This is a genomic window from Pseudomonas sp. FW306-02-D09B, from assembly GCF_058782685.1.
The window spans coordinates 1-115,343 of the sequence record NZ_JBYSXY010000002.1 but is presented as its reverse complement, the minus strand read 5'-3'; the positions used below and the strand labels follow the sequence as shown (position 1 = coordinate 115,343).

Below are 115,343 nucleotides of genomic sequence, written 5' to 3'. Positions count from 1 at the left end.
CGGGCGATGCCACGAACATTGGCACCCGCACCGGTGAAATCAAAGCGGTCTTCGACCTGGAGGTCGTCAAGAACAGTAAGTTATACAAGGCCATGAGCAGTGCCGCCAAGCAAGCCATGACCACGCTGATCAAGGTCGCCAACAACCAGGCCAGGGACGCCTGGCATGGGCTGAGCACTCTGCTGTTACCGGCGATGAAACAACAAGCGGCGCTGACCCTCGCCGCGCCCCAGGTGTTGATTTCCACCGAAATTTCCAGCACCACCCAACTGACCTTCAACCCGACCTACCAGCGCGACTACCAGGCCTGGCTGCTGGAGGTCGTAACCGTGAAGAATAAAATAAGGGGCGAAAAAGGAGTATTGCGCCGTCCCGGTGCGGCTTACGATCAACGCTCAGCGCGCCTCTCTCTGCAATCCCATGAAGAGCAATTGAAAAACCTGCTCTTGAAACGCCCCAATCAGATCGTCGCCAAAGCGTCTGGCAGCACTCGTCTGCGTGTCGGCATACCGCAAATCAACAGTTGGCTCGCCGACCTGGGACAAACCGAGGTGATGGCGCAACTGAAAGTTGCAGGCACCCAGGAGTATCTGACACGCACCAAAGCCTGGATGGGCCAGAACCTGGGCAATGCCCTGCCCGCCCTGGTGGTCGGTTTGAACCTGTGGAATGTCTATAGCAGTGCCAAACAAGCGCAAAACGACGGTAAGTTTTCTGCCGATGAATGGCGCACTGTGGGTGCTAACGCCGCCTACGCTGCCAATGCTATTGCGGCGCTGTGGGTCGGGCCGGCGTGGAGTCGTGCGGGAGAGATGACAGCTAACCTGGGTACTGAAACCCGGAAGGTGGCTCAGGCTGGGTACTCAGAATGGTTACACGAGGCTAAAACCACGACCGGTGGGAGCGCCCAAGCAACAGCTGCTAACGAGATGGCGACAGTATCGAAAGGCTTGATTTGGCGCACAGTGACGTGGGCGGCATTGGGAGTCATGGCGACCGGGCTTGAGGCTTGGCAGCTGTCCAATGACATCGATGGCGCCACCAGTGGCGAAGAGAAAATGCTTCTTGGGATGAAACTTGGTGTCGTAACCGGCATGTTTGCGGTCGCAGCCGTACAAACTATTGGCGCAGGCCTCGGCTATTGGTTTGGCTTTGCCTGGGTGATGTCCACTCCGGTGACGATCATGGTGGCGGTCCTCGGGATTGCCTATTTGATGATCACCATGGCCGCCAACCGCTACAAACGCGAGGGAATGCGTCTGTGGCTGTACCGTTGCAGTTGGGGACGCGGGGCAACACCTGAATGGCTAGGTGATGAGGGCCATCCAAAACAGATGCAGGCCCTGCTGGAGAGCCTGCAACGACCAAGCGTCGTGGGCAGAGCCTTGTATTACGGCGGCGGCAGTACCCCGAGAAAATGCTTGGGCTTCTGGGTGCAGGTCCAAGTGCCTAACGGGTTGGCGGGCAAAGAAGTGACCTTGCAACCGGCGATGATCGAAAAGAATTATTTTTCTAAAGATGAACTGCAAACCACAAAAAGCAGCTTTTACGGCCAGTTCCTCAACGGAAACTGGGTAGACCCAAAGCTGCTCGGACAGTTGCCCAACGGCGCCGGCAGTAAAACCAGCCCGGCTGACTTCAGTTACACCAGCACCGAACAGCACCGTCTTTGGCAAGTGTGGATCGACACCTCGACAGACAGTCCGATCCTTGAGTTGGAGGTCAAGTATCCGGCCGGAGTGCTTCAGCGCACTGACGGACGCGGCTATATGTTTCGATTGGCGCTTGAGTGGGCTGCGAGTGAAGCTGACCGAGCCAACAATGCCTTTAGCGGTGAGCTAAAGGACGACATCGTACTGGCCCAAAAAAGCACCCAGCTGTTGAAGCTGGCCGTCCCGAACTGAATGGATCAATGAGCCCTACAATGTTCAATTTTGACAAAGCACTTGATCTGCCGCCGCAACTCCAATGGAAGTATGCCGACGAACCAGAACTGTTGGGATGGACGATTCGGGCGCGCAATTACAACACCTTCGTGGCCAATTGCATGTTTGCATTTATGTCAATTGTAATAATGGGGGGGACGTATGCCGTATATTCAGTTGCGCCTCCTGGTGAGAGTTACCTTTCTCGCATATCGGCTAGTGTGGTTTTTTATCTGTCAATGTCATTTACGATTTCGTGCATGACCCACCAGCGAATGAATTTCGCCTATCGCTTTACTCAATCCGGAGTGGAGTGCTGCGAGTGGAAAGATTTCCCTAAATGGGCATTGACGTTTTTGAAGTGGCTTGCCGGGATTACGGCGATTATTTTCGTCTTCCTGGCAACCATTGATCCAGCATTCCTGATTGGTGCACTGATAGGTCCGGGAGGGATAGGCTTGATGTATCTCTCGATGGCGAACTCGAGGAGCTACCAAAAAATGCAGACCCAATACCATCATCTGACATACGAATGGAAGGATTTCACACAGCTGGCCATTGCAACCAATAGAGACGTTGTGGACTTAAAGTACACCATGTATGACAACGGAATTGTAACTTGGAGTCAGAATATTTTTTGCAAGCGCAAGCAAAAAGAAAACGTAGCCAAACTGATCAAACCTTATTTATCTCCGGGTGTACCGTTTATCAAAGCCAAAGTTAATGTACCACTTAGCACTGACTAACGTTGGGTCTGCGCGGTGCATACAACCACTTTTATTACCGACAACCGCCTCGCGCAAATAATCCCCTTTTCTGCTTTTCTGACCTTGAAGCAGGCCGTCCCTAACTGAATGAATCAATGAGCCCTACGATGTTCAATTTTGACAAAGCACTTGAGCTGCCGCCGCAACTCCAATGGAAGTATGCCGACGAACCAGAACTGTTGGGATGGACGATTCGGGCACGCAATTACAATACGCTTGTAGCTAATTGCATGTTTGCATTTATGTCCTTAGTGTTATTTGGCCTTTCTATGTTTTTGTATTCCGCATACCACGACCTGAATCAACCTTGGCGGACCTTGTCGTGCGTATTTTTTTATGTACTCATGTCATTTACGATTTCGGGCATGACCCACCAGCGAATGAATTTCGCCTATCGCTTTACTCAGTCCGGAGTGGAGTATTGCAAGTGGAAAGATTTCCCCAAATGGGCATTGACGTTTCTAAAATGGTTTGCCGGTATAACGGCGATTATTTTTATCTTCCTGGCGACCATTGATCCGGCATTCCTGATCGGCGCGCTGATAGGCCCGGGAGGGATGGGCTTGATGTATCTCTCGATGGCGAACTCAAAAAGCTACCAGGAAATGCAAACTGAATACCATCACTATGCATTCAAGTGGGCAGAACTCACACAGCTCGCCATTGCTACCAATAGAGAAGTAGTCGATTTAAAATACAGCATCACCCTAGAGGGGAAAGACTATATAACCAACTGGAGCCTTAATGTTTTTTGCAAGCGCAAGCAAAAAGAAAACGTAGCCAAACTCATCAAACCTTATTTATCTCCGGGCATACCGTTTATCAAAGCCAAAGTTAATGTACCACTTAGCACTGACTAACGGTTGGTATGTGTGGTGCATACAACCACTTTTGCTACCGCCAACCGCCTCGCGCAAATCACCCCAAGAAAGGGGCGCCACGGATTTATTCTCGGGACACCCAACTAAAATAAATCCAATTAAAATAAATCCGCCCCCCTTTTTCCGCGAAAAACAACCATAGATGCTTCTGGCGCCTCTATTTTTATTAAAAACTTAAGCGACTTAAACCCCATAGGTGCTACATTATGGAGTTAAAAAACTTTTTCCGACCCACCACATTGGTCACCAGATGGACATTAAACACGTTCTACTCATCATTTTAATCATTTTTTCAACATCAGCGCCTGCCCAAAATATCGGGTTTGGATTCATTAAAAATGATCCGGACAGGAAGACCTATTTATATACCACTCAGGAAATTGCAATCGGCGAAGCCATTTCAGTCCAGTTCCCTAAAACCAACGGAACCGCTGCTTGCTGCAAGTTAACAAAGTCAAATGGAGAAAAACGGCAACCGGGCGATGTAACCGACCTGCTCAACGAGTCCAACATGCACGTCTACGGGCTCGACATTCAATATAAAGAACCTTTTATCGGCATAGCTGTAGCTGGCAAAAACGCAAATGAAAATGGCGCCACAGCGGTTGAGGTTAAGGGTCAACGTACAATAATCAGCACCTGTTTAAGCCAAGAAGGCATCCATCTTTTCTCAAGAAAAAATGGAATATTGAACGGTCACTTATACTTAAATCTTGGATACGGCATAGAGCCAAATTCTAATTCTTGCGAAACGGAAAAGCACCGCTCCGTACCGACCGACGTATCCAGCCACATCGAAAGTAGAGATAACTGTGACTCTCTACGCGGCGACATCCCTGAGCCGGACCCCGCCGACCCAGGCAACCTCAACCGTGTCATCAGCGATATCAATAAATACTGCAAGGACACAGACCAAAAACTGAAGCAGTTGAAAGAGCAATATTCCGGCAACGAAAGCATTATGAAATTGCTCTCTACTTATGAAGAGAACATTGAAGCTGACATGAGTTTTTAGATTCACTCATCAGGGACAAGAAAGGGCCACGGATTTATTTTCGGGACACCCCCCAAAAAGAAACCGTCCTAGGACATTTCCCGCACGCTGTAGCGCCTTGGATGAACTTGTCCCAAATCGACCACGCAGATAGTCTTCACAAGTCGCCACATAATCAGCGACCAGTTTTGACAGACTGAACAGTATCAAGGCATGCAAATGCCGCTATGCGGCTCCATAGCTCAGGGAGCTTCACCATGAAAAAGATCACCCTCAAACCACTCAGCCTCACCGCCACCGATTCCCTCGACACTCCAAACCCGACCCAACGTCCGAGCCCCATCTTCACCGTCACCCCCAACATCGACACTGAAACCCTGCTAATCCACGCCAGCGAAACCCTGGCCTCGCTGAACGCGATGACCACCGACCTGGCCTTTGAGCTCGAAGGCACGCACCGTAATGTAGCGCTGGGTATTCAGCAGATGATCGTGTTGGGCGAGCTGCTGGTGAACAGAGCACTGGAGAACCTCGACCTGCCCGATTCGGTGGACAGCCTGCTCAATCCGTCCGCCGTCCATTGACGGGCCGTGTTGTTTTATCGAATGGAGTGTTCCCCATGTCTCGATACATGCCCATCACCGGCCTGGACTGCAACGTCCCTTCCCTGCTGATCGATACCGAAGCCCCGCTCGACGTGTTGCACGAAACAGCGGCCTTCCGCATCCGCAGCGCCACCCAACTGCTGGAAACCTTCGCCCTGCGCGACGACATCCAGGGTGATGCCAGTGTCCTGCACGAAGTTGCACAGGCGCTGGTCATTTCGCTGCGCGACGGCTGCGACATGCTGGACGTCATCGGGCGACGCTTGCGGGCACAGGTTTCGGCGTAATGAATATGGGCGACCTTGGGGTCGCCCATTTTTTGCTCTTACCTGCACACCTTGATAATCCACGGCCTCGGCTCCAGATTGGTTGCATTGCCCACTTTCCGGAGCCCTTTCATGTCTGAACCCCTGTTGATCCCCTGCCCCCACTGCAACGGCCTCAACCGCATCCCCGCCGAGCGCCTGGGCGATCACCCCAAGTGCGGGCGCTGCAAAGCCGACGTTCTGCTGAACAACCCCTTTGAGCTGACGCAAGGCGATTACGCCAGTCAGATCAAGGGTGATCTGCCGTTGCTGGTGGATGTGTGGGCGGATTGGTGTGGGCCGTGCAAGTCGTTTGCGCCGGTGTTCGAGCAGGCGGCGGGGCAGTTGGCGGGCAAGTGTCGGTTGGCCAAGCTGGACAGTGAGGCGAATCAGCAGTTGTCGGCGCAGTTGGGGATTCGTTCGATTCCGAGTTTGATTCTGTTCAAGAACGGCCGGGAAGTGGCGCGTCAGAGCGGGGCGTTTCCGCTGCCGCAGTTGATGAGCTGGTTGCGTAGTCAGGGAGTTTGATGACCTGAAGTAGAAGGCTCAGCTCAGAACTTTGTGGCGAGGGGGCTTGCCCCCGCTCGGCTGCGAAGCAGTCGTAACGTCGACGATTGAGACTTAATAGACAAACCGCAATGTCAGATTTTAGGGCCGCTTCGCGGCCCAGCGGGAGCAAGCTCCCTCGCCACAGGGGACCGCGTTCAGTGGGCGGCTGTCAGGTGTTTTCCAGCAGGTTGTGCAGTTCGACGAACTGTTGGGTCAGTTTGTGCCGGGGGTCGAGGTGGATCAGTGGCATGTTGGCCTGGTGGGATTCGCGCATGCGCACCGAGCTGCCCAGGTACACCGGTAGCACCGGCAGGCCTTCGGCGATCAGTTCGTCGAGCATCTGCTGCGGCAGGCTCGCGCGGGCCTGGAACTGGTTGACCACGATGCCTTCGACTTGCAGCTCTTCGTTGTGGTCTTCCTTCAACTCTTCGATTTCCGCCAGCAGGCCGTACAGCGCCTGACGGGAGAAGCTGTCGCAGTCGAAGGGAATCAGCACGCGATCGGCGGCGATCAACGCAGACACCGCGTAGAAGTTCAACGCTGGCGGGGTGTCGAGGTAGATCCGGTCGTAGTCTTCGGCCAGTTCGTCGAGCAGTTTGCGCAGCTTGTTGATCTTGTGTTTGGCCTCAAGCTTGGGCTGCAGGTCAGCCAACTCGGCCGTGGCAGTGACCACGTGCAAGTTGTCGAACGGGGTTTCGTAGATATCGACCTGGTTTTTCTTCGAAAACGGCCCGGACGACAGGGTCTGCTTGAAGAAGTCGGCGATGCCCATCGGGATGTCGTTGCCGGTCAAACCCGTCAGGTACTGAGTGGAGTTGGCCTGGGCATCGAGATCCACCAGCAGCGTGCGATAGCCTTCGCTGGCGCTGACCGCCGCCAGATTGCAGGCAATACTGGATTTGCCCACGCCACCTTTCTGATTGAACACCACACGCCGCATGTCAAAACCTCCGTGTATCAAAGAATGACCGAGTGTAGTTGCCGACACCGCAGCTTCGCTACCTCGTTGGCAGTCAGACTGCACGGTCAGCTGCAATCTCGGCAAAAAAACGACCGACTTCGCCCTTTGAGTGATGAATCAACTGACAGACACGTCTGTAAAAAACCGAATAATGGCAAAACGACAGCTTTTTCGCGGATAAACGGCATGGCACACCGAACAAAATGGGGCCAGTATTTGCTGAAAGCCCGCCGCACCGGGATAATGCGCGCCACTCGGCGGTAGCGTCATGCCGGGTCAGTCGCCGGTCAATCGACTCACCGCGTCAAGGAAGCCCGCAGGGGCGGGATGAATTTTCAGTGATCAAATTCAATATCGCCCAATGGCGCGCTTGGGCCCCTGGGCTCGAAAGCGTGGACGATTGGCAAGCCTGGAGCCGACAACCGGTCGTGCTCGAGAACAGCGATGCCGCCCCCGACGTATCGTTTTTGCCGGCCATGCAGCGTCGGCGACTCAGCCGTCTGGCGCGGATGGCCTTTAGTGTCGGCTGGCCGTTGGCCGAGGGTCACGAACAGCTACCGTTGGTCTTCATTTCTCGTCACGGCGAAACTCCGCGCACCTTCGAGATTCTCAACGACCTGGCCGCCGATCAGCCGCTGTCGCCGACTCAGTTCAGTCTGTCGGTGCACAACGCCGTCATCGGCCTGTGGTCGATCATGCGCGGCGAAACCAGCGAGATGACCGCCCTCGCGGCGGCCGGCGATGGCCTTGAACACGGCATGCTAGAGGCCGCCGCGTTGCTTGAGGAAGGCGCGCCGGCGGTATTGCTGGTGATCACCGAAGAGCAACCGCCGCAAGCCTACTCGACCTGGATCGACGATGTGCCGTTCCCGTATGCGGTCGGCCTGTTGATCACGCCCGGAAATCAGTGGCAGCTGTCTCTGAACAGCACCACGGATACGTTGTCCAAACCCCATTGGCCCCATGCGCTGAATCTGTTGAGTACCCTGCTCGGCCAGCAGACCACCTGCCAACATGCCTGGAAAAATCGTGTATGGACCTGGCAACGCAACCAGTAACCGATAAAAACCGCGACGCCTATTACTGGCGCCTGCTGGCCACTGCCGCAAGCTTCACCCTCTTCGGGTTGGGCGGGCTGTGCCTGCGGCTGGTGATTCTCCCGGTGCTCGGCTGCCTGCCGGGCGATGCCCAGGCCCATCGACAACGAACGCGGCATATTGTCAGCCGGATATTCCGCTCCTTTGTCCGGTTCATGGCCCGCACAGGCGTGCTGACCTACGACATCCAGGGTGCGGAAAAACTCGGGCGTCCGGGACAGATGATCATTGCCAATCATCCCTCGTTGATCGATGTCGTGTTCCTGATCGGCCTGGTGCCCCATGCCAACTGCGTGGTCAAGAAAACCCTCTGGGAAAATCCTTTCACTCGCGGCCCGCTACGCCGCACCGGGTACATCAGCAACGACGGCAGCATGGACATGCTCGACGCTGCTGCCGACGCGCTGAAAAGCGACCAGACCCTGATCATCTTTCCCGAAGGCACCCGCACCCAACCCGGCCAACCGCCGGCCTTTCATCGGGGCGCGGCAGCAATTGCGCTGCGCGGTGCGAGAATCGTCACCCCGGTGGTCATCAAGGTCAGCCCCACGACCCTGACCAAGGCCGAGCCTTGGTATCGGATCCCCAAACGTCGCGTGCACTTCAGTTTCCGTGTCGGGGCCGATATAGACCCACAGGCCTTCGCAGCGCTGGGCCCTGCCCCTCAGGCCTCGCGCAAGCTCAACGATTATTTTCACCATTACTTTATTAAGGAGCTCGCCGAAGATGAGCGATCTGAAGCTTGAGATAAAACTGTTGATCATTGACGCCCTTGGCCTCGAAGACATCGGCGTGCAGGACATCGGCGACGAGCAGACGCTGTTCGGCGAAGGCCTGGGCCTGGACTCGGTCGACGCGTTGGAGCTCGGCCTGGCGATCCAGAAAAAGTACGGCATCAAAATCGACGCCGAAGCCAATGACACCCGTGGTCACTTCACCAACGTGGCGAGCCTTGCGGCGTTCGTCACTGCAAAACAGGCAGCTTGAGACCGGACCATGCAAACTCGTGACGACATCTTCAACACCCTGCGTGATGCCCTGGTCGAACTCTTTGAGCTGGAACCCGAACGCGTGACCCTGGACGCCAACCTGTATCAGGACCTGGAAATCGACAGCATTGATGCCGTCGACCTGATCGATCACATCAAACGCCAGACCGGCAAGAAAATCGCCGCCGAAGAGTTCAAGTCGGTGCGTACTGTCGGTGACGTGGTCGAGGCGGTCTACCGTCTGGTTCAACCGGCCGCATGAGCCGACTGATCGGCCTCGGCCTGCTGCTGGCGGGCCTGCTGTACCCCTTTGCGGTGTATTTCGGCATGGAACATTTTGCCCCGTGGCAGTTCGGTCTGTTGCTGGGCGGATTGTGGCTGGCCCGTGCGCTGCTGGGCGAGCGACGCCCCGGCAGCGTCTGGATGGCGGTGGTTGCCATTGCTTTTTGCCTGCTGCTGGCGCTGTTCGACAGCCCTGTGTTGCTGCGCTGGTACCCGGTGCTGATGAGCGGTTTCATGCTGGCGTTGTTTGGCCTGAGCCTGAAGTTCGGGCAACCGATGATCGAGCGGCTGGCGCGTTTGCGCGAACCGCATCTGCCGGACAAGGCCATTGTTTATACCCGCCAGGTGACGATCGCCTGGAGTGTGTTTTTCCTCTGTAACGGTTTGCTCGCGGCCGCCCTGACTCTCTGGGCGCCGTTGAGTTGGTGGATGTTGTACACCGGCCTGATCTCCTACGGGTTAATGGGTTTGCTGTTTGCCATTGAATGGCTCATACGACAACGGGTACGAGGCCACCCATGAATTGGATAAAACTTGAGCAACTGTTGCTCAAGGCACTACCTGCGCGCGCCGTCACGACGAATCCCGCGCTCAATCACGCCGACCTGTGCGAGCAGGCCCTGCGCCTCGCCGCTGGCCTGCAAGCACAGGGTGTGACGCGTATTGCCGTGCACCTGGAAGATGCCGCGCAACTGGCGATTGCCCTGCTCGGCGCCTGGCGTGCAGGGGTCAGCGTGCTGCTGCCTGCCGACCTGCAACCCCAGACCCGTCTGCGCTGGTCGACGGTGGTCGACCTGTGGCTGACCGATCTGGCGGACGACGCACAGCTGACTGACTTCCAGCAGGCGCCGCTGGCTGCCGCCGAACTGGATCTCGATCACTGTCACCTGAGCCTGTGCACGTCCGGCTCCAGCGGCGAACCCAAGCGCATCGAGAAAACCCTGCGGCAACTGGCCAATGAAGTTCAGGCGCTGGAGCACTTGTGGGGCGCGGACCTGGGCAACGCCTGCATCATCGGCAGCGTCGGCACCCAGCACATCTATGGATTGCTGTTTCGGGTGCTGTGGCCGCTGTGCGCCGGGCGTCCGTTCGTACGCCGGCAATTGGCGTTCCCGGAAGACCTGCAGCGCACCAGTCGCGAACATCCAGTCTTCGCCTGGGTTGCCAGCCCGGCGCTGCTCAAGCGCATGGGCGACAACCTCGATTGGCCGGCCTTGAGCGCAGTCCGCCGAGTGTTTTCTTCCGGTGGCGCGTTGCCGGCCGAGGCGGCGCAACGCTTGCACGCACGCCTGCAACAATGGCCGACGGAGATTCTCGGCAGCTCGGAAACCGGTGGCATTGCCTGGCGTCAGGGCGACGATCTCTGGCAACCCTTTGCCGATGTCGTGCTGAGTCAGGACAGTGACGGGGCCCTGCTCATCGCCTCGCCGTACTTGCCGGTCGACCACGTTGAACATACCGCCGACGCCGCGCACATCGCCGCCGACGGTCGTTTCGAACTGCTTGGACGGCTGGACCGGATCGTCAAGCTGGAAGAAAAACGTATCTCGTTGCCGATGCTGGAACAGGCGCTGATGGCTCACGACTGGGTCGCCGAAGCACGCCTCGGCGTGGTTCAGGAGAACCGGGCCTCGCTGGGTGCCTTGCTGGTGCTGAGCGAACAGGGTCTGCACGCGTTGCGCAATCAAGGTCGGCGTACCCTGACCCAGGAACTGCGTCAGCACTTGAATCAACATTGCGAAACCCTGGCCCTGCCACGCCGCTGGCGCTTGCTGCGTCAACTGCCGCTGAACGCCCAGGGCAAACTGCCGCAAGCCGAGGTTGAAGCCCTGCTGCTGGCGCCCCGTCCAAAGGCGCCGCATGTATTGGAACAGGTCGAAGCCGACGGCGAGTGGAGCCTGCAACTGGCGGTGCCGCCGGACCTCGCCTACTTCAGCGGCCACTTCCCGCAAACCCCCGTATTACCGGGCGTGGTGCAAGTCGAATGGGCGCTGAACCTGGGTCGGCAACTGATGGAGCTGCCGATAAAGTTTGCCGGCATGGAAGTGCTGAAATTCCAGCAGTTGGTGCGCCCCGGCGACGAAATCCAGCTGCATCTGCGCTTCGACCCATTGCGCAGCAAATTGTATTTCGCCTATCGCAATGAGACGGCTACCTGCTCCAGTGGACGAATTTTGCTGGAGGCCGCAGATGTCTAAAGCTATGCCTCTGTGGCGAGGGAGCTTGCTCCCGCGGGTCGGTCCGCGCTCGGGCGAAGCAGCCCCAAAACCCTCCAATGCGGCCTGCCAGGTTTCGTCCGCAGGATTGATTGCGAGCGCTTCGCACTCGAACGGGAGCAAGCTCCCTCGCCACAATGAATCCGAGCAAGGGACAACACATGCATAACCCCTGCGCCGTGATCCCGGTCTACAACCACGAAGCCGCCGTCACCAACGTGGTCGACGCGCTGCTCGCCAACCATCTGCCGTGCATTCTGGTGGATGACGCCAGCAGTCCGGCCTGTGCCGCGGTACTGGAGCAACTGGCCCGGCGCGACCAGGTTTTCCTGATCAAGCTCGCCGTCAATCAGGGCAAGGGCGGCGCGGTCATGAGCGGGTTTCGCGAAGCTTCGCGCCTGGGCTTCAGTCATGCCTTGCAGGTGGACGCCGATGGTCAGCACGACTTGAGTGACGTTCGGACCTTCATCGAGCAGTCACGCGCCCATCCCGACGCACTGATCTGCGGCTACCCGCTGTACGACGCCAGTGTGCCGAAGGGCCGTTTGTACGCCCGCTACCTGACGCACGTGATGGTCTGGATCAACACCCTTTCGTTGCAGATTCGCGACTCCATGTGCGGTTTTCGCCTCTACCCGTTGCCGCCGACGCTGGCGCTGATCAATTCGGTGAAAATTGGCAATCGCATGGACTTCGACACTGACATCATTGTGCGCCTGGCTTGGCGCAATCTGCCGATGCGCTGGCTGCACACCAAGGTTCACTACCCCCTGGATGGCGTCTCGCATTTTCGTCTGTTTCGCGACAATGTGCTGATTACGAGCATGCACACCCGCCTGTTCTTCGGCATGCTGTTACGGGCGCCGGTCATTCTTTGGCGACGGTGGCGAACATGAGCATCAATGCAGACAACGAGCACTGGGCCGATCACAAGGAACGCGGCAGTTTCTGGCTGATGAAATTCACCGCACTCTGCGCAAAAGTGCTCGGGCGTCGGCTGTTGAGCCCGCTGCTGTACGGCATCGTCTTGTACTTTTTCCTGTTCGGTCGCAGCGCCCGCCACAGCGCCTGGCAATACCAGCAGCACCTGGCCGACTGGAGCGGCCGCAGCGAATTGCGCCCGTCTCATTGGCGGGTGTTTGGCCAGTTCATGGCCTTCGCCGACTCCATGCTCGACAAGCTCGACGTGTGGAACGGCAAGTTGAGCATCGAACAGATCGAAATCATCGACCCGGCGCTGTTGCGCAATCAATTGCGCGGCACACGCGGGCAGATGCTGGTGGGCGCTCACCTCGGCAATCTCGAAGTCTGCCGGGCCCTCGCCGAACTCGGTGAAAGGGTCACCATGAACGTGCTGGTGCACACCAAGCACGCCGAGCGTTTCAATCGCCTGCTGGGCGAAGCCGGTGCGACCAATCTGCGGCTGATCCAGGTCAGCGAACTGGACCCGGTGATCATGCTGCAACTGAGCCAGCGCCTGGAACGCGGCGAGTGGCTGGCGATTGCCGGCGACCGCGTACCACTGCACGGCGGACGCAGCGTGACGGTGGACTTCCTCGGTCATCCGGCCGCGTTCCCCCAAGGTCCGTGGCTGCTGGCCGGCCTGTTGAAGTGCCCGGTCAATTTTCTGATGTGCCTGAAGAAACCAACCGGTGACTATCGACTGATCATCGAGCCCTTCACCGATGCGGTGGTGTGGAAGCGCAGCGACCGCGAGCAAGTGATTCACCACTGGGCCACGCGCTATGCCGAACGCCTCGGCCAGTGCTGCCTTGAAGCGCCCCAACAATGGTTCAACTTTTACCCATTCTGGAAGACCGATGACGACGCATCTGCTTGAGCCGGTAACCTTCGGCGAACTCCCTTTGCGCATCGAAGACGTGCTGGCCCTGGCCAACCGTCAGGCGCCCGTGCAACTGCAAAACGACAGCGAATACCGTGAACGCATCGCCAAGGGCGCGCGGTTTCTCGATTCGTTGCTGGACAAGGAAGGCGTGATCTACGGCGTGACCACCGGTTACGGCGATTCCTGCGTGGTCGCGGTGCCGCTGCATCATGTCGAAGCGCTGCCGCGTCATCTGTACACCTTTCACGGTTGCGGCCTGGGTAAACTGCTCGACGCCCAGGCGACCCGCGCGGTGCTTGCGGCGCGTTTGCAGTCGCTGTGCCACGGCGTGTCCGGGGTTCGCATCGAGCTGCTGGAGCGCCTGCACGCCTTCCTCGAACACGACATTCTGCCGCTGATCCCGGAAGAGGGTTCGGTGGGCGCCAGCGGCGATTTGACACCGCTGTCGTACGTCGCAGCGACCTTGTCCGGCGAGCGCGAAGTGCTGTTCAAGGGCGAGCGCCGGCAGGCCGCCGACGTCCATCGCGAACTCGGCTGGGAGCCGCTGGTACTGCGGCCCAAGGAAGCGCTGGCACTGATGAACGGCACGGCGGTAATGACCGGCCTCGCCTGCCTGGCCTTCGCCCGTGCCGACTACCTGCTGCAACTGGCCACGCGCATCACCGCGCTGAACGTGGTCGCCCTGCAAGGCAACCCGGAGCACTTCGACGAGCGCCTGTTCGCCACCAAACCGCACCCGGGCCAGATGCAAGTGGCCGCGTGGTTACGCAAGGATCTGGCAATCGACGCCCCGACTGCACCGCTGCATCGCCTGCAAGACCGCTATTCGCTGCGCTGCGCGCCGCATGTGCTCGGCGTGTTGGCCGACAGCCTGAACTGGCTGCGTTCGTTCATCGAGATCGAACTCAACAGCGCCAACGACAACCCGATCATCGACGCCGAAGCCGAACGCGTGCTGCACGGCGGGCACTTCTACGGCGGGCACATTGCCTTCGCCATGGACAGCCTGAAAAACCTCGTGGCCAACGTTGCCGACCTGCTCGACCGTCAGCTGGCGCTGCTGGTGGACGAACGCTACAACCACGGATTGCCGAGCAACCTGTCGGGCGCCAGCGCCGAGCGCGCGATGCTCAACCACGGCTTTAAAGCGGTGCAGATCGGCACCAGCGCCTGGACCGCCGAAGCGTTGAAAAACACCATGCCGGCCAGCGTGTTCTCACGCTCCACCGAATGCCACAACCAGGACAAAGTGAGCATGGGCACCATCGCTGCCCGTGATGCGATCCGCGTGCTGGAGCTGACCGAACAGGTTGCCGCTGCGACGCTGTTGGCGGCCAATCAAGGGGTCTGGTTGCGCAGCCAGGCAGAAGACGCCCGGCCATTACCGCCGGCGCTGGCGGCGATGCACGCAGAGCTCGCCAAGGATTTTGCGCCGGTCATTGAAGACCGCGCACTGGAAGGTGAATTGCGCCTGTGCCTGCAACGCATCGCCGAACAACACTGGAGGCTGCATGCGTAGCAAGGGAGTGCTTCACGCCGATACGCAAATCCTCGTGCCGTTCTTCGACGTCGATTCGATGAACGTGGTCTGGCACGGCCATTACGTGAAGTACCTGGAAGTCGCCCGCTGCGCCCTGCTCGACCAGCTCGGCCACAACTACACCGCCATGCTGGAATCCGGCTACGCGTGGCCGGTGATCGACCTGCAACTGCGTTATGTGCGCGGCGCGGTGTTCGGCCAAACGCTTAACGTGCGCGCCAGTCTGGTGGAATGGGAAAACCGTCTGAAGATCAGCTACCTGATCAGCGACCTCGCCACCGGTGAACGCCTGACCCGCGCCAGCTCGGTGCAAGTCGCCGTGCACGTCGCCAGCCGCGAGATGCAACTGGCGTCGCCGAAGGTGTTTACCGATGCGGTCGAGAGGATGTTGCCATGACCTTTAGCACCAATCGACTTGATGACTGCCCTGTGGCGAGGGAGCTTGCTCCCGCTCGGGCGCGCAGCACCCGTAAATCTGACGACTCGATCCCCCCGACGGAATGCCGTCGTCTGGGTTGGGGAGCGCTGCGCACTCCAGCGGGAGCAAGCTCCCTCGCCACACGTAGCGGCTACAAGGTTGTGGTGATACTGATAGCGCTGCTCGGTTTTTCATCGCTGGCTAACGCCTTCGACCTGCAACAGCTGAGCGATCAACTGGCCAAACCCAGCGTGATCCACGGCAGTTTCATTCAGGAAAAACACCTGCGTGCCCTGCCGCAACCGCTGACCAGCAAGGGCTCGTTCGTACTGGCCAAGGATCACGGTTTGCTGTGGTTGCTCAAGACGCCGCTGCAACAGGATTACCGGATCAGCACCAAGGGCATCGCGCGGCGTGACGGCAGCGGTTGGCAAATGCTGCCGGGCAAAAGTGCCGGCGCCGAGCAGAACCGCATCTTCCTCGCCGTGCTGCAAGGCGACAGCAGCGGGTTGCAACGGGATTTCGAGTTGTCGCTGAGCGGCGAAGCACAGCACTGGAAGCTCACGCTGACTCCGCGTTCGATGCTGCTCAAACAAGTGTTCAATCAGATCAACATCGACGGCGGCGAACTGGTGCAACGCATCGAGCTGCTGGAAACCCAGGGCGACAGCACCGTTTTGCGCATGCAGGACACCACCAGCGCCAACCCATTGAGCGATGCGGAGCAACATGACTTTGCCGAGTGAACGGAGGCTTCCACGGCTATTTCTGACCCTGCTGCTGGCGGTGCTCGCACTCGCCGGTTGGCAATGGCACGACGGCGCACCGCTGTCGGCCAACCTGATGGATCTGGTGCCGGGCACCGCGCCGGATGCGCTGGAACTCAAGGCCGAACAGCGCATGCAGGAACCGCTGAACCGCGAAATGCTGGTGCTGGTCGGCCACCCTGATCGCGAACAAGCCATCGCCATGACGCAGAAGCTCGGCGAGCAGTGGCTGGCCAGTGGACTGTTCGAAAAGGTCCAATGGAACCTGCAAGCCGACTTGCCCGCGCTGCGCACGCAGCTGCTGCAAGGTCGGTTGGCGATGCTCTCGGCCGCCGATCGGCAACAGTTGATCGAACAACCGCAAGCCTTCATCCAGCAGCGCGTACAAGCGCTGTTCGACCCCTTTACCGGTTTCAGCCTGGTGCCGAGCCAGGATGACTGGCTGGGCCTGACCGGACGCATTCAAAACAGCCAGCCGCAACACGGTTCGGTACAACTGGACATTGGCAGCGGCACATTGGTCGCTGACGCCGACGGCAAAAGCTGGGTCATGCTGCGAGCCCGTACCAGCGGCAACGCATTCGACATGCGCCTGCCACTAAAGGTCGCCGAGCTGCTCAAGCATAGCCGCGAAGAAGCCACGCAGGCCGACGTGCAATTACTCGCCGCCAGTGGCCTGCTGTACGCCGCCAATGGGCAACAGCAAGCGACCCGCGAAATTACCTGGGTCGGCGGTGGTGCAACCGTCGGCATCCTGTTGCTGCTGTTGCTGGCGTTCCGCAGATTTCGCGTGCTGCTGGCCTTCATCCCTGTACTGGTCGGCATGCTGTTTGGTGCGGTGGCCTGCGTCGCACTGTTTGGCCATATGCACGTGATGACCCTGGTGCTGGGATCGAGCCTGATCGGCGTCGCCGTCGACTACCCGCTGCATTACCTGTCCAAGAGCTGGAGCCTGAAACCCTGGCACAGCTGGCCCGCACTGCGCCTGACCTTGCCGGGGCTGACCCTGAGCCTGGCCACCAGTTGCATCGGTTATCTGGCACTGGCCTGGACACCGTTCCCGGCGCTGACCCAGATTGCCGTGTTCTCTGCCGCCGGTCTGCTTGGCGCCTACCTGTCGGCGGTGTGCTTGTTGCCGGCGCTGTTCAAGGGCACGGACCTGCGACCCGCGCAGTGGCCGCTGCGGGTGGCCGAGTTCTTGGTGAACGTGCGTGCAGCGCTGCTCAAACGCGTGCGCAGTTCGGTCCTGCTGGTGTTGGTCCTGGCCTTCTGTGCGGGCGGCCTGTGGCACCTGACCACGAAAAACGACATCCGTCAGTGGGTCAGTGCGCCGCCGCAATTGATGAACGAAGCGCAGACCATTGCGCGGATCACCGGTTATCAACCCACCAGCCAGTTCTTCCTGGTGCGCGCGGCCAACCAGCAGCAACTGCTCGAGCGCCAGAAAGCCCTCAGCGACCGCCTGGATCAGTTGGTCAATCTGGACAAGCTCAAAGGCTACCTGGCGCTGAGCCAACTGGTCAGCCTGCCTTCCGAGCAGCAACAGGTTCGCGAAGCGCTGAATAAACTCCCGGCATTCTGGCAACCGTTGCTCGACCTCGGTATCCCGGCCACCGCACTGCAAGCCGAACTGACGCAGTTGCAGGCCTTGCCGGTCGAAGACATCGACGCAGCGCTGGTCGGGCCCTTGGCCGAGCCATGGCGCCCGCTATGGATCGGCGCCTCGGATGACGGCGTGGCGGCGATGGTCAGCCTGCAAGGCTTGAACGATACCGCGCTGCTGCGGGTGCAAGCACTGGACTTGCCGGGTGTGCAGTTGGTGGATCGTCTGGACGACCTGAACAAGGTCTTCGCCGCCACCCAGATCAGCGCGGCTGAACTGAAACTGATGTCCTGCGCATTGATCGTGTTGCTGCTGATTCTGCCCTTCGGTTTTGGCGGCGCTCTGCGGCTCGTCGCGCTGCCATTACTGGCGGCCTTGTGCAGCCTGGCCAGCCTCGGTTGGCTGGGGCAGCCGCTGACGCTGTTCAGCGTGTTCGGGTTGCTGCTGGTGACAGCGATCAGTGTCGATTACGCGATCCTCATGCGCGAGCAGATCGGCGGGGCCGCCGTGAGCCTGTTGGGCACGCTGCTGGCGGCGGCGACCACGTGGCTGTCGTTTGGTCTGCTGGCGATTTCCAGCACCCCGGCGGTGAGCAACTTCGGTCTTTCGGTGAGCCTCGGGCTGGCCTTCAGCTTCATTCTCGCGCCGTGGGCCAAACCTTCGGCGCATGCCGCGCCCGTCGTAGAGCCGGCAGCATGATGACCATGCTGTTCTGGCTGCTGGCCTTGGCGCTGTTCGCCGTAGCGACGCGCGTTGGGCGTCATTTTGGCTTGATCCCGATTGTCAGCCAGTTGCTGCTGGCGACCTTCGGCCTGCCGCTGCTGATGTATTTCTGGATTGAACCGTACTGGCAGTTGAGCGGCGCCGAACTGGTCTCGCCGGGCTGGCTGAAAAACCTCTACAGCCTGAGTTTCGCGCTGTTACTGGGGCATATCCTCAGCGACGTGATCGACCTGAAGCTGGACCGTCAGAGCCTGAAAATCGCCTTGCCGAGTTTCGGCATTCCGTTCGCCTGTGGTCTGGCGACAGCGATTTGGTTGCTGCCGGATCAGCCATGGTTGAGTTCGCTGGCAGTCGGCCTGTTGTTCGCGATCACGGCGATCCCGGTGTTGTATCTGTACCTGCGGCACATCAACTATCCACCCGCCGCGACCCGCCGACTGGTGCAGACCGCCATCCTCATCGACCTGACCTGCTGGAGCCTGTTCGCCTTCGCCCAAGGCAGCCTGCACCTGAGCAGCCTGTTGCTGCCGCTGGCCGGCGCCTGCCTGCCGTTGCTGCTGCGTGTGCTCGGGTTACGCCAGCCGCTGCTGCACAGCCTGGGCTTCTTCGCGCTGCTGGTGGTGGCGGAACACTTCAAACTCAATGCGCTGATTTTCGGCATCGGTTATCTGTTGTGCATGGCTGCCCTCAAACTACCGCTGGTGCTACCGTTATCGGCAGCCTGGATGAGTCGCTTGCAGAACAGCATCGCAATCCCGCTGATCCTGACCTTCGGCATTGTGCAGATCAACGTGCACAGCGCCATGGACAGCCTCAGCTGGATGCAGCTCGGTGCGCTGCTGGTGTTTCCTATCGCCAGCAAACTGCTGGGTAACTGGCTCGGCCTCGGTTGGGCCGGAACATCGTTTGTCGGCGCCAACCGTTGGCGCGAAAGTCTGCTGTTGAACATTCGCGGCTTGAGCGAGATCGTCTTTCTCAATCTGCTGCTGCAACAACAGCTGATCAGTCCCGCGCTGTATTTCGCGCTGATGCTGATGGGTTTGATCGCAACACTGCTGCCGGCACTCGCCGGCGTGCACCGAATCCCCTCACCGCTCGCCGCCCCGGCCAGGAGCTCCAGTGCCAACAGTTGATACGGAACGTCGCCAGGTCATCGTTATCGGTGCCGGCCCATCGGGCGCCATCGCCGCCGCGCTGCTCAAGCGTAACGGCCATGACGTGCTGATCATTGAACGTCAGCACTTCCCGCGGTTTTCGATCGGCGAAAGCCTGCTCTCGCACTGCCTGGATTTCGTCGAAGAAGCCGGCATGCTCGAAGCGGTACAAGCCGCCGGCTTCCAGCTGAAAAACGGCGCGGCGTTCGCCTGGGGCGAGCGCTACAGCACGTTCGATTTCGGCGACACCTTCAGCAACGGCAAGCCGACCACCTTTCAGGTCCAGCGCGCAGATTTCGACAAACTGCTGGCCGATCAGGCAGCGCTGCAAGGGGTGGAAATCCGTTACGGCGAGACGATCATCAGTGCCAACTTCGAGCGGGCGAAACCCCAGCTCAGTGCTCGCCGTGAAGACGGCAGCGAATACCCTCTCGAAGCAGATTTCGTGCTCGATGCCAGCGGCTACGGCCGCGTCTTGCCGCGCCTGCTCAACCTTGAAGCACCGTCGAACTTCCCGCTGCGCCAGGCCGTGTTCACCCACATCGAAGACCACATCGACGGCCCGCACTTCGACCGTGAAAAGATCCTCATCACCACCCACCCGACCCAGCGCGACATCTGGTTCTGGACCATCCCGTTCAGCCAGGGTCGCTGCTCGGTGGGCGTGGTTGCTGCAGCCGAACACTTCGACGGCCGCGGCGACGATCTCGACGAATGCCTGCGTGGCTTCATCGCCGAAACCCCGAGCTTGGCCAAGGTGCTGAAAAACGCCCATTGGGACACGCCCGCGCGGACCATCGGCGGCTACTCGGCCAACGTCAAAACCTTGCACGGCCCGGGCTTCGCCTTGCTCGGCAACGCCGCAGAGTTCCTCGATCCGGTGTTTTCCTCCGGCGTGACCATCGCCATGCGTTCGGCGAGCATGGCCGCCGGCGTTCTGCATCGCCAACTGCAAGGCGAAAGCGTGGACTGGCAACGCGAGTTTGCCGTGCCACTGAAGCGCGGTGTCGACACCTTCCGCTGCTACGTCGAAGGTTGGTATGCCGGGACCTTCCAGGATGTGATCTACCACCCTGGCAGCGCTCCGGAGATCCGCCGCATGATCAGCGCGATCCTCGCCGGTTACGCCTGGGACGAACGCAATCCGTTCGTCAGCGAACCCAAGCGCCGGTTGCGCATGCTCTCGGAGATTTGTGCGAGTGATGCAACGTGAGTGACACCGAACAACAGTACCTCAGCGACAGTTACGTCGAAGAAACCCGCTTCGGGTTCTGGTTCCTGCGCAGCTTCACCTGGCAGCACCACGTGCTGCGAGTGGCAATCAACGACCTGCGCAGCTTGTTCGGCGAAGCACTGCCCAGCCATCCGGTGCTGCTGGATGCCGGTTGCGGTCAGGGCAAGTCGTTCCAGTACCTGCATCAGGTGTTTGCCCCGCAACGGCTGATCGGCCTCGACGCCGACCCGCACAGCCTGATGCTCAGCGGCGAAGAGGCGCAGCGCCAGAACATCGACGTCGAACTGATCGGCAGCGATTGCGCGACTCTCAAGCTGCCGGACGCCAGCGTCGATTTGCTGTTCTGCCACCAGACCTTCCACCACCTGGTGGAACAGGAGCAAGCCCTCGCCGAGTTCTATCGGGTGCTCAAGCCGGGCGGCTATCTGATGTTTGCCGAGTCCACCGAAGCCTACATCGACACCTGGGTGATTCGCTGGTTGTTCCGCCACCCGATGCACGTGCAAAAGAGCGCCGACGGGTATTTGCAGATGATTCGCCAGCAGGGTTTTGAATTCGGCCCGCAAAACGTGTCCTACCCTTATCTGTGGTGGAGTCGTGCGAAGGATTTTGGTTTGCTCGAACGCTTTGGACTGCGCCGCCCAAAACCGGTTGGCCAACGGGAAGAAACCCTGGTCAACGTGGTTGCCCGTAAACCGTTCGAAGGTAAGCGCTAATGATTCGCCTCCTGCTCGTGTGCTGTGCCTTGCTGCTGAGCGCTTGCGCCAGCCAGCCGCCGCTGCCCGAGCGCAACCCGACACTGGCCTTGCCGCTGCAATTGCATGTCGAGCGGCAACGGGCCGATCAACGCCAGGACTGGTTGCTGGTGATCCAGCGCGAAGGTGCCGGTATTCGCTGGTCGCTGATGGACCCATTGGGCATTCCTGTGGCTCGCCAGCGCCTGGTCGACAACCAGTGGCAGGCCGACGGCTTGCTGCCGCCCAACCCGGAAGCGCGCCAGTTGTTTGCAGCGCTGTTATTCGCCCTGACACCGGAGGCCGAGTTGCTCAATAATTATCCTGCTGCCCGGCGTCATGCCGCTTTACGCTCGCTGACGCCACACTGGCAGGTGCTGTATCGAACCCCGTCGGACTTCGTGCTGACGCTGCCCGAACAGCTGAACTATCACGTTACCCCGCTGACCGCCGAGACTGCGCCATGACGGCCTACCTGAACGCCCTCGGGCTGATCTGCAGCCTGGGCCGCAACAAACACGAAGTGGCCCGCAAGCTGTTTGCCGGCGACTGCTCGGGAATCCGTGTCGAGGCCGGCTGGGTGCCTGAACGTTCGCTGCCGGTGGCGGCGGTACACGGTGAGTTGCCCGCGATCCCGGCTGCACTGAAGCAGCACAACACCCGCAACAATCAGTTGCTGCTGGACGCCGCGCTGCAAATCCGCGAAGACATCGAACAGGCCATTCAGACCTATGGCCGTGGACGCATCGGCATCGTCCTGGGCACAAGCACCTCGGGCATCGACGAAGCCAGTCGCGGGATTGCCCATTACCTGCGGGACGGTCAGTTCCCGCCAGAATACGACTACCAACAACAGGAACTTGGCGCCCCGGCGAACTTCCTCGCCGACTGGCTGCAACTGAGCGGCCCGGCCTATGTGATTTCTACGGCCTGCACCTCCAGTGCCCGCGCATTGATGAGTGCTCAGCGACTGCTCGACATGGGCATGTGTGATGCGGTGCTGTGTGGCGGCGTCGACAGTCTGTGCAAACTGACCCTCAACGGTTTTTCGGCGCTGGATGCAGTGTCCGAGCAGCGCTGCAATCCGTTCTCGGTCAATCGCAACGGCATCAACATCGGTGAAGCAGCGGTACTTTTCTTGATGAGCAAACACCTCGGCAGCAGCCAACCGATTGCCCTGCTGGGCAGCGGCGCCAGCTCCGACGCGCACCATATTTCCGCCCCGGAACCGAGCGGGCGCGGTGCCCTGCAAGCGATGAACAAGGCCCTGCGCAGCGCCGGTTTAGCGCCTGAGCGGATCAACTACCTGAACCTGCACGGCACCGCCACCCAACACAACGACGCCATGGAAAGCCTGGCGGTCAACAGCCTGTTCCCGGCGGGCGTGCCCTGCTCTTCAACCAAGCCCATGACCGGCCACACCCTCGGCGCGGCCGGGGCGCTGGAAGCGGCGTTCTGCTGGCTGAGCCTGAGCCGCGACAACACCCGACACGCGCTGCCACCACAGGTCTGGGACGGCCAGCCTGACCCGCAATTGCCAGCGCTGAGTTTTGTGACCGCTGCTGATCGCCTGGAACCAAGCACTGCACGTTGCCTGATGAGTAACTCCTTTGCCTTTGGTGGCAACAACGTCAGCCTGATTATCGGAGACGCCCAATGATTGATTGGCCTCTCGCCGAACTGCTGCCCCACGCGGGTGACATGATCCTTATCGATCACGTGCTGTCGTTCGACGAAGAACAGATTCACACCCGCCTCACCGTCAAGCCCGGTGGCCTGTTCAACCAGCCCGACGGTAGTTTGCCGGCCTGGGTCGGTATCGAGCTGATGGCGCAAAGCGTGGCAGCGTACGCCGGCTGTCGCGCACGCGAGCGAGGCAATCCGGTTGAGCTTGGATTCCTGCTCGGCACGCGTAAATTTGAATGTAATGTGGAACACTTCCCGGTCGGCAGCGAACTGACGATCCACGCCCTGCGCTCGCTCGAAGACGACAACGGCATGGGCGTTTTCGAATGCCACCTGACGGCACCCGGCATTCATGCCACGGCCCGTCTGAATGTGTTCTGCCCACCTCAGTCGGCTCACTACCTACATGAATCCCACTCTTCTACTAGCACTACTGGAGTCCAGTCTTGACTGAATCCGTACTGGTCACCGGTTCCAGCCGTGGCATCGGCCGCGCCATCGCACTACGCCTGGCCCAGGCCGGCTTTGATCTGGTGCTGCATTGCCGTAGCGGTCGCAGCGACGCCGAAGCCGTTCAGGCCGAAATCGAAGCATTGGGCCGCCGTGCGCGCATCCTGCAATTCGACGTGTCGGATCGTGCCAGCTGCAAGGTCCATCTGGAAGCCGACGTGGAAACCCACGGCGCCTATTACGGCGTGGTGCTCAACGCCGGCCTGACCCGCGACGGCGCCTTCCCGGCCCTGAGCGAGGACGACTGGGACGTGGTGATGCGCACCAACCTCGACGGTTTTTATAACGTGTTGCACCCGGTGATGATGCCGATGATTCGCCGTCGCGCCGCCGGGCGGATCGTGTGCATCACCTCGGTTTCCGGGTTGATTGGTAACCGTGGGCAGGTCAACTACAGCGCCTCCAAGGCCGGGTTGATCGGCGCCGCCAAGGCCCTGGCGATCGAACTGGGCAAACGCAAGATCACCGTCAACTGCGTTGCGCCGGGGCTGATCGACACCGCGATGCTCGACGAAAACGTCCCCGTTGAAGAACTGCTGAAAATGATCCCCGCACAACGCATGGGCACTCCTGAAGAGGTGGCCGGCGCGGTGAATTTCCTGATGTCCGCCGAAGCGGGCTATATCACCCGGCAGGTGCTGGCCGTCAACGGAGGCCTGTGCTGATGAAACGTGTCGTCGTCACCGGCATGGCCGGCATCACCTCGTTGGGCAGCGACTGGGAGACCATTCGCGCTAATTTCAAGGCCAATCGCAGTGGCATCCGCCGCATGGACGAGTGGGATCGCTTCATCGAACTGAACACGCGCCTGGCCGGGCCCATCGATGATTTCACCGTCCCGAGCCACTGGACCCGCAAGCAGTTGCGCAGCATGGGCCGGGTTTCCCGGCTGGCGGTCGGCGCGGCAGAACAGGCATTGGCCGATGCCGGCCTGCTCGGTGACGAGTCGATCAAGGACGGCCGCATGGGCGTGTCCTGCGGCTCATCCACCGGCAGCACCGAGGAAATCAAGGCCTTCGGCAAGATGCTGCTCAATTCAGTGGCTGAAGGTTTGAACGCCAATTCCTACGTGCGGATGATGCCGCACACCACGGCAGCCAATATCAGCATTTTCTTTGGCCTCACCGGGCGCTTGATCCCGACCTCCAGCGCCTGCACCAGTGGCAGCCAGGGCATCGGTTATGCCTACGAGGCGATCAAGTTCGGCCGCCTGCCGCTGATGCTCGCCGGCGGCGCCGAAGAGCTGTGCCCGACCGAAGCCATGGTGTTCGACGCGCTCTACGCCACCAGCCTGAAAAACGACGCCCCGAAAACCAGCCCGCGGCCTTACGACAGTGCACGCGATGGCCTGGTGATCGGTGAAGGCGGCGGCATGCTGGTACTCGAAGAACTCGAACACGCGCTGGCCCGCGGTGCGCACATTTACGCCGAAATCGTTGGTTTTGGCAGCAACGCCGACGGCCAGCACGCCACCCGCCCAGAGCAAACCACCATGCGCCGGGCCATGGAGCTGGCACTCGAAGACGCAGGCCTGGAGCCATCGGCCATCGGCTACGTGAACGGCCACGGCACCGCCACCGAGCAAGGCGACATCGCGGAAACCCTGGCCACCAACAGCCTGTTCGGCAGCCACATGCCGATCAGCTCGCAGAAGAGTTTTCTCGGTCACACCCTTGGCGCCTGCGGTGCACTGGAGTCCTGGTTCAGCATCGAAATGATGAACAGCGACGAGTACGTGCACACCTTCAACCTCGACGACATCGATCCACGCTGCGGCGAACTGGACTACCTGCGCGGCGAGTTCCGTGAGATGAGCTGCCAGTACGTGATGAACAACAACTTTGCCTTTGGCGGGGTTAACACGTCGCTGATCTTTCGGCGTTGGTCGTAAGCGCCACATCAAGATCAAAAGATCGTCGCCTGCGGCGGCTCCTACAAAGAACGGCATAGACGCTATCGCAGGCTGCGATCTTTTGGGGCCGCCAACGCTCGACTGACATGTCAGCCTGTCATCGCCCTGTGCCGACTACGTCACCTCAACCTTACGCGTCAGCAACTCGACAAACGCCTTGGCCATCGGCGACTTCTGGTCCTTGCGCTGCACCAGCCACACCGCCGACATCGCCAGCGGATCGAGCAAGGGCCGATAGACCACGCCGTCGATGCGCATCCGCTGATACGACGCCGGCAACACCGACACCCCGAGCCCTGCCGCCACCAGGCCGATGATGGTCATGGCCTCACCGGCTTCCTGGGTGAAATGCGGGCTGAAGCCCGCGTCACGCGCCAGGCTCAGCAGTTGCGCGTAGAGACCACTGCCGTAGCTGCGCGGGAAGAACACGAAAGGCTCGTGGGCCAGTGCAGACAGAAACAGCCCTTCCTCGCTGCCGACCACCAGCGGGTCCTTGGAGCTGAGCACCGCCACCAAGGGCTCACGCGTCAACTCGACCACCTCCAGCGAATCCGGCAGCGGCAATGGCCGCATGATCCCGACCTGAATCGACTCATCTACCAGCGCCTCGGCGACCTGGGTGCTGCTCATCTCTCGCAGGTTCAGATGCACGGCCGGGAAGCGCTGGCGAAACGAGAAAATCGCCTGCGGGATTGTCGAGTTGAACGGCGCCGATGAGGTGAAGCCGATCTTCAGTTCCCCCAACTCGCCGAGTTGGGCTCGACGGGCGACGTCGGCAGCCTTGTCGACCTGGGCCAGCACCAGCCGAGCCTCTTCGAGGAACAATCGACCGGCTTCACTGAGCTCGACCCGACGATTGGTACGCTCGAATAAACGTGCGCCGACTTCCTGTTCCAGCACCTGAATCTGCTGGCTCAACGGCGGCTGAGAGATGCCCAGCACCTGTGCGGCGCGGCCAAAATGCAGTTCTTCGGCGACGGCGATGAAGTAGCGCAAATGGCGCAATTCCATGAAAACTCCATTAGGTCGTTAAACCTATCAAACAGGTCGAACAATATATTGGATAGAAACATTAGCCAGCTATATGATTTTTCCATTGCCTGCCTGGCCGTGCTCTCCCGAGGTCCCCCGTGAAAACTGCTGTCGCCCCGCTCGCCCATGAATTGCCGCCTACTGCGCTGGACGATGTGGTCACCCAACTGAATGATGTGTACATCGAAAAAGGCACGCCGATGTTCATGCGCACAGTGCTGGCGCTGTTCTCCGGCGGCTTTGCGACCTTCGCCCTGCTCTACTGCGTGCAGCCGATGATGCCGCTGTTTTCTCGTGAGTTTTCGATCAACGCGGCGCAGAGCAGCCTGATCCTGTCGGTGGCCACCGGGATGCTCGCCATCGGCTTGCTGATCACCGGCCCGATCTCCGACCGCATTGGTCGTAAACCGGTAATGGTTGCGGCGCTGTTCGCGGCAGCGTTGTGCACCATGGCCAGTGCGATGATGCCAAGCTGGCAGGGCGTGCTGGTGATGCGTGCGCTGGTCGGGCTGTCTCTCAGCGGGCTGGCGGCGGTGGCCATGACGTACTTGAGCGAAGAGATTCATCCACAGCACATCGGCCTGGCGATGGGACTGTACATCGGTGGCAACGCGATTGGCGGGATGTGCGGCCGGCTGATCGTCGGCGTACTGATCGACTTCGTTAACTGGCACACCGCGATGCTGGTGATCGGTGGCCTGGCGCTGATTGCGGCGGCGGTGTTCTGGAAAATCCTCCCCGAGTCGCGCAACTTCCGCTCCCGCTCGCTGCATCCGCGCAGCTTGCTCGACGGCTTCACCATGCACTTTCGCGACGCCGGGCTGCCGTGGTTGTTCCTTGAAGCATTCGTGCTGATGGGCGCGTTCGTCACGCTGTTCAACTACATCGGCTATCGCCTGCTGGCCGAGCCGTATCACATGGATCAGGCCTTCGTTGGCTTGCTCTCGGTGGTCTACCTGTCGGGCATCTACAGCTCGGCGAAAATCGGCGCATTGGCCGACAAGCTTGGCCGGCGCAAAGTCCTGTGGGCAACCATCGTGCTGATGCTCGCAGGCCTTGCGCTGACCCTGTTCACGCCATTGCCGCTGGTGATCATCGGCATGTTGATCTTCACCTTCGGCTTCTTCGCCGCGCACTCGGTGGCCAGCAGCTGGATCGGCCGCCGCGCGACCAAAGCCAAGGGCCAGGCCTCGTCGCTGTACCTGTTCAGCTACTACGCCGGTTCGAGTGTCGCCGGCACGGCGGGCGGGGTGTTCTGGCACCTGGGCGGCTGGAACGGCATCGGCCTGTTCATCGGCGGGTTGCTGATGATTGCGCTGCTGGTGGCGTTGAAACTGGCCCGTTTGCCATTGCTGCCAAACAACCAACCGGCTTGAAGCTTCGGGGCTCAGCGTCGAAAGGACATGAGTTTCAGTACTCGACGCCCTGAAGCTTCGTGCTTGATAACAGCCGCCACATGCAACGCAACCAGCAGTGCGAGCAGCACGCACGCGACGATATGTATTTTAAAAAACAGCACAATCAAATAAGCATTCGTCAGCGGCTGTGGAATCAACAAGACATCAAACACATTGATTGCCCGATCCATCATCAAAAACCCCGTCACCATGACAACACCTGTCACCAGATAAATCAGTCGGTGCATAAACAATACAAACAACTCGACGGGTGAGAGTGGCTGACGGTTTTCATGACGGCTGTGGCGCCAATGAAGAAATACCCGCAGAGCGAAAAACGGTAAAAACACTGTCGTCAGCGATACATTGACAAACGCCACCCACTCCTTGACCGCCAATGAAACATCAAATAGAGAAACATAAAAACCGCTACCCAGCGCCCATATGATGATGACTGCAGATAACCAATGCAGAAACTTCTGCCAACCCGAATACGATGAATTTCTCATTCCAATTAAACTACCCAATGAGCATTAGGGGCCATGATGCGGAAAACCCGATCATTTGTTGATGGCTTGGCATTCTCTTTGATCACACTATTAACTCCTGTTCATCCATGAATAAAAAAATCGGTCTCGGCACCGAACAACTCAAATAGCCGAGAAAGCACTCTACCGATACAAACAAACACTCTATGCAGGAAGAATCACCCACCAACGCGGGAAATCTCAGCAGGATGATTAATCAGACATTGCAAGTAATACTAACTTGCAATGAATGGGATAACTTCCGACACATTCCGCAAGAACGTGAAAAACAAAAAAGCCCGTCTGACGCAAAGGTCAGACGGGCTTTGGCAGCTATCCAGAACAGGATTACTGGTGGTATTGCGCCGACAATTCATGCACCGCACGCAGGAAGGCGCCGGCATGTTCCGGGTCGACTTCCGGGGTGATGCCGTGGCCGAGGTTGAACACGTGGCCACTGCCTTTGCCATAGCTGGCGAGGATGCGGCCAACTTCAGCGCGAATGGCTTCTGGTTTTGCGTAGAGTACGGTCGGGTCCATGTTGCCTTGCAGGGCGACTTTGTTGCCGACGCGCTGGCGGGCTTCGCCAATGTCGCAGGTCCAGTCCAGGCCCAAGGCATCTGCACCGGCGTCGGCGATGCTTTCCAGCCACAGGCCGCCGTTTTTGGTGAACAGGATCACCGGCACTTTGCGGCCTTCGTGCTCGCGGATCAGGCCGCTGACGATTTTGCGCATGTAGGCCAGGGAGAACTCCTGGTACGCCGCTGCCGAGAGGTTACCGCCCCAGGTGTCGAAGATTTGCACCGCTTGCGCGCCGGCCATGATCTGGCCGTTGAGGTAGGAGGTGACCGACTGCGCGAGCTTATCCAGCAGCAGGTGCATGGCTTGCGGGTTGTCGTAGAGCATGGCCTTGGTCTTGCGGAAGTCTTTCGACGAGCCGCCTTCGACCATGTAGGTGGCCAGGGTCCATGGGCTACCGGAGAAGCCGATCAGCGGCACACGGCCGTTCAGCTCGCGGCGAATGGTGCTGACCGCGTCCATGACGTAGCCGAGGTCTTTGTGTGGGTCAGGAATTGGCAGGGCTTCGACGTCGGCCAGGGTGCTGACGACTTTCTTGAAGCGCGGACCTTCGCCGGTTTCGAAGTACAGGCCTTGGCCCATGGCATCGGGGATGGTCAGGATGTCCGAGAAGAGGATCGCCGCATCCAGCTGTGGATAACGATCCAGAGGCTGCATCGTGACTTCGCAAGCGAACTCCGGGTTCATGCACAGGCTCATGAAATCACCGGCCTTGGCACGGCTGGCGCGGTATTCAGGCAGGTAGCGACCGGCCTGACGCATCATCCACACAGGGGTGACGTCTACGGGTTGCTTGAGCAGGGCGCGAAGGAAACGGTCGTTCTTCAGGGCAGTCATGTCGGCATCCGGAAAAAAAGTGCGGGCATTTTCTCAGAGCGCGACGCAAAAGGCACGGCAAGTGCCGCACCTTTTGTCTATCGGGTCAATTTGTCGCGGTGGAATGCGGTCTTTTGCAACACCGCGAAACAACTGTGGGAGCGGGCTTGCTCGCGAATGCGGTTCAACATTCAACATCTCTGTCGACTGTCCCACCGCCTTCTCGAGCAAGCCCGCTCCCACATTTGATCCCATTTCAAATCAAGGGCCTATGTGCCCTCGATTCAAGTCGCGGTCAGACGCCCAGGTAATCCAGGATCCCTTCCGCCGCATTACGGCCTTCGAAGATCGCCGTCACCACCAGGTCAGAACCCCGCACCATGTCGCCACCGGCGAAGATTTTCGGGTTGCTGGTCTGGTGCTTGTACTGGCCCTGTTCCGGGGCCACAACGCGGCCCTGGCTGTCGGTCTGGATGCTGAACTGCTCGAACCACGAGGCCGGGCTCGGACGGAAACCGAAGGCGATGACCACGGCGTCGGCCGGGATGATCTCTTCGGAACCCGGGATCGGCTCGGGGCTGCGACGGCCACGGGCATCCGGTTCGCCGAGACGGGTCTCGACCACCTTCACGCCTTCAACCTTGTCCTCACCGACGATGGCGATTGGCTGACGGTTGTAGAGGAATTTCACGCCTTCTTCCTTGGCGTTCTTCACCTCTTTGCGCGAGCCCGGCATGTTCGCTTCGTCACGACGATAGGCACAGGTCACCGACTTGGCGCCCTGGCGGATCGAGGTGCGGTTGCAGTCCATCGCCGTGTCGCCGCCGCCCAGTACCACGACCTTCTTGCCCTTCATGTCGACGAAGTCTTCCGGCGACTTTTCAAAGCCCAGGTTGCGGTTGACGTTGGCAATCAGGAAGTCCAGCGCGTCATAGACGCCCGGCAGGTCCTCACCGGCAAAGCCGCCCTTCATGTAGGTGTAGGTGCCCATGCCCATGAACACGGCATCGTATTCTTCGAGCAGTTGCTCGATGCTCACGTCCTTGCCGATCTCAGTGTTCAGGCGGAACTCGATGCCCATGCCGGTGAAGACTTCGCGGCGATTGCTCAGCACGGTCTTTTCCAGCTTGAACTCGGGGATGCCGAAGGTCAGCAGACCGCCGATTTCCGGGTTCTTGTCGAACACCACCGGGGTCACGCCACCGCGTACCAGCACGTCGGCACAGCCCAGGCCAGCAGGGCCTGCACCGATCACCGCGACACGCTTGCCGGTCGGCTTGACCTTGGACATGTCCGGGCGCCAGCCCATGGCGAACGCGGTGTCGGTGATGTACTTCTCGACCGAACCGATGGTCACCGCGCCGAAGCCGTCGTTAAGGGTGCACGCACCCTCGCACAGACGGTCCTGCGGGCACACCCGGCCGCAAACTTCCGGCAGGGTGTTGGTCTGGTGCGACAGTTCGGCGGCGGCGAGGATGTTGCCCTCGGCCACCAGCTTCAGCCAGTTGGGAATGAAGTTGTGCACCGGGCACTTCCATTCGCAATACGGGTTACCGCAACCCAGGCAGCGGTGGGCCTGGTCGGCCGACTGCTGGGGTTTGAAGGGTTCGTAGATCTCCACGAACTCTTTCTTGCGTTGACGCAACAGTTTCTTCTTCGGATCCTTGCGCCCGACCTCGATGAACTGGAAGTCATTATTCAGACGTTCAGCCATTGTTAAAACCTCATCAAACTCTTCAGGCGCATATCACTGCGGGTTGGCACGGGTGCTGGAAAGCAACGATTTCAAGCTGGCAGCCTTAGGCTTGACCAACCAGAACCGACGCAAGTAGTCATCGAGGTTTTCAGCGAGGTTACGACCCCACTCGCTGTCGGTTTCCTCGACGTATTCGTTCAGCACGCGTTGCAGGTGGCTGCGATAGGCTTCCATCGCCTCACCGCTGATCCGCTGGATTTCCACCAGTTCGTGGTTGACCCGGTCAACGAAGGTGTTGTCCTGGTCGAGCACGTAGGCGAAACCGCCGGTCATGCCTGAGCCGAAGTTGTAACCGGTCTTGCCCAATACGCAGACGAAACCACCGGTCATGTACTCGCAGCAGTGATCGCCAGTGCCTTCCACCACGGTGTGAGCACCGGAGTTGCGCACCGCGAAACGCTCGCCCGCAGTACCGGCGGCGAACAGCTTGCCGCCCGTGGCGCCGTACAGGCAGGTGTTGCCGATAATGGCGCTGTCCTGAGTCTTGTAGACGCTGCCTTTTGGCGGAACGATGACCAGTTTGCCGCCGGTCATGCCTTTGCCGACATAGTCGTTGGCATCGCCTTCGAGGTACATGTTCAGGCCGCCGGCGTTCCATACGCCAAAGCTCTGACCGGCCGTCCCTTTGAAGCGGAAGGTGATCGGCGCATTGGCCATGCCCTGGTTGCCGTGTTTGCGAGCGATTTCACCGGAGATCCGCGCGCCGATCGAACGGTCGCAGTTGCAGATATCCAGAGCGAAGTCGGCGCCGCTCAGGTCGTTGATCGCCGAAGTGGCCATGTCGACCATCTTCTCGGCCAGCAGGCCTTTGTCGAACGGCGGGTTGCGGTCTACCTGACAGAACTGTGGCTTGTCTGCCGGGATGTGATCGCTGCCGAGCAACGGCGTCAGGTCCAGGTGTTGCTGCTTGGCGGTCTGACCTTCGAGGACTTCCAGCAGATCGGTACGACCGATCAGCTCTTCGAGGGAACGTACGCCCAGCTTCGCCAGCCACTCACGGGTTTCTTCGGCGACGTAGGTGAAGAAATTCACCACCATGTCGACCGTACCGATGTAGTGGTCCTTGCGCAGTTTTTCGTTCTGAGTCGCCACGCCGGTGGCGCAGTTGTTCAGGTGGCAGATGCGCAGGTATTTGCAGCCCAGGGCAATCATTGGTGCGGTGCCGAAGCCGAAGCTTTCAGCGCCGAGGATCGCCGCCTTGATCACGTCGAGGCCGGTTTTCAGGCCGCCGTCAGTTTGCACCCGAACCTTGCCGCGCAAGTCGTTGCCGCGCAGGGTCTGGTGGGTTTCAGCCAGGCCGAGTTCCCACGGTGCGCCCGCGTACTTGATCGAGGTCAGCGGCGATGCGCCGGTACCGCCGTCGTAACCGGAAATGGTGATCAGGTCGGCATAGGCCTTGGCCACGCCAGCGGCGATGGTGCCAACGCCGGCTTCTGCTACCAGCTTCACCGAGACCAGGGCCTTCGGATTGACTTGTTTCAGGTCGAAAATCAGCTGCGACAAGTCTTCGATCGAATAGATGTCGTGGTGCGGTGGTGGCGAAATCAGCGTCACGCCCGGCACTGCATAGCGCAGCTTGGCGATCAGACCGTTGACTTTGCCGCCTGGCAGTTGACCGCCTTCGCCGGGCTTGGCGCCCTGTGCGACCTTGATCTGCAGCACTTCGGCGTTGACCAGGTATTCCGGGGTCACACCGAAACGGCCAGTGGCCACCTGCTTGATTTTCGAGCTCTTGATAGTGCCGTAACGCGCCGGGTCTTCGCCGCCTTCGCCGGAGTTGGAACGCGCACCCAGGCGGTTCATGGCTTCGGCCAGGGCTTCGTGAGCTTCCGGCGACAGCGCGCCGAGCGAGATGCCCGCGGAGTCGAAGCGTTTGAGCACCGATTCCAGTGGTTCGATTTCACTGATATCCAGCGGCGTCTCAAGGGTCTTGACCTTGAACAGGTCGCGGATCATCGACACCGGACGGTTGTCCACCAGCGCCGTGTATTCCTTGAACTTGCTGTAGTCGCCCTGCTGCACAGCGGCTTGCAGGGTGCTGACCACGTCCGGGTTGTAGGCGTGATATTCGCCACCGTGGACGAACTTCAGCAAACCGCCCTGCTGGATTGGCTTGCGCGGGCTCCAGGCTTCGGCAGCCAAGGCCTTCTGCTCGGCTTCGATGTCGACGAACCGTGCGCCCTTGATGCGGCTCGGCACACCACGGAAGCTCAGGTCGCAGACTTCCTCGGACAGACCGATCGCTTCGAACAGTTGTGCTCCGCGATAGGAGGTGATGGTCGAGATGCCCATCTTCGAGAGGATCTTGAGCAGGCCTTTGGTGATGCCTTTGCGGTAGTTCTTGAACACCTCATAGAGGTCGCCCAGCACTTCACCGGTACGGATCAGGTCGCCCAGCACTTCGTAAGCCAGGAACGGATAAACCGCAGAAGCGCCGAAGCCAATCAGCACCGCGAAGTGATGCGGGTCGCGCGCGGTGGCGGTCTCGACCAGGATGTTGCTGTCGCAACGCAGGCCTTTTTCGGTCAGGCGATGGTGCACCGCGCCAGTGGCCAGCGAAGCGTGAACCGGCAGTTTGCCTGGGGCGATGTGACGGTCGCTCAGCACGATCTGGGTACGCCCGGAACGCACGGCCTCTTCGGCCTGATCAGCGATGTTGCGCACCGCGGCTTCAAGGCCCAGCGCCTCGTCGTAGTTGAGGTCGATGATCTGGCGTTCGAAGCCTGGACGATCGAGGTTCATCAGCGAGCGCCACTTGGCCGGGGAAACGACCGGCGAGCTGAGGATCACCCGCGAGGCATGTTCCGGCGACTCCTGGAAGATGTTGCGCTCGGCACCGAGGCAGACTTCCAACGACATGACGATGGCTTCACGCAGCGGGTCGATCGGCGGGTTGGTGACCTGCGCGAACTGCTGGCGGAAATAGTCGTACGGCGTACGCACACGCTGGGACAACACTGCCATTGGCGTGTCGTCGCCCATGGAGCCAACGGCTTCATAGCCTTGTTCGCCGAGCGGACGCAGCACCTGATCACGTTCTTCGAACGTGACCTGATACATCTTCATGTATTGCTTGAGCTGGTCAACGTCATAGAACGCCGAACCGTGGTCGTTGTCTTCCATGGTCGCCTGGATGCGTAGGGCATTCTTGCGCAGCCATTGCTTATATGGATGACGGGACTTCAAACGGTTGTCGATGGCATCGGTGTCGAGGATCTGACCGGTTTCGGTGTCCACGGCGAAGATCTGACCCGGGCCAACACGGCCCTTGGCGATCACGTCTTCAGGCTGGTAATTCCAGACACCGATTTCCGAGGCCAGGGTGATGAAGCCGTTTTTGGTGGTGACCCAACGCGCCGGACGCAGACCGTTTCGGTCGAGCAAGCACACCGCGTAACGACCGTCGGTCATTACCACGCCGGCCGGGCCATCCCACGGTTCCATGTGCATCGAGTTGTATTCGTAGAATGCACGCAGATCCGGGTCCATGGTCTCGACGTTCTGCCACGCAGGCGGAATGATCATCCGCACGCCACGGAACAAGTCGATGCCGCCGGTGACCATCAGCTCCAGCATGTTGTCCATGCTCGAGGAGTCGGAACCCACGCGATTGACCAGCGGGCCGAGTTCATCCAGATCCATCAGATCGTTGGTGAACTTGGTGCGACGAGCCTGGGCCCAGTTACGGTTACCGGTGATGGTGTTGATTTCACCGTTGTGCGCGAGGAAGCGGAACGGTTGAGCCAACGGCCATTTCGGCAGGGTGTTGGTGGAGAAGCGCTGGTGGAACACGCAGATTGCGGTTTGCAGGCGCTGATCGCTGAGGTCTGGATAGAAGGCGGTCAGGTCCGCCGGCATCATCAGGCCTTTGTAAATGATGGTCTTGTGCGAAAAGCTGCAGACGTAGTGGTCGAGGTCGGCGGCGTTGGCCACGGACGAGCGACGACGGGACGTGAACAGTTTGACGGCCATGTCCTGATCGCTCAGGCCCGCACCGCCGATGAACACTTGTTCGATCTGCGGCAGGCGCTCGAGCGCCAGACGCCCGAGAACGCTGGTGTCGATCGGCACTTTGCGCCAACCCACCAGTTGCAGGCCGGCAGCCAGGATCTCGCGGTTCATGTTCTCGCGAGCCGCTTCGGCTTTTACCGGGTCCTGGTTGAAGAACACCATGCCCACGGCGTATTGCTTGGGCAGTTCAATACCAAACGTTTCCTGGGCGATGGCACGCAGGAACACGTCGGGCTTTTGCATCAGCAGACCGCAACCGTCGCCGGTTTTGCCGTCAGCGTTGATCCCACCGCGGTGGGTCATGCAGGTCAGGGCCTCAATGGCCGTTTGCAACAGGGTATGACTGGGTTCGCCCTGCATATGGGCTATCAGGCCGAAACCGCAGTTATCCTTGAACTCATCTGGTTGGTACAGACCTGCTTTCATAGACACTTTCTCACCAGGCTGCCTCTTATCGAGACAAATTTCTTTTCAATTCAGCCAGTTACCTTCCACGCCGAACGTACGCCAGCTTTGCGGGGGCAAAAGGGAGGTCATTGTACACACCGACACAGAGGCTCACAAATTTGACGACGAAATGTCGCAAATCTATGTCGCATTTGTGAAAGGTTTAAAGCGATATGCTGTGCTAGTCAAAACATTTTTAATGTTGACCGCAACGACTCAAAGACTACTGTGACGCAGACGCCACAAGGCACGCGGCTTTGACAGCCACATGCGCTTGCAGAAATTTTGAGGTGCCGGGAGAGGCGGCCTGGGTAAGGCCGCCGAATCTTCAGCGAGCTGTTGCCAGTTCTTGTTGGACGCTGGCGACAGAGCGAGGCCAAGGTTTACCAGCCTGAACCTTCGCTGGCAAGGCCTTGATGGCGGTAACGGCTGCATCGCGGTTGGCGAAGCTACCGTAAGTGATGACGTAAAGCGGCTTGCCGTTGAGGACTTTCTTGAAGTAGCGGTACTCGCCGCCCTGCTCCTTGACGAAGTTTTGCGCCGCGGCTTCAGAGCTGGTGCCGAGGATTTGCACCACATAGTTGCCCGGCGCCTGACCTGCGTACCAGGTGCCACCGGTTGCGGCTTTGGCGACGGTCGCCGGCTTCTCGACCGGTTTCTCGACAGCTTTGGCGACTGGGGCAGGTTTGGCCACTGGAGCCGGTTTGGCCGCAGGTGCCGGGGCTGGCTTGGCAGTTGCGACCTGAGTCGGCGCTGGCGTTGGCTTGGCCGCAGGCGCTGGTGCAGGGGCTGGCGTCGGACCGGCCGGAATACCGGCTGGCGGCGCAGTGGTGGTCACGGTAGGCGGTTTGGCGCTGGAGCCTTCGACTGGCACGCCGTCGTCGCCTTCAGTGATACCGCCCGCAGCTTCCGCCAATGGGCCGCGCATAACCGGCTGCGATTGTCCGACCAGCGGCAATGGCATCGGCTGGGTATTACCGGCGAACTCGACCGACGGAGCACCACCATTCGGTTTCGGTGTGCCCAGTGGCAATTGCGCCTGCTCATTGGCAGGCGCGCCGGTGGCTGGTGCCTTGCTGCGACCCGGCATCAACCAGGCGGCGGCCACCGCGACCACGACTACGGCAGATATCGCCAATACGTGTTTCTTCGGCATGTTGAACCCCATACTTGGACGCTTGACCGCTGAGCGGCTAGCAATCATGGCTTCGATCATCGCATCGCGGGCGACCTGATTGATGTTTCCAGGCCATCCATCGGAGCTTTCGTGTATCTCAGAGATCTGATTCGCAGAGAAAAGTTCGATTCCCTGACCGGCGCCTTCGAGTCGCTGGGCCAGGTATTCGCGGGTTTCTTCTTCGGCGTAAGGTTGCAGTTCGATGACGTGGAAGCGCTCTTCCTCGGTGCTCAGTTGCTCAAGTTCAGCGATCAGCGACGACTCACCGAACAGGAACACGTGCGGACGACCTTCCGGCGCACCCGCCGCCAACGCCAGTAGCGCTTCAAGGGCGGACTCGTCGAGCTGCTCGGCGTCATCGACCAGCAAATAGACTTCCTGACCGGTCAGTGCGAGCTGCACCACTTGCTTGAGAATCGCACCGACTTCAGCCTGGGCAACGTTCAGCGCCTGAGCCACCTGACGCAACACACCCGCCGCATCACCGGCGCCACGGGCGGAAACCACCACGCTCTGCACCGACTGCTTGTTGGTGCTGGCTACCAGCGCCTGACGCAACAGGGTCTTGCCACTACCTTGCGGGCCGGTAACCACCAGCAACAACTGGCTGTAACGGGCCAGGTGATGCAGTTGCCCCAGCACGGGCTTGCGCTGGGCAGGGAAGAACTTGAAGCCAGGCACCCGTGGAGCGAAAGGGTCGTGACTCAACTGGTAATGGCCGAGGAACGCCTCGTCGGCATGCAAACTAGTCATCGGGATCTTATTAACCTTTAAGCTGAGCCAGGGCGCGGTAATCCGCTCCCAGCGTGGCCTGTAAAACCTCTTTCGGATAATCGTCGGTCACTACGGCTTCGCCCATGCGGCGCAACAACACCAGTCGCAAACGACCGTCGATTACTTTCTTGTCAATTGCCATGTGTTCGAGAAAATCGGCTTCGGTCATCACTGAAGGTGGGATGACCGGCAACCCGGCCCGCTGGAACAGGCGAATGCCGCGATCACGCTCCTGGTCGCTGATCCAGCCCAGGCGCGAAGACATTTCCAAGGCCATTACAGTGCCAGCAGCCACCGCTTCACCATGTAGCCAGACACCATAGCCCATGTGGGTTTCGATGGCGTGGCCGAAGGTATGGCCCAAATTGAGCGTAGCGCGCACCCCAGACTCGCGCTCGTCGGCACCGACCACAGCAGCCTTGGCCGCGCAGGAGCGTTCGATAGCGTAGGTCAGGGCCGTTTGATCCAGTGCCCGCAAGCGATCGACGTTGTCTTCGAGCCAGGTCAGGAACGGCTCATCGCAGATCAACCCGTATTTGATGACTTCCGCCAGACCCGCCGACAACTCGCGAGCCGGCAAGGTATTGAGCGTTGCGGTATCGATCAACACGACGTTCGGCTGATAGAAGGCGCCAATCATGTTTTTGCCCAACGGGTGGTTGATGCCGGTCTTGCCGCCCACCGAAGAGTCGACTTGCGACAGCAAGGTGGTCGGAACCTGGATGAAATCGACACCACGTTGGTAACAGGCAGCGGCAAAACCGGCCATGTCGCCTATCACACCGCCGCCCAAGGCGATCACGGTGGTGCGGCGGTCATGGCGAGCGGTGAGCAGGCCGTCAAAGATGGTTTGCAGGGTTTCCCAGTTCTTGAAGGCTTCACCGTCAGGCAGAACCACGGAGATCACCGAAAACTGTGCAAGGCTGCGGGTCAGACGCTCTAGATACAGCGGCGCAACGGTCTCGTTGGAGATGATCGCGACTTGCCGCCCGGCGATATGCGGCGCCAGCAGTTCGGGCTGATCCAGCAACCCTTCGCCAATATGGATCGGGTAGCTTCGCTCGCCTAAATCGACCTTAAGTGTCTGCATGTGTCCCCACAGTGAAGTTGGAATCAGGTGTCCGGCCTTACATTATCGACTGACAACATCTGCGTGTGTGACGCTGCCCGTTCGTCATGCGCCACACCTTCGAACGGTCATGACCGGAGCCGAGGATAGCGCATTTCGTCCTGCGCATTAACGGGGAGGCAGCTGCTGCAAGCGCTCCAGGATGTCCAGGACCACCATCCGCGGCGGCCGCTCATCGGTTTCCACCACCAGGTCGGCGATCTCCCGATACAGCGGATCGCGTAATGCCAGCAGATCACGGAGGGTTTTTGCCGGATCGGCGGTGCGCAACAGAGGACGATTGCGATCGCGCGCGGTGCGCCCGACCTGCTGCTCAACGGACGCATGCAGATACACCACGCGCCCGCCAGCATGCAGCGCCCGACGATTGGCTTCGCGCATCACTGCGCCACCACCCGTCGCCAGCACCACGCCATCAAGCGCGCACAGCTCGGCGATCATCGCCTGCTCGCGGTCGCGAAAGCCGGGTTCGCCTTCTTTGTCGAAGATCCACGGGATATTGGCGCCCGTGCGCAATTCAATTTCCTTATCGGAATCCTTGAACGGCAGGCGCAGCTCTTTGGCCAACAAGCGACCGATGGTGCTTTTTCCAGCACCCATCGGCCCAACAAGAATCAAATTTCGCACAGAATCAATGACTCACAGCAATCGCCTGGTTATTCATGATACGCGGAGTGAGAAATACCAGCAGCTCGGATTTTTTCTCCGACACCACGTCACGCCGGAAAAGGCGGCCAAGATACGGCACATCACCGAGAAATGGCACCTTATCTACAACCTTGCTCTGAGTATTTGAGAAAACCCCACCAATGACGATGGTTTCGCCATCGTTGACCAGTACCTTGGCATTGACCTCGTTCTTCTTGATCGGCGGCACATCCTGCACTTTGTTCAGGTAGTCCGGCTCATCCTTGGTGACCTTGACCTCCATGATGATGCGGTTATCCGGGGTGATCTGCGGCGTCACCTCCAGAGACAGCGAGGCCTCCTTGAACGCCACCGATGTCGCGCCGCTGGAGCTGGCTTCCTGATAGGGGATTTCCGTACCCTTGAGGATCTTCGCGGTTTCCTTGTCGGAGGTGACCACTTTGGGTTGAGAGACGATTTCCCCGTTACCGGTCTTCTCCATGGCCGTCAGCTCAAGGTCCAGCAACACGTTATCGGTGATGAAGGCGATGCCGATCCCCGATGTATTCCCTGCCGCGCCCATATCGACGAACGGTGAGTTGGTGCTGGTGCTGCCCGGTGTACCAATGGTCGATGAGGCGTTGGCCCCGTTGCTGACCCCGGAGGCATTCCAGTTACCCTTGTTGCGGACCGAGCCGCCCCAACGCACGCCGAGGCTTTTGTCGTAGTCGACGTTGGCTTCGACGATCCGCGCCTCGATCATCACCTGACGCACTGGAATATCCAGCTGAGCGACGATTCGCCGTAGCTCATCCAGGCGATCCTGGGTCTGGTAGGCGATGATGTTGTTGGTTCGCTCGTCGACAGTGATCGAACCACGCTCGTCGACTTTCGCCTCGGCGCTGGTCACCGACTGGAACAGCTTGGCGATATCCGCCGCCTTGGCGTAGTTGACCTGCAACAGCTCACGGCGCAGTGGCGCCAGCTCGGCGATCTGTTTGCGCGACTCCAGCTCCTGGCGCTCGCGGGCGGCAATCTCATCTGCCGGCGCTACCAGCAAGACGTTACCGATCTTGCGCTTGTCCAACCCTTTGGTCTTGAGCACCAGATCCAGCGCCTGATCCCACGGCACGTTTTGCAGGCGCAAGGTGATGCCGCCCTGCACCGTGTCGCTGGCCACCAGGTTGAGGTTGGTAAAGTCAGCGATCAGTTGCAGTACCGAGCGCACATCGATGTCCTGAAAATTCAACGACAGCTTCTCACCGCTGTAGGCGAAACGATCTGCGTTGCGCTTCTGCAGATCGTCGACAGTCATCGGGCGGACACTGACGGTCAGCTTGTTGTCGGTCTGGTAGGTCGAATATTCGTATGTACCACTGGGCTCGATGCTGATGCTCGCTTTATCGGCAGACGCACTGGCGTTGACGAACTGCACCGGCGTGGCGAAATCCTTGACGTCCAGGCGAACCCGCAACCGTTCGGGCAACTGGGTTTTGGCGAAGGTGAGAATGATCTTGCCGTCACGCTCCTGGATGTCCGGGCTGATACCGGGGTCTGACAAGTCAATGACGACATTGCCTTCACCCTGCTCACCGCGTTGAAAGTCCACGCCGCGAATGGCCTTGCTCACGGGAGCATAAGTCTTGGCGGCCACTGGCATGGCGCTCGCCACTCGCGGTGCCGCTGGCCTGGGTTTCTGAGCGGCAGCAGCCTGCCCAACCACCACGAACAGCGTATTGCCCTCGACTCGCGTGCTGTAAGGCGTCAACTGCGTCAGGTTGATGATCAAACGGGTGCGGTCCTTGGCCTCGACCACTGTCGCACTGCGAGCGTTGCCGCCTCCCAGATCCCGCGTCTTGCTCGCCAGTTGGCTGCTCACACCCGGCAGATCAAGGGCGATGCGTGCTGGCTGATCGGTGGTATAGCCATGAGGCGCGGGCGGTGGCCCGTCGAAAGCCAGTTTCAACTCGATGCGATCACCCGGCAGCGCGGCGACATCCAGCGCTTTGAGATTGGCTGCCTGCACCATCGGAGAAAGCAGCGCCATCCATAGCGAAAAACCGAGGGTTGAGAAGATCCTGTTCATGATACGAGTTCCACTATGAGTGCTCTTTCAAAGGAATAGTCCGCGCTCGCTCCAGCCAGGCACCTTGGCCATCGGGAACGATTTCGACCACATCGACTTGCGAGTCGCTGATGGCCACGATCCGGCCATCGTTGCGCCCCAGGTAGTCACCGACCTTCAGCCGATGCACCCCACCGGCACCGCGCAGCAGCGCAAAGGCGCCGGACGCATTGGAAATAGTGCCGACCATTTCAAACTGCTCGATGTTGAAACCTTCAAGGTATTGCTTGACCCGGTTCGGATCGGGCTTGACGTTGCGTGCCCCCGGTTTTCGACCTGCAAGGTCGACCCTGATCTGCGGTGAAAACGGACTGCGCAACGACGCAGCACTGTAAGTGAATGTCTCGTAGGACCTGAACGTCGGCACCGGCTCGATCTTGCCGGGCGGATGCAGACGCACCTCGTTCATGTAGGCGTCCAGATCGCTGAAGTCGTTACCGTTGCCACAACCGGCAAGCCCTCCCAGCAGCACAGCCAGCGAAAACCATCGGGCCGCGTTCATTTCTGCAGCCCCTTGTCGTTGTAGCGGTAAGTCTTGGCCAGGATGTTCATGCGCAGTTTCGCGCCGCTGCCCGGAACAACCGGCTCGACGTTGAAATCGTGCAGGGTGACGATCCGCGGGAGGTTGGCGACGCCACTGACGAAGGTCGCCAGGTCATGGTAGGCGCCAGTGACAGTGATCTGGATCGGTAACTCGATGTAGAACTGCTGGGCGACTTCCGGCAGCAGCTTGATCTCTTCAAACTCCAGCCCGCTGCCCAATCCGGTGCGAGTGATATCTTCCAGCAGACCGGGCACCTCGGTATCGCCGGGTAACTGCCGCAGGAGCACGCCGAAGGAGGTTTCCATTGCTTTCATCTGCTCGATGTAGCGCTCCAGATTGGCCGCCATGTGCGCCTTGCTCGCGAACTGCTCCTTGAGGGTGGCTTCCCCGGCGCGGGCCTGCTCAAGCTGATCTTCAAGATCCTTGAGGTAAAAGCTGTAACCCAGCGCCAGCACCAGCACGATCAGCAGCCCGCTGGCCAGGCCTTTGATCGCCGTGGGCCAGGAGCCTATGTTGTTCAGGTCCAGGTCGTTGATATCGACCTTGCGCAACCCCTCGAACCATTGGGACGGGCTCATTTCGCGTCCTCCGCTGCGGCCGGTTGAGACTGACGAACGGTCAACTGAAACACGTTGGCCTGATCCAGCGCGCCGGCCGTGGTCGCTTTGACCTCGGTCAGGTTCGGCGACTCGAACCGGTCGGAGGCATCGAGGTTGCGCAACAACTCCGAGACGCGATTGTTCGACTCTGCCGCCCCGCTGATGGACAGCGTTTTATCGACCAGCTTCACGTCGGTGAAATACACCCCGTCCGGCAGCCTGCGCGCCAGTTGATCGAAAATACGTGCGCTGACCGATCGATTGCCTTGCAAGTCCTGGATGATCCGCATCCGCTCCACGAGTTGCCGACGACGGGTTTTCAGATCGCTGATCTGCTTGATCCGGTCATCCAGCACGGCGATCTGTTTGCCGACGTAATCGTTGCGGGCGACCTGTCGATCAATCGCACTGCTGATGGCGTGATCACCCAGCAAAATTACCCCGACCGCCGCCGCCAGCGCGCCGGCCAACCCCAACAGGAAGCGCTTGCGACGCTCCTCACGCAGCTCTTCGCGCCAAGGGAGAAGATTGATCCGCGCCATCAGTCGAAACTCCTCAACGCCAGGCCGCAGGCGATCATCAGCGCCGGCGCATCACTAGCCAGGGCGCCGGCATTGACCTTGCTGCTCAATGTCATGTCCGCAAACGGATTGGCCACCTGCGTCGGCGTGCCCAAGCGTTGCTCGATCAGTCGATCCAGCCCGGTGACCGAGGCTGTGCCACCGGCCAGCAGGATGTAGTCGATCGCGTTGTACTGACCCGAGGCGAAAAAGAACTGCAACGATCGCGAAACCTGCTGCACCAGCGCCTCGCGGAACGGTTGCAGGACTTCGCTGACGTAGTCTTCAGGCAAGCCACCCTGTTTTTTTCCAAGACCGGCCTGTTCAACCGTCATGCCATAGCGGCGCTGGATTTCCTCCGTCAACTGACGACCGCCGAACAACTGCTCGCGGGTGTAGATGATTCGGCCGTTGGACAGCACGCTCAAGGTGGTCATGGTGGCGCCGATGTCGACCACGGCTACCGTCGAGCGCTCGGTCACGCCGGCCAACTGTGCCGTCAGCAAGCCGAATGAACGCTCCAGAGCGTACGCCTCGACATCGACGACCCGTGCGGTCAGGCCGGCAAGGGCCAGCGCGGCTTCGCGAACTTCGACGTTTTCCTTGCGACAGGCCGCCAGCAATACGTCGACCCGCTCGGGATTACGCCGGGAGACGCCCTGCACTTCAAAATCGATGGCGACTTCTTCGAGGGGATAGGGGATGTACTGGTCAGCTTCAATCTTCAGCTGATTTTCCATTTCATCGGGGGAAAGCCCGGCGTCCATTTCGATGATCTTGGTGATGACCGCCGATCCGGCAACCGCCACCGCGACACTCTTGACGCTGGTTTTGGCCTTGAGCAACACCCGGGACAACGCCTGCCCGACGCCTTCGAGTTCGGCGATATTTTTCTCGACCACGGCGTTGGTCGGCAGCGGCTCTACCGCGTAGGCTTCGACCCGGTATCGATTGCCTGCACGGCTTAGCTCGAGAAGCTTCACCGAAGTGGAGCTGATATCGATCCCCAAAAGCGTGCGGCTTTTTTTATTGAAGAGTCCCAGCACTTGCAATTCCCTATGACTATCCGTGAGTTACGGACTCTTTATGATTCATTGCGTTCAATAGCTGCGTCTTGACAGAGGCGCCAAATGCGCTTTTGGCGGAAAAATGCTTATAATGGCCAGCGTTTTTTCCGCTTTCTCAAGCGCGGGTCGACCCTTGCTTACCTTGAATGCCCTGACGCCTAATTCATTCTTTACCCTGGATGTCCAAAAGCCTTGATTCGTCTGCTGAAATTTTTCGGGTGGTCCATCGTCGCCGTTTTCTGCGGACTGCTCCTCGGTCTGAGCGGCGCTTTTCTTTACCTTAGTCCGGGATTGCCATCCGTGGAGGCGCTGAGAAGCATTCAGTTGCAGATTCCTTTGCGGGTCTACAGCAGCGACGGCAAATTGATCGCCGAGTTTGGCGAAATGCGCCGCACACCGATCCGCTTCGCCGACATCCCACCGAATTTCATCAATGCGTTACTCAGTGCCGAAGACGACAACTTCGCCAATCACTATGGCGTCGACCCCAGCAGCCTGATGCGTGCCGCGAGCCAACTGGTCAAAAGCGGACACATTCAATCCGGCGGCAGCACCATCACCATGCAGGTGGCGAAGAACTTCTTCCTCACCAGCGAGCGCAGCTTCTCGCGCAAGACCACGGAAATCCTCCTGGCCCTGCAAATCGAGCGTCAGCTGACCAAGGACGAGATCCTTGAGCTCTACGTGAACAAGATCTATCTGGGCAACCGCGCCTACGGCATCGAGGCGGCGGCGCAGGTGTATTACGGCAAGTCGATCCGCGACGTCAGCCTGGCGCAGATGGCGATGATCGCCGGCCTGCCGAAAGCCCCTTCGCGCTTCAACCCGCTGGCCAACCCGGCGCGCAGCAAAGAACGTCGCGACTGGATCCTGGGCCGCATGTACAAGCTCGGGAAAATTGACGAAGCGGCGTATCAGGCCGCGATCAACGAGCCGCTGAACGCCAGCTATCACGTGCCGACGCCGGAAGTGAACGCGCCGTACATCGCCGAAATGGCCCGTGCCGAAATGGTCGGTCGTTATGGCAGCGATGCCTACACCGAAGGTTTCCGCGTCACCACCACCGTGCCGAGCAACCTTCAGGAAATGGCCAACACCGCCGTCCATGAAGGCTTGATCACCTACGACCAGCGTCACGGCTATCGCGGCCCTGAATCCCGCCTGCCAGGCAAAACGCCTGCTGCCTGGGCCACGGAACTGACCAAACAGCGCACCATCAGCGGCCTGGAACCAGCCATCGTCACTCTGATCGAGAAAAACGGCGTGCAGGTCCTGACCCGCAACGGCGAAGAACATGTCAGCTGGGACAGCATGAAATGGGCGCGCCCGTTCCTGAACACCAACAGCATGGGCCCGGCACCGAAGCAGCCATCGGACGTCGCCCAGGTCGGTGACCTGATTCGCGTACAGCGCCAAGCGGACAACGCCCTGAAGTTCAGCCAGATTCCGGTCGCCCAAAGCGCACTGGTTTCGCTGGACCCGCAAAACGGCGCCATCCGCGCGCTGGTCGGCGGCTTCGCGTTCGAGCAGAGCAACTACAACCGCGCCATGCAGGCCAAGCGCCAGCCGGGCTCGAGCTTCAAGCCATTCGTCTACAGCGCTGCGCTGGATAACGGCTACACCCCGGCAACGCTGGTCAACGACGCCCCGATCGTGTTCGTCGACGAGTACCTGGACAAGGTCTGGCGTCCGAAGAACGACACCAACACCTTCCTCGGCCCGATCCGCATGCGTGAAGCGCTCTACAAGTCGCGCAACCTGGTGTCGATCCGCCTGCTCCAGGCGCTGGGCGTCGATCGCACCATCGACTACATCAGCAAGTTCGGTTTCAACAAGCAGGACCTGCCGCGCAACCTGTCGCTGGCCCTGGGCACCGCAACGCTGACGCCAATGGAAATCGCCACCGGCTGGAGCACCTTTGCCAACGGCGGCTACAAGATCACCCCGTACATCATCGACAAGATCGAAAGCCGCAACGGTGACACGCTGTTCGTCGCCAACCCGCCAAGCGTGCCGAAGGGCGATATCGCCAGCAACGGGATTGCAGCGCCGGTGAGCAACACCTTTACGGTCAACCCGACGCCAGGTGAAGCCCCGGCAGCGCAAACCACCGTACAAGCACCGGCCGTCGCAGAACGGATCATCGACGGGCGCACCACCTTCATTCTCAACAGCATGCTCGAAGACGTGATCAAGCTCGGTACCGGACGTCGCGCCCTGTCCATGGGCCGCAGCGACATCGCGGGCAAGACCGGGACCACCAACGAATCCAAGGACGCCTGGTTCTCGGGCTACAACGCCGATTACGTGACCACGGTCTGGACCGGTTTCGACCAACCGGAAAGCCTCGGCAAGCGCGAGTTCGGCGGCACCGTGGCGCTGCCGATCTGGATGAACTACATGAGCGCCGCGCTCAAAGGCAAACCACCGCATACCCAGGCCGAGCCGGAAGGCATCCTCAGCCTGCGGGTTGACCCGGTCAGCGGCCGTGCGGCCACCCCAAGCACGCCTGGCGCCTACTTCGAGCTGTTCAAGTCCGAAGACTCCCCGCCATCGATCAACGAACTGGGCAACGGCAATGCACCGGGCAGCCCACTGCCCGCGGACGAAGCGGCGCCGATCGACCTGTTCTGATCGCGCAGCCCCAACAAAAAGCCCCGCTCTTCGTTTGAAGGCGGGGCTTTTTAGTTTCTGGACTTCGCGCTTCTATTCTTTGACGTAAAACTGGTCCGACTCCGACGGGTTGTAGTCATCCAGCGCCTTGTCCACCAACAACAAAGCGCCATCGACCATCCGGCAAATCGCCAGCGCCACACTGCGGCGCGAACCCTCGATCTCGAATGCCAGGTCCGCGGCCATGACCTTGACCGAGGCCAGATCTTCCGAGGCATTGGCCAACAGGCTTTCGAGGCCCACGTCGGGTGAAACACTGAACAAGCGGTCTGAGCGCAGGTCGCTGAAGCGCAGTTTGGCGAGGGTGGGTTTCAGGTAGTGATCGAGGGCGCGGTGCGCAGCGTCGTGGAGCTTTTTTGAATCGAGGGATTCGTAGGGGGAGACGTCGTCGTGTTCGGGCGGATTGGGAGTTTCTTTGATCATGATGGAGCTCCTACGGTAGTGGGAGCCACGACTTGCCGGTCTCACTCGGCGAAGAGGTGGCAGCTGTGAACGGGGTGAGAATACCGGTCGTAGGCACCCGGCCAGACCTAAGTCTGCCCGCACACAGCCGCCATAATGCATGGCGCAGACGAAAAACGTCGGCGACGATTATGGTAGAGCCAGCGCTTTGCGCCTACAGAATTTCCTGGGTTCTCACACCCTGTCGCTGAATTGGCAGCGACGATCAAAGGCTAGAGGCCACGCTTCCGAGGGGCAACCTTAAAGGCTTGTCGGAGATTTCTACGTTGCCCGTGATGCTGTCATCAAGTTCCGGCCTCATCCTACGGGCATTACACAAATGATCGTTCCCACGCTCCCCTTCAGCTCGTGAAGCGGAACGCGGAGCGTCCCTGGCGGCATTCCTTTGCTGCGCGTGGGAACGATCAGCTTCTGAAGCCGCACACGCCCCAACCACTCAGGCCGGCCGGTAGGCCGCCGTGCTTTGCTGTTGATCTTGATCCACCCGCCCCTATCGGAAGGCCGAGCGCAGGTGTTCATCAGGGGGTGGGCGCGCAGCGCCGTACGGCGCAGCCGGACACATCGAGAGGAGGTCGTCGCGAAGCAGACCGTAGGCGATGCCCCCTGATGGACACCGGAGTGAGGGAACGCCGAGCCTAGGCGAGGTGCCGTACGCTTGGGGCGAAGACTTTTGGTTACTTTGGGGCGTTTGCCAAAGTGACCCGCTGTAAGAGCGGAACCCTAAGTGGCCGTTACCGCAGGAATGGATATGTACACTTGCGAGAGACTGGTCGGCTGTCAGGCCGCCATCGCGAGCAAGCTCGGCTCCCACAGTAGAACTGCGTACATCTGCAGCAGATTGGTCGGCTGTCAGGCCGCCTTCGCGAGCAAGCTCAGGTCCTACAGGTTTGGTTGGGGTACATCTGCGAAAGACAGATACAAAAAAGCCCCGACTCACAAGAGCCGGGGCTTTCTGTTGAAGCGCTACAACGGCTTAGCCGTTGAACACGTCATCCACGCTTTTCAGCGGGTAGTTCTTTGGATACGGCAGAGTCGCCACACCCGTCTCGATCGCAGCCTTGGCCACAGCATCCGAGATCACAGTGATCAAACGAGCATCCATTGGCTTCGGAATGATGTACTCACGACCGAACTCCAGCTTGATGCCACCGTAAGCGTCACACACTTCCTGAGGCACTGGCAGCTTGGCCAATTCACGCAGAGCGTTGGCCGCAGCCACTTTCATTTCTTCGTTGATGCGCTTGGCGCGAACGTCCAGAGCACCACGGAAAATGAACGGGAAGCCCAGTACGTTGTTCACCTGGTTCGGGTAGTCCGAACGGCCGGTCGCCATGATCACGTCGTTACGGGTGGCGTGAGCCAGTTCCGGGGCGATTTCCGGATCAGGGTTCGAGCACGCGAACACGATCGGGTTGGCCGCCATCAGCATCAGGTTTTCAGCGCTCAGCAGGTTCGGACCGGACAGGCCAACGAACACGTCTGCGCCTTTCAGGGCGTCAGTCAGCGTGCGCTTGTCGGTCGCGTGAGCGAAGACAGCCTTGTACTGGTTCAGGTCGTCACGCTCGGAGTGGATCACGCCGGTACGGTCAACCATGAAGATGTTTTCGATCTTGGCACCCATGCTCACCAGCAACTTCATGCAGGAGATAGCGGCAGCGCCAGCGCCCAGGCAGACGATCTTGGCTTCCGGCAGGGTTTTACCAGCGATTTCCAGGGCGTTGATCATGCCGGCAGCGGTCACGATCGCGGTGCCGTGCTGGTCATCGTGGAACACCGGAATGTCGCACTGCTCGATCAGAGCACGTTCGATCTCAAAGCACTCGGGTGCCTTGATGTCTTCCAGGTTGATGCCACCGAAGGTGATGGAGATACGCTTGACGGTGTCGATGAAGGCTTGCGGGCTTTCGGAGTCGACTTCGATGTCGAACACGTCGATACCGGCGAAGCGCTTGAACAGCACGCCTTTACCTTCCATCACCGGCTTGGAAGCCAATGGGCCAAGGTTACCCAGGCCGAGAATCGCGGTGCCATCGGAAATGACTGCAACCAGGTTGCCCTTGCCGGTGTATTTGTAGGCCAGTTCAGGATCGCGGGCGATTTCGCGTACTGGTTCGGCTACGCCGGGGCTGTAGGCCAGCGACAGATCGCGGGCGGTAGCGGTGGCCTTGGTGAGCTCGACACTCAGCTTACCTGGACGAGGATGGGCGTGATATTCGAGAGCGGCAGTTTTCAAATCAGACATGTGGGCATTCCGCTTTTACTGTTGAACGACGGACCGCCGAGGATACTCGCGTCGCAAAGTCCCCACAAGACTGACCGGTCACCCCTGTCAAGCGCCCTACCCTACGACTTTGGGCCAAGAGCCACGGAACACAAGGGCTCAACTGTTCACAATCGACTTAAAAAATGTCGACAATTTCTTTTTACGGCACTGCTTGCAGCATGGCCGGATGGGTCAATGGCAACAACCAGCGCGCCTCGCCGGAATCCAGACCACCACGCCGTGAGCGATCGAGCACCCAGCCACGCGCCTCGATCTGCTTGCCGTTGAGCCGCTCCAGAGCCGCCAGATCGAATTGACCGAGTAGATTGGGTGCAACGCGCAATACAACCGAATCCTGCAACTCGATCCAAATTCCGCCACGATTGCGCTGAACCTTGCTCACACGCCCACTGAGCACGGCAAAACCCGATTGGTTGATCTGTTCCGCTTTCAGTACAGGAGACTGCCGCCATAACCCCAGCCGGGCCTGCCGCGCAGTGCGTTCAGCGGTCTGTTGGCAACTGACAAAATCGACGTTCGGCGCCACTGCCACCAGGTAACCAAGCCCCTCGGCAAGCATCTGCGCTTCGAGATTGTCACCGTTGGCGCTGTAAAGATGGGCCAGGGTGCGCCCGTAACGATCCTTGCCTTCTTGTCCCGCCAGCAAACCCAACCGTCCGTCGCTTGCCGCCACCAACGCTTCCAGACGCGTGCGTGCAGCCGCAGCGAAAGGTTCGTCGGAGCGACCTTTCTTGCCCAGTTCCGGGGTATTCAAACCGATCATGCGCACACTGCGGCCGTCGCGCAGGCGCACCGTGTCGCCATCCACCACGCGCTGCACGCTGACAGCTTCCAGCTGACTGGCTGGCGCAGGACAGAGGGCCTGGGCGCTGGAGAGCCAAATCGCGGACATAAAAAAGGCGCCCGCTAGGGGCGCCTTTTTCATCAGTCTGGAGAAGTCTAATCGACTTTCCAACATGATCAGTCTTAGGCTTTTTTGCCAAAAGCACCGAAACGATCGGCGAACTTCTGTACACGGCCGCCAGTATCCAGAGTCTTCTGCTTACCGGTGTAGAACGGGTGGCACTCGTTGCATACGTCGATCGCCAGAGGCTTGGCCAGGTTCGAACGAGTTTCGAACTTGTTGCCACAGCTGCAGGTAACTGCGGTGATTTCGTATGTTGGATGGATATCGGCTTTCATGGTGTCTTCCTCGGGCTAGCGTGCCGCCACTCAACACTATTGTTGAATACCGCACGTAATTAGGCCGCGGATTCTACCAGACCTTTACAATCACGCAAGCTGTCCAAAGTGCCCTCCATCAGAAAAGACTGTTCGATTCTGGCAAGTGAACACTTTCCTAATAGAGGACACTAATCCAGTCGTCTGCTAGGCTCCGGCCCTTCTTTACCGCCTGCTCAATGAGATCCCCCCGCGTGCCCGACGCCATTTTGCGCCTCGCCCTGCCTTCGCCCCTGCGCCGCCTGTTCGACTACCGTGCCCCGGCGGGAGTCCTGCGCGCGCATTTGCACCCGGGCATGCGGTTGCGGGTGCCGTTCGGCCGCCGCGAGATGATCGGGATCCTGGTGGAAGTCACCAGCCACAGCGAAGTCCCGGCCGACAAACTCAAACCGGCACTGGCGCTGCTCGATGCCACTCCACCGCTACCGGCATCACTGTTCAAGTTGTGCCTGTGGACGTCCCAGTATTACCAGCACAGCCTCGGCGACACCTTGAGTTGGGCGCTGCCGGTGCTGTTACGCCAGGGCGAACTGGCCGAGGCGCGTCAGGAGCGCTTCTGGTCGGTGACCCCGGGCGCGAAACTGGATGATCCGCGTATCGCCCGCGCGCCACGTCAGCGCGAAGCCTTGGCAACGCTGGCCCAGCATCCGCATGGCGTTGCCCATCAGTTGCTGAGCAAGTTGATGTTGAGCAAGGACAGCCTCGACCTGCTGCTGGCCAAAGAACTGGTGCAAGTGGATATCCGCAAACACGCCCCCGGAGAACGTCACGAACACTGGCTGGCGCAACCGGAGCTGCCGCTGAACCCGGAGCAGCGCGCCGCGTATGAAGCGATCCGCGCAGGTTTCGACAGTTTTCATGCGTTCCTGCTGGCCGGGGTCACTGGTAGCGGCAAGACCGAAGTCTATTTGCAGCTGATCCATGAAACCCTTGAGGCCGGCAAGCAGGCTCTGGTGTTGATCCCCGAAATCAACCTCGGGCCGCAAACCCTGGCGCGCTTCGAACAGCGCTTCAATGCGCGTATTGCCCTGGTGCATTCGGCCGTCAATGACCGCGAACGGCTGGAATCCTGGCTCGCGGCCCGGGATGGCGAGGCCGACATTATTATCGGCACCCGCTCGGCGCTGTTCACACCGATGAAAAACCCCGGGCTGATCATCATCGATGAAGAGCACGACGGCTCTTATAAACAGCAGGAAGGTTTGCGCTATCACGCCCGCGATCTGGCATTGGTCCGAGCACGACAGGAAAACATCCCGATTGTCCTTGGCTCGGCGACGCCGTCACTGGAAAGCCTGCACAACGCCTACACCGGTCGTTACGGACTGCTGCGCCTGAACGAGCGCGCCGGCGGGGCGAAACAACCCCGTTTCCTGCGGCTGGACGTCAAAAGCCGCCCGCTGGACAGCGGCATTTCCGGGCCGATGCAGCAGGCGATCGGCCAGACCCTCGCCGCTGGCCAGCAAGTATTGGTCTTTCTCAACCGTCGCGGCTTTGCGCCCACCCTGCTCTGTCACGACTGCGGCTGGATGTCCGAGTGCCAGCGCTGCGATGCGCGAATGACCGTCCACCAGCGTTCCGGCGAGCTGCGTTGCCACCATTGCGGCTACGTTGAACGCGTCCCTCGGCACTGCCCGAAATGCGGCAAGGTCGATTTGCGCCCCGTGGGTGCCGGCACCGAACGCGCCGAAGAGCGTTTGGGCATTCTGTTCCCGGACTACCCGGTATTGCGGGTCGACCGCGACAGCACCTCGCGTAAAGACGCGATGAATCAGCTGTTCGCGACCATTCAGAAAGGTCAGCCGTGCATTCTGGTGGGCACGCAGATGCTCGCCAAAGGGCATCACTTTCCACGGGTGACGCTGGTGTCGATTCTCGATGCCGACGGCGGACTGTTCTCCGGTGATTTCCGCGCCAGCGAGCGCATGGCTCAGTTGATCGTGCAGGTGGCGGGACGTGCCGGTCGCGCCGAAGAGCCGGGCAAAGTGATCATCCAGACTCACCTGGCTGACCACCCGTTGTTGGTGCAACTGACCGAGCAAGGTTATTTCGCCTTTGCCGAGCAGGCCTTGAGCGAACGTCGTTCCGCCGGGCTACCGCCGTTCGCGCACCTGGCGCTGTTGCGGGCCGAAGCGCACAAACCGGGGCAGGCCGAAAGTTTCCTCGATGAAGCCTGCAGCGAGGCGGAGCGATTATTGGCCGAACACACCCTGACCGGCATCGAATTGCTGGGGCCGGTGCCGGCGCCGATGGAGCGTCGGGCTGGACGCTATCGTGCGCAATTATTGTTGCAAGCCACGGCACGGGCGCCGCTGCATCGATTGTTGAGTGCCTGGTTGCTGGCGCTGGAACAGATGCCGAGCGGGCGGGCGGTGCGCTGGTCTTTGGATGTCGATCCGGTTGATTTGTATTGAGTCAACCATGTGGCGAGGGAGCTTGCTCCCGCTCGGCTGTGCAACAGTCGCAAACAAGTCACCCCTCCCAGCAGACAGAATGCAGCACCCGATTTCAGGGCCGCTCCGCGCCCCAGCGGGAGCAAGCTCCCTCGCCACAAGGTAATCAATCACCGTAAGTCCGCAATGAACCTACAATGGTTGGCAAGCCCGACTTCGCAACGGATAATGCCCAGTTTTTCCACCTGCGCATTGATGCGCCGCCGCTCTGCGGTTGAAAGAGAAGACCATGAAAGACACCATTCGCCAGTTGATCCAGCAAGCCCTCACCCAACTCGTTACCGACGGTGTGTTGCCTGAAGGCCTGACGCCGGCGATTCAGGTGGAGAACTCCCGTGACAAGACTCACGGCGACTTCGCCAGCAACATCGCCATGATGCTGGCTAAACCGGCCGGCATGAAACCGCGCGATCTGGCGGAAAAAATCATCGCTGCGCTGCCGGTTGACGAAAACGTCAGCAAAACCGAAATCGCCGGCCCGGGCTTCCTCAACTTCTTCCAGAACACCCAGGCCCTGGCCTCGCGCCTGGACGCCGCCCTGGCCGATGCCCACATCGGCGTGCGCAAGGCAGGTCCCGTGCAGCGCACTGTGGTCGACTTATCGGCGCCGAACCTGGCCAAAGAGATGCACGTCGGTCACTTGCGCTCGACCATCATCGGCGACGGCGTGGCGCGCGTACTGGAGTTCCTCGGCGATACAGTGATCCGCCAGAACCACGTCGGCGACTGGGGCACCCAGTTCGGCATGCTGATGGCGTACCTGCAAGAAAACCCGATCACCAGCGACGAGCTGTCGGACCTGGAAAACTTCTACCGCGCCGCCAAGCAGCGCTTCGACGAATCCGAAGAATTCGCCGACCGCGCCCGTGGCCTGGTGGTCAAGCTGCAAGCCGGTGACCCGGACTGCCTGGCGCTGTGGACCAAGTTCAAAGACATTTCCCTGTCCCACTGCCAGAAAATCTACGAACAGCTGAACGTCAAACTGACCATGGCCGACGTGATGGGCGAAAGTGCCTACAACGACGACCTGATCAACGTGGTCAACGACCTCAAGGCCAAAGGCATGCTGGTCGAGAGCAACGGCGCCCAGTGCGTGTTCCTCGACGAATTCAAGAATGCCGACGGCGACCCGCTGCCGGTAATCATCGTCAAGGCCGATGGCGGCTACCTCTACGCCACCACTGACCTGGCGGCCGTGCGCTACCGTAACGGCGTGCTGAAAGCCGATCGAGTGCTGTACTTCGTCGACCAACGTCAGGCCCTGCATTTCCAGCAGGTATTCGAAGTGGCTCGCCTGGCCGGTTTCGTGACCCATCCGATGGAAATGGAGCACATGGGCTTCGGCACCATGAACGGCGCCGATGGCCGTCCGTTCAAGACCCGTGATGGCGGCACCGTGAAGCTGATCGACCTGCTGAACGAAGCCAAGGAACGCGCCTACACGCTAGTGAAGGAAAAGAACCCCGAGCTTGCCGAAGCCGACCTGCGCAACATCGCCAAAGTCGTGGGCATTGGCGCGGTGAAATACGCCGACCTGTCCAAGCACCGCACCAGCGACTACAGCTTCAACTTCGACCTGATGCTGAACTTCGAAGGCAACACCGCGCCGTACCTGCTGTACGCCTACACTCGCGTGGCCGGCGTGTTCCGCAAACTCGGCAAGGACTTCAGCGAAGTCGAAGGGCAGATCGTCCTCGAGGCCACTCACGAACACGAACTGGCCGCCAAGCTGGCGCAGTTCGGTGAAGTGCTGAACAACGTCGCCGAAAAAGGCACGCCGCACATCCTCTGCACCTACCTGTACGATGTAGCCGGTCTGTTCTCCAGCTTCTACGAGAACTGCCCGATCCTCAGCGCCGAAACTCCGGCACAAATGCAAAGCCGCTTGCGCCTCGCCGCATTGACCGGTCGCACCCTCAAGCAAGGCCTGGAACTCTTGGGTCTGGAAACTCTGGAGCGTATGTAAGTTGGCTGCCAAGAAAAAACCAGCACCAAAGCGTGGCGCCAGCCGTTACCAAGCTCCTGCAAAAAAGCCGATTCCGGGATGGCTGTGGATGGCCATCGGCCTGACCGTGGGCGCCTTCATCGTGTTCCTGATGAAGCTGGAGCCGGGTAAAGGCAGCGAAAGCGTCAAGCGCGAGAAGGTCGAACAACAGAAAGCCAGCAAGATCGCCGAGGCCAACAAGACCCCGCCGAGCCCGACGCAACCGGTGAAGCCGAAATACGACTTCTACACCTTGCTGCCGGAATCGGAGGTCATCGTGCCGCCGGATGCCGTGCCGGAGAAAACCCTGCCGACGCCGCAGACTGCACCCGTTGCACCGGTAACCCCGGCAGAAGCGGCGAAGATCGACACCGCGCGTGCGCAGGCAGCCCTGAGCGGCGTTACCCCGCCGCCAGCGCCACCCGTGGCGAAAGCGGCGCCGGTGACCAAGTTCTTCCTGCAGGCTGGCTCGTTCCGCAAGGAAGCCGACGCCGACAAGGTTCGTGCGCAGATCATTCTGCTCGGCCAGGCAGTTTCGGTGGAGTCCGGCACGGTGAAGGACGAGACCTGGTACCGCGTGCTGGTCGGCCCGTTCAGCAACCGCGAACAGCTGACCACCGCCCAGAAACAACTGGCTGGCAGCGGTTTCAGCAACCTGTTGTTACAACAACGCCAAAGCCGCTGACTTCTGATGATTGCTCCCCCATTTGCGGGAGCAATCTGCTTTTGTGGCGAGGGGGCTTGCCCCCGTTCGGTTGCGAAGCGACCGTAAATCGCTATCCCGGCTCGACCTGAAACGGCGTGGTGGCTGATTACCGGGCCGCTTCGCGCCCCAACGGGGGCAAGCCCCCTCGCCACACGCTTGATGTACACCGCTCATCCCCTCCTGCGCCCCGCAGTTGAAAAACGCCTCACCACCCCCATATGAGTTGGGATAAGGCATTTTCGCCCCGCTGCGTGGAGACTCTTCCCTTGACCACCATCGTTTCAGTTCGCCGCCACGGCAAAGTCGTCATGGGCGGCGACGGCCAGGTTTCTCTCGGCAATACCGTGATGAAAGGCAACGCGAAGAAAGTTCGCCGCCTGTACCACGGTCAGGTCATCGCCGGGTTTGCTGGCGCCACCGCTGACGCCTTTACCCTTTTCGAACGTTTCGAAGGCCAGCTTGAAAAGCACCAGGGCCACCTGGTTCGCGCCGCCGTCGAACTCGCCAAAGAATGGCGCACCGACCGCTCCCTCAGCCGCCTCGAAGCGATGCTTGCAGTCGCCAACAAAGACGCCTCTCTGATCATCACCGGTAACGGCGATGTGGTCGAACCCGAAGAAGGCCTGATCGCCATGGGTTCCGGCGGCGGTTACGCTCAGGCCGCGGCCAGCGCCCTGCTGAAGAAAACCGATCTGTCGGCCCGTGAAATCGTCGAAACCGCTCTGGGCATCGCCGGCGACATCTGTGTTTTCACCAACCACAACTTCACCATTGAGGAGCAGGATCTCAGCGAATAAGCCTGTTTCGGCCATCACGCCACGGCATTCATTTTTGCTTGAGGACCACCCATTACCATGCCAATGACTCCCCGCGAAATCGTCCATGAACTCAGTCGCCATATCATCGGCCAGGACGATGCCAAGCGCGCCGTCGCCATCGCCCTGCGTAACCGCTGGCGCCGGATGCAACTGCCTGAAGAGCTGCGCGTTGAAGTAACACCCAAGAACATTCTGATGATTGGCCCGACCGGTGTCGGTAAAACCGAAATCGCCCGTCGCCTGGCCAAACTCGCCAATGCGCCATTCATCAAGGTTGAAGCGACCAAGTTCACCGAGGTCGGCTATGTCGGCCGTGACGTCGAGTCGATCATTCGTGACCTCGCCGATGCAGCGATCAAGTTGCTGCGCGAACAGGAAATGACCAAGGTTCGCCATCGCGCCGAAGATGCCGCCGAAGAGCGCATCCTCGATGCACTGCTGCCACCGGCACGCATGGGCTTCAGCAACGAAGACTCCGCGCCGGCCCAGGATTCCAACACCCGCCAACTGTTCCGCAAGCGCCTGCGCGAAGGTCAGCTGGATGACAAGGAGATTGAAATCGAAGTCGCCGAAGTGTCCGGCGTCGATATCTCCGCGCCACCGGGCATGGAAGAAATGACCAACCAGTTGCAAAGCCTGTTCGCCAACATGGGCAAGGGCGCGCGCAAGAGCCGCAAGCTCAAGGTCAAGGAAGCGCTGAGACTGGTGCGCGACGAAGAAGCCAGCCGCCTGGTCAATGATGAAGAACTCAAGGCCAAGGCGCTGGAAGCGGTCGAACAGCATGGCATCGTGTTCATCGACGAAATCGACAAAGTCGCCAAGCGCGGCAATACCGGCGGCGTCGACGTGTCCCGCGAAGGCGTACAGCGCGACCTGCTACCGCTGATCGAAGGCTGCACGGTCAACACCAAACTGGGCATGGTCAAGACCGACCACATCCTGTTCATCGCTTCCGGTGCGTTCCACCTGAGCAAGCCAAGCGATCTGGTGCCCGAACTGCAAGGCCGCCTGCCGATCCGCGTCGAACTCAAGGCCCTCACACCGGAAGACTTCGAGCGCATCCTCAGCGAGCCGCATGCCTCGCTCACCGAGCAGTATTGCGCCCTGCTGAAAACCGAAGGCGTGACGATCGAGTTCCAGCCGGACGGCATCAAACGCGTGGCGGAGATCGCCTGGCAGGTCAACGAGAAGACCGAGAACATCGGTGCCCGTCGCCTGCACACCCTGCTTGAGCGTCTGCTCGAAGAGGTGTCGTTCAGCGCCAGCGATCTGGCCAGCACCCACAGCGAAGAGCCGATCCGCATCGACGCTGACTACGTCAACAGCCACCTCGGCGAATTGGCGCAGAACGAAGACCTGTCCCGTTATATCCTGTAGGTCATGCGCCTCCCGTAGGAGCACGGCTTGCCGGCGATGGCGCCGTTGAAATCGCCATCGCCGGCAAGCCGTGCTCCTACAGGGATCAGGCCAACGCTCCCTACAGACGGACGACAGGTCATGACCAAACTCCCCACCGCCATCAAACTGCACAAAGCCTCGAAAACCCTGGAGCTGCAATACGCGCCCGATGAGGTCTATCACCTGAGCGCAGAATTCTTGCGCGTGCACTCTCCTTCCGCCGAGGTCCAGGGCCACGGCAAACCCATCCTTCAATTTGGCAAGATCGGCGTAGGCCTGACCAAGGTAGAACCGGCCGGTCAGTACGCACTGAAATTGACCTTCGATGACGGCCACGACAGCGGTCTGTTCACCTGGGAATATCTCTATCAGTTGGCGCGACGATATGACGCACTCTGGGACGATTATCTTGCCGAGCTCAAAGCCGCCGGAAAGACCCGCGATCCAAACGAGTCTGTCGTCAAGCTGATGCTCTAGCTCAAGGCCCGCGCTCTTTAGAGGGCATTTTCTAATTTCATCTGTTTGAATGCTGGGCTGCGGTGCCGAGGATCGGCCTGCTTGCGAAAAAAATTAAACTCGGGTAACCAATGGATCTGGCAAGTTCTGTGCAGCGCGCCTCCTGAATGAAAAAGTCAGCGATGTACAACTAACGGTCACCCGAGCGTGTACCCGGCATTTGCTGTGTGACTACACAGCAGGACTCAGGTACTCGCCTCAGGACAATGGAGCGTCGTAGATGAGTAACAAGAATAACGATGACCTGAAACTTCAAGCCTCGGAAAATACCCTGGGGCTTAATCCGGTCATCGGCTTGCGTCGAAAGGATCTGCTTACCTCTGCCCGCATGGTGCTGACCCAGGCCATCAAACAACCCATCCACAGCGTCAAGCATGTCGCGCATTTTGGCATTGAGCTCAAGAACGTGATGCTCGGTAGATCCGAGCTGCAACCGGAAAACGATGACCGTCGTTTCAACGATCCGGCGTGGAGTCAGAACCCGCTCTACAGGCGTTATCTGCAAACCTACCTGGCGTGGCGCAAGGAACTCCACGACTGGATTGGTGAAAGCAATCTGTCCGCCCAGGACATCAGCCGCGCACACTTCGTGATCAACCTGATGACCGAGGCCATGGCCCCGACCAACAGCGCGGCCAACCCTGCTGCCGTCAAACGCTTCTTCGAAACCGGCGGCAAAAGCCTGCTCGACGGCCTCTCGCACCTGGCCAAGGATCTGGTGCACAACGGCGGCATGCCGAGCCAGGTCAACATGGGCGCCTTCGAAGTCGGCAAGAGCCTGGGCACCACCGAAGGCGCGGTGGTTTTCCGCAACGATGTGCTGGAGCTGATCCAGTACCGGCCAATCACTGAACAAGTGCACGAACGCCCACTGCTGGTCGTTCCACCACAGATCAACAAGTTCTACGTCTTCGACCTGAGCCCGGACAAAAGCCTCGCGCGCTTCTGCCTGCGCAACAATGTGCAGACCTTCATCGTCAGCTGGCGCAACCCGACCAAGGCCCAACGTGAATGGGGTTTGTCGACCTACATCGAAGCGCTCAAGGAAGCGGTCGATGTGGTCACCGCGATCACCGGCAGCAAAGACGTGAACATGCTCGGCGCCTGCTCCGGCGGCATCACCTGCACCGCGCTGCTGGGCCACTACGCGGCGATCGGCGAGAAGAAGGTCAACGCCCTGACGCTGCTGGTCAGCGTGCTCGACACCACCCTTGATTCCCAGGTCGCGCTGTTCGTCGACGAACAAACCCTGGAAGCCGCCAAGCGTCATTCCTATCAGGCCGGTGTGCTTGAAGGTCGCGACATGGCCAAGGTCTTCGCCTGGATGCGCCCCAACGACCTGATCTGGAACTACTGGGTCAACAACTACCTGCTGGGCAACGAGCCGCCGGTCTTCGACATTCTGTTCTGGAACAACGACACCACCCGCCTACCGGCGGCGTTCCACGGCGACCTGATCGAACTGTTCAAAAACAACCCACTGATCCGTCCTGATGCACTGGAAGTGTGCGGTACGCCCATCGACCTCAAGCAGGTCACGGCAGACGTCTACTCCCTGGCGGGCACCAACGACCACATCACACCGTGGAAGTCGTGCTACAAATCGGCGCAGCTGTTCGGTGGCAAAGTCGAATTCGTGTTGTCCAGCAGCGGCCATATCCAGAGCATTCTGAACCCGCCGGGCAACCCGAAATCCCGTTACATGACCAGCACCGAGATGCCGGTCCATGCCAACGACTGGATGGAAAACTCAACCAAGCACACTGACTCCTGGTGGCTGCACTGGCAGGCCTGGCAGGCCGAGCGTTCGGGCAAGCTGAAAAAAGCCCCGACCGTACTCGGCAACAAGACCTATGCGGCAGGTGAGGCATCACCGGGGACTTATGTGCATGAACGTTAACTGACCACAAACCTGCAGAAGCCGAGCCTGCTCGCGATGGCGACCTCAAGGACGCCATCGCCGGCAAGCCGTGCTCCTACAGGGATAACGATCCACCCACAGGGCTTGAAGCATGCCGCAACCGTTCATATTTCGTACTGTCGACCTGGATGGTCAAACCATCCGCACCGCGGTACGCCCCGGCAAGCCTCACTTGACGCCCTTGCTGATTTTCAACGGCATCGGCGCCAACCTTGAGCTGGTGTTTCCGTTCGTCCAGGCGCTCGACCCGGACCTGGAAGTGATCGCCTTCGATGTCCCCGGTGTCGGCGGTTCATCGACGCCTACCCACCCTTACCGCTTTCCCGGGCTGGCCAAGCTGACCGCTCGGATGCTCGACTACCTCGATTACGGGCAAGTCAACGTGGTCGGTGTTTCGTGGGGCGGGGCACTCGCCCAACAGTTCGCATTCGACTACCCCGAGCGCTGCAAGAAACTGGTGTTGGCAGCGACGGCAGCGGGCATGGTGATGGTGCCGGGCAAACCGAAAGTGCTGTGGATGATGGCCAGCCCAAGACGCTATATCCAGCCATCCCACGTGATTCGCATTGCGCCGCTGATTTATGGTGGTTCGTTCCGTCGTGATCCGAACCTCGCGGCGGAGCACGCCAGCAAAGTGCGTTCGGCGGGCAAGCTTGGCTACTACTGGCAGCTGTTCGCGGGCCTGGGCTGGACCAGTATTCACTGGCTGCACAAAATCAATCAGCCGACCCTGGTGCTGGCCGGTGACGATGACCCGCTCATTCCGCTGATCAATATGCGGGTACTCGCCTGGCGTATTCCCAATGCCCAGCTACACATAATCGACGACGGCCATTTATTCCTGATCACTCGGGCTGAAGCCGTCGCTCCGATCATCATGAAATTTCTCCAGGAAGAACGCCAACGGGCGGTGATGCATCCGCACCCGGGATCGTTCGGCGGCACATAACGTACTGCGTATGTCGACAGGCGTGTCGAAAGCCGCAAGGGAGGTCCGAAGCGACTATGGTGTCTATTCGGAATTGATGTACTTGTTGATGGCTTGACGAAGGAGTGTTGACTCATGCGAGACAAAAAAGCGCCGGGCGCCTTTCCTCCACCCGCCGCATTCATCAATGCCCAGAGTGCGATCACCGGTCTGCGCGGCCGGGATCTGTTCTCGACTCTGCGCAGTGTCGCCGCTCACGGCTTGCGTCACCCTGTACAGAGTGCCAAACACGCACTGGCGTTGGGTGGCCAGCTGGGCCGGGTACTACTGGGCGAGACCCTGCATCAGCCCAACCCTTCGGACAGCCGCTTCGCCGACCCGAGCTGGGCCCTCAATCCGTTTTACCGACGCGGCCTTCAGACTTACCTGAGCTGGCAGAAGCAGATCAAAAAATGGATCGATGAAAGCGGCATGCCCGCCGATGACCGAGCACGCGCGCACTTTGCCTTTACCCTGCTCAACGACGCCGTCTCGCCGTCCAACACCTTGCTTAACCCGCTGGCGGTCAAGGAGCTGTTCAACTCAGGCGGCCACAGTCTGGTGCGCGGCCTCAGCCATCTGTTCGACGACCTGATGCACAACAATGGCCTGCCCAGCCAGGTGACCAAGCACGCCTTCGAAGTCGGCAAAACGGTAGCCACCACCACCGGTGCCGTGGTGTTTCGCAATGAACTGCTGGAGTTGATGCAGTACAAGCCGATGAGCGAAAAGCAGTACGCAAGGCCGCTGCTGGTGGTACCGCCGCAGATCAACAAGTACTACATTTTCGACTTGAGCCCGCACAACAGCTTCGTCCAGTTCGCGCTGAAAAACGGCCTGCAGGTGTTCATGGTCAGCTGGCGCAACCCGGATGTCCGTCATCGCGAATGGGGTTTGTCGAGTTACGTCGAGGCCGTGGAAGAAGCACTGAACGTCTGCCGGGCGATCAGCGGCAGCCGCGAGGTCAACCTGATGGGCGCCTGCGCCGGCGGCCTGACCATCGCCGCCCTGCAAGGACATCTGCAAGCCAAGAGGCAGCTGCGTCGGGTCTCGAGCGCGACCTATCTGGTGAGCCTGCTCGACAGTGAACTGGAAAGCCCGGCGACCCTGTTTGCCGACGAACAAACCCTCGAGGCGGCCAAGCGACGCTCCTACCAGAAAGGTGTACTCGAAGGTCGCGACATGGCCAAGGTATTCGCCTGGATGCGCCCCAACGACCTGATCTGGAACTACTGGGTCAACAACTACCTGCTGGGCAAAGAGCCGCCAGCCTTCGACATTCTCTACTGGAACAACGACAACACTCGCCTGCCGGCCGCTTTTCATGGCGACCTGCTGGACTTCTTCAAGCACAACCCGCTGACCCATCCTGGCGGACTGGAGGTCTGCGGCACGCCGATCGACTTGCAGAAGGTCAACGTCGACAGCTTCAGCGTCGCCGGGATCAACGACCACATCACACCTTGGGATGCGGTGTACCGCTCGACACTGCTGCTGGGCGGTGAGCGGCGCTTCGTGCTGTCCAACAGCGGCCACGTGCAGAGCATTCTCAACCCACCGAGCAACCCCAAGGCCAACTACGTCGAGAGCCCGAAACTGAGCAGCGATCCACGGGCCTGGTACTACGACGCCAAACACGTCGACGGCAGTTGGTGGAACCAGTGGCTGAGCTGGATTCAGGAACGTTCCGGCACTCAGCGCGAAACGCTGATGGCCCTTGGCAACCAGAACTATCCACCGATGGAGGCGGCGCCAGGCACCTACGTGCGCGTACGCTGAACTCTCCCCGCGCCACGGCCTGAAGTGTCGGCCGTGGCCTGACGAATCACTAAGAAGACTGGATGAAAACCCGCGACCGGATTCTTGAATGTGCCCTGCTGCTGTTCAACCAAAAGGGCGAGCCAAATGTCTCTACCATGGAAGTTGCCAATGAGCTGGGGATCAGCCCCGGCAACCTCTACTACCACTTTCACGGCAAGGAGCCGCTGATTCTCGGGTTGTTCGAGCGCTTCCAGAGCGAATTGACGCCCTTGCTCGATCCGCCGTCGGACGTGCAACTGGCACCGGAGGATTACTGGCTGTTCCTGCACCTGATCGTCGAACGCCTGGCGCACTACCGCTTCCTGTTCCAGGACCTGTCGAACCTGGCCGGGCGCTTGCCGAAACTGGCCAAGGGCATTCGTAATCTGCTCAATGCCCTCAAGCGCACACTGGCCTCGTTACTGGCGCAGCTGAAGGCTCAGGGGCAATTGGTCAGCGATACCCAGGCACTGGGGCAACTGGTGGAACAGATCACCATGACCTTGCTGTTTTCCCTGGACTATCAACGGATTCTCGATCGCGAAGGCGAAGTACGCGTGGTGGTCTACCAGATCATGATGCTGGTGGCGCCGCACCTGCCGCCGTCGGCGAAACTCGCAACCGAGCAGTTGGCGTTGCAGTATCTGGAAGAGCACGACTAGCACAGCCTCCATGCGACGAAAATCCAGTGTGGGAGCGGGCTTGCTCGCGAAAGCGATCTGACATTCAACTTTGATGCTGAATGTTATGACCCCTTCGCGAGCAAGCCCGCTCCCACATTGGTTCTTTAGTGTTTTCGAGAATGCATTCAGCACAAACAAAAACGCCCGACCTTCGCAGGCCGGGCGTTTTTGCGTGCCCTGGGTTAATCAGGACTGACTGGTTGGCGCCGATGGGGTTGGCGCTACAGTCGGGGTCACAGCAGGGGTTGGCGCCGCGGCGGAGTTCGCCGGGCTGACCGGTGCTGCCGGTTTGGCGGCGGCCACTGCCGGTTTCGCTGCGGCCACTTTCGGGGCTGCAGGCTTTTTGGCTACTGGCTTCTTCGCAGCAGCAGGCTTGACGGCGGCTTTGGCAACTGCCGGTTTGGCTGCTGGCTTGGCCGCTGCAGGTTTGGCTGCCGCGGTTTTAGCTGCCGGCTTGGCTGGCGCTTTAGCCGCTGGTTTGGCAGCCGTTTTTGCGGCAGCTTTGACCAGGGGTTTGGCGGCAGTTTTAGCGGCCGGTTTGGCTGCTGCCGTTTTAGCGGCAACAGGCGCAACCTTGGCACCGGTGAGTTTTTCGATTTGCTTGGTCAGGGTATCGACCTTACTGTGCAGCGCTTTGACTTCATTGCGGCTTGGCACGCCAAGACGCGAAATCGCACTGTTCAGACGCTTGTCGAAAGCCCCTTCCAGTTCATCCCACTTGCCCAGCGCGCGATCTTTGACACCACTGATACGCGACTTGGCCGATTGAGCGGAGTCTTTGGCAGCGTCGACAGTTTTGCCGACAGCGCTCTTGGTGAGCTTCTCGGCTTTCTCGCCATCTTTGACCAATGACTCGAAGAGTTTGCTGCCGTCAGTGTCGATCTTCGAGTACACGCCTAAACCAGCAAGCCAGATTTTGCGGGAGTAGTCTTCGACTTTCCCAATCCACGAGCTGCCTTCTTTCTCGGTGTTCTTTTTACCAGCCATCCCGTTCTCCTTAATGTTTACGCGCGACGCGTTCGAGCAATGCCGTCAGCTCATCGAGCTTAGCAGAGAGTGTCTCAACGTCATGTTTAGACGGAATGCCGATACGATTCAAGGCACTTGCGACACGCGTGTCGAAAGCCTTCTCGACTTTGTCGAGCTGAACTTCGACTTTGCCTTTGAAGGTACTGACTTCACTCTTGGCTTCATCAATCTCGGCGTTGGCCGCTTCAAGCTTCTCGGCAACGACTTTTTTGCCTTTCTTTTCAACAGTTTGACCAGCCTTGATCAACTCCTGAAAGTACTCGCTGCCTTCCTGACCGACCTTGGTGTAGGCACCCAGGCCTGCCAGCCAGATCTTGCGGGCATAGGATTTCACTTCGTTCAACGCAGTCGGCTGAACGTCAGTTTTTTTCTTCAAAGTAACTTTGGCCATGGTGCACCTCACGCGCAGAAGGTTTGAGGAACTGCCCGTCAAGCGTCGGGCTCAGGCACAACGTAGTGAGAAAAATTAGAAACGGCACCCTAACAACTGACATAAACCTTCGGGCGAACCACAGGCAAATGTGGGAAGGGCCGGGCGACGTTCGCTTGCTCGCGAATGCGGTGTGTCATTCAACATTGATATCGACTGACCTGGCGCTTTCGCGAGCAAGCCCGCTCCCACATTTAATCTCATTCCACGCAAAGACCCGGTCAGACCAGTGCTTTATCGAGGGCTCTTTCGATTTCCGACTTGATGGTGCCGCTCATGGCTGACATCAACAGGCCGAGTTCGACATCGACCCTGATCGAGGTGTCGCCCACATACACGGCGCCTTTTACCCCGGAACGCTTGAGGTTCAGGGTGTCGCCCGACCACTGAGGTTCCAGGCCATATTGCGTCGCCAGTTTTTCCGCCAGTTTGTCAGCCTTCTCGCGGGCTGCTTCCTTACCCAGGCCGTGGGTACGCTCAACACTAATATGGGCCACTGAATGACTCCTGCTTTATCGGGACTTGCCTCACGCATTCTGACCCCTGCTGCGTCAAAACGTCCGGGCGGTTGCCTATCTTACCTTCAGCCTTGCCAAGACAAAGCATGCCTTGGGGATTAGAATGTCGCGCATTCTCTTTTGGTGACAGCGATATGACTGATCAGCGCAAAGGCAGCGATGCCGAACCCACCACTCACTTCGGCTTCAAAAACGTTCCGGAAAGCCAGAAAGCGGAAAAAGTCGCTGAGGTTTTCCACTCGGTAGCCGCCAAATACGACCTGATGAACGACCTCCTGTCGGGCGGCATGCATCGTTTGTGGAAGCGTTTCGCGATCGAACTGTCGGGCGTTCGCACCGGCAACCGCGTGCTGGACATCGCCGGTGGCACCGGCGACCTGACCAGAAAGTTCTCGCACCTTGTCGGTCCGACCGGCCAGGTCGTGCTCGCCGACATCAACGAATCCATGCTCAAGGTCGGTCGTGACCGCCTGCTGGATCTGGGTGTGGCCGGCAACGTCGAATTCGTTCAGGCCGACGCTGAAAAGCTGCCGTTCCCGGACAACCACTTCGACTGCGTGACCATCGCGTTCGGCCTGCGCAACGTCACCCACAAGGAAGACGCCCTGCGCTCCATGCTGCGGGTGCTCAAACCGGGCGGGCGCTTGCTGGTGCTGGAATTCTCCAAACCGACCAACGCGCTGATGTCCAAGGCCTACGACGCCTACTCGTTCGCCTTCATGCCGTTGATGGGCAAGCTGATCACCAATGACTCGGAAAGCTATCGCTACCTGGCCGAATCGATCCGCATGCACCCGAATCAGGAAACCCTGAAGTCGATGATGGTTGAAGCCGGTTTCGACCGCGTGACCTACCACAACATGACCGCAGGCATCGTCGCCCTGCACCGCGGCATCAAACCCTGATGTTGCTCGCCGGCCTGCTCGCCAGCGTCGAACTCGGCCTCAACCGGGTGTTGCGGCTCGACAGCACGGCGCTGCCGCGTCTGGCGCATTTGAGCGGCAAGGTGATTGCCGTCGATTGCCGCAGCCCGGCGTTGCAGATGTTCATTGTGCCCAGCAACGAAGGCCTGATGCTGGCAGCACACTGGGCCGCGGACGCCGACTGCACCTTGCGCGCACCGGCGGCAAGCCTGCTCAAGCTGGCCCTGAGCAAGGACAAGACGGCGGTCCTGCATGCTCCTGAAGTTGAACTCGACGGCGACAGCGGCGTGCTGCTGGAACTCGCGGCAGTCCTTCAGGACCTGGAGCTGGACTGGGAATACGAACTCTCGCGCTGGCTCGGCCCGGTCGCCACGCAACTGCTGGGCGGTCACTTGCGCAGCCGCGCACGCTGGTATCAGCAAGGTTTCGCCAGCCTGAACCAGAATCTTGCAGACTACCTCGCCGAAGAATCGCGCGCCCTCGTCGGCCAGCGCGAAGCCGAAGCGCGGTTTAGTGAACTGGACCAGATCAAACTTGATCTGGAACGTCTTGAGGCGCGCTTCGAGCGTCTTTCCCGATCCCTTGATTCAAGCGATAACGCATGAAGCTGCTTGCCGTCCGCCGTTTGTTGCGCATCCAGCGCGTCGTGATCCGCTACCGCCTCGATGACCTGCTGTTCGCCCTGCCACTGCCGTGGTTCCTGCTGGGGCTGCGTTATGCGCTGCCATGGCGCTGGTTTCCGCGTAAAACCCTGGACCTGAGCCGGGGCGCGCGCCTGCGGCTGGCCTTGCAGGACCTGGGGCCGATTTTCATCAAGTTCGGACAGATTCTTTCGACCCGCCGCGACCTGCTGCCCGAAGACATCGCCGATGAGCTGATGCTGTTGCAGGACCGCGTGCCGCCGTTTGACTCGCAGGTAGCGGTCAAGCTGATCGAAGAACAGCTGGGCAAAAAAATCAGCGATGTGTTCAGCCGATTCGACATCGAGCCACTGGCTTCGGCTTCGGTGGCGCAAGTTCATGCGGCGCAGTTGAAGAGCGGCGAAGAAGTGGTGGTCAAGGTCATACGCCCGGGCCTCAAACCGGTGATCGCACAAGACCTGGCCTGGCTGTTCATCCTCGCCCGCGCAGCGGAAAAACTCTCCGCCGACGCCCGCCTGCTGCACCCGGTGGAGGTGGTCAGCGACTACGAAAAAACCATCTTCGACGAACTCGACCTGTTGCGCGAAGCGGCTAATGCCAGCCAACTGAGGCGCAACTTCGACGGCTCGCCGTTGTTGTACGTGCCGCAAGTCTACTGGGACTGGTGCCGACCAAAAGTGTTGGTGATGGAGCGCATCTACGGGATTCAGGTCACGGACCTGGCGACCCTCGCCGACCAGCGCACCGACATGAAAATGCTCGCCGAACGTGGCGTGGAGATCTTCTTCACCCAGGTGTTCCGCGACAGCTTCTTCCACGCCGACATGCACCCCGGCAACATCTTCGTCAGCACCGTGCAGCCGTGGAGCCCGCAGTACATTGCGATCGACTGCGGGATCGTCGGCAGCCTGACGCCTGAAGACCAGGACTATCTGGCACGCAACCTGTTCGCCTTCTTCAAGCGCGACTATCGCCGGGTCGCCCAACTGCACATCGATTCGGGCTGGGTGCCGGCGGAAACCAAACTCAACGAATTCGAAGCGGCAATCCGTACGGTCTGCGAGCCGATTTTCGAAAAACCGCTAAAGGATATTTCCTTCGGCCAGGTGCTGATGCGCCTGTTCCAGACGGCGCGACGCTTCAACATGGAAGTGCAGCCACAACTGGTTCTTTTGCAGAAAACCCTGCTCAACATCGAAGGCCTGGGCCGTCAGCTGTACCCGGAACTGGACCTGTGGAACACCGCCCAACCGTTCCTCGAACGCTGGATGCGCGAACGCGTCAGCCCGAAAACCTTGCTTGGCAATCTGCACAACCAGGTCGAACAACTGCCGCACCTGGCCAACATGACCCGCGACCTGCTCGATCGCCTGTCGCAGCCACACGCCATAAACCCGCCACCGGCCTGGCATCGTCGTTCGGATGACTGGTTCCTGCGCCTGCTTGGCACCGCGCATCTGGCGGGCGGTGCGATCCTGCTGGCCGGCGGCCCTCTGGACGGACTGGGCCATTGGCCCGGCGCAATCATGGTAGCCGTGGGCTTGTATCTGATCGTTCGACGATAGCCAGCCGCGCTGCACGCTGGCACACTGTTCCAACGCCAGGGTTCCACTACTGAAGTGTCGAGCCCGCTGTCGGAGTCGAAGATGAAAGATTGGCTGGACGAGATCAAATGGGACAGCGACGGCCTGGTGCCGGCGATCGCCCAGGACCATAAAACCGGGCGCGTGCTGATGATGGCCTGGATGAACCGCGAAGCGCTGGAACTGACCGCCGCCGAGAACCGCGCCATCTACTGGTCACGTTCGCGTGGCAAGCTGTGGCGCAAGGGCGAAGAGTCCGGGCATGTGCAAACACTGCATGAGATGCGCCTGGACTGTGACGCCGACGTGATCATTCTGATGGTCGAGCAGATCGGCGACATCGCCTGTCACACCGGCCGCCAAAGCTGCTTCTACCGCGTCTATGAAAACGGCGACTGGAAAACCGTCGACCCGGTGCTCAAGGACCCGCACGCCATCTATTCGGACCACAAACATGACTGACACCCTGACCCGTCTGGCCCAAGTGCTGGAAGAGCGTAAAGGCGCTGCCGCCGACAGCTCCTATGTCGCCAGCCTTTACCACAAGGGCTTGAACAAGATTCTGGAAAAAGTCGGCGAAGAATCGGTCGAGACGATCATTGCCGCCAAAGACGCCGCCATCAGCGGAGATTGCAGTGATGTAATCTACGAAACCGCTGATCTGTGGTTCCATAGTATGGTCATGCTCGCCCAACTGGGGCAGCATCCGCAGGCTGTCCTCGATGAGCTGGACCGCCGCTTCGGCCTGTCCGGTCACGTCGAGAAAGCCTCGCGCCCGTCCGCCTGAATAACTATTAGAGAGGAGCAGCAACATGGGCATTTTTGACTGGAAACACTGGATCGTCATCCTGATTGTCGTCGTACTGGTATTCGGCACCAAAAAACTGAAAAACCTCGGCACCGATGTCGGCGAAACGATCAAGGGCTTTCGCAAAGCCATGAACGACGAAGAGAAGCCTGCCGAACCCGTCGTGCCGCCGACCACTGCACAGCCAACAGCGCCGGTGCAGCCACAGGCCTCGACCCTGAAAGAGCCGCACACCATCGACGTGCAGGCCCATAAAGTCGAAGAGCCGACCCGCAAAGACTCGTGAGCACAGACTAATGTTCGGTATCAGCTTCTCTGAACTGCTGCTTGTCGGCCTCGTTGCCCTGCTGGTGCTGGGCCCCGAGCGTCTGCCGGGCGCTGCGCGCACCGCCGGCCTGTGGATCGGACGCCTGAAGCGCAGCTTTAACGCGATCAAACAGGAAGTTGAACGTGAAATCGGTGCCGACGAGATTCGCCGGCAACTGCACAACGAGCACATTCTGTCGCTGGAACAAGAGGCCCGCAAAATCCTCAATCCAGCCCAGCAGCCGACGCCAGTCGAGACGGTAGCCGAGCAGACGGTTCAGGCGCCTGCGCCTGCTGCCGAAACTGCAGCTGTCGCAACACCGGTCGAGCCGCCTCCAGCGGTCGTTGCCGCACCACCGACAGCCCCTGTTACTCCTGCGGCGGCAACCACTGCGCCGGCTCCCCACGACCCAACACTGCCGCCGCGAGCCCCATGAGCGATATTCCGGAATCCGACCAGCACATGCCGCTGGTTTCGCACCTCACCGAGTTGCGCACTCGCCTGCTGCGCTGCGTCGCGGCGATTTTCCTGATCTTCGCCGGGTTGTTCGCCTTCACCCAGCAGATCTACACCTTCGTCTCGATACCGCTACGCCAGTATTTGCCGGCCGGCGCGACGATGATCGCCACCGACGTGTCCTCGCCATTCCTGACGCCGTTGAAGCTGACCATGATGGTCTCGCTGTTCCTGGCGATCCCGGTGATCCTGCATCAGATCTGGGGTTTCATCGCGCCGGGCCTGTACAAGCATGAAAAGCGTATCGCGGTGCCGCTGCTGGTCTCCAGCATCCTGTTGTTCTACACCGGCATGGCGTTCGCCTACTTCCTGGTGTTCCCGCTGATCTTCAAGTTCTTCGCCTCGGCCACTCCGGCGGGTGTAGAAATGATGACCGACATCACCAGTTACCTGGATTTCGTCATGACGCTGTTCTTCGCCTTCGGCGTGGCGTTCGAGATCCCGGTGGCCGTGGTGCTGCTGGTGTGGATCGGCGTGGTCGACGTCAAATACCTGAAGAAGATCCGCCCGTACGTGGTCATCGGCTGCTTCGTGGTCGGTATGATCCTGACCCCGCCGGACATCTTCTCGCAGACCCTGCTGGCCGTGCCGATGTGGCTGTTGTTCGAGATCGGCATAGTGTTTGGCAGCCTGGTCAGCAAACGCGAAAAACCGGCGGATGACCAGCCGGCAGACGATCACAACGACCAGCCGCCAGCGACTCAACCGTGAACCTGCTGCTCCTCGAAGAGGCCGATTTCATTGCGGCCGACCGGGTGATCCTGCGTGATCGTCGACTCACTCACATGCAGGAAGTCCACCGCTGTGAAGTCGGCGACAGCCTGCGGGTCGGGCGGATTGGCGGCTTGATGGGCTCAGCCGAAGTGCTGCGCCTGGAAGCCACCGAAGCCGAACTGCGTGTCATCCTCGACCAACCGCCACCGGCCAAGCTGCCGCTGACCCTGCTGCTGGCCCTGCCACGGCCGAAGATGCTGCGCAGAGTGTTCCAGACGGTCGCCGCCATGGGTGTGCCGCGAATCGTGCTGGTGAACAGCTATCGGGTCGAGAAGAGCTTCTGGCAGACGCCGTTCCTCGAACCCGAGGCCATCCGTGAGCAACTGATCCTCGGTCTCGAACAGGCTCGCGACAGCGTGTTGCCCGAGATCGTTATCGAGAAACGCTTCAAGCCCTTCGTCGAAGATCGCCTCCCGGCCATCGCCGACGGCACCCTTGGGCTGATCGGCCACCCCGGCCAGTACCCGCCCTGCCCCCGCGGGCTGGACGAACCGGTAACCCTGGCGATCGGCCCGGAAGGCGGCTGGATCCCCTACGAAGTCGACCTGCTGAGCAAGGCCGGCCTGCAACCGGTACAGCTCGGCGACCGCATCCTGCGGGTCGAAACCGCCGTCACGGCCCTGCTTTCGCGCCTTTTCTAACACAGCCCTGTGGCGAGGGAGCTTGCTCCCGCTTGGGCGCGAAGCGGCCATCGCTTTTTTCGAGCAAGAACGCATCCACCGACTTTACGACTGCTTTGCAGCCGAACGGGAGCAAGCTCCCTCGCCACAAGTGACTGCCGCCCCAGACATTGCGGCGGCCTACAGATCTCCATCTTCCGGCCGATAGTCTCTCTATAAATCCAATTAACGTGGTCGTAGGGAGTCCGCAGCATGTACCGATGGTTAGCCGAACACCTGGGAAATGTGAGCGTCAATCGCAAGCTTGGCATCGGCTTTGGCCTGGTGTTGCTCCTGACCCTGCTGATCACTGTGGATGGCTGGACGGGCATGAGCGGCATCATCAGTCGCGGCGACAAGCTCGGGTATATTTCCAGCCTCAATGAGCTGACCAAAGACCTGCGTATTGCTCGCCTGGACTATGAAATGCGTCGCGGTGAACAAGGCCCCGCCGCTGTCAGCGAGTTGCTGGACAAGCTCGACTCAGGCCTGCAAGGCGCTCTCAAGATGATCGAGCAGCCAGCCGATGTGGCGATGCTCAATCAGCAGATTGAAGCCGTCAGCAAGTACAAGCACGCCTTTGCCGACATGACCCAGGCTACCGCCAACCGCGAAGCGGCCCGTGCCAAACTCGGTGCCAGCGCCGACAATGCCGTAGCCCACGTGGCAGAAGTCGAAAAAGCCCTGCTGCAAGGTGACAGCGTCGCCCAGTTCAATAGCGTCATCGAGCTGAGCAAATTGATCCAGCAGGCACGCTTCCAGGTGCGCGGCTACACCTACAGCGGCAAGGTCGAGGCTGAGCAACCGGCGCTGGACGCCATCGACAACGCCTTGAAGTACCTCAAGACCCTGCCGGAAAAACTCCCGGAACAGCACACCGCCAACCTGCAACAAGCCACCGACATGTTGATCGCCTACCGCGCTGCCGTCAGCCAATACCGCGATTCCCAGGTGGCCAGCGCCACCGCCCTCAAGGACATGGCCGAGCAAGGCGACCTGCTGTTCGAGCTGAGCAAGAAACTCACCACCGCCCAAACCGTCGTGCGTGATAGCGATGCCACCGCAGCCAAAAACACCTTGCTGCTGGTGACCGCGCTGGCACTGGCATTCGGTCTGCTCGCTGCCTGGGCCATCACCCGGCAGATCATCATCCCGTTGAACCAGACTCTTAAAGTTGCTGAACGGGTGGCTGCCGGCGACTTGACTCACAATCTCGTCTCCCAGCGTCGCGACGAACTCGGCCAGCTGCAACGCGCGATGCAGAGCATGACCGTCGGCCTGCGCGAACTGATCGGCGGCATCAGCGAAGGCGTGACACAGATCGCCAGCGCCGCCGAAGAACTTTCAGCCGTGACCGAGCAGACCAGCGCCGGGGTCAACAACCAGAAGATTGAAACCGACCAGGTGGCCACCGCCATGAACGAAATGGCCGCCACCGTACAGGAAGTCGCACGCAACGCCGAGGAAGCATCGGAAGCCGCCGTCGCCGCTGACCAGCAGGCCCGCGAAGGCGACAAGGTGGTCGGCGAAGCCATCGCCCAGATCGAACGCCTGGCCACCGAAGTCGGCAACTCCACTGAAGCCATGGGGCATCTCAAGCGTGAGAGCGACAAGATCGGCAGCGTGCTGGATGTGATCAAGTCCGTGGCCCAACAAACCAACCTGCTGGCCCTCAACGCGGCCATCGAGGCTGCACGGGCCGGTGAGGCCGGACGTGGTTTTGCCGTGGTTGCCGACGAAGTGCGCAGCCTGGCGCAACGCACCCAGAAGTCCACCGAAGAGATCGAAGAGCTGATTGTCGGCCTGCAAAGCGGTACTCAACAGGTCGCCAGCATCATGGACAACAGCCGCAGCCTGACCGACAGCAGTGTTGAACTGACCCGCCGCGCTGGCGGTTCGCTGTCCAACATCACTCGCACTGTCTCGGCAATTCAGGCGATGAACCAGCAGATCGCCGCAGCCGCCGAACAACAGAGCGCCGTGGCCGAGGAAATCAACCGCAGCGTGCTGAACGTGCGCGACGTTTCCGACCAGACCTCGGCCGCCAGCGAAGAGACCGCGGCCTCCAGCGTCGAGCTGGCGCGGTTGGGCACCCATTTGCAGATGCTGGTGGGCAAGTTCAGGGTTTGAGGCGATGCAGATACCTCGGTTCGCTTTGGACCGAGGTGATGCTTTCGCGAGCAAGCCCGCTCCCACACTGGATCTCGGTCAAACACAAAAAGTGCTTTCGCCGAAAATCTAATGTGGGAGCGGGCTTGCTCGCGAAAGCGATTCGACAGGCGACGAGGTTACAGAACCTGCCGCAAAAACGCCTGCGCTCGCGGGTCCTTCGGCGCATCGAAGAACTCGGCCGGCGAGGCGTCTTCGAGCAATTTGCCATGATCGAAGAACAGCACCCGATCCGCGACTTCCCGCGCAAAGCCCATTTCGTGGGTCACGCAGACCATGGTCATGCCTTCCACGGCCAGGGTCTTCATCACGTCCAGCACTTCGCCGACCATTTCCGGGTCCAGCGCCGACGTCGGCTCATCGAACAACATCACCTTAGGCTCCATGGCCAGCGCCCGGGCAATCGCTACGCGCTGTTGCTGACCGCCAGAGAGGCGTGACGGAAACTCGTGGGCCTTCTGCGCGATGCCAACTTTTTCCAGCAGTGCCAGAGCCTTGGCCTCGCGCTCCTGCTTGCCGCGCTTGCGCACGACTTTCTGCGCCAGGCAGAGGTTTTCCAGCACGGTCATGTGCGGGAACAGGTTGAAGTGCTGGAACACCATCCCGACTTCACGGCGGTAAGCGTTGACGTCGGTTTTCGGGTCGGCCAGTTGCAAACCGTCGATGCTCACCGAGCCTGAGTCGAACGCTTCCAGGCCATTCAGGCAGCGCAGAAAGGTCGACTTGCCGGAACCCGACGGCCCAATCACCACCAACACTTCGCCCTTGGCCACTCGAGTGGTGACGTTATCCACCGCACGGACCACTTGGCCGCGGGTGTCGAAGACTTTTACCAGATCGCGGACTTCAATCACTTTGCGCGAGCCTCCGCTCAAGCCGGCTGGCGATTTTCGACAGCGGCAGGTTGATCAACAGGTACAGACCCGCCACGCAGAACAGGATTTCGAACGGCGAGAACGAGGTGGTGATGACTTCACGGCCACTCTTGAGCAACTCGGTAATAGCGATCACCGACACCAGCGAGGTGTCCTTGACCAGACTGATGAATTGCCCGGCCAACGGTGGCAGCACGCGCTTGAACGCTTGCGGCAACACCACGTGGCGCATCGACTGGCCAGCGCTCAAGCCCAGCGAACGGGCGGCTTCGTTCTGCCCACGGGCAATCGACTGCACGCCAGAACGAATGATCTCGGCCACATAGGCACCGGTGAACAGCGACAGAGCGGCAATCCCGGCAAACTCGCGGGACAGGTTCAGCACCGTACCGATGAAGAAGTAGAAGATGAATATCTGCACCAGTAGCGGCGTACCGCGCACCAGCTCGATGTAGACGGTCGACAGATCACGCAGGGTCGGGTTATTCGACAGCCGACAGAGACCGGTCGCCAGGCCGATCAACAGCCCGAGCACGCCCGACACCAGCGACAGCCACAACGTTGTCCACAGGCCCCACAACAGCGGTCCTGCCGCCCAATGCCGGGTCACGCCGACCACATCGCCTTCCGCCACGTCGTCGCCACGGGCCACTTGCAGGCTGTTGTCATCAACGCTCAGCAGCTGTTCGACACCGGCGTCATTGCGCAGGGTCACTTCGGCCTTATTGCCAGTGCGCACCAGCTCGCTAACGGTGGAAATGTCAGCGGCACGCTGGGTTTCTTCGGCCTGATAGGCGAAATACTGCGGCACGCGATTCCAGCGCCATTCGTAAGACATCAGCGAGGTGGCGTAATACAACGCACCAGCCATGCCGATCAGCACCAGCACGGTCAACACGTGCCAGGGCCATTGGGCTTTTTTTTGTTTCATTTGTCAGCAAATTCCGAATTCTATGTCGCCAGTGAGGCCGTCTTCGCGAGCAAGCGAACGTCGCCCGGCCCTTCCCACATTGGATCGCGTGCTTAGCTAGCGACTCGGTCTACTGTGGGAGCGGGCTTGCTCGCGAATGGGGCGGCGCGGTCTATCTGACTGAGGCCGCCTGTCAGGCGTTATTCCATGTCCTTGAGCCAGGCGGAGTCTTTGAACCACTTGTCATGGATGCGATCGTAGGTGCCGTCTTCGTGGATCTGGTGCAGGAAGTTGTTGATGAAGTTGATGCTGTCGTAGTCACCCTTCTTCAGACCGAAGGCCAGTGGCTCGTAGGTGAACGGCTTGTCGAGGAACACCAGTTTGCCGTTGCCGACCTTGTTCACCGCCACGACGTTGTAAGGCGCGTCATAGATGAAGGCGTCAGCCTTGCCGTTGACCACGTCGAGCACGGCTTCCTGCTCGTTGTCGTAACCGTGGTACTTGGCTTTCGAGATCAGCTTCTTCGCGACCATTTCCCCGGTGGTGCCAAGCTTGGAGGTGATGCGGTAGTCCGCGGTGTTCAGGTCTTTGTAGGAGGTGATGGTGCCTTCCAGCTCCTTGCGGATCAGCAATGTCTGGCCGACCACGATGAACGGTTCGCTGAAATTCAGGCGCAGGTTGCGTTCCTGGGTCAGGGTCATGCCACTGCCGATCATGTCGAACTTGTCGGTCATCAGGGCCGGGATGATCCCATCGTAGCCGGTGGAGACCATCTCCAGCTTGACGCCCATGGCCTTGGCCATGGCTTTGAGGATGTCGACTTCGAAGCCGATGATCTCGCCGCGCTTGTTGGTCATTTCAAACGGCATGTAGGTCGGGTCCATGCCGACTTTCAGCGTGCCACGCTTGACTGCGTCGTCGATGGCGCCGGCGTGCGCCGCGTTGACGGCAACCAGCGCCGTGACGCCGAGCAGCAGCCTCGAGAGATACTTCTTCATCATCAACTCCCCTAACCCATAGTGTTGTCAGGCGCGCAAAAAGCCGATTTTCTTTTTAAAACCGACAGTTACGGACAGAAAGTTGTCCGGGCGCACCAAAGAGGGGAGCGATGCTAACTCACTCGTCCGTTTGCACAAGGGGGCAGAAGGGGATTTGTTGTTTGCTGATCACTCACGCAAAAAAAAAGCCCCGCTCGGTAGCGGGGCTTTTTCATCAGGCCGGTTGTGCCTGTGTGCTCAGTGGTTTGAGCGGCAACAACGGTGCGTGAGGATCGGCTTTCACCGACGCTCGCCAGGCATCCAGCCACTCGGCGTGACTGTCGCTCCAGACCTGCTCATGCAGGCGACCCAGTGCTACAGGGTCGCTCAGCAGTTGCAGACGCTCATGGTTGTTCAACCCGGCAGGGCCGGCTTTCAGCGCATGACGAACCCGTTCGATACGCAGCCACTCAATCGGCTCGGCCTGACCGTGACGCGAAGTCGCCAGCGCGCACGCCAGGGCATTCTGCTGCGGATCGACCACGGCGCGGATGAAGCCGTCGTTCAGTGCGTGCCAACGGTTTTCGTGGGTGTACTGATCGGTTGCCAGCAAGGCCTGCGGCGGTGCGTATTCCTCAGGGATCAGGAACAGGCTCTCGTCGCGGGACTTGAGGCCGAGCTTCACGCGGCTGGAGATCACCGACACCGGGATCGACAGCATCAACGAACCGACGATCGGTACCAGCCACCAGAGGAAACTCGGGTTCAGCCAGACCACCAGCAAGGCCCAGAAAAAGCCCAGCAAGGTTTGCGGACCATGGCGGCGTACCGCTTCGCTCCACGGCGTGGAATCGTCGTCACGTTGCGGCGAGTTCCAGGTCGCCGCCCAGCCGAGGAACGCAGCGAGTACGAAACGGGTGTGGAAGATCATCCGCACCGGCGCCAGCAGCATGGAGAACAGCATCTCCAGTAGCATCGACAGGGTCACCTTGAACTTGCCGCCGAACTCTTTCGCGCCCTTGGCCCAGATCAGGATGATGCTCAGCAACTTCGGCAAGAACAGCAGCACGATGGTCGTCGAGAACAGCGCAACGGCCTTGTCCGGATGCCATTGCGGCCACAACGGATACAGCTGTCGTGGCTCCATGAAGTACTGCGGTTCCATCAGCGTGTTGACCGCTAACAGCGCCGTCGACAACACCAGGAAGAAGAACCACAGCGGTGCCGACAGGTAAGACATCACGCCGGTCAGGAACACCGCACGGTGCACCGGGTGCATGCCCTTGACCAGGAACAGCCGGAAGTTCATCAGGTTGCCGTGGCACCAGCGACGGTCACGCTTGAGCTCGTCGAGCAGGTTCGGCGGCAGTTCTTCGTAGCTGCCAGGCAGGTCGTAGGCAATCCACACGCCCCAGCCGGCTCGGCGCATCAGCGCCGCTTCAACGAAGTCGTGGGAAAGGATCGCCCCCGCAAATGCGCCTTTACCGGGCAACGGCGCCAGGGCGCAGTGCTCGATGAACGGTTTCATGCGGATGATCGCGTTGTGGCCCCAGTAGTGGGATTCGCCCAACTGCCAGAAGTGCAGGCCGGCGGTAAACAGCGGACCGTAGACCCGTGTGGCGAACTGCTGCATGCGCGCATACAGCGTGTCCATGCCCGAGGCACGTGGCGCGGTCTGAATGATCCCGGCATCCGGCGTGGCTTCCATCAAGCGCACCAGACTGGTCAGGCATTCGCCACTCATCACGCTGTCCGCGTCGAGTACGACCATGTACTTGTAATCACTGCCCCAACGACGGCAGAAGTCGTCGAGGTTGCCGCTCTTGCGTTTCACGCGACGGCGACGACGGCGATAGAAGATCTTGCCAAAGCCCTTGGCTTCGCGGCAGACGTCCAGCCAGGCTTGCTGCTCGGCAACGCAGATATCGGTGTCGTTACTGTCACTGAGGACAAAGAAGTCGAAGCGATCCAGGTCACCGGTGGCGGCGACCGACTCGAAGGTCGCGCGTAAACCGGCGAACACTCGCGGTACGTCTTCGTTGCAGATCGGCATCACCAACGCGGTGCGAGCGTCCTTGGGAATCGGCTCGTTGCCGGCGCTGGCGCCGGAAATGCGGTACTTGTCGTGCCCGGTGAGCAACTCGAGGAAGCCCATCAGTGCGGTCCAGAAACCGGCCGACACCCAGCAGAACAGAATCCCGAACAGAATCAGGATGCTGGTTTGCAAGGCATAGGGCAGCACTTGCGTGGCGGTCTGCAGCAGCGGCTGGTGCAGGACTTCGTTGAGGTCGACGAACGACCAGCCCTGGTACGGCATGATGCCTTTCATGTACCAGCCCGCGACGATGGTCTGGCCCAGCATCAACACCAGCAGGATGTAGCGGCGGATCGAACCGACGGTGCGCCAGCGAGCCGCCGGCAGCACGCGCTCATCCTTCGGCGGTGCCGGAGGGTTGGTGCGACCGGTCAGGCGACGCCAGCCACGCACCAGGATATTGGTACGCCATGGCTCGGGCACGACCTTGGTCCGACGAATCGGCGGGGTTGCCTTCAGGCACACACGACCGGCGGCGTCGAGCGCCAACATCTCGGCTTCTTCCAGCTCCTCGGCGGAGTTGAGGGTCAGCCGGCGACCGACCGAAGCCTGGTTCGCTTCGCCCGGTGCGTCGAAGGTCTTCGACGACAGGCGCTCATGCAGTTCGCTGAAAGATGTGCAGCCCGCAAGTTCTGCGCGCTGCTCATCGGTCATTGGCAGGTGCGCCAGATACTCGTTGAGAGTTTCTGGCTGTACTTGGGAATTACTCATCGGCTGGCAACTGGTAGCTCCAGGTCTCGGTCAGCACTTGTTCAGTCTTGGCTGCATCCGGGGCAGGAGGTGTGGCAGGGGCTGCTTCGGCAGCGGCAGGCTGCTTGGCATCTTTGTCTTTCGCTTCCTTGGATTCCTTTTCTTTCTTCTCGAGTTGCTTGGCGGCGATCTTGTCGGCCTTGGCAATGGAAGAATTGGCGTTCGGCAGCGAAGCCTTCACCGGCTCAGGGGCGACGATTTCCTTGACCAGCGCAGCACGCATCTCGGTGGATTTGCCCGGGTCCTTGATCTTCATGCGCAGGGTCAAACGCCAGCCCTGGGTCTCAGGGTTGTAGCGCACGCTGTTCTCGACCACTTCGGCGTTGTCGCCAACGCTGACCTGGCTGCGAACCGGCGCATCTTCCGGCAGTGCCTTGAGGGACGGGCCAGTGAAGTCCACCAGGTAGGCAACGCTGCCATCTGGCTGACGAATCAGGTTGGACTGTTTCACGTCACCAGTGGAGCGCAGGGTCTGTTGAACCCAGGCGCTGTCTGCCGAGTGCAGGGCAGCTTCGTCGATGGTCCAGTGCAGACGGTAGGAGAAGTCCAGCGGTTGGCCGGGCTCAGGCAGTTTTTCCGGGCTCCAGAAGGCAACGATGTTGTCGTTGGTTTCGTCGGCGGTCGGGATCTCTACGAGGTCGACGGTGCCTTTGCCCCAGTCGCCCTGTGGCTCGATCCAGGCGCTTGGGCGCTTGTCGTAGCGGTCATCGAGGTCTTCGTAGTGGCTGAAGTCGCGACCACGTTGCAGCAAGCCGAAACCACGCGGGTTCTCGACCGAAAAGTTGCTGACAGCCAGGTGTTTCGGATTGTTCAACGGGCGCCAGATCCACTCACCATTGCCGGCATGGATCGACAAACCGCTGGAGTCGTGCAGTTCGCGACGGTAGTTGAGCACTTTCGACGGCTGGTTGGCGCCGAACAGGAACATGCTGGTCAGTGGCGCGATGCCCAATTTGCTGACCTTGTCACGCAGGAACATCTGCGCCTTGACGTCGACAATGGTGTCGCTGCCCGGACGCAGGGTCAGGCGGTAGGCGCCGGTGGCACGCGGCGAGTCCAGCAGCGCGTAGATCACCAGGTGCTTGTCGGTCGGTTTGGGTTGCTCGATCCAGAACTCGGTAAAGCGCGGGAATTCTTCACCGGACGGCAACGCAGTGTCGATCGCCAGGCCACGGGCGGACAGGCCATAGGTGTGGCCTTTGCCGACGACGCGGAAGTAACTCGCGCCGAGCATGGTCATGATTTCGTCTTGCTTGTCGGCCTTGTTGATCGGGTACAGCACACGGAAGCCGGCATAACCCAGCTTTTCGGTGGATTTAGGATCGAACTTCACGTCGCCGAAATCGAAACGACTTGGGTCGTACTTGATCTCTTCAACGTTGTTGGCAGTGATTTCATTGATCTTCACCGGCGTGTCGAAGTGCATGCCCTGGTGATAGAACGACAGCTTGAACGGGGTTTTCTGGTCGGCCCATTCGGCTTTTTCGGTCAGGAAACGAATTTTCTGATAATCCGCGAATTTCATCTCACGGAATTCGTTCGGCAGATTGCTGCGCGGAGCTTCGTATTTCTGCCCGGCCAGCTCTTTTGCCTTGGCCGACACATCATCCAGATTGAATGCCCAAAGCTGGCCAGCGCTGAGCAGGCAAAGCAAAGCAGAGCCCGTCACCAGTGCGTTTCGTAACCGTTTGGCAGACAATTTTGGTGCATTACAGGGACTAACAATCACGAGCAACCCTCGCCGAAAACAGATCAAAAAACCAACGGCCAGACTAGGCGGTCTGTGTGGTCGGTTTTGTGAGCTTACTTCGGCGTCAGGTAACCAGATACTGCGTTGCTGCTTCTCGCCATAGCGGGCTATGACTCGTCGCAGCGCCTTGTTTCTGGCTACCTGACATCCGAAATAATGCTCACAAAACCAACCGTACAGACCACTCATGCCAGGTTGGCGAGCATTGTTCCGACTCCGATGGGGCTAAATGATTCCCCAAACGGTTGCGGACAAGTCTCTACCTAAGTCAAAAATGGGCCAACGAACGCTGATCCCCGTAGCGCGGGATTATCTAGTAGGCCGCGTTACAACGCATCAGGGGTAGCAAAGTATTTATCGCGAAAAACCCCTATTTTCGACCGAAACACGCCTGAAAAGATGTTTCAAGCGTCTTCAGGTCTGTAACAGGAAGGTTACCGGGCCATCATTGACCAGATGCACCTGCATGTCTGCGCCAAATCTACCTGATGCCACTTTGCCATGTAACTGCTGCGCTTTGGTCAAAATATAGCCAAAAAGCTCTTCTCCGAGTGCCGGTGGGGCCGCGGTAGAAAAGCTCGGACGCAAACCATTTTTGGTATCGGCGGCCAGGGTGAACTGCGAGACCAACAGCAAACCACCGCCGACATCGGCCAAGGACAGATTCATCTTGCCCTCGGCGTCACTGAATACCCGATAGTTAAGCAGCTTATGCAGAAGTTTGTCGGCGCTGGCCCGAGTGTCTTGCGGCTCGACCGCCACCAGCACCAGCAAACCCTTGTCTACAGCGCCAACAACCTCCTCCGCCACTTCGACGCGTGCACTTCGCACGCGTTGTAACAGGCCCTTCATGCTTCTTCAGGCGGCAGATCAAGCAAACGCCGGGCCATCTGGCTGGCCGCACGCACCAATGCATCGGTGATACCCGGTTCGGACGCTGCGTGTCCGGCATCGCGGATCACCTGCAGTTCGCTGTTCGGCCAGGCCTGATGCAGTTCCCAGGCATTATCCAGCGGGCAGATCACATCGTAACGGCCGTGGACGATGACGCCGGGCAAATGGGCGATCTTGCCCATGTCGCGAATCAGTTGGTTCGGCTCCAGGAACGCGTTGTTGGTGAAGTAGTGGCATTCGATCCGGGCAATCGACAGCGCGCGCTGTGGCTCGGAGAAGCGGTCGACCACCATCGGGTTCGGCCGCAAGGTAGCCGTGCGGCCTTCCCAGGTCGACCAGGCCTTGGCCGCGTGCATCTGGGCAATCTGGTCGTTGCCGATCAGGCGCTTGTGGAACGCGCTGAGCAGGTCATCGCGCTCGTCCAGCGGGATCGGCGCGATGTAGTCCTGCCAGTAATCCGGGAACAGACGGCTGGCGCCAGCCTGATAGAACCATTCGATTTCCTGAGGGCGGCAGAGAAAGATCCCGCGCAGGATCAGACCGTGCACACGCTCCGGGTGGGTTTGTGCGTAGGCCAGGGCCAGGGTCGAACCCCAGGAGCCGCCGAACAGCACCCATTTGTCGATCCCCAGGTGCTGGCGAATCCGCTCAAGGTCGGCGACCAGATCCCAGGTGGTGTTGTTTTCGAGGTTGGCGTGGGGCGTGGAACGACCGCAGCCGCGCTGATCGAAGGTAACGATGCGGTACAGGTTCGGATCGAAGTAGCGCCGACTCTGCGCATCACAACCGGCCCCCGGGCCTCCGTGAATGAACACCACCGGCAAACCTTCCGGTGAACCACTTTCGTCGACGTACAGCGTGTGTATTGCATCGACGGCCAGATCGTGCCGGGCGTAGGGTTTGATCTGCGGGTACAAAGTCTGCATTGCGCGCTCCGTAAGGGGTCGAGTTCATCCCTGGGGGGACTTCAATTATTCTGCCGTCCGGCATCATAAACCCGAATTACCTGAATGAGCATGCCCACAAAAAATCAGACTTCGCTTACAAGAAACCGATGCAAATATGCCAACAGGTTTTCATAGAGCAGATCCACTTCCGCGACCTCGCCCCGGCCCCGCAAACACCCGTGAATCAGCCCTTTGCCTGAATACAGGTTGACCTCGCCCCCGGCGGCTTCAAGTCGCCGGGCATAACTGACGCCGTCGTCGCGTAGCGGGTCGAACTGTGCGACGGCGATCATTGCCGCTGGCAAACCGCTGAAATCATCGGCGAGCAATGGCATGGCGTAGGCCGACGGTTGCCGCGTACCGCGCAAGTACAACGCGTGATAGCAGTCCAGGTCGCTGCTGCTGAGTAGCGGCGCATCCGCACATTCGCTGCGCGATGGAAGCCTGGCGTCACCGCCCAGTCCCGGGTAGATCAAGACTTGTGCGCAGGGCAGGCGCTCGCCCCGGTCACGCAATGCCAGGCACAACGCAGCAGCAAGATTGCCTCCGGCGCTGTCACCGGCCACCAGCATCCGCGTCGCGTCCAGCGCAAACGGGCTCACTCCCGCGCACAGCGCTCGCCAGACGCTCAGGCAGTCATCGAACGCCGCCGGAAAGGGATGCTCCGGAGCCAGTCGGTAATCGACGGCTATCACCAGCACGCCCAAAACCGCCGACAACTCGGTGCAGATGAAGTCGTGCGAGTCCAGATCTCCCACCACCCAGCCACCGCCGTGCAGATAAAAGATGCACGGCCAACCCGAATCCGGCGGTGCAACCGCTGGTTGGTAAGACCGGACGCGAACACCTTCCAGCGTGAAGTCGGCAACCTTCAGTCCGTCCGGGCGAGCCGGGGTAAATGCCCGACACATTTGACTGTAAGTCTGACGCAGCCCGTCCAGACTGCTGTCAGGGCTGTTGAAGCTGAGGGTTTTCTCGACAAAGGCCGAGAGCTGCGGTGAAAGCGGGTATTCGGACATGCTGGGAAGGCCTGGGTAGCAACGGGTTCAGACGATTCAGACGATTCAGCGTCTGCGCATACCCTGTGGCGGGCGGGCTTGTCGGAACGCCGCACCGCCCCGCTCGGCTGCGTAGCAGTCGTAAAACCAACGGATGCGTTCTGTCTGAAAGACCACGATTGCCGGTTTCAGGGCCGCTGCGCAACCCGGCGCGGGCAAGCCCGCTCGCCACAGGTTCTTGTGTTGGCCTTGAGGCCTATTTCAGGCTGGCTTGTACCGCCGCCACTCCATCCTTCTTGCCATCGAAACTGCTGACACCCGCCAACCAGCGTTGAAGATCCTCGGGATGGTCACGCAGCCATTGGTGGGCAACGTCCTGTGCGGTCTTGCGCTCCATGATCGGCACCATCAACTGGCTTTCCTGGGCGGCAGTGAATGTCAGGTTTTCCAACAGGCGGTTCACGTTCGGGCAACGTTGGGCGTAGTCAGGCGCGGTCACGGTCGATACCGTCGCCGCACCTTCGTTAGGACCGTAGACATCTTCGCTGCCGGTCAGGTAGTTGATCTTCATGTTGATGTTCATCGGATGCGGGGTCCAGCCGACGAACACCACGAACTCCTTGCGATTGATTGCCCGCTGCACGGCGGCCAGCATGCCGGCCTCGCCGGATTCGATCAGCTTGAAGTCCTTGAGACCAAAGTGATTGGTCTCGATCATGGTTTTGATCGTGGTGTTGGCGCCGCTGCCCGGCTCGATGCCGTAGATCTTGCCACCCAGCTGGTCTTTGAATCTGGCGATATCGCCGAAGGTTTTCAGGCCCGCTGCCGCGACATAGTCAGGCACTGCGAGGGTGGCCTGGGCGTCAGACAGGCTGGGCTTGTCCATGACTTTGAGCTGATTGGCGGCGATGAACGGCGCGATGTTCTTGTCCATCGCGGGCTTCCAGTAGCCGAGGAAGATATCCAGGCGTTTGTCGCGGATGCCGGCGAAGATGATTTGCTGCACGGCGCTGGTTTGCTTGCTTTCGTAGCCAAGCCCGTTGAGCAAGACTTCGGCCATGCCACTGGTGGCGATCACGTCGGTCCAGTTGACCACGCCCATGCGCACGGATTGGCAGGACGCCGGTTCGCTAGCGAAGGTGTTGGCGCTCAGGAGTGCGGTGCCGGTAAGGATTAACAGACAGCGGTTGAACAGTCGTTTCATCGGGAAGGCTCGCTCGGCAGCTGGTTATTGTGGGCCCGGTGTCTTCGTGCACCGTGCCCACAACGTTACTCAGCGTCTGAGCGACAAAAACGCCCTGAGGCGACCGTGTCTTGCACGGTGGCGACCGCAACCGATCGTTGTGGCGAGGGGGCTTGCCCCCGCTCGGCTGCGAAGCAGGCGTAAAACCCGGTAACGCGGTACATCTGACGAAAATCGGTTGAATGTTTTGGGGCCGCTTCGCGTCCCAACGGGGGCAAGCCCCCTCGCCACAGGTTGATGTTTATCCTGGATAACGCTGTTGCCCCCAGGCCAACAACCCTTGCAGCAACTCCTTGAGCACCACCTGCGTCGGTGCCGCCAGGTCAGGCCGATAGCGGAACGGTTCGACCTCTTCCATGTAAGTGCACTGCCCCAACTCCAGCTGCACCGCATGGATGTTTTCGGCCGGGTTGCCGTAATGACGGGTGATGTGGCCGCCCTTGAAACGCCCGTTGAGCACATGGCTGTAATCCGTGTGCCGAGCGCAGATGGCTTCCAGTTGGCTGGCCAGCTGCGGATCGCAACTGGCGCCGTTGAACGTGCCGAGGTTGAAGTCCGGCAGCTTGCCGTCGAACAGGTGCGGGATCACCGAACGGATCGAATGCGCATCGAACAACAGCGCATAACCGAACTCGGCCTTCAGCCGCGCCAGTTCTTGCTGCAGGGTGCTGTGGTACGGCGTCCAGACCTTTTCCAGGTAGCTCGCACGTTCCTCAGCAGACGGCTCCAGCCCTTCGCGGAACAACGGCACGCCATCGAACAATGTCGCCGGGTACAGGCCGGTCGTCGCACCGACATACATCGGCTTGTCGTCCGACGGCCGGTTGAGGTCGATGACGAACCGCGAATACTCGGCAGCCAGGGTGCTGGCACCCAGCTCGGCGGCGAACTCGTAGAGCGTGGGTATATGCCAGTCGGTGTCCGGCAGGCTTTGTGCCTCGGGAATCAAACCGGCTTCAACCGCAGGCGTCAGACGCACGCCAGCGTGAGGCATGCTGATCAGCAGCGGCACCCGGCCTTGTTTGAAGTTCAGAACCTTATCCACAACCGTTCTCCTATAACTCGACTTCAACGCCGTGACGCACGACGCGTTTTTCCAGGTCACCGCCCAACCAGTACGACAGGTCGGCTGGACGATCGATTTGCCAGGCCACGAAGTCGGCGACTTTGCCGACTTCAAGTGAACCGTGGGTACGCTCCATGCCCAATGCCGTCGCGGCGTGAATGGTCGCGCCGGCCAGGGCCTCTTCCGGGGTCATGCGGAAGCAGGTGCAGGCCATGTTCAACATCAACCGAACCGACAACGCCGGCGAAGTGCCAGGGTTAAGGTCGCTGGCGATGGCGATTTTCACCCCGTGCTTGCGCAAGGCATCCATCGGCGGCAATTGGGTTTCCCGCAGGAAGTAGAAGGCTCCTGGCAGCAACACGGCAACGGTCCCGGAGGCCGCCATGGCGATGGCGTCCTCTTCGGTCATGAACTCCAGATGGTCGGCCGACAGCGCGTGATAACGCGCCGCCAGGCTGGAGCCGTGCAAGGACGACAGTTGCTCGGCATGCAGCTTCACCGGCAAACCGAGCTTCTGCGCGGCGACGAACACCCGCTCGACCTGCGCTGGCGAAAACGCCAGGTATTCGCAGAACGCATCCACCGCATCCACCAGGCCTTCGGCAGCCAGCGCCGGCAGCATTTCGCTGCAGATATGTTCGATGTAGTCGTCGGCGCGGTCGACGTACTCTGGCGGCAAGGCGTGAGCGGCCAAGCAGGTGCTGCGCACACTGATCGGCAGTTCGGCGCCGAGACGACGGATCACCCGCAGGATCTTCCGCTCACTGGCGAGGTCGAGGCCATAACCGGATTTCATCTCGATGCTGGTCACACCGTCACGCATCAGGCTTTTCAGACGCTTCTTCGCACTGGCGAACAGCTCGTCCTCGGTCGCCGCACGCGTCGCGCGCACGGTGCTGGCGATGCCGCCACCGGCCGCAGCGATTTCTGCGTAGCTCACGCCTTGCAGGCGTTGCTCGAACTCGCCGCTGCGATTGCCGCCGAACACCGTGTGGGTGTGGCAGTCGATCAGGCCCGGGGTGACCCAGGCCCCCGCGAGGTCATGGACCTCGGGGTACTCGCCGGACGGCAGCTCGCTACGTGGGCCGATCCACTCAATGTGCGCTCCTGACGTCACGATGGCGGCATCCTCGATGATCGAGTAAGTGCCCTGCGCCATGCTTGCAACGTGGCAGTGTTGCCAGAGAGTTTTCATCCGAGGCCTCCGTTAGTTATCGATTGGAAAAAGAAGGATCACGCGCGACCAGCGCCGCCTGCCCTGCCGCCGGCTTGACCCACGTCAGGTAGGCCAGCACCAGCAACACGATCCAGACCACGCCGACGATCAGCGCCGCTTGGGTATCCGGGAAATAACCCAGCACGCCGAAGACAAATAGCATGAAGGCAATCGCCGCCATCGGCGCATACGGCCAGAACGGTACCGGGAATTTCAGCTGCGCCACTTGCTCAGGCGTCATGGAGCGACGCATCGCTACCTGAGTGAACAGAATCATCAGCCAGACCCAGACGGTCGCAAAGGTCGCAATGGACGCGATCAGCAGAAACACGTTTTCCGGGATCAGGTAGTTCAGCAACACGCCCAGCAGCAGCGCGACACTCATCACCACCACGGTCATCCATGGCACGCCATTGCGCGACAGGTGGGCGAAGCCCTTCGGTGCGTGCCCTTGCTGGGCCAGACCGAACATCATGCGGCCGGCGCCGAAGATGTCACTGTTGATCGCCGAAATCGCCGCCGTAATCACCACAATATTAAGGATGGTGGCCGCCGAGCTGATCCCCAGCTTATCGAAGATCTGCACGAACGGGCTGCCCTGGCTACCGATCTGCTGCCAAGGAAAGATCGACATCAGCACCAGCATCGTCAGCACGTAGAACAGCAGAATCCGCAACGGTACGGCGTTGATTGCACGAGGCAGCACGTGCTGTGGGTCTTTGGCCTCACCGGCGGTGACGCCGATGATTTCAATACCGCCAAACGCAAACATCACCACTGCGAACGAAGCGATCAGACCGCCCATGCCATTAGGCATGAAGCCACCTTGGGTCCAGAGGTTGCTGATGTCGGTCACCTGGCCTGGGGCCGTGCTGATACCGAACAGCATGATGCCGAAGCCCCCGAGGATCATCGCAACGATGGCGGCGACCTTGAGCAGCGACAGCCAGAACTCCATTTCACCGAAGACTTTGACGTTGCACAGGTTCAAGCCGCCGACGATGGAAACGACGCCCAATACCCAAATCCAGCGAGAGACTTCCGGGAACCAGAAGCCCATGTAAATACCGAACGCAGTGACGTCGGCCATGCCGACGATGACCATTTCGAATGCGTACGTCCAACCGAGGATGAAGCCTGCCATCGGTCCCAGGTAGGTGCTGGCGTATTGACCGAAAGAACCTGCGACCGGGTTGTGCACGGCCATCTCGCCAAGGGCGCGCATGACCATGAACACCGCTGCGCCACCAATCAGGTAGGCAAGCAGCACCGCAGGACCGGCCATCTGGATGGCCGAGGCAGAACCGTAAAACAGCCCGGTGCCGATCGCCGACCCCAGTGCCATAAAGCGAATATGTCGGGCCGATAGCCCGCGTTTCAAGCCGTTTGCTGGCTTTTGCATTTCTCGTCCTTAGTTGTTCTTATCGACGCAAAAATCGAATCGCGAGCAGGCTCGCTCCCACAGGTTCAGCGTAATCCTTGTGGGAGCGAGCCTGCTCGCGATGGGGCATTACAGGCTAGGCAACAACTTCGCCATCACCAGCTCATTCAGGCAGCGCGAAGCCAGCAGCTCGCTCGCGGCGTTGATGTCCGGTGCAAAGAAACGGTCCTTCTCGTAGAACGGTACTTTGGCGCGCAGGGTGCTGCGAGCTTTTTCCAGTTTCGACGAAGTCTTCAGACCGTCGCGCAGGTCCAGGCCCTGGCAGGCAGCCAGCCACTCGACAGCCAGAACGCCGCGAGTGTTTTCAGCCATTTCCCACAGACGCTTGCCAGCGGCCGGGGCCATGGAAACGTGGTCTTCCTGGTTGGCGGACGTCGGCAGACTGTCGACCGAATGCGGATGCGCCAGTGCCTTGTTTTCGCTGGCCAGAGCCGCCGCAGTCACCTGGGCGATCATGAAGCCGGAGTTCACGCCGCCGTTGGCCACCAGGAACGGCGGCAGTTGCGACATGTGCTTGTCCATCATCAGCGAGATGCGACGCTCGCTCAGGGAACCGATTTCAGCGATGGCCAGGGCCATGTTGTCGGCCGCCATGGCAACCGGTTCGGCGTGGAAGTTACCGCCGGAGATCACGTCGCCTTCAGCCGCGAAGACCAATGGGTTATCCGACACGGCGTTAGCTTCGATCGCCAACACTTCAGCGGCCTGACGGAACTGAGTCAGGCAAGCGCCCATGACTTGCGGCTGGCAGCGCAGCGAGTACGGGTCCTGAACCTTTTCGCAGTTCTCGTGCGAATCGGAAACTTCACTGCGTTCACCCAGCAGGTCGCGGTAAGCGGCAGCAGCGTCGATCTGGCCTTTTTGACCACGGGCAGCATGGATGCGAGCGTCGAATGGCGAGCGCGAGCCCAGCACGGCTTCAACGGTCAGACCGCCGAGGGCCAGGGCGCCAGCGAACAGGTCTTCGCCTTCGAACAGGCCACGCAGAGCATAAGCGGTGGACACCTGAGTACCGTTGAGCAGCGCCAGGCCTTCTTTTGCCGCCAGGGTCAGCGGTTGCAGGCCTGCGACTTTCAGCGCTTCAGTTGCTGGCAGCCATTCACCTTTGTAACGGGCCTTGCCTTCGCCCAGCAGCACCAGCGACATGTGGGCCAGAGGCGCCAGGTCACCGGAAGCACCGACCGAACCTTTCAACGGAATGTGTGGGTAAACCTCAGCGTTGATCAAGGCGATCAGCGCGTCGATCACCACCCGGCGAATGCCGGAGAAACCACGGCTCAGGCTGTTGACCTTGAGCACCATGATCAGACGCACCAGAGCGTCGCTGATTGGCTCGCCCACACCGGCAGCGTGGGACAACACCAGCGAACGCTGGAGGTTTTCCAGGTCTTCGCTGGCAATGCGGGTCGAAGCCAGCAGGCCGAAACCGGTGTTGATGCCGTACGCGGTACGGTTTTCCACGAGGATCTGTTCCACGCAGGCAACACTGGCTTCGATCTGGGCGGAGGCACTGTCGTCGAGACGGACGTTGACCGGTTGCTGATAAACAGCGCGCAGTTGGGCAAGACTCAGTTGGCCAGGGATAAGATTCAGAGCAGTCACATTTATTCTCCTTTTGAGAGTTTTTTATGCTCTTTATATAAGAGCAGTTAACTAACCAGACGCTCCGGATGATTCCGTTGTCCGTCGCCGCCCGCTTCTTGAGGGGGTGGCGCCTTGGCGCGCTGGCTTTTGTAGAAATCAGTACAACTTGGGTAACGCGGTTTACAGCAGTATCGGGTCTTTCAAAATCAATTCAGCCTGGAACATGGCATCTCTCCTAAACCACCGCCGCACGCCGCTGGACAAACCGGTCGACGTATTCATCGGCCGGCGAGTGAAGGATCTCTTTCGGCGTGCCGACCTGGATCAACTGCCCATCCTTGAGAATCGCAATCCGGTTGCCAATGCGCACGGCTTCATCGAGGTCATGGGTGATGAACACGATGGTCTTGTGCAGCGTCTGTTGCAGTTCGAGCAACTGGTCCTGCATCTCGGCGCGGATCAGCGGGTCAAGGGCACTGAAGGCTTCATCCATCAGGATGATGTCGGTGTCCGCCGCCAAGGCGCGAGCCAGGCCCACACGCTGACGCATACCGCCAGACAGCTGATGCGGGTATTTGTTTTCGTAGCCTTGAAGGCCCACGGTGTTGATCCAGTGCTGCGCGCGCTCTGCGCACACTTGCCTGCTTTCACCGCGCACTTTCAAACCGTAGGCGACGTTGTCCAGTACGCTCTTGTGGGGCAACAGGCCGAAGCTCTGGAACACCATGCTGATCTTGTGCCGACGAAATTCGCGCAGGGCTTCCATGTCGTATTGCAGGATGTCCACGCCATCCACCAGGATCACGCCGCTGGTCGGGTCGATCAGGCGGTTTATGTGCCGCACCAGTGTCGACTTGCCGGAACCCGACAGGCCCATGATCACGAATATCTCGCCAGTAGCGATGCTCAGTGACAGATCATTCACGCCGATCACGCAGCCGGTCTCGGCCAGTACCTGATCCTTGCTCTTGTTCTGTCGGATCATGTTCAGCGCATCGGCCGAACGGTCACCGAAAATCTTGAAAACGTTTTTGACTTCGATCTTCGCGGCATTGCTCATTGGTTCACCTCATGCCGTGGACGACCGTAGGCCTGGGTAATGCGGTCAATGACCACCGCCAGAATCACAATCGCCAGACCGGCTTCAAGACCGCGTCCGACATTAAGGGTCTGGATCCCCACCAGCACGTCTTCACCCAGGCCACGCGCACCGATCATCGAGGCGATCACCACCATCGACAGGGCCATCATGGTGGTCTGGTTGATCCCGGCCATGATGCTCGGCAGCGCCAGCGGCAGTTGCACGCCGAACAGTTGCTGCCAGCGGTTGGCACCAAAGGCATTGATCGCTTCCATGACTTCGCGATCGACCTGGCGAATGCCCAGATCGGTCAGGCGAATCAGCGGCGGTACGGCGTAGATCACGGTGGCGAAAATCGCCGGGACCTTGCCCAGACCGAACAGCATCAGCACCGGGATCAGGTACACGAAGCTGGGCATGGTCTGCATGATGTCGAGCAGCGGCATCAACACTGAACGCAGGCGATTGCTGCGTGCCGACAAAATGCCCAACGGAATGCCGATCAACACCGAAATAACCGTCGCCACCAGCATCAGTGCCAACGTTTGCATGAGCTTGTCCCAGAGGCCGACAGCGCCCACCAGGAACAGCAAACCAACGATCACCGCCGTCGTCACCAACTTGCGGGTCGCGTGCCAGGCGATGCCGGCAACGATCACCAGCATCAACCACCACGGCGCCGCACGCAGCAGGCCTTCGAGGTTGACGATGGCCCAGAGCAAGGTGTCGGAGATATGGCGGAACACATCCCCGTAGTTGACGACCAGCGAATCAACCCAAACGTTGACCCGGTCGGCGATGGAAAAGGTGAAGCTTTCGGGAAACATAAGAGACTCTCAATCAAGTGGATGTAGCGAACGTCCCGGCCAGCCTCTCGGTTAGCCGGGAGGTATCTGCCTACAGTTCCGCGTTGATTTTCCTGGCAGTGTCGGTGGTGACCCGCAACTGCCAGATCTCAGGATGTGCCTTCACGAAGATCTTCGCCAGTTTCGTCCAGTCAGATTGCTGCAACGCGATCCGCCCCGCTTGTTTTCACTTTTACAGCCTCGTCCTGCTCTGCCGGCAGTATCAGCCGATCAGGTACTGCGCTATGCCACTTCTTGGCTGCGAAGTAGTACATCGCCGCCGGAACCACCAGACCGATGATCCACGAGATGTCGGTATCACCGAGGCTTGCGACCAGAGGGCCAGTGTAGAAGTGGGTGGAAATGAACGGCATTTGAATCAACACGCCGAACACGTAAATGCTGATGCCCATGATGTTCCAGCGACCGTAGCGACCCTCGGGATTGGACAGTGCCGGAATGTCATAGCGTTCTTTGGTGATGCAGTAGAAGTCCACCAGGTTAATCGCGCTCCACGGCGTGAAGAACGCCAGCAGGAACAGGATGAACGCGGAGAATTCCTTGAGGAACGAGTCCTTGCCAAGCAATGCCAGAGCAGCGGCAAGCGACACCATGATGAAGATGTACAACAGGCGTACACCGCTTCCAATGTGGCGGCTGCCACGGAAGCCACTGATGATTGTCGCGATCGACATGAAGCTGCCGTAGGCGTTCAACGTGGTCACAGTGACTTTGCCGAAAGCCACGGCGAAGTACAGCAGCGCCGCGACAATCCCGGTACCGCCAAGGCTGACGATGAACGACACCTCGTGGTGAGCAAACTGCGAACCGGCCAGGGCTGCGGCGAACACGCCGAAGACCATCGACGCCTGTGCACCGATCACCGAACCCAGGCCGACGGCCCAGAAGGTTTTCGACGCCGAGGTGCTGCGCGGCAGGTAACGCGAGTAGTCCGCCACATAAGGGCCGAACGCGATCTGCCAGGACGCCGACAGCGACACCGCCAACAGGAAACTCGCCACCGAGAAGTGCTTGTTGCCCAGCAATGCGCCGATGTCGTTACCGGCCAGCAGTTTGTAGAACAGGTAGATGAACGCCACCACGCCCAGCACACTGGCGACCCGGCCTATGCCGTGGATCACCCGATAGCCGAAGATGGTGAAGACCATGATCGAGCCGGCGAACAGCGTGATACCGACCCAGTCTTCGACGTGCAGCAACTGCGCAACAGCCTGCCCTGCCAGCAAGGATCCGCTGGCCGAGAAGCCGATGTACATCAGGCACACCAGCACCAGCGGAATCACCGCCCCATACACGCCAAACTGCACGCGGCTGGAGATCATTTGCGGCAAGCCGAGTTGCGGACCTTGTGCGGCGTGCAGCGCCATGACGCCACCGCCGAGCAATTGGCCGATCAGCAAACCGATCAACGACCAGAACACATCCCCGCCCAGTACCACCGCCAATGCACCCGTCACAATCGCGGTGATTTGCAGGTTGGCACCCAACCACAGGGTGAACTGACTCAATAGACGACCGTGTCTTTCCGCTTCCGGGATGTAGTCGATCGAACGTTTCTCGATCAACGGCTTACTGCGTGCACGATCATCATTAGCCATGGGTCAACCTCTGTGGATTGTTCGTGGAATTCAATCTGTCCCTGTAGGAGCTGAGCTTGCTCGCGATGGCGATGTACCTGACACACCGCGTCATCGTTCATCGCGAGCAAGCTTTGCTCCTACAGGTTCGCATCAGGCCGAGGCCCGTTTTTTATTTACCAGTGATCATCGGCAGGTTCAGGCCCTGCTCCTTGGCACAGTCGATAGCGATCTGGTAACCGGCATCGGCGTGACGCATAACGCCGGTGGCCGGGTCGTTGTGCAGTACGCGAGCGATACGCTCGGCCGCTTCGTCAGTACCGTCGCAGACAATCACCATGCCCGAGTGCTGGGAGAAGCCCATGCCGACGCCGCCGCCGTGGTGCAGAGAAACCCAGGTCGCGCCGCTCGCGGTGTTCAGCAGAGCGTTGAGCAGTGGCCAGTCGGACACGGCATCGGAACCGTCCTGCATGGATTCGGTTTCGCGGTTAGGGCTCGACACCGAACCGGAGTCCAGGTGGTCGCGGCCGATCACGATCGGTGCCGACAGCTCGCCGCTGCGGACCATTTCGTTGAACGCAAGGCCCAGCTTGGCGCGCAGACCCAGGCCCACCCAGCAGATACGCGCCGGCAGACCCTGGAAGCTGATGCGCTCGCGCGCCATGTCCAGCCAGTTGTGCAGGTGGGCGTCGTCCGGGATCAGCTCTTTGACCTTGGCGTCGGTTTTGTAGATGTCTTCAGCATTACCCGACAGTGCAGCCCAACGGAACGGACCGATACCGCGGCAGAACAGCGGGCGGATGTAGGCCGGCACGAAGCCCGGGAAGTCGAATGCGTTCTCGACGCCTTCTTCTTGCGCCATCTGACGGATGTTGTTGCCGTAGTCGAACGTCGGGATGCCTTGCTTCTGGAAGTCGAGCATCGCTTTGACGTGCACGGCCATCGATTGCTTGGCGGCTTTGATCACAGCTGCCGGCTCGGTCTTGGCGCGAGCACGGTACTCTTCCCAGGTCCAACCGGCTGGCAGGTAACCGTTGAGCGGATCGTGGGCGCTGGTCTGGTCGGTGACCATGTCCGGACGCACACCGCGACGGACCAATTCCGGCAGGATTTCTGCCGCGTTACCCAGCAGGGCGATGGAAATCGCTTTGCCTTCTTTGGTGTATTTGGCGATGCGCGCCAGTGCGTCGTCGAGGTCTTTGGCTTGCTCGTCGACGTAACGGCTTTTCAGGCGGAAATCGATGCTCACTTGTTGGCATTCGATGTTCAGCGAGCACGCGCCGGCCAGAGTTGCAGCCAGTGGTTGAGCGCCGCCCATGCCGCCCAGACCGGCGGTCAGGACCCAGCGACCGGTGAGGTTGTCGTTGTAGTGCTGGCGACCGGCTTCAACGAAGGTTTCGTAGGTGCCTTGAACGATGCCCTGGCTGCCGATGTAGATCCAGCTGCCGGCGGTCATCTGGCCGTACATGGCCAGGCCTTTGGCGTCGAGTTCGTTGAAGTGCTCCCAGCTCGCCCAGTGTGGTACCAGGTTGGAGTTGGCGATCAGTACGCGTGGGGCGTTGCTGTGAGTCTTGAAGACGCCGACCGGCTTGCCGGATTGCACCAGCAGGGTCTCGTCGTCATTCAGGTTGGTCAGGCTCTCGACGATCTTGTCGTAGCATTCCCAGTTACGCGCCGCGCGGCCGATACCGCCGTAAACCACCAGTTCTTTAGGGTTCTCGGCAACTTCCGGGTCGAGGTTGTTCATCAACATGCGCAGCGGCGCTTCGGTCAGCCAGCTTTTGGCGGTCAGCTTGTTGCCGCGAGCAGCACGGATTTCAACGTCACGGTGCTTAGTAAAAGTAACGGGGGTCGGTTTCTGGGTATTGTCAGTCACGAAAAAAGCTCCTCAGCAATCAATCCAAACCAGCCCAGGCAGTGGGCGAGCAAGCCAATGTGCAGATGGTGCACACCGGCGAATCAGTGGACGATGGTCGAGTCTTCGTGACTCATACGCATACGTCTTTACTTGTACATACAAGCATATGCAATCAAGCGGCCAACTTTCTGGATGGCGCTTCAACAAAGCGCTGAACCTGGCTGAAAAGCCCTTGGGACAAGGGTTTTGTGGCTGTCGATATTTTTTGGGGAAGGATTTTTTCGAGGAGTGACAGTTGTTACCTGAGCGCGGTTTTGCGCCACGCTGGGGCGTTCGGTAACAAACTGGTGCGCACAGGGAAACGCTGGAGGTTGTTTTTTGTGGCGAGGGAGCTTGCCCCCGTCGACCGGTCCGCGCTCGGGCGTAGCAGTCGCAGAATCAGAGATTCAATACAGGGGACAGGGTGGGTATGCAGCCATTGGGGCGGCTTCGCCACCCAGCGGGGGCAAGCCCCCTCACCACAGAAAAGCTCCCGGAATAGGGAGCTTAGTGTGCTGTCAGTTCAATCACGCAGCATTGGCCGTTGGCGGAAACATCCAGCAGCCCAGTGTTACCGCCCAGTTGCAGACAATCATGACGACCCAGCACTTGGGCCGCACTGCCATTGATTCGAACTTCAAGCGCATCAGCCACGCTGAAAACCAGCAGCGTTCCGGCAGAACTGAAAAACCGTTGCTCGCCCTTCAGCCACTGCAACCGCGCCTGGTAGCGATTTGGCGCATAAATCAGGTTGAAGTCGCGGATCGCACCGCCAAGCAGGGTGCAGGAAACATGGCTTTCGCCACTGAACGCAAACGGGTCCAGTGGTAACAGGGGCCGCGTGTTCTGGCCGTCGACCGTCAAGGTCATGCCTTCACCCTGCAGCACGGTGATGACCCGCTCATAACCTGCAAAGGTCGAGAACCCGCCCGACTCACCGATATCGGCAATCGACAGGCGCCAGCCAAAGCCATCCAGGCCGGTGCCTGCATCGCGGGTGATTTCTTCGGTGCTGCCGCCGCCGTTTTTCCACGGCATGCGCGGATAATTGGCCGCGCGCAAAACGTTCAACTGGCCCATTTATGTCTCTTTATTGATGGCTCTTTATTTGTGGAACCGCCCTTCCAGACGATGGCGGGAACCGGGATGAATCAGACGAGCGGCCGTCACTGGTTGACGTCCGGACCAGGTCCGACGACGGATCAGCAGGCATGGCTCGCCTTTTTCGATCTGCAGCAATTTGCATTCGGAAGGCTCGGCAAGAATCGCCTCGACCACGTGCTCGCCTTCGGTCAATGGCGCGACCTGATTCAGATAGGCATAAGGCGTTTGCAGGGTGAAGTCTTGCTTGAGGTATTCCGGCGCGACCAGGGCATTGACGAAACGGTCCTCGATTTGCACGGGAATATCGTTCTCGAAATGCACGATCAGCGAGTGGAAGACCTTTTGGCCTTCACGCATGTCCAGTGCCAGGGCGCGCTCGGAACCGGCGGCCTCTTCTTCCAGAGTAATCACCTTGCACGTGTGGCGATGGCCACGGGAGGCGATTTCGTCAGCAATGTTATGCACTTCGAACAGCGCGGACTGGCTCTTGGGTTCAGCGACAAAGGTGCCGACGCCCTGCATGCGCACCAACAGGCCGTCAGCCGTCATCTCGCGCAGGGCGCGATTGATGGTCATGCGGCTGAAACCCAACTGACTGACCAGCTCGCTTTCCGACGGCACGCGGTAATGCGGCGGCCAGTTTCCACTGTCGATTTGCTGGGTGATCATCTGTTTGACGCGAGCGTACAAGGGCGCCGGACTGTCGCCCAGATTGGCACTCAGCGGTGAAACTACAGGCGGAGTCGGCACAGGAAATCCTTGTTCGTTGATGAAAGTCGCTAGCTTGCCGGAGTTTACCGAGCAGGCAAACGTCTGTATATGTATATACAAATAACACACGATGGGGTACTGAACCATGTCCGCCTTCTTTGCCGAACGCGCGCTTTTGCCTAGTGGATGGGCCAACAATGTACGTCTTGAGGTCAGTGCCAATGGCCTGCTGACCCACATCCAGGCCGATGCCAGCGCTGAAGGCGCCGAACGGCTGAGCGGTCCGCTGCTGCCGGGCATGCCGAATCTGCACTCCCACGCCTTCCAGCGGGCGATGGCCGGACTGGCCGAAGTAGCGGGCAATCCGAACGACAGTTTCTGGACCTGGCGCGATCTGATGTATCGCCTCGTCGGAAAAATCAGTCCGGAACAACTCGGGATCATCGCCCGTCAGCTCTACATCGAAATGCTCAAGGCCGGTTACACCTCGGTCGCCGAATTTCATTACGTGCACCACGACCACACTGGTCATCCGTACGCGGACCCGGCCGAGCTGTCGTTGCAAATCAGTCAGGCCGCCAGCGCTTCCGGCATCGGCCTGACCTTGCTACCCGTGCTCTACAGCCACTCCGGTTTCGGTGGCCTGGCACCCAATGAAGGCCAGCGACGCTTCATCAACAGCACTGAAAACTACCTGAAGCTACAAGCCCGCTTGCAGCCGCTGCTGGCGCAGCAACCGGCGCAACAACTGGGCCTGTGCTTCCACTCGTTGCGTGCCGTGACCCCGCAGCAAATCAGCGAAGTGCTGGCAGCCAGCGACAAGCACTGCCCGGTGCACATCCACATCGCCGAGCAACAAAAGGAAGTCGACGACTGCCTGACCTGGAGTGGTCGCCGTCCGCTGCAATGGCTGTATGAAAATACCGACGTCGATCAGCGCTGGTGCCTGGTCCACGCGACCCACGCCAACCCGGAAGAAGTCAGCCTGATGGCCAAGAGTCGCGCCATCGCCGGCCTGTGCCTGACCACGGAAGCTAACCTGGGCGACGGGATTTTCCCGGCCGTGGACTTCCTCGCCCAAGGCGGGCGCATGGGCATTGGCTCCGACAGCCATGTGTCGCTGAGTGTGGTGGAAGAACTGCGCTGGCTGGAATACGGCCAGCGCCTGCGCGATCAGCGACGTAACCGCTTGTATGGCGCCGATCAGCCGATGGTCGGGCGCACCCTATACGACGCCGCACTCGACGGTGGCGCACAGGCGCTGGGCCAGCCGATTGGCGCATTGGAAGTCGGCAAACGCGCTGACTGGCTGGTGCTCGACGGCAACGACCCTTACCTGGCAACCGCCAGTGGCGACGGGATTCTGAACCGTTGGCTGTTTGCTGGTGGCGACCGCCAGGTGCGTGACGTGCTGGTGAATGGCAAGTGGGTGGTACGCGACGGGCATCACGCTGGCGAAGAAGACAGTAACCGCGCGTTCACCCAAGTGCTGCGCGAGCTGTTGGGCTGATCACCGCTTCTGTGGCGAGGGAGCTTGCTCGCGCTGGGTTGCGAAGCGACCCCAAATCAGCAATTGAGCTCTTTCAGAAAGATCTCATCAGCTGAGTGACGACTGCTGCGCAGCCGAGCGGGAGCAAGCTCCCTCGCCACGGAGTCCAACCGCACGCCGCTTATTTCGAGGTCTGGGCCATTTTGGTGTCCGACACCCGCCAGATCAGGCGTGTGGTGTCGTAACCCTGCTGACGCGCCCTGCTCAGCAGCTCCTCACGAGTATCGGCGTTGACTTCCGGCTTGCGTGACAGCAGCCACAGGTTGCGCCGATTGGGGCTACCGACTATCGCGGTCTGGTAGTCATCGCTGACATACAGCACCCAGTAATTACCCTTGCTCATGCCTGGCAACAACCGGGTAAACCAGTTATCGAAATTCACCCACAGCTTGTCGTTCTTGCCGGGAATCTGCGGCGTTGCCGTGCCCTTGGCCTCTTCCCATTTCCACTCTGGGGTCAGGCAACGGTTCAACACTTCCATGTCGCCATCGGTCTTGAGGGTGTAATGGGCTTCGGATTGCGCGCAGTTACGCTGGAAGTACATCGGCATGCGCGCCAACTCGTACCATTTACCCTGGTAACGCTTGAGGTTGACGCTATTGACCGTTTTCGGCGCGAGCGCATCATCGCCAGAAGTGGCGCAGCCGGCCAACAACAGACCGGCCAAAAGAACTATTACTAACCGCATCATTATTTTTCTCCCGAGGGCGTTTGGCCCCGGTTTACTTCAGGCCTTGCCCGGAAAACATCAGCACTTTGTCACCGGCGTACTGCACGCTGATAAAGCTGTTCTTGTCGCCCCAGGTACAGCTGGACATGCCCAACGCGCCTGAACAATCGGCAGGTTTACCCAACAAGGCTTCGACCTCGGCCTTGGGCATGCCCGTCGACAGTTTCGAATAGTTTTCCTGGTTGATCTTGCTGCACGCAGCCAACAGCACGCAAAAAGACAACAAGGCGATAGATCGCAGCGACATGGTGTAACTCCTGGTAAAGAGGGGGAGGCATGGCTGCCAACCAGAAGCTTAGAAGAGAAAACCCCCTTCTGGTTCCCACCCGTACCGGGTATTTCTTGAAGGGTAAAATCGACATTTCGCACCAAAATCAGGCATTTTTTTGCGCTGATCGGTATTTCGTCGGTTTTCGTCAAACCCGCCTAATCTTTGGCGCTTCCCTGTCGACATAGAAGCAGCGCCAAGGCTGCCCTGTGGCAATTTGACGCTCCTCGTTGATCAGTCCTCCCGCGGTAGCGCCTTTAATGACCAGAAACATGAAGTTCAGCCACAAGATCCTGCTCGCCGCTGCCCTTGTGGTCGCGGTAGCGTTCGCCTGTTTCATTCTGTTCAACGACTACCGTCAGCGCCAAACCCTGCGCAATAGCACCGAGTCCTCGATGCAAGAACTCGGCAGCCTGACCACCAGCAACATCCAGACCTGGCTGGAAAGCCGCATCCAGTTGCTGCAATCGCTGGCCCAGCAAGTGGCCGTCGACGGTCCGGCGCTGGACAACCTGAAACGCGCGGTCGGCCTGCCGGCGTACACCAGCAACTTTCAGTTGAGCTACTTCGGCGGTGCCGACGGCGTGATGTTCTCGGTGCCGGCCGGTAATCGCGCGGCGGACTACGACCCTCGTGCCCGTGGCTGGTACAAAGCCGCCAACAGTGCACAGCAGACCATCGTTACCGAACCGTACATCGCCGCCTCGTCGGGCAAGCTGGTGATCACCGTCGCTACCCCGGTGCAGCATCAGAACCAGATGATCGGCGTGGCCGGTGCGGACATCGACCTGAGCAGCATCAGCACCATCATCAACTCGCTGAACTTCGGCGGCCACGGCCACGCATTCATCGTCAGCAGCGAGGGCAAGATCCTCATTCACCCGGACAGCAAACTGGTGCTCAAAAGCCTCACCGAGGCTTATCCCGCGGGTGCGCCGAAGGTCAGCCCCGGCATGAAGGAAGTCGAGGTGGACGGCAAGACGCAGTTCATCTCGTTCACCCACGTCAACGGCGTGCCGTCGGCTGACTGGTACGTGGCCCTGGTGCTCGACCAGAACACCGCATTCTCGATGCTCAGTGAGTTCCGCACCTCGGCGATCATCGCCATGGTGATTGCCGTGGTGATCATCATCGCGTTGCTCGGCATGCTGATCCGCGTCCTGATGCAGCCGTTGCTGACCATGGGCCGTGCCATGCATGACATCGCCGAAGGCGAAGGCGACCTGACCAAACGCCTGACCATTCATGGCCAGGACGAATTCGGGGCGCTGGGCACCTCGTTCAACCGTTTTGTAGAGCGTATTCATACCTCGATCCGCGAAGTGTCGTCGGCCACCGGCCAGGTCAACGAAGTCGCCCTGCGTGTCGTCAGCGCTTCCAACTCGTCGATGTTCAATTCCGACCAGCAAGCCTCGCGCACCAGCAGCGTGGCCGCGGCGATCAACCAGCTGGGCGCCGCCGCCGAGGAAATCGCCCAGAACGCCGCCCTCGCCTCGCAACATTCCAGCGATGCCCGCAGCCTGGCTGAAGAGGGTCAGCAAGTGGTGGATAAAACCATCGCGGCGATGCAGCAACTGTCAGCCAAAATCAGCGACTCGTGCGGCAACATCGAAACGCTCAACAGCAACACGGTGAACATCGGGCAGATTCTCGAAGTCATCACCAGCATCTCGCAGCAGACCAACCTGCTGGCCCTCAACGCCGCGATCGAAGCGGCGCGCGCGGGTGAAGCCGGGCGTGGTTTCGCCGTGGTTGCCGACGAAGTGCGCAACCTCGCGCATCGCACCCAGGACTCGGCGCAGCAAGTGCAGAAGATGATTGAAGAGCTGCAAGTCGGCGCCCGTGAGGCGGTCGCCATCATGACCGACAGTCAGCGCCAGAGCGAAAGCAGCGTCGGCATCGCCAACCAGGCCGGTGAGCGCCTGGGCAGCGTGACCCAGCGCATCGGCGAAATCGACGGCATGAACCAGTCGGTGGCCACCGCCACCGAAGAGCAAACCGCCGTGGTCGAATCGATCAACGTCGACATCACCGAGATCAACACCCTGAACCAGGAAGGCGTGGAAAACCTGCAATCGACCTTGCGCGCCTGTGCCGATCTTGAGCAGCAAGCGGCGCGGTTGAAGCAGTTGGTGGGTAGTTTCAGGATCTAAAACCAAACGGCGCACTTTGAGTGCGCCCGTCTGGTGAATCTGACGCAGGACTGAATTCAGACTAAACTCAGTCCTGCTCACCAGAAGGAGATCAATCTTATGAAGCTTTCCTCTCAAATCAAACCCATCAGCTACCTGAAAAGCCATACTGCCGAAATCGTCAAGACGATCACCGAAAGCCGTGAACCCTTGGTTATCACCCAAAACGGTGAAGCAAAACTGGTGGTCATGGATGTGAAAAGCTTCGAAGAGCAAGAAGACACAATGGCCCTTCTCAAGCTACTGGCAATGGGCAATCGTGAAATTGAGGAAGGAAAATTCCGGGGTGCGGAGGACGTCTTCGCAGAGCTTGACGAGGCCGAGCATCAATGAGCTTCAATGTCGTCATTCTTCAGTCCGCAGAAACAGACCTCAAAGAGCTCCGCAGCTACCTTACCCAACAGTTCTCTGCCCACACATGGCAAAACACCTATGCCACTTTGAAGGCAGCCATCCGTCATTTGGCGACACAGCCTTATGCAGGCTCAATCCCGGAAGAAATCAAGAGACTCAATATCAGCCAGTATCGGCAAGTCCTGTCAGGGATGAACCGGGTCATTTATGAAGTCAGGGAAAAGACTGTCTACATCCACATCATTGCCGACACACGAAAAAATCTGCCGACACTGTTGATGAAACGACTTCTGCAAGTGAACACATGAGATCAATGCCGTAGTTAAAACCGTGCGCCGGGCCCACTCAAAAATACCATCTCTTCAGGCGTACTTTCCCGCCCAAGAATCGCATTGCGATGGGGAAAGCGTCCAAACCTTGCAATGATTTTCTGATGCCGTTCGGCGTAATCGAGGTTATCGGCAAACACCGCACGATCCGCCTCGGGTTGCTCAGCCAGCAAGTCGGCAAAGCGTGAGATGGCTTGGTTCTGCACCGCCAGATGCTCGCAATGCTCGAACACCAGGTAGATGAACACCCGCTGGATAGGCCGCAGTTGCCGATCGAGATCTGCGGCAATGCCTTGCGCTACCAGAGCCTGGGCTCTCAAGTCGCCGGCAAAGGATTTGGGGGTTTCGCGAAAGATCATCCGCGGTAACTGATCAAGCAATAACACCAGGGCCAGCCAACCTTCGGGACATTGCGTCCACTCGGTCAATCCGCCGGCCAGTGCCTGTTCCACCAGATCCCCGAAACGCCTGCGCGCTTCGAGGTCCTGGCTGTCACGCTTACCGAACCATAACGTGCCCTTCTGCGCCGCCACTTCGTTGGGATCGTCGGCTGAACCGAACCACCATTCGAGCAACGGCTGCCAGGGCGCGGTCATGGTTTATTCCTTGTGGTAAGCCGTGGCGCGTTCGACTTCTTCTTTCGACCCCAGGAACACCGCTACACGCTGGTGCAGGCCTTCAGGCTGGATGTCGAGAATGCGCTGGTGACCGTCAGTGGACGCGCCGCCGGCCTGTTCAACCAGGAACGACATCGGGTTGGCTTCGTACATCAAACGCAGTTTGCCCGGCTTGGACGGCTCGCGGCTGTCACGTGGGTACATGAACAGGCCACCACGGGTCAGGATGCGGTGCACGTCGGCCACCATCGCGGCGACCCAGCGCATGTTGTAGTTCTTTTTCAGCGGACCGGTTTCACCTGCCAGCAACTCGCTCACGTAGCGCTGTACCGGCGCTTCCCAGTGACGCTGGTTGGACATGTTGATCGCGAATTCCTGAGTGGAGGACGGGATCTTGATGTCTTCGTGAGTCAGTACGAAGCTGCCCATTTCACGGTCCAGGGTAAAACCTTTCACGCCATCACCGAGGGTCAGCACCAGCATGGTTTGCGGGCCGTAGATGGCATAACCGGCGGCTACCTGTTGGGTGCCTGGCTGCAGGAACGCCTTTTCGTTCAAGGGTTCGTTCTGGCTCAGGTACTCGTTAGGGCAACGCAGCACCGAGAAGATCGTACCGACCGGCGCGTTGATATCGATGTTCGACGAACCATCCAGTGGGTCGAAAACCAGCAGGTACGCGCCTTTCGGGTATTTGCCCGGGATCTGGTAGGCATTGTCCATTTCTTCGGACGCCATGCCGGCCAGGTGACCGCCCCATTCGTTGGCTTCGAGCAGGATCTCGTTGGAGATCACGTCGAGTTTCTTCTGGACTTCGCCTTGCACGTTTTCAGTGCCCATGCTGCCCAGAACGCCGCCCAGGGCGCCTTTGGAAACGGCGTGGCTGATTTCCTTGCAAGCACGCGCCACTACTTCGATCAGAAAGCGCAGATCGGCAGGAGTGTTGTTGCTACGGGTCTGCTCAATCAGATAGCGACTCAAGGTAACGCGGGACATGGAAGGCTCCGAAGGAATGGGGGCTAAAAACCCGCGCAGTTTAACGCGAGTCGGTGCGCAATTCCTCTTATCAGACGAGATTCACTGAATAGAGTTCATGCGCGAGGTTGAGCGTAGTTCGAAACCGGACGCGTGTGCCCGCGAGATTGGTGCCAGTTTCAATATTTTTGGCGGTTTCAAGGACGCCATCGCGGGCAAGCCTTGCTCCTACAAGAGCGGCGTAAATCCTGTAGGAGCAAAGCTTGCTCGCGATCTGGTGCGCAGCGCCAGCCCTAGGATTTCACTGGTGGTTTGCGCAGCAAACTGAACGCCATCCCTGCCAAGCCTGCCACTCCTAGCAAGAGCACCGCCCACAAGCCGATCTTCTTCCAGTTCATGCCCGGGACAATCGGCACCACTGCTGCCGCCGGCGAAGTCACCACCGCCGCACCATCGACCTTGGCCTGGCCTAACGTTGCCAGACGCTTGGGACTGTAATCGGGAATCAGCGTCGACAGCGGCAAACTCGCCGCTTTAACCGTCGCGCTACCCAGCGCCAGTGTGTACGGCCCCACCCCGCGAGCGAGGAACACCACTTGGGTCGAGCGCACGGCATAGCGCACTGTCGGAGCCTGTGCGCCCAAGCCGCCGCCGCGCTCATCGACGGTCAGTTTCAACTGCTGCACCACATGGCCAGGCAGCTGCAATTGGTTCTGCACCACGTCCTGACCATTTTGCGTCAGCCGATAGAGCAAACCGCTGCTCAAGGGCTGCCACGGCAAACTGCTTTCGCGACGTCCCGACAGGGTCACCGGCGCCAGGCTGTTGGCCTGGCTCAACTCGACCTGCAAGCGCTCCACGCTCAAACCCATCGGCAATTGCCAGGTGTATTCGCCGGCCCTGGTGCTGCTGCCGGCCAACGGCTCGGACCAGACCAACGGCTGCGGCAGGTAGCTGGAACTGGTGCTTTGCAGTTGCGCCGAGGTCAGCGCGGGCGCCGCTTGCGGGGTTTTCCACAGCAAGCGCAGATAACGCGCGCTCTGCCCCGGCAAATCGACGTCATGCTGTTCGACGCGTTCGTCGGCAAACGACAGCCGCGCTACCTGACCTTCGCCCCACGGCTGCCAATGCTGCAAATCATCACTGGCTTCGATGCTGAAACGCTGGAAACCGTCGCGTTCTCTACTCCAGTCAAGGATCAACTGCTGCAACGGCGCCTTGATCGCACTGGCATCCAGCAACCAGCCGCGCAGTACTTCTTCGCCAGCCTTGAGCGGGTTCGATGGCTGGACCTCCACCAACGTGCCGCTGGCATTCGACTGCACGCGCACGCTCGGCACCGCCTCGCTAGCAGAGGCCGAGTCGTAAATCGGGAACCACTTGACGTTATTCACCACCAGACTTTCGCGACTCTGCGCCTGTTCCCGCGCCAGCGAATAGGCCTGCACTTCACCGGCTGCGTTGAATACCCGCACGTCGCTGAGATCGGTCTGGCGCGCATTCAATTGCACCGCCAGCGGCAACTCGAGGCGATACCACGGCCCTTCGCCGCTCAGGCTCAACGGCACCTGCGTAGTGAAGTCTGCCGGTGCTTCCTGAGCCGTGGCCGACAACGCCACACAGAGTCCAACAACGCCCAGCGACCACTTCCGATTCAAGACGACACTCCTTCAGATTCATTGGCCGGTTTCTCAGGCCCGGGCGTTGGTTCGGCGCGTTTGGGTGGCAGCGGTGCGAAATAGCCCACTACCAGCAGCAACACGCCCACGCCGATAAACGACACGATCCGCGCCAGACCGCCGCGGTTACTCAGTTCGACAAAGACCAGTTTGGCGACCACCAGCGCAATCAACGCCGCGCCGACCAGCCAGACTTCCCGACGATGGCGCAAATGCCCGCCGATCATCAGGCTCAGGGCAATCAGGGTCCAGACGATCGACAAGCCCGCCTGCACCAACATCGACTCCAGCAACGCATCCAACTCATACGGCACGCCAGCCCAATGGTGAGCGCTGCGCATCACCAGCGCGGTGAAGAAGGCAAACAGCGAGACTCCGGCCACCACTTGCGTGGCACCCTCGGCGTAATCGGCACGAATCGCCAATTGGCTGACCGCACTGCGCGACCACATATAAACGCCGAACAAGGCAAACAGCAGGCCGATGTCCAACGGGTTGAGCAACGGCAGATAAGGCAACGGTTCGGCGGTGCCGTCGCTGGCAATGTTCGCCAGCCAGAACCAGCCGAGCATCAACAGCGCCAGCGGTAGCGCGGCGTACACGCGGTACTCGCGGGCATACGCCGACACCGGCCACGGCCAGGCGCGCGGTGCGGCCATCAGCACCAGATACAGGCTCGGCAAGATCGCCCAACCCAGCCAGCGCCAGGCGTTGTACTGCTCGGACAACACCAGCAAGCCGTAACGCAGCTCCAGCGCCAACACGCCGATCAACAGCCAGCAACCCGCCACATGAGCAACGCTCAATACTCGCGCGGGGAGCATCGGCGCCAAGCGCCGCAACGAGACGACATGCACCCCGAACACCATCGCCCACGCCAGCCAGCCGAAATTCGCTGCAGGGTTATAACGCGAATGCCAGGCCGCGACCAATACCAGCGCCGCCGCTGGAATCAGCAACGTGCAGAGAACGCCCAGTGCCGGCCATTGCAGTCGTCGGGACAACAACGTCCACACTGCGACGCTCAGCGCTGCGAGGCCCAGCAACAGCGTGGCTTGCAGGTTCAGCGGTGCAAACCGCAGCACTTCGCTGATCAGCGCCAGCGCCCACCAGGCGGCGCCCCACACCAGCAGCAACTCGGACAAGCGCTGCAAACTCAAGGCATCGAACGCACTGGCATGATTGCCAAGCTGCAAGCGCCAGGCACCGACCATCGCCGCCAGCCCGAGCACCATCGGCGTCCAGAAACCGCTGTGGCCCAGTGGCCGCAGACCTTCGCTGGCGAGCGGCCCGAGCAGTTCGGGCCCCGCGATCAGGAACGCCGCGCCGCCGATCACCTGCAACAACAAGCCAAAGACAAAACTCACCCGCTGCTGCAAGTACAGGCTCAGCCAGATGATCAACAGACCGCTGGCCGCCCACACCGCGCTCGCCGTTTGCCACGGCAACACAAACAGCACCGCCAGATTGATCAGCACCAACCCGGCCAGCAACACCACCGACAACCCACGCAGCAATCGTGCGTCACTGCGCACCATGTCGTCGCGAGCGGCGAACAGCATTCCGCCGATCAACGCCAGGCCAATCAACGATGCAGTGAGCAAACCGCTCCAGCCCGCGCTGAACACCGCTGCTGCCTCACCACTGGCACCTTGCAGCCGCAGCAGGAACAACACACCGCCCAGCAGTTGCACCCCAAACGCCGTAAACAGGAAGGTCCGCGATTGCAGGCGCAAGCCGACAAACAACGTCACCAAACCGGCCAGCGCCCAACTGATCGCAGTACCGTGGGTGAAGAAGGACAACGGCGCCAACAGATAAAGGAACGTCAGTCCTGCACAGGCCAACACCGGCAAGCCCTTGCGTTCCCAGGCCGAGGTTTGCTCAGGGGAAGCGTTGCGCAAGTGGTAGAAACTGAACAGCAACGCCACGCCGAGCATCAGCGCACCAAGCGCTGAACCATCGAGCAGACTGCTGTCGCCCAGGCTCAGTTTGCTGAGGAACGCCAGCGCCGAACCCAGCTGCAACAGCAAGGCAAAAGCCCGCGCCAACGGCCGATGCTGACGCAAGCCAAGCCAGAAGATTCCCGCGCCCTCCACCGCCCAGGCGGCCGCCGTCCAGCGCGCATCGAGACCCAGCGGGATCGCCAGGCTGGCGAAAATCACCCCCAGCGCCAGGCAGGTTTCCGCCAGCAGCAGGGCTCGACCTCCGCTGAGAAAACGCGCCAGGCCCATGTACACGATGCCCAACGCCAGCGCGCTGAACGCGGCAGCGAACTCAAAATGATGAATCAGCGCGAACTGCATACCAAAGCCCACCAGCGGCGGACCGAACAGCATCGTGCCGTCGACGTAGTCGCCCTTGCGCGCCGACCAGCGCAGCAGCGCGTCACGGCTGTCATCTTCCGGCGCGTCAGTCATCTCGAGCAGTTTGCGGCGGGTGAACAACAAGCCGATCGCCAGGTACATGAGGAAGAACAGGATCAGGAACGGCTCGGTGCTCCACAGCAGTTCCGGCGTATAGGAACGCACGCCCCAGGCAAAGCCAATGCCGAAGGTGCCGGCGAAGCCAATCAGGTTCAGCGGCCGCCAGGCCTTGAACCAGGCAATGGCGAGGATGCCGGTGTTGAGCAAGGCGAAGTAGCTGAACAGCGCGACATGGTTGCCGGCGCCGGTGGAGGTCAGGATCGGCGCGGCGAACCCGCCCAATGCCGCCGCGCAGGCCAGCGCGAGCGAGTCCTGGGTGATCGCCAGAATCGCCGAGAAGATCGTCACCGCCACCAGCAAGCCCAACGCCGCCGACGGGTCGAGCAAAGGGTGCAAGCGCATGGCGGCGAATACCGTCAGGTACAGCACGGCGATGCCGGTGCCCTGCAGGATCAACGCGTAGTTGGTGTTGCGCAGGCGCAACCACCAACCCAGGCCCAGCAACGCCAACGCGGCCGCAGCGACCCCGGCGTAACGCAATTCAATTGGCACCACCATGCCTTCGGTGGCGTAGCGCAGCAAAAACGCCAGACCGAAGAACAACAGCACCACGCCGACCCGCAGTACGGTGTTGCCACCGAACAGCCAATTGCGTGCGGCGGCAATACCGCGCTCGAACAGATTCGGGCCTCGGGGTTCGGTCGGTTGTGGTGGTTCGCTGGGTTGCGGGGCCCAGAGATCGGCAGGCTCAGGTGTGATGCTCGCGTGTACCGGTTCGAATTCGGGCGGCAATTCCCAAACCAGTTCCTGCGCGGCAGACAACGGCGCCGGGCCAGGCTCGGGCGCTTGGTCAAAGACGATATCAGGAGAAATAGTCGGCTCGCTGGCCGTTGTCGACTCGGGGGGCGGAGCTGCCTGGACGCCACGGGTTTCCAGTAACGCCAGCCGCTGCTCGACCACGTCGAGGGCAACCTGCGCCTGTTCCAGTTGACGACGCTGTTCGTCCGTTTGTGAATTCAGGCGCCTGAGCACAATCGCCTGCCCCGCACCCAGGCCGATCAACGCGCCAATCAGCGCATCGCTGAGTGACTCATCGAGCACCCAGCCCAGCACCATCCCTATCAGCATGAACATCCATTGCATGGTCGATATCCCTAAGCGGCCCATTGCCGGGCGAGTCCGGGCGATACAGCGTCTGGCTCAGTCTAGTAACCAGACACCCGGAATCCAGTGTGGGAGCAGATTGTATCTGCACCACAAATCCACTGTGGGAGCGGGCTTGCTCGCGAAGAGGGCGTAACGTTCAACACGGATGTCGAATGTCAGTCCGCTTTCGCGAGCAAGCCCGCTCCCACAGGGGTGAAGTTGACGCTTAGTATATCGATCCGGCCCCACAACCGTGGGGCCTTGCTCGCAATTATTGCTAAAAGTTACTCCAGCGCTTTCCAGATATCCGTGGCGTACTCGCGAATGGTCCGGTCGGACGAGAACCAGCCCATGCGCGCGCTGTTGAGCACCGCCGAGCGCCACCACTCCTTCGAGTCGTGCCAATGCTCTTCAACCCGCACCTGGGCATTCCAGTAGGAATCGAAGTCGGCGCAGACCAGGAAGCGGTCATATTCGATCAACGAATCGATCAACCCGGTGTAACGCGACGGCTCATCGGGCGAGAACACACCGCCACGAATCGCTTGCAGCACATCCCCCAATCGACGGGAGGCGGCGATGTCCGGTGCGGCATAGAACTCGTGATTCTGCTTGCGCGCCTCAACCTGCTGAGCCGTCAGGCCAAAAATGAACATGTGCTCGACGCCAATGCGCTCGCTCATTTCCACGTTGGCACCGTCCAGGGTGCCGATGGTCAGCGCGCCGTTGAGGCCGAACTTCATGTTACTGGTACCGGAAGCCTCAAAACCGGCCGTGGATATCTGCTCCGACAGGTCGGCCGCCGGAATGATGCTTTCCGCCAGGCTGACGTTGTAGTTGGGCAAGAACACCACTTTCAGCAAGCCGCGCACCGTCGGGTCATTGTTGACCACCCGGGCGATGTCGTTGGTCAGTTTGATGATCAGCTTGGCCTGGTGATAACTCGCGGCAGCTTTGCCGGCAAAGATCTTCACCCGCGGCACCCAATCGACTTCCGGCTCGGCGCGGATCGCCTGATACAGCGCCACGGTGTGCATCAGGTTGAGCAACTGGCGCTTGTACTCGTGAATCCGTTTAACCTGCACGTCGAACATTGCCGCCGGATTGACCGCGATCCCCAATCGTTCATGAATCAGATAGGCCAAGGCTTTTTTACTGTGCAGGCGCTGCTCGGCGAACTTGTTGCGGAATGCCGCTTTCTCGGCAAACGGCTCCAGGCCGATCAGTTTCTGTTCCGGGTTATCCAACAGATCCGGGCCCAGTGCATCGACCATCATCGAGGTCAGTTCCGGGTTGGCCTGATAGAGCCAGCGGCGGAACGTAATGCCGTTGGTCTTGTTGTTGATTCGCTCTGGATACAGCTTGTGCAGCTCGGAAAACACCGTGCTGCGCATCAGCTGGGTGTGCAGGGCGGACACGCCGTTGACACTGTGGGAACCTAGAAACGCCAAGTTGCCCATGCGCACCCGGCGACCGTTGTCTTCCTCGATCAGCGACACCGCGCGCAATACGTCAAAGTCATGCATGCCTTTGGCGCGCAGCGAATCGATGTGATGGGCGTTGATCAAATAGATGATCTGCATGTGCCGTGGCAGCATCCGCTCCATCAAACCGACTGGCCAGGTTTCCAGCGCTTCGGGCAAGAGTGTGTGGTTGGTGTAGGAAAGCGTATCGACGGTGATCTGCCAGGCCGCGTCCCACGCCACGTCGTACACATCGACCAGTTGCCGCATCAACTCGGCCACGGCGATCGAGGGGTGCGTGTCGTTGAGCTGGATCGCCGCGTGATCGCCCAGGGTCAGCACCGAGGTGTGCATATTGCGGTGACGGCGCAGCAGATCCTGCAAGGACGCGGCGACGAAGAAGTACTCCTGACGCAGCCGCAGCTCCTGACCGGCCTCGGTGCTGTCGGCGGGATAGAGCACGCGGGAGATGCTTTCCGCGCGGGCCACTTCAGCCACCGCACCCAAGTGGTCGCCGGCGTTGAAACGCTCCAGGTGCAAGTCCTCCATGGCGCGTGCACGCCAGAGGCGCAAGGTGTTGACGCTAGCGCCACGCCAGCCGACGACTGGCGTGTCGTAAGCAATCGCTCGAACGGTTTCCGCTGGCGTCCAGACCTGCTTGGACCTGCCGCTCTCATCGCTCACGGTTTCAACGCTGCCACCAAAGCCGATCGGGTAAGCCACTTCCGGCCGCTCGAATTCCCAGGGGTTGCCGAAATCCAGCCAGTTTTCTGTTTGCTCCTGCTGCCAGCCATCGACAACCGCCTGACGGAACAAACCGTGTTCATAACGAATACCGTAGCCATGGCCGGCGATGCCGAGCGTCGACATGCTTTCCATGAAACACGCTGCCAGGCGACCGAGGCCACCGTTACCCAGTGCGGCGTCCGGCTCCAGCAGGCGTATGCGTTCAAGGTCGACGCCCAGCTCGGTCAGCGCTTCACGAGCCACGTCGAGCAGGCCAAGGTTGCTCAGGCTGTCGTAGAGCAGGCGGCCGATGAGGAATTCCAGCGAGAGGTAGTAAACGCGCTTCTGGCCTTTGCGGTAGATCTGCCGCGTGTGGTCCATCCAGTGCTCGACCATGTGATCGCGCGCCGCCAAGGCAATGGCTTCAAACCAGTCATGGTCAAAGGCGTGATCCGGGTCCTTGCCCACTGCATAGGTAAGTTTGGTCAATACGGCGTCGCGAAATGCGGCCACTTCAGCTTCGCGAACTAGTGGTTCTTGAGTCATCGATAGGACCTCGGACGAGCATGAAATTGACTGAGCCTAGTCGGTCTGACATGAGATAAATGCACTCGTTCGGCGTTTTTTTCAATCGCCTGAATCGAGCCTATCCCCTTGCCGATACACGTTGAAAAGATGCAGATGCCATGCCGATCCCTCGAAAAATTCAGTGTAGCCATAAAAAAACCGGCAAATGGTCGTTCAAAAAATCACCAGTCCCGGTATGATCGCGCGCCCTGATGCACGCTGGTAATTCCACATGATGAAGCCGAACCTGATCGCCGCCGCGGAGATCGACCGTCTCGATACCTGGGCCAAGTACTCCGCCCCGATGTGCGGCTCGTGCGTGTCCAGCTGCTGCACGCTGCCGGTCGAGGTCAAGATCAAAGACCTGATCCGCATCGGCATCGTCGACGAATTCGAACTGGGCGATCCACCCAAAAACATCGCCAAGCGCTTGCAGAAGGAAGGGATTGTCGAGCGCTACAACCAGAAGTCCGAGATCTTCACGCTCCAACGCATGAGCAACAACGATTGCCTGTATCTGGATCGTAAGAGCCGTTTGTGCACTATTTATGAAAAGCGCCCGGATACTTGCCGCAACCACCCGAAAATCGGTCCGCGGCCTGGGTATTGCGCGTACAAGCCGAAAGAAGTCGTGCGCGAGAGCAATCCGCGGACGCTGGACAAGTTCTGATCGATTGCTGAGTCCTGCAGCGACTGTTAAACCGTCTTCGCGAGCAAGCCCGCTTGTATGTTTAGACTTGAAGGGGTGGGTGGGACTAAAAGCCCGATTCTGACTCTAGCCAGTACAGACCGTGGGAGACTTCGTCCCACCCCTTCTACCCAAAAGCGCCAATAAGGAATTCATCGGCAAGGCCGACGATAGAGACAAGCCAGCGCAACGGTAGACCCCAACAAGCTCTTAAACCCTAGCTCCGAGGATTCGTCATGACAATCCTTACTTCGCAAACGGTCGTGGGTGTTGATGTGGCCAAGGCCGAGGTGCTCGTCTATCGCGCCGATCTGCAAACCACACAAGCCATCCCCAATAATCGGGCAGCACTCAAACGCTGGCTCAAGACGCTGCCCGCCAAAAGTGGCATTGCCGTCGAGGCCACCAACATTTACCACTTGGACACGGTTGAGTTGGCCCATGAGTTGGGTCATCAGGTCTACGTCGTGGACGGTTATCGCTTGAGTCATTACCGCCGCGGTGTCGGCCAACGAGCTAAAAATGATCCGTGCGATGCCCGTCTTCT

Annotated in this window: 102 protein-coding genes and 2 pseudogenes (1 of these 104 running past the window's edge); 57 read left to right on the top strand and 47 right to left on the bottom strand. The window is 59.9% G+C overall.

All coding sequences use genetic code 11. From position 1 onward, the window contains the following. The 7 genes from AC3WK5_RS04850 to trxC form a co-directional block, all read left to right on the top strand. Nucleotides 1-1,904 carry the 3' portion of a T6SS effector BTH_I2691 family protein gene (locus AC3WK5_RS04850; protein WP_103317192.1) on the top strand. Its footprint begins 1,561 nt before the window's first position, so 1,904 of the gene's 3,465 nt are visible here — the last part of the coding sequence; the start codon falls outside the window, past its left edge; the stop codon is at nt 1,902-1,904. Nucleotides 1,905-1,924: 20 nt separating this feature from the next. After that, nucleotides 1,925-2,671 (top strand): hypothetical protein, encoded by a 747-nt coding sequence (locus AC3WK5_RS04845; protein WP_103317189.1) that lies wholly within the window; start codon nt 1,925-1,927, stop codon nt 2,669-2,671. A gap of 128 nt (nt 2,672-2,799) precedes the next feature. Further along, a complete protein-coding gene (locus tag AC3WK5_RS04840; RefSeq protein ID WP_103317186.1) occupies nt 2,800-3,552 on the top strand; it encodes an immunity protein TsiV2 protein in 753 nt (250 codons plus the stop codon). Between the two features lie 271 nt (nt 3,553-3,823). Then, nucleotides 3,824-4,588, top strand: coding sequence for a hypothetical protein (locus AC3WK5_RS04835; protein WP_103317183.1), 765 nt, complete (start codon nt 3,824-3,826; stop codon nt 4,586-4,588). 236 nt (nt 4,589-4,824) lie between these two features. Next, nucleotides 4,825-5,151: a DUF6124 family protein gene (locus AC3WK5_RS04830; RefSeq protein WP_103317181.1), complete on the top strand. Its 327-nt coding sequence runs from the start codon at nt 4,825-4,827 to the stop codon at nt 5,149-5,151. Between the two features lie 35 nt (nt 5,152-5,186). Further along, nucleotides 5,187-5,459, top strand: a complete 273-nt coding sequence (locus tag AC3WK5_RS04825) for a hypothetical protein (RefSeq protein WP_103317178.1) — start codon at nt 5,187-5,189, stop codon at nt 5,457-5,459. A 111-nt stretch (nt 5,460-5,570) separates the two neighbouring features. Continuing rightward, complete coding sequence (trxC, locus tag AC3WK5_RS04820) at nt 5,571-6,005, top strand: thioredoxin TrxC (protein ID WP_103317175.1); 435 nt, start codon at nt 5,571-5,573, stop codon at nt 6,003-6,005. 190 nt (nt 6,006-6,195) lie between these two features. Here trxC and AC3WK5_RS04815 read toward each other — a convergent pair whose 3' ends face one another. Continuing rightward, complete coding sequence (locus AC3WK5_RS04815; RefSeq protein ID WP_054595270.1) at nt 6,196-6,966, bottom strand: ParA family protein; 771 nt, start codon at nt 6,964-6,966, stop codon at nt 6,196-6,198. A 359-nt stretch (nt 6,967-7,325) separates the two neighbouring features. Between AC3WK5_RS04815 and AC3WK5_RS04810 the strand changes: the two genes are divergently transcribed. From AC3WK5_RS04810 to AC3WK5_RS04715, 20 genes are all read left to right on the top strand, one after another. Continuing rightward, nucleotides 7,326-8,045 carry a beta-ketoacyl synthase chain length factor gene (locus AC3WK5_RS04810; protein ID WP_103317173.1) on the top strand — a complete coding sequence of 240 codons (720 nt, stop codon included), beginning with the start codon at nt 7,326-7,328 and terminating at the stop codon, nt 8,043-8,045. After that, nucleotides 8,021-8,830, top strand: a complete 810-nt coding sequence (locus AC3WK5_RS04805) for a lysophospholipid acyltransferase family protein (RefSeq protein ID WP_103317170.1) — start codon at nt 8,021-8,023, stop codon at nt 8,828-8,830. The genes AC3WK5_RS04810 and AC3WK5_RS04805 overlap by 25 nt, the downstream gene beginning before the upstream one ends. Next, entirely contained in the window at nt 8,811-9,071 is a 261-nt protein-coding gene (locus AC3WK5_RS04800) for a phosphopantetheine-binding protein (protein WP_103317168.1), read from the top strand. Before AC3WK5_RS04805 ends, AC3WK5_RS04800 begins: the two co-directional genes overlap by 20 nt. Nucleotides 9,072-9,080: 9 nt before the next feature. Continuing rightward, nucleotides 9,081-9,335: an acyl carrier protein gene (locus AC3WK5_RS04795; protein WP_054595266.1), complete on the top strand. Its 255-nt coding sequence runs from the start codon at nt 9,081-9,083 to the stop codon at nt 9,333-9,335. After that, the gene (locus AC3WK5_RS04790) at nt 9,332-9,877 is read left to right on the top strand and encodes a COG4648 family protein (RefSeq protein ID WP_054595265.1); all 546 of its coding nucleotides are present in this window, start codon (nt 9,332-9,334) and stop codon (nt 9,875-9,877) included. Before AC3WK5_RS04795 ends, AC3WK5_RS04790 begins: the two co-directional genes overlap by 4 nt. Then, nucleotides 9,874-11,553, top strand: coding sequence for an acyl-CoA synthetase family protein (locus AC3WK5_RS04785; RefSeq protein ID WP_103317165.1), 1,680 nt, complete (start codon nt 9,874-9,876; stop codon nt 11,551-11,553). Before AC3WK5_RS04790 ends, AC3WK5_RS04785 begins: the two co-directional genes overlap by 4 nt. A 179-nt stretch (nt 11,554-11,732) precedes the next feature. Continuing rightward, complete coding sequence (locus tag AC3WK5_RS04780; protein WP_054595263.1) at nt 11,733-12,467, top strand: glycosyltransferase family 2 protein; 735 nt, start codon at nt 11,733-11,735, stop codon at nt 12,465-12,467. Continuing rightward, the gene (locus AC3WK5_RS04775; protein ID WP_103317162.1) at nt 12,464-13,411 is read left to right on the top strand and encodes a lysophospholipid acyltransferase family protein; all 948 of its coding nucleotides are present in this window, start codon (nt 12,464-12,466) and stop codon (nt 13,409-13,411) included. Before AC3WK5_RS04780 ends, AC3WK5_RS04775 begins: the two co-directional genes overlap by 4 nt. Continuing rightward, nucleotides 13,392-14,936, top strand: coding sequence for an HAL/PAL/TAL family ammonia-lyase (locus AC3WK5_RS04770; protein ID WP_103317160.1), 1,545 nt, complete (start codon nt 13,392-13,394; stop codon nt 14,934-14,936). Before AC3WK5_RS04775 ends, AC3WK5_RS04770 begins: the two co-directional genes overlap by 20 nt. Next, nucleotides 14,929-15,354, top strand: a complete 426-nt coding sequence (locus tag AC3WK5_RS04765; protein WP_103317158.1) for an acyl-CoA thioesterase — start codon at nt 14,929-14,931, stop codon at nt 15,352-15,354. The genes AC3WK5_RS04770 and AC3WK5_RS04765 overlap by 8 nt, the downstream gene beginning before the upstream one ends. Nucleotides 15,355-15,536: 182 nt before the next feature. Then, on the top strand, nt 15,537-16,121 hold the full coding sequence (locus tag AC3WK5_RS04760; protein ID WP_103317155.1) for an outer membrane lipoprotein carrier protein LolA: 585 nt from the start codon (nt 15,537-15,539) through the stop codon (nt 16,119-16,121). Beyond that, nucleotides 16,105-18,444: an MMPL family transporter gene (locus AC3WK5_RS04755; RefSeq protein WP_103317153.1), complete on the top strand. Its 2,340-nt coding sequence runs from the start codon at nt 16,105-16,107 to the stop codon at nt 18,442-18,444. The genes AC3WK5_RS04760 and AC3WK5_RS04755 overlap by 17 nt, the downstream gene beginning before the upstream one ends. Then, nucleotides 18,441-19,601, top strand: coding sequence for a cation:proton antiporter (locus AC3WK5_RS04750; RefSeq protein WP_103317151.1), 1,161 nt, complete (start codon nt 18,441-18,443; stop codon nt 19,599-19,601). Before AC3WK5_RS04755 ends, AC3WK5_RS04750 begins: the two co-directional genes overlap by 4 nt. Then, nucleotides 19,588-20,835 carry an NAD(P)/FAD-dependent oxidoreductase gene (locus tag AC3WK5_RS04745; protein ID WP_103317149.1) on the top strand — a complete coding sequence of 416 codons (1,248 nt, stop codon included), beginning with the start codon at nt 19,588-19,590 and terminating at the stop codon, nt 20,833-20,835. Before AC3WK5_RS04750 ends, AC3WK5_RS04745 begins: the two co-directional genes overlap by 14 nt. Continuing rightward, nucleotides 20,832-21,572 (top strand): class I SAM-dependent methyltransferase, encoded by a 741-nt coding sequence (locus AC3WK5_RS04740; RefSeq protein ID WP_103317147.1) that lies wholly within the window; start codon nt 20,832-20,834, stop codon nt 21,570-21,572. The genes AC3WK5_RS04745 and AC3WK5_RS04740 overlap by 4 nt, the downstream gene beginning before the upstream one ends. Beyond that, a complete protein-coding gene (locus AC3WK5_RS04735) occupies nt 21,572-22,057 on the top strand; it encodes a DUF3261 domain-containing protein (RefSeq protein ID WP_019691410.1) in 486 nt (161 codons plus the stop codon). Before AC3WK5_RS04740 ends, AC3WK5_RS04735 begins: the two co-directional genes overlap by 1 nt. Beyond that, the gene (locus AC3WK5_RS04730) at nt 22,054-23,250 is read left to right on the top strand and encodes a beta-ketoacyl-[acyl-carrier-protein] synthase family protein (protein WP_103317145.1); all 1,197 of its coding nucleotides are present in this window, start codon (nt 22,054-22,056) and stop codon (nt 23,248-23,250) included. Before AC3WK5_RS04735 ends, AC3WK5_RS04730 begins: the two co-directional genes overlap by 4 nt. After that, a complete protein-coding gene (locus AC3WK5_RS04725; RefSeq protein ID WP_103317142.1) occupies nt 23,247-23,726 on the top strand; it encodes a hotdog family protein in 480 nt (159 codons plus the stop codon). Before AC3WK5_RS04730 ends, AC3WK5_RS04725 begins: the two co-directional genes overlap by 4 nt. Then, a complete protein-coding gene (gene fabG, locus AC3WK5_RS04720) occupies nt 23,723-24,451 on the top strand; it encodes a 3-oxoacyl-ACP reductase FabG (protein WP_103317139.1) in 729 nt (242 codons plus the stop codon). Before AC3WK5_RS04725 ends, fabG begins: the two co-directional genes overlap by 4 nt. Further along, on the top strand, nt 24,451-25,677 hold the full coding sequence (locus AC3WK5_RS04715; protein WP_103317137.1) for a beta-ketoacyl-ACP synthase: 1,227 nt from the start codon (nt 24,451-24,453) through the stop codon (nt 25,675-25,677). Before fabG ends, AC3WK5_RS04715 begins: the two co-directional genes overlap by 1 nt. Nucleotides 25,678-25,812: 135 nt before the next feature. Here AC3WK5_RS04715 and AC3WK5_RS04710 read toward each other — a convergent pair whose 3' ends face one another. Next, entirely contained in the window at nt 25,813-26,709 is an 897-nt protein-coding gene (locus tag AC3WK5_RS04710; protein WP_103317134.1) for a LysR family transcriptional regulator, read from the bottom strand. A gap of 152 nt (nt 26,710-26,861) precedes the next feature. Between AC3WK5_RS04710 and AC3WK5_RS04705 the strand changes: the two genes are divergently transcribed. Continuing rightward, nucleotides 26,862-28,106, top strand: coding sequence for an MFS transporter (locus AC3WK5_RS04705; protein WP_371919135.1), 1,245 nt, complete (start codon nt 26,862-26,864; stop codon nt 28,104-28,106). An 11-nt stretch (nt 28,107-28,117) separates the two neighbouring features. Here the strand turns inward: AC3WK5_RS04705 and AC3WK5_RS04700 are convergent, their stop codons facing one another. The 12 genes from AC3WK5_RS04700 to AC3WK5_RS04645 form a co-directional block, all read right to left on the bottom strand. Beyond that, nucleotides 28,118-28,636 (bottom strand): cytochrome b, encoded by a 519-nt coding sequence (locus AC3WK5_RS04700; RefSeq protein WP_103317128.1) that lies wholly within the window; start codon nt 28,634-28,636, stop codon nt 28,118-28,120. 366 nt (nt 28,637-29,002) lie between these two features. Then, the gene (gene hemE / locus AC3WK5_RS04695) at nt 29,003-30,070 is read right to left on the bottom strand and encodes a uroporphyrinogen decarboxylase (protein ID WP_054595237.1); all 1,068 of its coding nucleotides are present in this window, start codon (nt 30,068-30,070) and stop codon (nt 29,003-29,005) included. Nucleotides 30,071-30,344: 274 nt separating this feature from the next. Further along, nucleotides 30,345-31,763, bottom strand: coding sequence for an FAD-dependent oxidoreductase (locus AC3WK5_RS04690; RefSeq protein ID WP_054595236.1), 1,419 nt, complete (start codon nt 31,761-31,763; stop codon nt 30,345-30,347). Nucleotides 31,764-31,796: 33 nt separating this feature from the next. Further along, on the bottom strand, nt 31,797-36,242 hold the full coding sequence (gltB, locus tag AC3WK5_RS04685; protein ID WP_103317125.1) for a glutamate synthase large subunit: 4,446 nt from the start codon (nt 36,240-36,242) through the stop codon (nt 31,797-31,799). 349 nt (nt 36,243-36,591) lie between these two features. Continuing rightward, on the bottom strand, nt 36,592-38,193 hold the full coding sequence (locus tag AC3WK5_RS04680) for an AAA family ATPase (protein WP_103317123.1): 1,602 nt from the start codon (nt 38,191-38,193) through the stop codon (nt 36,592-36,594). A 10-nt stretch (nt 38,194-38,203) separates the two neighbouring features. Beyond that, complete coding sequence (gene aroB, locus AC3WK5_RS04675; RefSeq protein ID WP_054595233.1) at nt 38,204-39,304, bottom strand: 3-dehydroquinate synthase; 1,101 nt, start codon at nt 39,302-39,304, stop codon at nt 38,204-38,206. Nucleotides 39,305-39,451: 147 nt separating this feature from the next. Beyond that, on the bottom strand, nt 39,452-39,970 hold the full coding sequence (aroK, locus tag AC3WK5_RS04670) for a shikimate kinase AroK (RefSeq protein WP_054595232.1): 519 nt from the start codon (nt 39,968-39,970) through the stop codon (nt 39,452-39,454). A 4-nt stretch (nt 39,971-39,974) separates the two neighbouring features. Further along, complete coding sequence (locus tag AC3WK5_RS04665) at nt 39,975-42,056, bottom strand: type IV pilus secretin PilQ (protein ID WP_103317121.1); 2,082 nt, start codon at nt 42,054-42,056, stop codon at nt 39,975-39,977. Nucleotides 42,057-42,069: 13 nt separating this feature from the next. Then, entirely contained in the window at nt 42,070-42,597 is a 528-nt protein-coding gene (locus tag AC3WK5_RS04660; RefSeq protein WP_054595230.1) for a pilus assembly protein PilP, read from the bottom strand. Beyond that, complete coding sequence (gene pilO / locus AC3WK5_RS04655) at nt 42,594-43,217, bottom strand: type 4a pilus biogenesis protein PilO (protein ID WP_103317118.1); 624 nt, start codon at nt 43,215-43,217, stop codon at nt 42,594-42,596. Before pilO ends, AC3WK5_RS04660 begins: the two co-directional genes overlap by 4 nt. Beyond that, nucleotides 43,214-43,780 (bottom strand): PilN domain-containing protein, encoded by a 567-nt coding sequence (locus tag AC3WK5_RS04650; protein WP_103317115.1) that lies wholly within the window; start codon nt 43,778-43,780, stop codon nt 43,214-43,216. The genes pilO and AC3WK5_RS04650 overlap by 4 nt, the downstream gene beginning before the upstream one ends. Beyond that, nucleotides 43,780-44,844 (bottom strand): pilus assembly protein PilM, encoded by a 1,065-nt coding sequence (locus tag AC3WK5_RS04645; RefSeq protein WP_103317112.1) that lies wholly within the window; start codon nt 44,842-44,844, stop codon nt 43,780-43,782. Before AC3WK5_RS04645 ends, AC3WK5_RS04650 begins: the two co-directional genes overlap by 1 nt. Before the next feature lie 216 nt (nt 44,845-45,060). Here AC3WK5_RS04645 and AC3WK5_RS04640 point away from each other — a divergent pair, with 216 nt between their 5' ends. Further along, on the top strand, nt 45,061-47,499 hold the full coding sequence (locus AC3WK5_RS04640; RefSeq protein WP_371917632.1) for a penicillin-binding protein 1A: 2,439 nt from the start codon (nt 45,061-45,063) through the stop codon (nt 47,497-47,499). Between the two features lie 72 nt (nt 47,500-47,571). Here the strand turns inward: AC3WK5_RS04640 and AC3WK5_RS04635 are convergent, their stop codons facing one another. The 4 genes from AC3WK5_RS04635 to rpmE all read right to left on the bottom strand — a co-directional run bounded on the left by AC3WK5_RS04635 (nt 47,572) and on the right by rpmE (nt 51,466). Beyond that, on the bottom strand, nt 47,572-47,961 hold the full coding sequence (locus AC3WK5_RS04635; protein WP_054593867.1) for a DUF6124 family protein: 390 nt from the start codon (nt 47,959-47,961) through the stop codon (nt 47,572-47,574). Nucleotides 47,962-48,973: 1,012 nt separating this feature from the next. Next, the gene (locus AC3WK5_RS04630) at nt 48,974-50,242 is read right to left on the bottom strand and encodes a malic enzyme-like NAD(P)-binding protein (RefSeq protein ID WP_054595225.1); all 1,269 of its coding nucleotides are present in this window, start codon (nt 50,240-50,242) and stop codon (nt 48,974-48,976) included. 181 nt (nt 50,243-50,423) lie between these two features. Then, entirely contained in the window at nt 50,424-51,242 is an 819-nt protein-coding gene (locus AC3WK5_RS04625) for a thermonuclease family protein (protein ID WP_103317109.1), read from the bottom strand. A gap of 8 nt (nt 51,243-51,250) precedes the next feature. Continuing rightward, a complete protein-coding gene (gene rpmE / locus AC3WK5_RS04620) occupies nt 51,251-51,466 on the bottom strand; it encodes a 50S ribosomal protein L31 (protein ID WP_054595223.1) in 216 nt (71 codons plus the stop codon). 233 nt (nt 51,467-51,699) lie between these two features. Here rpmE and AC3WK5_RS04615 point away from each other — a divergent pair, with 233 nt between their 5' ends. From AC3WK5_RS04615 to AC3WK5_RS04570, 10 genes are all read left to right on the top strand, one after another. After that, nucleotides 51,700-53,919 carry a primosomal protein N' gene (locus tag AC3WK5_RS04615; RefSeq protein ID WP_103317107.1) on the top strand — a complete coding sequence of 740 codons (2,220 nt, stop codon included), beginning with the start codon at nt 51,700-51,702 and terminating at the stop codon, nt 53,917-53,919. A gap of 268 nt (nt 53,920-54,187) precedes the next feature. Continuing rightward, the gene (gene argS, locus AC3WK5_RS04610) at nt 54,188-55,924 is read left to right on the top strand and encodes an arginine--tRNA ligase (RefSeq protein ID WP_103317105.1); all 1,737 of its coding nucleotides are present in this window, start codon (nt 54,188-54,190) and stop codon (nt 55,922-55,924) included. Between the two features lies 1 nt (nt 55,925). Then, nucleotides 55,926-56,627 (top strand): SPOR domain-containing protein, encoded by a 702-nt coding sequence (locus AC3WK5_RS04605; RefSeq protein WP_054595220.1) that lies wholly within the window; start codon nt 55,926-55,928, stop codon nt 56,625-56,627. A gap of 287 nt (nt 56,628-56,914) precedes the next feature. Next, complete coding sequence (gene hslV, locus AC3WK5_RS04600; protein ID WP_054595219.1) at nt 56,915-57,445, top strand: ATP-dependent protease subunit HslV; 531 nt, start codon at nt 56,915-56,917, stop codon at nt 57,443-57,445. 57 nt (nt 57,446-57,502) lie between these two features. Beyond that, entirely contained in the window at nt 57,503-58,843 is a 1,341-nt protein-coding gene (gene hslU, locus AC3WK5_RS04595) for an ATP-dependent protease ATPase subunit HslU (protein ID WP_054595218.1), read from the top strand. A gap of 120 nt (nt 58,844-58,963) precedes the next feature. After that, on the top strand, nt 58,964-59,341 hold the full coding sequence (locus AC3WK5_RS04590; protein WP_103317103.1) for a gamma-butyrobetaine hydroxylase family protein: 378 nt from the start codon (nt 58,964-58,966) through the stop codon (nt 59,339-59,341). A gap of 259 nt (nt 59,342-59,600) precedes the next feature. Beyond that, nucleotides 59,601-61,280: a class II poly(R)-hydroxyalkanoic acid synthase gene (gene phaC / locus AC3WK5_RS04585; RefSeq protein WP_103317100.1), complete on the top strand. Its 1,680-nt coding sequence runs from the start codon at nt 59,601-59,603 to the stop codon at nt 61,278-61,280. Between the two features lie 112 nt (nt 61,281-61,392). Then, a complete protein-coding gene (phaZ, locus tag AC3WK5_RS04580; RefSeq protein ID WP_054595215.1) occupies nt 61,393-62,250 on the top strand; it encodes a poly(3-hydroxyalkanoate) depolymerase in 858 nt (285 codons plus the stop codon). A gap of 114 nt (nt 62,251-62,364) precedes the next feature. Then, nucleotides 62,365-64,047, top strand: coding sequence for a class II poly(R)-hydroxyalkanoic acid synthase (gene phaC / locus AC3WK5_RS04575; protein ID WP_103317098.1), 1,683 nt, complete (start codon nt 62,365-62,367; stop codon nt 64,045-64,047). Nucleotides 64,048-64,109: 62 nt separating this feature from the next. Then, on the top strand, nt 64,110-64,730 hold the full coding sequence (locus AC3WK5_RS04570) for a TetR/AcrR family transcriptional regulator (protein ID WP_054595213.1): 621 nt from the start codon (nt 64,110-64,112) through the stop codon (nt 64,728-64,730). 207 nt (nt 64,731-64,937) lie between these two features. Here AC3WK5_RS04570 and AC3WK5_RS04565 read toward each other — a convergent pair whose 3' ends face one another. From AC3WK5_RS04565 to AC3WK5_RS04555, 3 genes are all read right to left on the bottom strand, one after another. Next, nucleotides 64,938-65,738 carry a phasin family protein gene (locus AC3WK5_RS04565; protein ID WP_103317096.1) on the bottom strand — a complete coding sequence of 267 codons (801 nt, stop codon included), beginning with the start codon at nt 65,736-65,738 and terminating at the stop codon, nt 64,938-64,940. 10 nt (nt 65,739-65,748) lie between these two features. Beyond that, nucleotides 65,749-66,171, bottom strand: coding sequence for a phasin family protein (locus AC3WK5_RS04560; protein ID WP_054595211.1), 423 nt, complete (start codon nt 66,169-66,171; stop codon nt 65,749-65,751). Between the two features lie 260 nt (nt 66,172-66,431). Continuing rightward, nucleotides 66,432-66,707, bottom strand: coding sequence for a polyhydroxyalkanoic acid system family protein (locus tag AC3WK5_RS04555; RefSeq protein WP_103317094.1), 276 nt, complete (start codon nt 66,705-66,707; stop codon nt 66,432-66,434). A 155-nt stretch (nt 66,708-66,862) separates the two neighbouring features. Here AC3WK5_RS04555 and ubiE point away from each other — a divergent pair, with 155 nt between their 5' ends. The 11 genes and pseudogenes from ubiE to AC3WK5_RS04500 all read left to right on the top strand — a co-directional run bounded on the left by ubiE (nt 66,863) and on the right by AC3WK5_RS04500 (nt 75,069). Continuing rightward, nucleotides 66,863-67,633 carry a bifunctional demethylmenaquinone methyltransferase/2-methoxy-6-polyprenyl-1,4-benzoquinol methylase UbiE gene (ubiE, locus tag AC3WK5_RS04550; RefSeq protein WP_007989286.1) on the top strand — a complete coding sequence of 257 codons (771 nt, stop codon included), beginning with the start codon at nt 66,863-66,865 and terminating at the stop codon, nt 67,631-67,633. Beyond that, entirely contained in the window at nt 67,633-68,256 is a 624-nt protein-coding gene (locus AC3WK5_RS04545; RefSeq protein ID WP_103317091.1) for a ubiquinone biosynthesis accessory factor UbiJ, read from the top strand. Before ubiE ends, AC3WK5_RS04545 begins: the two co-directional genes overlap by 1 nt. After that, entirely contained in the window at nt 68,253-69,857 is a 1,605-nt protein-coding gene (gene ubiB / locus AC3WK5_RS04540; RefSeq protein ID WP_103317089.1) for a ubiquinone biosynthesis regulatory protein kinase UbiB, read from the top strand. The genes AC3WK5_RS04545 and ubiB overlap by 4 nt, the downstream gene beginning before the upstream one ends. A gap of 81 nt (nt 69,858-69,938) precedes the next feature. Next, on the top strand, nt 69,939-70,337 hold the full coding sequence (hisI, locus tag AC3WK5_RS04535; RefSeq protein WP_054595207.1) for a phosphoribosyl-AMP cyclohydrolase: 399 nt from the start codon (nt 69,939-69,941) through the stop codon (nt 70,335-70,337). Continuing rightward, nucleotides 70,330-70,662: a phosphoribosyl-ATP diphosphatase gene (locus AC3WK5_RS04530; protein ID WP_018929162.1), complete on the top strand. Its 333-nt coding sequence runs from the start codon at nt 70,330-70,332 to the stop codon at nt 70,660-70,662. Before hisI ends, AC3WK5_RS04530 begins: the two co-directional genes overlap by 8 nt. A 25-nt stretch (nt 70,663-70,687) precedes the next feature. Beyond that, nucleotides 70,688-70,969 (top strand): twin-arginine translocase TatA/TatE family subunit, encoded by a 282-nt coding sequence (locus tag AC3WK5_RS04525; protein WP_103317087.1) that lies wholly within the window; start codon nt 70,688-70,690, stop codon nt 70,967-70,969. 10 nt (nt 70,970-70,979) lie between these two features. Further along, a complete protein-coding gene (tatB, locus tag AC3WK5_RS04520; protein WP_103317086.1) occupies nt 70,980-71,426 on the top strand; it encodes a Sec-independent protein translocase protein TatB in 447 nt (148 codons plus the stop codon). Further along, nucleotides 71,423-72,217 carry a twin-arginine translocase subunit TatC gene (gene tatC / locus AC3WK5_RS04515; protein WP_103317084.1) on the top strand — a complete coding sequence of 265 codons (795 nt, stop codon included), beginning with the start codon at nt 71,423-71,425 and terminating at the stop codon, nt 72,215-72,217. The genes tatB and tatC overlap by 4 nt, the downstream gene beginning before the upstream one ends. Further along, nucleotides 72,214-72,921, top strand: a complete 708-nt coding sequence (locus AC3WK5_RS04510) for a 16S rRNA (uracil(1498)-N(3))-methyltransferase (protein WP_103317082.1) — start codon at nt 72,214-72,216, stop codon at nt 72,919-72,921. The genes tatC and AC3WK5_RS04510 overlap by 4 nt, the downstream gene beginning before the upstream one ends. 231 nt (nt 72,922-73,152) lie before the next feature. Continuing rightward, nucleotides 73,153-74,211: pseudogene (locus tag AC3WK5_RS04505) on the top strand (methyl-accepting chemotaxis protein); the annotation flags it as partial. Further along, a complete protein-coding gene (locus tag AC3WK5_RS04500; protein ID WP_371917726.1) occupies nt 74,197-75,069 on the top strand; it encodes a methyl-accepting chemotaxis protein in 873 nt (290 codons plus the stop codon). The pseudogene AC3WK5_RS04505 and the gene AC3WK5_RS04500, both read left to right, overlap by 15 nt. A 158-nt stretch (nt 75,070-75,227) precedes the next feature. Here the strand turns inward: AC3WK5_RS04500 and AC3WK5_RS04495 are convergent, their stop codons facing one another. From AC3WK5_RS04495 to hutC, 19 genes are all read right to left on the bottom strand, one after another. Further along, nucleotides 75,228-75,962 (bottom strand): amino acid ABC transporter ATP-binding protein, encoded by a 735-nt coding sequence (locus AC3WK5_RS04495; RefSeq protein ID WP_054595201.1) that lies wholly within the window; start codon nt 75,960-75,962, stop codon nt 75,228-75,230. Beyond that, a complete protein-coding gene (locus tag AC3WK5_RS04490) occupies nt 75,955-76,914 on the bottom strand; it encodes an amino acid ABC transporter permease (protein WP_103317078.1) in 960 nt (319 codons plus the stop codon). The genes AC3WK5_RS04495 and AC3WK5_RS04490 overlap by 8 nt, the downstream gene beginning before the upstream one ends. A 179-nt stretch (nt 76,915-77,093) precedes the next feature. Beyond that, nucleotides 77,094-77,891 (bottom strand): transporter substrate-binding domain-containing protein, encoded by a 798-nt coding sequence (locus AC3WK5_RS04485; protein WP_054595199.1) that lies wholly within the window; start codon nt 77,889-77,891, stop codon nt 77,094-77,096. Nucleotides 77,892-78,105: 214 nt separating this feature from the next. Further along, the gene (gene mdoH / locus AC3WK5_RS04480) at nt 78,106-80,676 is read right to left on the bottom strand and encodes a glucans biosynthesis glucosyltransferase MdoH (protein WP_103317076.1); all 2,571 of its coding nucleotides are present in this window, start codon (nt 80,674-80,676) and stop codon (nt 78,106-78,108) included. Continuing rightward, entirely contained in the window at nt 80,669-82,444 is a 1,776-nt protein-coding gene (locus tag AC3WK5_RS04475; RefSeq protein ID WP_103317074.1) for a glucan biosynthesis protein G, read from the bottom strand. The genes mdoH and AC3WK5_RS04475 overlap by 8 nt, the downstream gene beginning before the upstream one ends. A gap of 435 nt (nt 82,445-82,879) precedes the next feature. Beyond that, nucleotides 82,880-83,317 carry a D-aminoacyl-tRNA deacylase gene (gene dtd / locus AC3WK5_RS04470; protein ID WP_103317072.1) on the bottom strand — a complete coding sequence of 146 codons (438 nt, stop codon included), beginning with the start codon at nt 83,315-83,317 and terminating at the stop codon, nt 82,880-82,882. Continuing rightward, a complete protein-coding gene (gene pip, locus AC3WK5_RS04465; protein ID WP_054595195.1) occupies nt 83,314-84,285 on the bottom strand; it encodes a prolyl aminopeptidase in 972 nt (323 codons plus the stop codon). Before pip ends, dtd begins: the two co-directional genes overlap by 4 nt. 104 nt (nt 84,286-84,389) lie before the next feature. Further along, the gene (locus AC3WK5_RS04460) at nt 84,390-85,325 is read right to left on the bottom strand and encodes an alpha/beta hydrolase (protein WP_103317070.1); all 936 of its coding nucleotides are present in this window, start codon (nt 85,323-85,325) and stop codon (nt 84,390-84,392) included. 235 nt (nt 85,326-85,560) lie between these two features. Beyond that, the gene (locus tag AC3WK5_RS04455; protein ID WP_103317068.1) at nt 85,561-86,508 is read right to left on the bottom strand and encodes a choline ABC transporter substrate-binding protein; all 948 of its coding nucleotides are present in this window, start codon (nt 86,506-86,508) and stop codon (nt 85,561-85,563) included. A gap of 280 nt (nt 86,509-86,788) precedes the next feature. Next, a complete protein-coding gene (hutG, locus tag AC3WK5_RS04450) occupies nt 86,789-87,592 on the bottom strand; it encodes an N-formylglutamate deformylase (RefSeq protein WP_103317065.1) in 804 nt (267 codons plus the stop codon). Between the two features lie 10 nt (nt 87,593-87,602). After that, the gene (gene hutI / locus AC3WK5_RS04445; RefSeq protein WP_103317063.1) at nt 87,603-88,808 is read right to left on the bottom strand and encodes an imidazolonepropionase; all 1,206 of its coding nucleotides are present in this window, start codon (nt 88,806-88,808) and stop codon (nt 87,603-87,605) included. 16 nt (nt 88,809-88,824) lie between these two features. Beyond that, the gene (locus AC3WK5_RS04440) at nt 88,825-90,231 is read right to left on the bottom strand and encodes an amino acid permease (RefSeq protein ID WP_103317061.1); all 1,407 of its coding nucleotides are present in this window, start codon (nt 90,229-90,231) and stop codon (nt 88,825-88,827) included. A 108-nt stretch (nt 90,232-90,339) separates the two neighbouring features. Then, nucleotides 90,340-91,872, bottom strand: a complete 1,533-nt coding sequence (hutH, locus tag AC3WK5_RS04435) for a histidine ammonia-lyase (protein WP_103317059.1) — start codon at nt 91,870-91,872, stop codon at nt 90,340-90,342. Between the two features lie 217 nt (nt 91,873-92,089). Next, nucleotides 92,090-92,914 carry a quaternary amine ABC transporter ATP-binding protein gene (locus tag AC3WK5_RS04430; RefSeq protein WP_103317057.1) on the bottom strand — a complete coding sequence of 275 codons (825 nt, stop codon included), beginning with the start codon at nt 92,912-92,914 and terminating at the stop codon, nt 92,090-92,092. Then, complete coding sequence (locus tag AC3WK5_RS04425; RefSeq protein ID WP_103317055.1) at nt 92,911-93,762, bottom strand: ABC transporter permease; 852 nt, start codon at nt 93,760-93,762, stop codon at nt 92,911-92,913. Before AC3WK5_RS04425 ends, AC3WK5_RS04430 begins: the two co-directional genes overlap by 4 nt. A 170-nt stretch (nt 93,763-93,932) precedes the next feature. Then, entirely contained in the window at nt 93,933-95,399 is a 1,467-nt protein-coding gene (locus tag AC3WK5_RS04420; RefSeq protein ID WP_103317053.1) for a purine-cytosine permease family protein, read from the bottom strand. 151 nt (nt 95,400-95,550) lie between these two features. Further along, on the bottom strand, nt 95,551-97,254 hold the full coding sequence (gene hutU / locus AC3WK5_RS04415; RefSeq protein ID WP_103317051.1) for a urocanate hydratase: 1,704 nt from the start codon (nt 97,252-97,254) through the stop codon (nt 95,551-95,553). A 528-nt stretch (nt 97,255-97,782) separates the two neighbouring features. Then, entirely contained in the window at nt 97,783-98,355 is a 573-nt protein-coding gene (locus AC3WK5_RS04410) for a HutD/Ves family protein (protein WP_103317049.1), read from the bottom strand. A 24-nt stretch (nt 98,356-98,379) separates the two neighbouring features. Further along, nucleotides 98,380-99,048 (bottom strand): histidine utilization transcriptional repressor HutC, encoded by a 669-nt coding sequence (gene hutC, locus AC3WK5_RS04405; RefSeq protein ID WP_232252242.1) that lies wholly within the window; start codon nt 99,046-99,048, stop codon nt 98,380-98,382. Between the two features lie 187 nt (nt 99,049-99,235). Here hutC and AC3WK5_RS04400 point away from each other — a divergent pair, with 187 nt between their 5' ends. After that, a complete protein-coding gene (locus tag AC3WK5_RS04400; protein ID WP_103317047.1) occupies nt 99,236-100,600 on the top strand; it encodes a formimidoylglutamate deiminase in 1,365 nt (454 codons plus the stop codon). A 160-nt stretch (nt 100,601-100,760) separates the two neighbouring features. On the opposite strand, the gene AC3WK5_RS04395 is transcribed toward AC3WK5_RS04400, so the two are convergent. Beyond that, on the bottom strand, nt 100,761-101,330 hold the full coding sequence (locus AC3WK5_RS04395) for a lipocalin family protein (RefSeq protein ID WP_054595182.1): 570 nt from the start codon (nt 101,328-101,330) through the stop codon (nt 100,761-100,763). A gap of 31 nt (nt 101,331-101,361) precedes the next feature. Then, nucleotides 101,362-101,616: a hypothetical protein gene (locus AC3WK5_RS04390; protein ID WP_054595181.1), complete on the bottom strand. Its 255-nt coding sequence runs from the start codon at nt 101,614-101,616 to the stop codon at nt 101,362-101,364. A 281-nt stretch (nt 101,617-101,897) separates the two neighbouring features. On the opposite strand from AC3WK5_RS04390, the pseudogene AC3WK5_RS04385 reads away from it, so the two are divergent. The 4 genes and pseudogenes from AC3WK5_RS04385 to AC3WK5_RS04370 all read left to right on the top strand — a co-directional run. Beyond that, nucleotides 101,898-102,932 (top strand): annotated as a pseudogene (locus AC3WK5_RS04385) (HAMP domain-containing protein); the annotation flags it as partial. Between the two features lie 93 nt (nt 102,933-103,025). Then, nucleotides 103,026-103,790 (top strand): methyl-accepting chemotaxis protein, encoded by a 765-nt coding sequence (locus AC3WK5_RS04380; RefSeq protein WP_492574143.1) that lies wholly within the window; start codon nt 103,026-103,028, stop codon nt 103,788-103,790. 99 nt (nt 103,791-103,889) lie between these two features. Further along, nucleotides 103,890-104,162 (top strand): type II toxin-antitoxin system Phd/YefM family antitoxin, encoded by a 273-nt coding sequence (locus tag AC3WK5_RS04375; RefSeq protein WP_103320423.1) that lies wholly within the window; start codon nt 103,890-103,892, stop codon nt 104,160-104,162. Beyond that, a complete protein-coding gene (locus tag AC3WK5_RS04370; RefSeq protein ID WP_103320421.1) occupies nt 104,159-104,491 on the top strand; it encodes a type II toxin-antitoxin system RelE/ParE family toxin in 333 nt (110 codons plus the stop codon). The genes AC3WK5_RS04375 and AC3WK5_RS04370 overlap by 4 nt, the downstream gene beginning before the upstream one ends. 14 nt (nt 104,492-104,505) lie before the next feature. Here the strand turns inward: AC3WK5_RS04370 and AC3WK5_RS04365 are convergent, their stop codons facing one another. The 5 genes from AC3WK5_RS04365 to AC3WK5_RS04345 all read right to left on the bottom strand — a co-directional run bounded on the left by AC3WK5_RS04365 (nt 104,506) and on the right by AC3WK5_RS04345 (nt 114,087). Continuing rightward, nucleotides 104,506-105,108 carry a DUF924 family protein gene (locus tag AC3WK5_RS04365; protein ID WP_103320420.1) on the bottom strand — a complete coding sequence of 201 codons (603 nt, stop codon included), beginning with the start codon at nt 105,106-105,108 and terminating at the stop codon, nt 104,506-104,508. A gap of 3 nt (nt 105,109-105,111) precedes the next feature. Then, complete coding sequence (locus AC3WK5_RS04360; protein WP_103320418.1) at nt 105,112-106,122, bottom strand: class 1 fructose-bisphosphatase; 1,011 nt, start codon at nt 106,120-106,122, stop codon at nt 105,112-105,114. 272 nt (nt 106,123-106,394) lie between these two features. Further along, nucleotides 106,395-107,759, bottom strand: coding sequence for a DUF3999 domain-containing protein (locus tag AC3WK5_RS04355; protein WP_103320416.1), 1,365 nt, complete (start codon nt 107,757-107,759; stop codon nt 106,395-106,397). Then, on the bottom strand, nt 107,756-111,349 hold the full coding sequence (locus AC3WK5_RS04350; RefSeq protein WP_103320414.1) for a DUF2339 domain-containing protein: 3,594 nt from the start codon (nt 111,347-111,349) through the stop codon (nt 107,756-107,758). The genes AC3WK5_RS04355 and AC3WK5_RS04350 overlap by 4 nt, the downstream gene beginning before the upstream one ends. 287 nt (nt 111,350-111,636) lie before the next feature. Next, the gene (locus AC3WK5_RS04345; RefSeq protein WP_103320412.1) at nt 111,637-114,087 is read right to left on the bottom strand and encodes a glycogen/starch/alpha-glucan phosphorylase; all 2,451 of its coding nucleotides are present in this window, start codon (nt 114,085-114,087) and stop codon (nt 111,637-111,639) included. 253 nt (nt 114,088-114,340) lie between these two features. On the opposite strand from AC3WK5_RS04345, the gene AC3WK5_RS04340 reads away from it, so the two are divergent. Beyond that, complete coding sequence (locus AC3WK5_RS04340; RefSeq protein WP_019691319.1) at nt 114,341-114,778, top strand: YkgJ family cysteine cluster protein; 438 nt, start codon at nt 114,341-114,343, stop codon at nt 114,776-114,778. A 254-nt stretch (nt 114,779-115,032) separates the two neighbouring features. Beyond that, on the top strand, nt 115,033-115,343 hold a 311-nt coding region (locus tag AC3WK5_RS04335; RefSeq protein ID WP_492574139.1), incomplete at its 3' end, for an IS110 family transposase.

Excerpts from the sequence above, each read along its gene's own strand:
- AC3WK5_RS04845 (WP_103317189.1), top strand. The coding sequence starts at position 1,925 with ATGTTCAATTTTGACAAAGCACTTGATCTGCCGCCGCAACTCCAATGG.
- AC3WK5_RS04840 (WP_103317186.1), top strand. The coding sequence starts at position 2,800 with ATGTTCAATTTTGACAAAGCACTTGAGCTGCCGCCGCAACTCCAATGG.
- AC3WK5_RS04835 (WP_103317183.1), top strand. The coding sequence starts at position 3,824 with ATGGACATTAAACACGTTCTACTCATCATTTTAATCATTTTTTCAACA.
- AC3WK5_RS04830 (WP_103317181.1), top strand. The coding sequence starts at position 4,825 with ATGAAAAAGATCACCCTCAAACCACTCAGCCTCACCGCCACCGATTCC.
- AC3WK5_RS04825 (WP_103317178.1), top strand. The coding sequence starts at position 5,187 with ATGTCTCGATACATGCCCATCACCGGCCTGGACTGCAACGTCCCTTCC.
- trxC (WP_103317175.1), top strand. The coding sequence starts at position 5,571 with ATGTCTGAACCCCTGTTGATCCCCTGCCCCCACTGCAACGGCCTCAAC.
- AC3WK5_RS04815 (WP_054595270.1), bottom strand. The coding sequence starts at position 6,966 with ATGCGGCGTGTGGTGTTCAATCAGAAAGGTGGCGTGGGCAAATCCAGT.
- AC3WK5_RS04805 (WP_103317170.1), top strand. The coding sequence starts at position 8,021 with ATGGACCTGGCAACGCAACCAGTAACCGATAAAAACCGCGACGCCTAT.
- AC3WK5_RS04800 (WP_103317168.1), top strand. The coding sequence starts at position 8,811 with ATGAGCGATCTGAAGCTTGAGATAAAACTGTTGATCATTGACGCCCTT.
- AC3WK5_RS04795 (WP_054595266.1), top strand. The coding sequence starts at position 9,081 with ATGCAAACTCGTGACGACATCTTCAACACCCTGCGTGATGCCCTGGTC.
- AC3WK5_RS04790 (WP_054595265.1), top strand. The coding sequence starts at position 9,332 with ATGAGCCGACTGATCGGCCTCGGCCTGCTGCTGGCGGGCCTGCTGTAC.
- AC3WK5_RS04785 (WP_103317165.1), top strand. The coding sequence starts at position 9,874 with ATGAATTGGATAAAACTTGAGCAACTGTTGCTCAAGGCACTACCTGCG.
- AC3WK5_RS04780 (WP_054595263.1), top strand. The coding sequence starts at position 11,733 with ATGCATAACCCCTGCGCCGTGATCCCGGTCTACAACCACGAAGCCGCC.
- AC3WK5_RS04775 (WP_103317162.1), top strand. The coding sequence starts at position 12,464 with ATGAGCATCAATGCAGACAACGAGCACTGGGCCGATCACAAGGAACGC.
- AC3WK5_RS04770 (WP_103317160.1), top strand. The coding sequence starts at position 13,392 with ATGACGACGCATCTGCTTGAGCCGGTAACCTTCGGCGAACTCCCTTTG.
- AC3WK5_RS04765 (WP_103317158.1), top strand. The coding sequence starts at position 14,929 with ATGCGTAGCAAGGGAGTGCTTCACGCCGATACGCAAATCCTCGTGCCG.
- AC3WK5_RS04755 (WP_103317153.1), top strand. The coding sequence starts at position 16,105 with ATGACTTTGCCGAGTGAACGGAGGCTTCCACGGCTATTTCTGACCCTG.
- AC3WK5_RS04750 (WP_103317151.1), top strand. The coding sequence starts at position 18,441 with ATGATGACCATGCTGTTCTGGCTGCTGGCCTTGGCGCTGTTCGCCGTA.
- AC3WK5_RS04735 (WP_019691410.1), top strand. The coding sequence starts at position 21,572 with ATGATTCGCCTCCTGCTCGTGTGCTGTGCCTTGCTGCTGAGCGCTTGC.
- AC3WK5_RS04730 (WP_103317145.1), top strand. The coding sequence starts at position 22,054 with ATGACGGCCTACCTGAACGCCCTCGGGCTGATCTGCAGCCTGGGCCGC.
- AC3WK5_RS04725 (WP_103317142.1), top strand. The coding sequence starts at position 23,247 with ATGATTGATTGGCCTCTCGCCGAACTGCTGCCCCACGCGGGTGACATG.
- AC3WK5_RS04715 (WP_103317137.1), top strand. The coding sequence starts at position 24,451 with ATGAAACGTGTCGTCGTCACCGGCATGGCCGGCATCACCTCGTTGGGC.
- AC3WK5_RS04710 (WP_103317134.1), bottom strand. The coding sequence starts at position 26,709 with ATGGAATTGCGCCATTTGCGCTACTTCATCGCCGTCGCCGAAGAACTG.
- AC3WK5_RS04700 (WP_103317128.1), bottom strand. The coding sequence starts at position 28,636 with ATGAGAAATTCATCGTATTCGGGTTGGCAGAAGTTTCTGCATTGGTTA.
- hemE (WP_054595237.1), bottom strand. The coding sequence starts at position 30,070 with ATGACTGCCCTGAAGAACGACCGTTTCCTTCGCGCCCTGCTCAAGCAA.
- AC3WK5_RS04690 (WP_054595236.1), bottom strand. The coding sequence starts at position 31,763 with ATGGCTGAACGTCTGAATAATGACTTCCAGTTCATCGAGGTCGGGCGC.
- gltB (WP_103317125.1), bottom strand. The coding sequence starts at position 36,242 with ATGAAAGCAGGTCTGTACCAACCAGATGAGTTCAAGGATAACTGCGGT.
- AC3WK5_RS04680 (WP_103317123.1), bottom strand. The coding sequence starts at position 38,193 with ATGACTAGTTTGCATGCCGACGAGGCGTTCCTCGGCCATTACCAGTTG.
- aroB (WP_054595233.1), bottom strand. The coding sequence starts at position 39,304 with ATGCAGACACTTAAGGTCGATTTAGGCGAGCGAAGCTACCCGATCCAT.
- AC3WK5_RS04665 (WP_103317121.1), bottom strand. The coding sequence starts at position 42,056 with ATGAACAGGATCTTCTCAACCCTCGGTTTTTCGCTATGGATGGCGCTG.
- AC3WK5_RS04660 (WP_054595230.1), bottom strand. The coding sequence starts at position 42,597 with ATGAACGCGGCCCGATGGTTTTCGCTGGCTGTGCTGCTGGGAGGGCTT.
- pilO (WP_103317118.1), bottom strand. The coding sequence starts at position 43,217 with ATGAGCCCGTCCCAATGGTTCGAGGGGTTGCGCAAGGTCGATATCAAC.
- AC3WK5_RS04650 (WP_103317115.1), bottom strand. The coding sequence starts at position 43,780 with ATGGCGCGGATCAATCTTCTCCCTTGGCGCGAAGAGCTGCGTGAGGAG.
- AC3WK5_RS04635 (WP_054593867.1), bottom strand. The coding sequence starts at position 47,961 with ATGATCAAAGAAACTCCCAATCCGCCCGAACACGACGACGTCTCCCCC.
- AC3WK5_RS04630 (WP_054595225.1), bottom strand. The coding sequence starts at position 50,242 with ATGTCTGATTTGAAAACTGCCGCTCTCGAATATCACGCCCATCCTCGT.
- AC3WK5_RS04625 (WP_103317109.1), bottom strand. The coding sequence starts at position 51,242 with ATGTTGGAAAGTCGATTAGACTTCTCCAGACTGATGAAAAAGGCGCCC.
- rpmE (WP_054595223.1), bottom strand. The coding sequence starts at position 51,466 with ATGAAAGCCGATATCCATCCAACATACGAAATCACCGCAGTTACCTGC.
- argS (WP_103317105.1), top strand. The coding sequence starts at position 54,188 with ATGAAAGACACCATTCGCCAGTTGATCCAGCAAGCCCTCACCCAACTC.
- hslU (WP_054595218.1), top strand. The coding sequence starts at position 57,503 with ATGCCAATGACTCCCCGCGAAATCGTCCATGAACTCAGTCGCCATATC.
- AC3WK5_RS04590 (WP_103317103.1), top strand. The coding sequence starts at position 58,964 with ATGACCAAACTCCCCACCGCCATCAAACTGCACAAAGCCTCGAAAACC.
- phaC (WP_103317100.1), top strand. The coding sequence starts at position 59,601 with ATGAGTAACAAGAATAACGATGACCTGAAACTTCAAGCCTCGGAAAAT.
- phaZ (WP_054595215.1), top strand. The coding sequence starts at position 61,393 with ATGCCGCAACCGTTCATATTTCGTACTGTCGACCTGGATGGTCAAACC.
- phaC (WP_103317098.1), top strand. The coding sequence starts at position 62,365 with ATGCGAGACAAAAAAGCGCCGGGCGCCTTTCCTCCACCCGCCGCATTC.
- AC3WK5_RS04570 (WP_054595213.1), top strand. The coding sequence starts at position 64,110 with ATGAAAACCCGCGACCGGATTCTTGAATGTGCCCTGCTGCTGTTCAAC.
- AC3WK5_RS04565 (WP_103317096.1), bottom strand. The coding sequence starts at position 65,738 with ATGGCTGGTAAAAAGAACACCGAGAAAGAAGGCAGCTCGTGGATTGGG.
- AC3WK5_RS04560 (WP_054595211.1), bottom strand. The coding sequence starts at position 66,171 with ATGGCCAAAGTTACTTTGAAGAAAAAAACTGACGTTCAGCCGACTGCG.
- ubiE (WP_007989286.1), top strand. The coding sequence starts at position 66,863 with ATGACTGATCAGCGCAAAGGCAGCGATGCCGAACCCACCACTCACTTC.
- AC3WK5_RS04545 (WP_103317091.1), top strand. The coding sequence starts at position 67,633 with ATGTTGCTCGCCGGCCTGCTCGCCAGCGTCGAACTCGGCCTCAACCGG.
- ubiB (WP_103317089.1), top strand. The coding sequence starts at position 68,253 with ATGAAGCTGCTTGCCGTCCGCCGTTTGTTGCGCATCCAGCGCGTCGTG.
- hisI (WP_054595207.1), top strand. The coding sequence starts at position 69,939 with ATGAAAGATTGGCTGGACGAGATCAAATGGGACAGCGACGGCCTGGTG.
- AC3WK5_RS04530 (WP_018929162.1), top strand. The coding sequence starts at position 70,330 with ATGACTGACACCCTGACCCGTCTGGCCCAAGTGCTGGAAGAGCGTAAA.
- AC3WK5_RS04525 (WP_103317087.1), top strand. The coding sequence starts at position 70,688 with ATGGGCATTTTTGACTGGAAACACTGGATCGTCATCCTGATTGTCGTC.
- tatB (WP_103317086.1), top strand. The coding sequence starts at position 70,980 with ATGTTCGGTATCAGCTTCTCTGAACTGCTGCTTGTCGGCCTCGTTGCC.
- tatC (WP_103317084.1), top strand. The coding sequence starts at position 71,423 with ATGAGCGATATTCCGGAATCCGACCAGCACATGCCGCTGGTTTCGCAC.
- AC3WK5_RS04500 (WP_371917726.1), top strand. The coding sequence starts at position 74,197 with ATGCAGAGCATGACCGTCGGCCTGCGCGAACTGATCGGCGGCATCAGC.
- AC3WK5_RS04490 (WP_103317078.1), bottom strand. The coding sequence starts at position 76,914 with ATGAAACAAAAAAAAGCCCAATGGCCCTGGCACGTGTTGACCGTGCTG.
- AC3WK5_RS04485 (WP_054595199.1), bottom strand. The coding sequence starts at position 77,891 with ATGAAGAAGTATCTCTCGAGGCTGCTGCTCGGCGTCACGGCGCTGGTT.
- mdoH (WP_103317076.1), bottom strand. The coding sequence starts at position 80,676 with ATGAGTAATTCCCAAGTACAGCCAGAAACTCTCAACGAGTATCTGGCG.
- dtd (WP_103317072.1), bottom strand. The coding sequence starts at position 83,317 with ATGAAGGGCCTGTTACAACGCGTGCGAAGTGCACGCGTCGAAGTGGCG.
- pip (WP_054595195.1), bottom strand. The coding sequence starts at position 84,285 with ATGCAGACTTTGTACCCGCAGATCAAACCCTACGCCCGGCACGATCTG.
- AC3WK5_RS04460 (WP_103317070.1), bottom strand. The coding sequence starts at position 85,325 with ATGTCCGAATACCCGCTTTCACCGCAGCTCTCGGCCTTTGTCGAGAAA.
- AC3WK5_RS04455 (WP_103317068.1), bottom strand. The coding sequence starts at position 86,508 with ATGAAACGACTGTTCAACCGCTGTCTGTTAATCCTTACCGGCACCGCA.
- hutI (WP_103317063.1), bottom strand. The coding sequence starts at position 88,808 with ATGAAAACTCTCTGGCAACACTGCCACGTTGCAAGCATGGCGCAGGGC.
- AC3WK5_RS04440 (WP_103317061.1), bottom strand. The coding sequence starts at position 90,231 with ATGCAAAAGCCAGCAAACGGCTTGAAACGCGGGCTATCGGCCCGACAT.
- AC3WK5_RS04430 (WP_103317057.1), bottom strand. The coding sequence starts at position 92,914 with ATGAGCAATGCCGCGAAGATCGAAGTCAAAAACGTTTTCAAGATTTTC.
- AC3WK5_RS04425 (WP_103317055.1), bottom strand. The coding sequence starts at position 93,762 with ATGTTTCCCGAAAGCTTCACCTTTTCCATCGCCGACCGGGTCAACGTT.
- AC3WK5_RS04420 (WP_103317053.1), bottom strand. The coding sequence starts at position 95,399 with ATGGCTAATGATGATCGTGCACGCAGTAAGCCGTTGATCGAGAAACGT.
- AC3WK5_RS04410 (WP_103317049.1), bottom strand. The coding sequence starts at position 98,355 with ATGGGCCAGTTGAACGTTTTGCGCGCGGCCAATTATCCGCGCATGCCG.
- hutC (WP_232252242.1), bottom strand. The coding sequence starts at position 99,048 with ATGATCACCCAGCAAATCGACAGTGGAAACTGGCCGCCGCATTACCGC.
- AC3WK5_RS04400 (WP_103317047.1), top strand. The coding sequence starts at position 99,236 with ATGTCCGCCTTCTTTGCCGAACGCGCGCTTTTGCCTAGTGGATGGGCC.
- AC3WK5_RS04395 (WP_054595182.1), bottom strand. The coding sequence starts at position 101,330 with ATGATGCGGTTAGTAATAGTTCTTTTGGCCGGTCTGTTGTTGGCCGGC.
- AC3WK5_RS04390 (WP_054595181.1), bottom strand. The coding sequence starts at position 101,616 with ATGTCGCTGCGATCTATCGCCTTGTTGTCTTTTTGCGTGCTGTTGGCT.
- AC3WK5_RS04380 (WP_492574143.1), top strand. The coding sequence starts at position 103,026 with ATGTTCAATTCCGACCAGCAAGCCTCGCGCACCAGCAGCGTGGCCGCG.
- AC3WK5_RS04375 (WP_103320423.1), top strand. The coding sequence starts at position 103,890 with ATGAAGCTTTCCTCTCAAATCAAACCCATCAGCTACCTGAAAAGCCAT.
- AC3WK5_RS04370 (WP_103320421.1), top strand. The coding sequence starts at position 104,159 with ATGAGCTTCAATGTCGTCATTCTTCAGTCCGCAGAAACAGACCTCAAA.
- AC3WK5_RS04365 (WP_103320420.1), bottom strand. The coding sequence starts at position 105,108 with ATGACCGCGCCCTGGCAGCCGTTGCTCGAATGGTGGTTCGGTTCAGCC.
- AC3WK5_RS04360 (WP_103320418.1), bottom strand. The coding sequence starts at position 106,122 with ATGTCCCGCGTTACCTTGAGTCGCTATCTGATTGAGCAGACCCGTAGC.
- AC3WK5_RS04350 (WP_103320414.1), bottom strand. The coding sequence starts at position 111,349 with ATGCAATGGATGTTCATGCTGATAGGGATGGTGCTGGGCTGGGTGCTC.
- AC3WK5_RS04345 (WP_103320412.1), bottom strand. The coding sequence starts at position 114,087 with ATGACTCAAGAACCACTAGTTCGCGAAGCTGAAGTGGCCGCATTTCGC.
- AC3WK5_RS04340 (WP_019691319.1), top strand. The coding sequence starts at position 114,341 with ATGATGAAGCCGAACCTGATCGCCGCCGCGGAGATCGACCGTCTCGAT.